This window comes from Enterobacter sp. RCC_40, assembly GCF_041360735.1.
Taxonomy (GTDB): domain Bacteria; phylum Pseudomonadota; class Gammaproteobacteria; order Enterobacterales; family Enterobacteriaceae; genus Enterobacter; species Enterobacter ludwigii.
On sequence record NZ_JBFUPR010000002.1, the window covers coordinates 169265 to 282263 of the forward strand.

The following is a 112999-nucleotide window of genomic DNA, read 5'->3' on the forward strand; positions in this document are numbered from 1 at the left end:
AGTGACGCCAAAGCTCACGCCGATAAACGCCATCGCTTTGGTGCGATTCTGCTCACGCGTTAAGTCTGACAGCAGCGCCATCACGGCGGCGGCAATCGCGCCAGAGCCTTGCAGGGCGCGACCAAGAATAATTCCCCAGATGGAGTGGGAGAGGGCAGCTATCACGCTGCCGAGCACAAAAATAAGCAGGCCGCCGACAATCAGCGGTTTACGACCAACCCGATCCGAGAGCAGGCCAAATGGGATCTGAAATACCGCCTGAGCCAGACCGTAGATGCCAATCGCCAGGCCAATCAGCGCTTCGCTGGCACCCTGTAGCGCCATGCCGTACGTGGTCAGAACAGGCAGGACCATAAACATGCCAAGCATCCGTAGCGAGAAAACAGTCCCTAAACCCCAGGTCGCGCGCAATTCGCCTGGCGTCATTTTATAATCGTTCATTACCACCTCAATTCAAAAGCAGGCCATAGTGTAGTGCGGGGAAGGGGCGGGGTAAATAAAGGGTTATTTAACAAATATTACATGCGTTATTAATGGATTCGATGAATAAAAAAGGGTGCCGAAGCACCCTTTTATTCACCTGGTGTGACTTACCAGACGTAAGTCAGCAGGTTGTGTGAATCAGGCACCATGAAATCCACAGACATCATCACCGACAGCGAAGTGATAGCGACAATGGAGAACACGAACAGCTTACGTGCCCAGACCTTGTCATCTTCCACTTTGTAGCCGCGCAGGGCCATGCCGAGCCACCAGACGCTCACCGCAGCCGCTACCGCCAGGTATTTGTACCCGGCGTAACCGCCCAGAGAGAGCATCAGCGTTGCCACGGCAAAGGCGATGATGTACAGCGTGATGTGGTTTTTAGCCACGGAAATGCCCTTCACGACCGGCAGAACCGGAATGTTCGCTGCCTGATAATCCTTAAAGCGGAAAATCGCGATGGCATAGGAGTGCGGCATCTGCCACAGGCTAAAGATAGCCAGCAGGATCAGCGCACCGCTGTCGAACTCGTTCGTGACGGCGCAGTAGCCAATCACCGGCGGCGCAGCGCCGGAAAGAGAACCAATCAGCGTTCCGTAGACGGAGTGGCGTTTCATATACAGGCTGTAAACGCCCACATAGACGACGAACCCCATCACCCCCAGCCAACAAGCCAGAGGATTAGCGCCAAACCACAGCAGCATAAAGCCAGCAATACCCAGCAAGGTGGCGTACACCAGCGAGACGGAAGGGGCGATCAGGCCTTTAACCAGCACCCGATTTTTAGTCCTTTCCATCTTCTTGTCGATATCCATGTCGATGTAGTTGTTAAATACACAACCGGATGCAACAACCAGCGACACACCGACCAGCGTAGCGATAAAGAGGGTGTAATCGATGCTGCCTTTAGAGGCCAGCAGGAACCCCCCAATTACGGAGATCAGGTTGCCAAAGATGATGCCTGGTTTCGTGACTTGCAGGTATTGCTTAAACATACTCGCCGCTCTTAGTGAACCATCATGTTGTAGTTAAGGTTCCACATAATCCAGATGGAACCGACTACCAGGATAGCGATGATAATCACGGTAAAGATGAAAGCCGTCATGTTCCAGCCTTCATCGGACTTGGTGTTCATGTGCAGGAAGCAAACCAGATGCACCAGAATCTGAATCACCGCGGTTACCAGGATTGCACCCAGAATAACCGGCTTAGACGCAGAACCGCTCATCACCATCCAGAACGGGATCACCGTCAGAATGATCGACAGGATGAAACCTGTCATATAGGTTTTTACGCTACCGTGGGAAGCGCCATGATCGTTTGAATGACTCATTACATCGCCCCCATCAGATATACAACAGAGAACACACAGATCCACACAACGTCCAGGAAGTGCCAGAACAGGCTCAGGCACAGGATACGCGTGCGGTTAGTGCTGGTCAGGCCACGACGGGAGATCTGGAACATCAGTACTGCCATCCAGATCAGACCAGACGTTACGTGCAGACCGTGGGTCCCGACCAGTGCGAAGAACGCAGACAGGAAGCCACTACGATCCGGCCCGAAGCCTTCCATAATCAGGTGATGGAATTCATAGATTTCCATCCCGATAAAGCCAGCACCAAACAGCCAGGTCAACGCCAGCCAGGAGACAACCTGGCTCTTGTTGTTTTTGTACATGGCGATAGCCGCCATGCCGTAGGTGATGGAGCTGAACAGCAGCAGCGCGGTTTCTACCAGAACGAACGGCAGTTCAAAGATGTCCTTGCCGGCCGGGCCGCCCGCAGTGCCGTTCACCAGAACGGCATACGTTGCGAACAGACAGCAGAACAGAATGCAGTCGCTCATCAGGTAGATCCAGAAACCGAAGACTTTCGTCGGTCCTGTATCGTGGTGCGCATGTTCATGCGCGTGGGCAGTAGAGTGCGCCAAAGTATCAGTTGCCATTTTTCAGCCCCGCTTTAGAAATCTCATCGAAATGCTGGTTTTCCAGTTTTTCGACTTCACGGACTGGTACGTAGTAGTCTACGTCCTCGTCAAAGCTCTTCACAATCCAGCTGATTACGATGCCGGCGAAGCCAACAATCGCCATCCACCAGATGTGCCAGATCATTGCGAAGCCAAATACCGTTGCGAAGGCGGCAATAACAATGCCCGCACCGCTGTTTTTCGGCATGTGGATCTCTTCGTAATGAGCAGGTTGCTTGTACGCTTCACCTTTTTCTTTCATTTCCCAGAATGCGTCGCGTTCATGGACCTGCGGCACAATGGCGAAGTTATAGAATGGTGGTGGAGAAGAGGTTGCCCACTCCAGCGTACGGCCACCCCATGGGTCACCGGTCAGGTCACGGTTCTGATCGCGGTCGCGAATAGAAACGTAGAACTGAATCAGCTGAGACGCGATACCACAAGCAATCAGCACGGCACCGCCCGCTGCAACCATCAGCATTGGGTGGAACTGTGGATCAATCTGCTGGCTCAGACGACGGGTCATACCCATGAAGCCCAGCACGTACAGCGGCATAAATGCAACGAAGAAGCCGATGATCCAGAACCAGAATGCGCGTTTACCCCATTTTTCGTTCAGGGTGAAACCGAACGCTTTTGGCCACCAGTAGGTTACGCCAGCGAAGCAGCCGAAGACCACACCACCGATGATAACGTTATGGAAGTGCGCAATCAGGAACAGACTGTTGTGCAGAACGAAGTCAGCACCCGGTACCGCCAGCAGTACACCGGTCATCCCACCCACGGAGAAGGTGACGATGAAGCCGATAGTCCACAGCATTGCTGAGTGGAACACGATACGGCCCTGGTACATGGTGAACAGCCAGTTGAAGATCTTAACCCCGGTAGGGATTGCGATAATCATGGTTGTAATACCGAAGAAGGCGTTTACGTTCGCGCCAGCACCCATGGTGAAGAAGTGGTGCAGCCAAACGATGAACGACAGAACGGTAATACACACGGTTGCCCACACCAGAGAGGTGTAACCAAACAGACGTTTACGCGAGAAGGTTGCTGCGATTTCGGAGAACACACCGAAGACCGGCAGAACCAGGATGTACACTTCCGGGTGACCCCAGGCCCAAATCAGGTTGATGTACATCATCATGTTGCCACCCATATCGTTGGTAAAGAAATGGGTGCCCAGGTAGCGGTCCAGGGTCAGCAGCGCGATGGTGACGGTCAGAATTGGGAATGATGCAATAATCAGGATGTTGGCGCACAGAGATGCCCAGGTAAATACCGGCATCTTGAACATGGTCATGCCAGGGGCACGCATCTTGATAATGGTCACGAAGAAGTTGATACCGGTCAGGGTTGTACCGACACCGGAGAGCTGAAGTGCCCAAATCCAGTAATCGACGCCAACGCCCGGACTGTACTCAATTCCCGAAAGCGGCGGGTAAGCCAGCCAGCCGGTCTGAGCAAATTCGCCCACACCCAGTGACAGGTTAACCAGGATAACGCCGACAACCGTGAACCAGAAGCTCAGGTTGTTCAGGAACGGGAACGCTACGTCGCGCGCGCCGATTTGCAGCGGAACGACAACGTTCATCAGACCGATAACCAGCGGCATCGCCACGAAGAAGATCATGATAACGCCGTGGGCGGTAAAGATCTGGTCGTAGTGATGCGGCGGCAGGAAGCCGGCTTCACCCGCAGACGCGAGTGCCTGCTGGCTACGCATCATGATCGCATCCGCAAAGCCACGAATTAACATGACGATACCGACGATGCAGTACATGATACCCAGTTTTTTGTGGTCAACCGAAGTCAGCCACTCGTTCCACAGGTAGCTCCACTTACCGAAGTAAGTGATCAAGGCCAGTAAGGCTGCGCCACCGATGATAATTGCAGCAACCGTAACCACGATAATGGGTTCATGGTAGGGCACTGCATCCAGTGTCAATTTTCCGAACATTTTCTTCCTCGGCCCCTTAGTGAGCGGTTTCCGCGTGGCTCATGTCCATGCCTTCCATACCTTCGTGTGCGCTATGCTCACCTTCAGGCTGGGTCATGTCCATGCTCTTGCCGTGATCCATAAATTTGCCAATAACGTCTTTGAACAAATCTGGTTTCACGTTAGAGAAGTACTCCACCTTGTTATATTCGCTAGGTGCTGCCACTTTTTCGAACGCCGCCATGTCAGACATGGTGTTTGGAGACTGCTTCGCTTTTTCAACCCACTGGTCGAAAGCGGCACGGTCTGGCGTCGCGATAGCTTTGAACTTCATACCTGAGAAGCCCGGGCCGCTATAGCTGGCGGAGATACCATCGTAGGTGCCTGCTTCATTCGCGATCAGGTGCAGGTTAGTCTGCATACCGGCCATCGCGTAAATCTGGCTACCCAGACGTGGGATGAAGAAGGAGTTCATTACGGAGTTGGAGGTCACTTTGAACTGAACCGGAGTGTTCGCCGGGAAGGCGATTTCATTCACGGTGGCAATGCCCTGTTCCGGATAGATGAAGAACCATTTCCAGTCCATGGAGACCACTTCAATGGTAATCGGTTTTTCATCGTGAACCAGCGGCTTGCTTGGCTCAAGTGCGTGAGTGGTTTTCCATGTCAGTACGGCAAGGAACAGGATGATCAGGATAGGTACCGTCCAGACCACAGCTTCCACTTTATTGGAGTGTGACCAGTTAGGGCTATACTTCGCATCTTTATTGCTCGCACGATACTTCCAGGCGAAACCAACAGCCATCAAAATGGCTGGAATAACCACAATCAACATCAGGCCAAAAGCCGTCAATATCAGTGAACGTTGTTCCAGTCCAATCTGTCCTTTGGGGTCAAGTAGTGCAGAATCGCAGCCACTGAGTAATACAGTGCCTGCGAATAATGACAACCATCCCAAACTTTTATTGTATTTCCTGAGTCTCATTTAACGACCTCAATTCCACGGGAGTCTGGTGGCGTTTAAAGTGTGGGGGCATTTTACGGGAAGGTTACATTACTGTAAACATCATTAGACCTGTGTCAGGAAGGTGTTACCGGGTTCTGCCGCACATGTCACAAGTGTTGCAAATTATGTCGCTTTTTAAGACGTAAGCCGCATGGCATGGGCTTTATAACGAAAGGACCCCCAAGCATACCCTAAAAGGGGCAATTGGTATAACCATTGTGAAAAATAAACAAAAAATTAACAATTAATTATCAATAAAAAGACAACTAAAAAACGAAAAATCAAACTCTCTGATGCTGAATCGTTTAATGAAAAATAGCGTTCTGCAATTGACTCCAATAATTTCCGAATCCTATCCCGCACAAAACAACAAATATTTTTTTTAGCGGCTGGCGGCTATTTCACCGTTATAATTTCGGTTCGTGATTACAACGGGAAATAACCTTTCGGATTTTACTTCAGGTTAACTGCGTTTTACGCAGCGCCATGAAATCGAGCAGCCCGCCAGTCAGGATCCCGGCAACCGCCAGCAGCGCGCCGACATCCAGCAGAAGCGCTTCGAGAGGCAGTGCCAGAGAGGTGGTGGCATTAATAATGAGCACCACAAGCCACAGCACCAGGGCAAAGCAACCCGCCATTAACAGTCGTAACGCAAAACGGTAAGCGCGATGATATTCCGTGCGTGGCATAAAGTGTTCTGTTCGCTGGGTATATTCCAGCGTCTGGCGACAGACCAGTAACAATAAGAGCCCAGGCACTGCCGCTACCACGGAGAAGAGGTAGAACGTTGGCCAGCCATGGGCTTCAACAAACCAGCCGGCAATCGGCCCGACATACACGCGACCAACGGCGGAAAGCGCCGAGAGCAGAGCGAACTGCGTCGCGGAAAACGATTTGTTGCACAGGGTCATCAGCAGGGCAACAAACGCCGCTGTCCCCATACCGCCGCACAGGTTTTCAAAAAACACCGCGGCGCCCATGCTGATCATATGCTTATCCGTCACCGACAGCAGCCAGTAACCGGCGTTCGATGCCCCCTGCAGGATGCCGAAGATCAGCAGTGCGCGAAAGAGCGTCAGACGCTGCATTAATACGCCGCCGTAAAGGGCTCCGACAATAGTCGCAAACAACCCGAGCGTTTTGTTCACCACGCCGACTTCGCCGGCATCAAACCCGACCCCGCGAATAAGGAAGGTGGTGGTCAGGCTCATCGCGAAGGCATCGCCGAGCTTATAAAGGACGATTAACAGCAGGATAAGCCAGGCGTTGTTGCGGCCAAAGAAGTCGCGAAGAGGTTCGGCAACGGCCTGCTCCAGAGAACGTGGAACCGGGATCACATCGCTCGGTTCGGGGGCGAGCAGGGTGGCAATAATACAGGGGATCAACAGGGCGGCCATCAGCCAGTACATGCCCTGCCAGCCGAGATAACGGTCGGCCACCCACAGCGCCAGACCACCGGATACCAGCATCCCCAGACGATAGCCCAGCACGCTAATGGCTGCGCCGGCTCCCCGCTCTTCTGCAGGCAACACGTCCGTCTTCCAGGCATCAAAAACGATATCCTGCGAGGCAGAACAGAAGGCGATTACCACCGCAAGGGCGGCCATCCAGCGAAGCTGCGTCGTGGGTTCAAGAAAGCCCATCGCCGCGATTGCGATCAGCAACAGGACCTGGGTCATCACTAACCAGCCGCGACGACGGCCCAGGAACGGCGGGGTATAACGGTCCATCACCGGCGACCACAGGAACTTAAAGACGTAAGCCTGGCCGACGAGGGAGAAGAAACCAATGGTTTTGAGATCGATATTCTCGACGGTCATCCAGGCCTGCAGCGTGCCGGAGGTGAGGGCGAGAGGTAAACCGGAGGCGAAACCAAGGATCAGCAGGATGGCTGATTTAGGTTGCTGGAAAATGCGTAAGTAATGACTCGACATGTTCATATAAAGCTGACCCGGTGAAACACCGGGTCAGGAAGCGGGATTAACGCGCGTTTTGCTTGATGAAGTCGTGGATGCTGGTGTCCTGCGCCATATCGGAAATGGTGTCAGTCAGCACGCTGTTAACCGCGTTAGCAATATTTTTGTTGGACGCCTGGAACGCGCCTTCAACAGAGTAGCTCGCACGGTAGTTTTTGGTCATCTTGTTACCGTTCTTCGCGGTCGCGATGATGGCGATATCCGCTTTGGTGGAGATGTTGTAGCGAACGTTACCCTGGGACACGTCAGCGTACAGGTTGTTCACGATGATCTGCAGATCAACCGCACCGCTTGGGCCAATCATATAGCCGCGGGAAGTCATCTGTTTCTCGAGCACTTCCTGCAGCAGGAAGCGCAGGTCGCGTGAGGCGGTCAATGTTACCTGCTGGTTGTCGCGGGTCACTTTAGCCAGGGCTTGATCCTGACGCTGATCGGCACCGTTAATGCTCACGGTTACGCCCATCAGGCTAGGATCCTGCTGAGGCAGGGTAATCTTAGGGGAGACATCAATGGTTGTAGGCGGGGTAGCGCAGCCTGCCAGCATAAAAAGTGCTACCAACGGAAAGAAGAGTTTTTTTAACATTTTCAGGTTCTCAACGAATCGTAAGCATTACAGAGAAAAATTGCCGCCATCATAACATCGCTAACGGCCAGGGGAAGTGGTCAAAGCATGTAAATTCATCGCCTTGTCCGAAAACTGACCAGCCCCGCCTTTTTCTCCACGCGCGAAGGTCAAAAGGTATGAGTCTCACAGTGAACTTCATTCGTCTGAATGAGAAAATAAGACGAAAGCTAAATATTTGTTGTCTTGTTGTAATGGAAACGGTAAAAGCGGCTAATATTTAAAGGGATGGGTGACATCCTGGCGTTGTCGGAGGAGTGATTTCATGATGATACGTGAACAGATAGAAGATAAATTAAGGGCAGCGTTCAACCCTGTGTTCCTCGAAGTCGTCGACGAAAGCTATCGTCATAACGTGCCGGCAGGTTCTGAAAGCCACTTTAAAGTGGTTCTGGTCAGCGATCGCTTCACGGGAGAACGTTTCCTGAACCGACATCGCTTGATCTACAGCACCTTGACGGAAGAACTCTCCACAACCGTACATGCGCTGGCATTGCACACCTATACCATTAAGGAATGGGAAGGCTTGCAGGATACGGTATTTGCATCGCCGCCGTGTCGCGGCGCAGGCACCATCGCCTGATAAATCGGATTTGCAACGGCTGGAGCTTTTCCAGTATGTTGCATACAGATTTCCTCAAAACGGCCTCCGGGCCGTTTTGTTTTGTCTGAGTTTTGAGCGGATGGTGCGTTTTTAAGGCTAAAAATAGCCTTAAAGTGTGAAAAAAGCCGCAGCAACATGCCCCAACCGTTCTCGACTCACCTAAGTGATGCCGCTATAATGCCGCGTCTTAATGAATGTCTTCGGGATGATTCTGGCGACAGGGAATGTGAATCTGCACTAAGAGAGCATCCCGGTATAACAGACAGATTCAGAGTTGACCGAGCACTGTGATTTTTTTGAGGTAACAAGATGCAAGTTTCAGTTGAAACCACTCAAGGCCTTGGCCGCCGTGTAACGATTACTATCGCTGCTGACAGCATCGAAACTGCTGTGAAAAGCGAGCTGGTCAACGTAGCAAAAAAAGTACGTATTGACGGCTTCCGTAAGGGCAAAGTACCGATGAATGTTGTTGCTCAGCGTTATGGCGCTTCCGTGCGTCAGGATGTGCTGGGTGAACTGATGAGCCGCAACTTTATTGATGCGATCATCAAAGAAAAAATTAATCCGGCCGGTGCGCCGAATTACGTTCCAGGCGAATACAAACAGGGCGAAGACTTCACCTACTCCGTAGAGTTCGAAGTGTACCCGGAAGTTGAGCTGAAAGGTCTGGAATCTATCGAAGTTGAAAAACCTGTTGTTTCCGTGACTGACGAAGACGTTGACGGCATGCTGGACACTCTGCGTAAGCAGCAGGCGAACTGGAAAGAGAAAGAAGGTGCTGTTGACGCGGAAGACCGTGTGACCATCGACTTCACCGGTTCTGTAGACGGCGAAGAGTTCGAAGGCGGTAAAGCGTCTGACTTCGTACTGGCAATGGGCCAGGGTCGTATGATCCCAGGCTTCGAAGACGGTATCAAAGGTCACAAAGCGGGCGAAGAGCTCACCATCGACGTGACCTTCCCGGAAGAGTACCACGCTGAAAACCTGAAAGGTAAAGCAGCGAAGTTCGTTATCAACCTGAAGAAAGTTGAAGAGCGCGAACTGCCTGAACTGACTGAAGAATTCATCAAGCGTTTCGGCGTGGAAGATGGTTCTGTAGCCGGTCTGCGTACCGAAGTGCGTAAAAACATGGAACGTGAGCTGAACGGCGCTGTACGTAACCGTGTGAAATCTCAGGCGATTGACGGTCTGGTAAAAGCGAACGAAATCGACGTTCCGGCTGCCCTGATTGACAGCGAAATCGACGTTCTGCGCCGTCAGGCTGCACAGCGTTTCGGTGGCAACCAGCAGCAAGCGATGGAACTGCCACGCGAGCTGTTCGAAGAGCAAGCTAAACGCCGCGTTGTTGTTGGCCTGCTGCTGGGCGAAGTGATTCGTACCCACGAGCTGAAAGCTGACGAAGAGCGTGTGAAAGGCCTGATCGAAGAGATGGCTTCTGCATACGAAGATCCATCAGAAGTGATCGAGTTCTACGGTAAGAACAAAGAGCTGATGGACAACATGCGCAATGTTGCACTGGAAGAGCAGGCTGTTGAAGCGGTACTGGCGAAAGCGAAAGTGACCGAAAAAGCGACCTCTTTCAACGAACTGATGAACCAGCAGGCGTAATTTCGCCCCCAGGGTTTAAAGTTTGAACAAAAAACCCGTTGCCTTCCGGCGACGGGTTTTTTTTATCACGGCTTTACCCCAGGAAGAGTGCTAAAACGCCCTTTCAGTGTTAGCGTAACAACAAAAGGTTGTTATGCTTGAAATAGGGCAGTATGAACCCCATAAGTGTGTAATCACGATGATTGAGACTGGCTGATAATCCGTCCGTAAGGTTACAATCAGTACAGCAGGTGTTTTCAATTTTGATCCAGGAGACGGAAATGTCATACAGTGGCGAACGAGATAACTTTGCACCCCATATGGCTCTGGTGCCAATGGTTATTGAACAGACCTCACGTGGTGAGCGTTCTTTTGATATCTATTCCCGTCTGCTCAAGGAGCGCGTTATCTTTTTGACCGGCCAGGTGGAAGACCACATGGCTAACCTGATCGTGGCGCAGATGCTGTTTCTGGAAGCGGAAAACCCGGAAAAAGACATTTACCTGTACATTAACTCCCCGGGCGGCGTGATCACGGCAGGTATGTCCATTTATGACACCATGCAATTCATCAAGCCAGATGTCAGCACTATCTGTATGGGTCAGGCTGCATCTATGGGTGCGTTCCTGTTAACCGCAGGGGCTAAAGGTAAGCGTTTCTGCCTGCCAAATTCCCGCGTGATGATTCACCAGCCGCTGGGGGGTTATCAGGGGCAGGCGACGGATATTGAAATCCACGCCCGCGAAATTCTGAAAGTAAAAGCGCGCATGAATGAACTTATGGCGCAGCATACGGGTCAATCTCTTGAGCAGATCGAGCGCGATACCGAGCGCGATCGTTTCCTCTCTGCCTCTGAGGCTGTTGAGTACGGCTTAGTCGACTCCGTTTTGACCCATCGTAATTGATGCCCGTGACGCGAGTGTGCCGCTATACTCAGGTAGGGCGGCATGTTGCTAAAAGCAGCTTGCGTCTGAAAATGGCATTTGCGTCGTCATGTGCGGCACAAAGAACTTAAAAAGAGGTTTGGACTCATGACAGATAAACGCAAAGATGGTTCGGGCAAACTGCTGTACTGCTCTTTTTGCGGCAAAAGCCAGCATGAAGTGCGTAAACTGATTGCCGGGCCGTCCGTGTATATCTGCGACGAATGTGTTGACTTATGTAACGACATTATTCGCGAAGAGATTAAAGAAGTAGCACCTCACCGCGAGCGCAGCGCGCTGCCAACGCCGCATGAAATTCGTCATCATCTTGACGACTATGTCATCGGTCAGGAGCAGGCGAAAAAAGTGCTTGCCGTGGCGGTATACAACCACTACAAACGCCTGCGTAACGGTGATACCAGCAATGGCGTAGAACTGGGTAAAAGTAATATTCTGCTGATCGGTCCAACCGGTTCCGGTAAAACGCTGCTGGCTGAAACGCTGGCGCGTCTGCTGGATGTTCCGTTCACAATGGCCGATGCCACCACCCTGACCGAAGCCGGTTATGTGGGTGAGGACGTAGAAAACATCATCCAGAAACTGCTGCAGAAATGCGATTACGATGTACAGAAAGCGCAGCGCGGGATTGTTTACATCGATGAGATTGACAAGATCTCCCGTAAATCTGACAACCCGTCCATCACCCGTGACGTATCGGGTGAGGGCGTGCAGCAGGCGCTGCTGAAGCTGATCGAAGGTACGGTTGCAGCCGTTCCACCGCAGGGTGGCCGTAAACATCCTCAGCAGGAGTTCCTGCAGGTTGATACGTCCAAGATCCTGTTCATCTGTGGTGGTGCGTTTGCCGGTCTGGATAAAGTGATCTCTCACCGTGTTGAAACCGGCTCCGGCATTGGTTTTGGCGCGACGGTGAAAGCCTCATCCGAAAAGCCGAACGAAGGCGAGCTGCTGTCACAGGTTGAGCCAGAAGACTTGATCAAGTTTGGTCTGATTCCTGAGTTCATTGGCCGTCTGCCTGTTGTGGCAACGCTGAACGAACTGAGTGAAGACGCGCTGATCCAGATCCTGAAAGAGCCGAAAAATGCGCTGACCAAGCAGTATCAGGCGCTGTTCAATCTGGAAGGCGTTGAGCTGGAATTCCGTGACGAAGCGCTGGACGCGATTGCCAAGAAAGCGATGATCCGTAAAACCGGTGCACGTGGCCTGCGTTCTATCGTGGAAGCGGCGCTGCTTGACACCATGTACGATCTGCCGTCGATGGAAGATGTTGAGAAAGTGGTGATTGATGAGTCGGTCATTAGCGGCCAGACCAAGCCATTGCTGATTTATGGCAAGCCGGAAGCGCAACAGGCATCTGGCGAATAATTCACCAAATCATACAAGCAGTTAATCAAAAAGGGGGGATTTTATCTCCCCTTTTATTTTTCCGTATACGCGGCGTTGAATGTGTGGGAAACATCCCCATATACTGGATACATGTTAATGGTTATGTGAAGCACAGTGACATGACCAGTTTACCTGGCGGACACTAAACTAAGAGAGAGCTCTATGAATCCTGAGCGTTCTGAACGCATTGAAATCCCCGTATTGCCGTTGCGCGATGTGGTGGTTTATCCGCACATGGTCATACCCTTATTTGTAGGGCGGGAAAAATCTATCCGTTGCCTCGAAGCCGCCATGGATCATGATAAAAAAATCATGCTGGTGGCGCAGAAAGAAGCATCAACGGATGAGCCGGGTGTAAACGATCTTTTCACCGTCGGGACCGTGGCCTCTATTTTGCAGATGCTGAAGCTGCCTGACGGCACCGTTAAGGTGCTGGTAGAAGGCTTGCAGCGTGCGCGTATTACCACCCTGTCTGACGATGGCGAGCATTTCTCTGCCAAGGCAGAGTACCTTGAATCACCTCAGCTGGATGAGCGCGAGCAGGAAGTGCTGGTGCGCACCGCGATTAGCCAGTTCGAAGGCTATATCAAGCTGAACAAGAAAATCCCACCAGAAGTGCTGACGTCGCTGAACAGCATCGACGATCCTGCGCGTCTGGCGGACACCATCGCTGCACACATGCCGCTGAAGCTGGCTGACAAACAGTCCGTGCTGGAGATGTCCGACGTTAACGAACGTCTGGAATATCTGATGGCGATGATGGAGTCTGAAATCGATCTGCTGCAGGTTGAGAAGCGTATTCGTAACCGCGTTAAAAAGCAGATGGAGAAATCTCAGCGTGAGTACTATCTGAATGAGCAAATGAAAGCCATTCAGAAAGAGCTCGGCGAGATGGATGACGCGCCGGACGAAAACGAAGCGCTGAAGCGTAAGATCGACGCGGCGAAAATGCCGAAAGAGGCCAAAGAGAAAGCCGAAGCAGAACTGCAGAAGCTGAAAATGATGTCTCCAATGTCGGCTGAAGCGACCGTCGTGCGCGGCTATATCGAATGGATGGTTCAGGTTCCCTGGAATGCCCGCAGCAAGGTCAAAAAAGACCTGCGTCAGGCGCAGGAGATCCTGGATACCGACCACTACGGCCTTGAGCGCGTGAAAGACCGCATTCTTGAGTACCTCGCAGTCCAGAGCCGTGTGAACAAAATCAAAGGCCCGATTCTGTGCCTGGTGGGACCACCGGGGGTAGGGAAAACCTCTCTGGGTCAGTCCATCGCCAAAGCGACCGGACGTAAGTATATCCGTATGGCGCTGGGTGGCGTACGCGATGAAGCGGAGATCCGCGGTCACCGTCGTACCTACATCGGTTCTATGCCGGGTAAACTGATCCAGAAGATGGCGAAAGTGGGCGTTAAAAACCCGCTGTTCCTGCTCGATGAAATCGACAAAATGTCTTCGGACATGCGTGGCGATCCGGCGTCTGCTTTGCTGGAAGTTCTTGATCCAGAACAGAACGTGGCGTTCAGCGATCACTACCTCGAAGTGGATTACGACCTGAGCGATGTCATGTTTGTCGCGACCTCGAACTCCATGAACATTCCGGCGCCGCTGCTGGACCGTATGGAAGTGATTCGTCTCTCCGGTTATACCGAAGACGAAAAACTGAACATTGCGAAACGGCACCTGCTGCCGAAGCAGATTGAGCGTAACGCGCTGAAAGCCAACGAGCTGACCGTTGAGGACAGCGCGATTATTGGCATCATCCGCTACTACACCCGTGAAGCGGGCGTGCGTAGCCTTGAGCGCGAAATCTCTAAACTGTGCCGTAAGGCGGTTAAACAGCTGCTGCTGGATAAGAGCCTGAAACACATCGTGATCAATGGCGACAACCTGCATGCCTATCTGGGCGTTCAGCGCTTTGACTATGGTCGCGCGGACAATGAAAACCGCGTGGGCCAGGTCACCGGTCTGGCATGGACGGAAGTGGGTGGCGATCTGCTGACCATTGAAACCGCCTGTGTCCCGGGTAAAGGCAAGCTGACCTACACCGGCTCTCTGGGTGAAGTGATGCAGGAGTCGATTCAGGCCGCGCTGACCGTGGTACGCGCGCGCGCGGAGAAACTGGGCATCAACCCTGATTTCTACGAGAAACGCGATATCCACGTGCACGTGCCTGAAGGGGCAACGCCGAAAGATGGCCCAAGCGCAGGTATCGCCATGTGTACCGCACTGGTTTCCTGCCTTACCGGCAACCCGGTGCGTGCCGATGTGGCAATGACCGGTGAGATCACGTTGCGTGGCCAGGTGCTGCCAATCGGTGGGTTAAAAGAAAAACTGCTGGCGGCACACCGTGGTGGGATCAAAACCGTATTGATCCCTTACGAAAATAAACGCGACCTGGAAGAGATTCCGGACAACGTGATTGCCGATCTGCAGATTCATCCTGTGAAGCGAATTGAGGAAGTTCTGACTCTCGCCCTGCAGAATGAACCTTCCGGAATGCAGGTTGTAACCGCAAAATAGTGACCTCGCGCAAAGAGCGTCAATAAAAGTAAGGCTGGTAAGTCATTTCGCACTTGCCAGCCTTTTTTTGTATAGCTAATTTAGATTGCTGATTAGGCCAGCCATCAACAACGGGTGTTGTAAGGTCATGGCAGGCCTGATATAACTGCTGCGCGGTCGCGTTGTGAAGGATTCAGGCGCGATATAAATTATAAAGAGAGGAAGAGAACAGTGAATAAATCTCAACTGATTGACAAAATTGCTGCTGGTGCTGATATTTCTAAAGCTGCAGCTGGACGTGCGTTAGATGCATTAATTGCTTCTGTTACTGAATCTCTGCAGGCTGGGGACGACGTTGCACTGGTAGGCTTCGGTACTTTTGCTGTTAAAGAGCGTGCTGCCCGTACTGGCCGCAACCCTCAGACCGGTAAAGAGATCACCATTGCTGCCGCTAAAGTGCCGGGTTTCCGTGCAGGTAAAGCGCTGAAAGACGCAGTAAACTGATTGCTTTCCCATCTCAGGGAAGCCGAATAGTACAAGGGCGCATCATTTGATGTGCCTTTTTTGTTTGTCCAGGCCTGATTTGTGCGAGTTTATGCGAGTTGTGGGCTGACAATCGCACCGTTTTCTTGTCACAATACGCCTTTACGCGCGACGGGCAGGATTTTCCGTTAGCGTCAGGTAACCAGTCACCTACAGCGGAGTGTTGTTACACCATGATGGACAGCTTACGCACGGCTGCTAACAGTCTCGTGCTCAAGATTATTTTCGGTATCATTATCGTGTCGTTCATATTGACCGGCGTGAGCAGTTACCTTATCGGCGGTGGCGCGAACTATGCCGCAAAAGTGAATGGCCAGGAGATCAGCCGTGGTCAGTTCGAGAATGCTTTTGCCGGTGAACGTAACCGTATGCAGCAACAGCTGGGCGACCAATTCTCTGAACTCGCGGCAAACGAAGGGTATATGAAATCCCTGCGCCAACAGACCCTGAACCGTCTGATCGACGAAGCGCTGCTGGATCAATACGCGAAAAAACTGGGCCTGGGCATCAGCGATGAGCAGGTTAAAAAAGCCATCTTATCGACTCAGGCTTTCCAGTCTAACGGCAAATTCGACAATGCGCGTTACAACGGCATCATTAATCAGATGGGCATGACTGCCGATCAATACGCTCAGGCTCTGCGTAATCAACTGACAACCCAACAGCTCATCAATGCCGTCGTTGGCACTGATTTCATGCTCAAAGGTGAGACGGAAGAGCTGGCAGCCCTGGTTGCACAGCAGCGCGTGGTACGTGAAGCGACCATTGATGTGAATGCTCTGGCAGCGAAGCAGCAGGTTAGCGACGCGGACATTAACGCCTATTACGAGCAGAACAAGAATAACTTCGTTGCTCCAGAACAGTTCCGTGTGAGCTACATCAAGCTGGATGCTGCCGCGCTGCAGGAAACAGCCTCTGACGCGGAAATTCAGTCTTATTACGATCAGCATCAGGATCAGTTCACTCAGCCGCAGCGTAACCGCTACAGCGTGATCCAGACCAAAACTGAGGCAGATGCCAAAGCCGTGCTGGATGAGCTGAATAAGGGTGCTGATTTCGCCTCCCTCGCGAAAGCGAAATCCACCGATATTATCTCTGCTAAAAACGGCGGTGATATGGGCTGGCTGGAAGAGAGCACCACGCCTGACGAACTGAAAAATGCCGGTCTGAAAGACAAAGGCCAGCTTTCGGGTGTCATTAAATCTTCCGTTGGTTTCCTGGTGGCGCGTCTGGATGACATCGAGGCCGCGAAAACCAAGCCGCTGGCTGACGTTCGCGATGATATCGCAGCGAAAGTGAAGCAGGAAAAAGCGCTGGATGCATACTACGCGCTGCAACAGAAAGTCAGTGATGCTGCCAGCAACGACAACGAATCTCTGGCGGGTGCTGAGCAGGCTGCAGGGGTGAAAGCGGTTGAGACCGGCTGGTTCGGTCGTAACAACCTGCCGGAAGAGCTGAATTTCAAACCGGTTGCTGATGCCATCTTCAACGGTGGTCTGGTTGGCGAGAACGGCACGCCGGGCAGCAACTCTGACATCATTACCGTCGACGGCGATCGTGCGTTTGTTCTTCGCGTCAGCGAGCACAAACCAGAAGCGATTAAACCGCTGGCAGAAGTGAAAGATCAGGTGGTTGCTCAGGTTAAGCACAACAAAGCGGAACAGCAGGCAAAACTGGATGCTGAGAAGATACTGGTTGACCTGAAAGCGGGTAAACAGGATGCGCTGAAAGCGGCAGGTCTGAGCTTCGGTGAGCCAAAAACGCTGAGCCGTACCGGTCAGGATCCTGTCAGTCAGGCAGCGTTCGGTCTGAGCCTGCCTGCGAAGGATAAACCAAGCTTCGGTACCACTACCGATATGCAGGGTAACGTCGTTCTGCTCGCACTGGACGACGTGAAAGCAGGCACGATGCCTGAAGAGCAGAAGAAAGCGATGGTGCAGGGTATTACCCAGAACAATGCCCAGATTGCTTTCGAAGCGATGATGAGCAACCTGCGCACAGAAGCCAAAATCAAGCTCGGTGACGTGATGACTCAGCAGCAATAATTACGTATTTGCTCGCATATTTTCGTAACGCTCTGCAATAACTAAAGGCCGCTTTCGCGGCCTTTTCCATTTCTGCAATCTGCCGTTTGTGCCGGGTTATAGCGCTGGATATTGTGGCCTGGCTGTCAACAAACAAGGAGATAACAGCATGAAATGTGGAATCAAGGCTCTGTTCATTACTCTGGCGATTGCCACCACCGGGATGAGCGCAGGTGCGCTGGCGACGACACCTGCGGCGAAAACACCGGCGGTGCAAACCAGGCCTGACGCAGCGGCACCCGCAGCTGGCCAGACGAAAGCCACGGATGCCGGAAAAAGCGTGGATGATGACGGTACGCGAGTCAGTATCAATTCGGCATCGGCAGAGGATCTCGCCCGGGTAATGAATGGCGTAGGGCTAAAAAAAGCGCAGGCGATAGTCAGCTATCGCGAAGAGTACGGTCCTTTCAAAACGGTTGACGATCTTAAGCAAGTGCCCGGTATGGGCGGAGCGCTGGTTGAGCGCAACCTCTCACACCTGACGTTGTAATCACATAATTACTTGCACGGCGGCAAAATTTTGCCAGGATAAAGAGGTCATACCAGTCATGACCTCTTATCCTATAACAACAGTAAAGGCTATTGCGCTATGCAGACAAAAATCAAAGTACGCGGCTACCACATCGATGTTTACCAGCACGTCAACAACGCCCGTTATCTTGAGTTTCTTGAAGAAGCGCGCTGGGACGGTCTGGAAAGCAGCGAAAGCTTTCAGTGGATGACCGCGCACAACATCGCGTTCGTGGTCGTCAACATCAATATCAACTACCGTCGCCCGGCCGTGCTGGGAGATGTGCTGACCATCACCAGCCAGCTTCAACAGTTAAACGGCAAGAGCGGCGTGTTAACCCAGGCGGTGACGCTGGATCCTGAAGGCCAGGCCGTTGCCGATGCGCTGATCACCTTTGTCTGTATTGATCTGAAAACCCAGAAAGCGCTGCCGCTGGAAGGGGAGTTGCGGGAAAAACTGCAGTTGATGATCGTCTAGACGCGTTGTGTTCATGACCCGTGCTGTCGATATTCTGTTCGCCAGCACGGTCAAAGAGGCTTATTTGAGCCCGGTTTTTTTCTTCATCGCCAACATCACGCCCGCTTTATCGGCCAGATAGTGATTCAGTCCGTTTGCGCGCAGATTACAGGCCGCACACTGGCCACAGCCATCACCTTTAATGCCGTTGTAGCAGGTAAGGGTTTCGCTGCGAACCATGTCCAGTTTGCCCCAGTAGTCTGCCAGTGCCCAGGTTTCCGCTTTATCAAGCCACATCAGTGGCGTTTCAAAGCGCGTCTCTTTTGCCATCCCCAGATTCACGGCGTGGTTGAGAGCCTTCACGAACTCGTCACGGCAGTCAGGGTACCCGGAGAAGTCGGTTTCACACACGCCCGTGATCACCGCTTCGGCTTTCACCTGGTAGGCGTAGATCGCCGTCAGCGTCAGGAAGAGAATATTGCGGCCTGGCACAAAGGTGTTCGGAATGCCGCTGGCATCAGGTTCATAGTCAGGAACGGGAATACTGTCGCGGGTGAGGCTACTGACGGCCAGTTCATTTAACAGCGTAACGTCCAGCACCTTATGCGCGCGCGCGCCCAGTTTCAGCGCCAGTTCACGGGCGACGTCGATTTCAGCGCGATGTCGCTGACCATAATCGAAAGTGACACAGTGAACCTCATCGTACTGATGAAGCGCCTGAACCAGGCAGGTAGTGGAATCTTGTCCTCCGCTGAACACGACGACGGCACGTTTCATAAATCATCTCGACAGTTACGGTAAAAACATCATGTTACCGTCTGACTACGGCGACGACCAGCTTCTTCACGATTTGGGGGCCGGGAGCCAGGCTTCGGTGAAATCGAACCAGCCGCGGGTGTTAAGCCGTATGCCATTGACTCCCGGGGGCGCGCTGATTTGGTACTGGTAGTTAAACAACGGTGTCAGCACCGCGCTCTCCATGAGTTGGGTAAAAATAGCTTTCAGCCCGCGATGCCGGGCATGCTCGTCAGCCTGAGTCTGAACGGCATCCAGTGTCGCCTGCAGATGGGCATGTTGCGGCGCGCTCAGCAGGTGCGGCCATAGCGCATCGCAGCGAAGCCACTGCTCAAGGGTGTATTCCGGTGCTTCGCCAATCAGCCTGTCTCCCATCATGAGGTCCGCGTCGGCAAGATGCTGACATCCGTCCCACGTTTTGGCATCATGAAAGATGACCGTTAACGCGCAGCCCTGGCGGGAAAGATACGCTTTTAGCTGACTCGCCATGGTATGTAACTCGACGGGCAAATGGTAAATCAGGGTCAGCGTCTCAGGCAAAGGGACATCCGTGAGATCCGGCCACTCAGGAATACGCCAGCCCGGCAGCACCTCCTGCGTTGGGGTGATAAGCCCCTCATCCAGAGGAAGAGTATGCAGAAGCGTTGAGAGGTGAATGATGTTGATAAGGCGTCTTGCCTGCATTTCGCTAAGACGCGGGCTGCGCTTCAGCGTGAGGTAGCAAAACCCCAGGCTGATGCTGTTACTCACCAGCCGCAAACGGGTCAGTTCGTCAGGCTCCCCGATCGCGATTTGTACCGGATGCCGGCAGCTGGTTCCAAGCCCCTGATCAAATAACTGAGGGGTGATCCAGAACTCGATGGCCTTCAGTAGCGGGTGGCTAAGGTGATACTGCTCATGGCTTTCCAGACGAACCAGGTCCGGCTTAAACGCGGTGAGCCTGAAAGGTCCGCTGCCTGTCATCGGTTGTGCCGGGTGCGCCACACGGCTGCAATAGGTTGCCAGCCGATGCGCCAGCCAGTAGTCGGGCTTGTGTAAAATAAACGTCAGACACTGCGGATGGGTAACTTCAATGCGCAGCACGCTCTGAAAAAGCCTGTGCATGGCCGGGAGCGTCAACATCGCATTCAGACTCTCCTGTAACTGGGCCGTTTCGACTTTATCACCGTTATGCCAGTGAAGCGTGGAGCGAATATAAAAATGCCAGCGCAGCCCGTCCTCCGACACGTCCCAGTGATGGGCAAGATCGCCCGTCGGTTCGCTGCTGTTACCGTGAAAACGCGTCAGCCCGGAAAAGACCTGTCCTGCCAGATGCTGTTCCGCCCGACCGGGTAAAAAGCCGGGATGCAGTGGATCCAGCGAGCGGTAATAGGGAATGCGCAGCGTCGGCGTATCGTTTTGCCACTGGCCGCCTAAAAACGGATGAAGCAGTGACCGCAGCTCCTCCGGTGCCAGCTGGGCCAGCTCAAGCGCGTTATGCTGCTGCCCACGCTTCAGCGCCTCTTCCATCATCGCATTGCGCAGTGACTCCGGGGTGACGTGGAAAGTCAGCTCCCCACGCTTACCGCGGCCAGACTGCGCTCGCCAGCTAAGCCAGCCCGCCTCCTGTGCCTGACGCAGTAACGTACGGACATGCCGTTCGCTGCAAAAACAGCGGGCGGCCAGCTCGCTGATGGTGGCCTGCTGCGTCGCGCCAGCGGAAGGCTGCCACAAACGGTGGTACTGGTTGAGTCGGTTAAGCTGGCGCATGAGAAACCCTGAACAATAATCATCATCTATTCACTATTACTTCCGTATATCTCACGCAATACTGATGCACAAGTTAACCGCATCACATTTCAGGAGTAATCATGGCTCGTCTCGCTGCGTTTGATATGGACGGTACGTTGTTAATGCCGGATCACCGTCTGGGTGAGAAAACCCTGAGTACTCTTAAGCGCCTGCACGAACGTGATGTCACCCTGACGTTTGCCACCGGCCGTCATGTGCTGGAGATGCGCCATTTGCTGGGGGCGTTTTCCCTGGATGCTTTTCTTATTACCGGCAATGGGACGCGCATTCACTCTGTCGAAGGCGATGTTCTCCACCGTCAGGATCTCAACCCGGAAGTGGCAGATATCGTATTGCACAGCACCTGGGACACCCGGGCCAGCGTTCATGTCTTTAACGATAACGGCTGGTTTACCGGGCATGACATTCCGGCATTGCTGCACGCCCATGTCTACAGTGGTTTCCGCTATCAGCTTATCGATCTGCGCCGTATTCCGGCTCACGCGGTGACGAAGATCTGTTTCTGCGGCGATCATGACGATCTTTGTCGCTTACGCATTCAGCTGAATGACGCGTTAGGCGACCGGGCGCACCTGACCTTTTCAGCGGTGGACTGTCTCGAGGTTTTGCCGGTTGGGTGTAATAAAGGATCGGCGCTGGCGGTACTGAGCGATCACCTGGGCTTAACGATGCAGGAATGTATGGCGTTTGGCGACGCCATGAACGACCGCGAAATGCTGGGCAGCGTTGGTCGCGGTCTGATCATGGGAAATGCGATGCCGCAGTTGAAGGCAGAGCTTCCCCATCTACCGGTTATCGGGCACTGCGGTAACGAAGCAGTGTCTCATTTTTTGACGCATTGGCTGGACAACAACAACCTCCCATATTCCCCCGAATAGTGAGACCCTTCCAGCAAGCCAGACCCCGGTCTGGCTTTTTTTTATTTCACCAGCTGCGTAATCTGCGCTTTCCACGGCTCAATATCGCCGATGTTTGCCTGAACCCACTGCGCATTGTAATAGGTCTCAAGATAGCGCTCGCCGCTGTCGCAGAGCAGGGTGACGATAGAGCCGGTGCGCCCCTCTTCACGCATGCGAGCCGCAAGCTGCAGGGCTCCCCACATGTTGGTGCCGGTAGAAGCACCGACTTTACGGCCAATCTGTGTCTCCAGCCAGTGCGCGGTTGCCACGCTGGCGGCATCCGCCACGCGGAGCATTTCATCCACCACGTCCGGAATGAATGAAGGCTCCACGCGCGGGCGGCCAATTCCTTCAATCTTACTGCCCACCGGGCTGCGCAGATCCGCATTGCGGCTTTGCCAGTAGTCCAGGAACACCGAGTTCTGCGGATCCACCACCATCAGCTGCGTATCATAGCCCTGACAGCGGATGTAACGTCCCAGGGTGGCTGAGGTGCCGCCAGTACCGGCGCTCATCACGATGTACGACGGAACAGGGTGAGGTTCGTGGGTCATCTGGCGGAAAATACTGTCGGCAATGTTGTTATTGCCGCGCCAGTCTGTGGCTCGCTCCGCAAAGGTGAACTGGTCCATATAGTGGCCATTCAGCTCACGGGCCAGCATTTCAGACGCGGCGTAAATTTCGCAGGCGCTTTCCACAAAGTGGCAGCGTCCACCGTAAAATTCAATCTGCTCAATTTTTCGTTTCGCGGTGCAGGAGGGCATCACGGCGATAAACGGCAGGCCCAGCAGGCGGGCAAAGTAGGCTTCGGATACGGCGGTTGAACCGGAGGAGGATTCAATAATCGTGGTTCCCTCCTTAATCCAGCCGTTACACAAACCGTATAAAAAGAGCGAACGCGCCAGGCGATGCTTCAGGCTACCGGTGGGATGGGTGCTTTCATCTTTCAGGTACAGCTGGATGCCAGCAAAACCCGGCAGAGCCAGGCGAATGAGATGGGTGTCCGCCGAGCGCTGATAGTCGGCATTGATTTCGCTGATGGCATGTTTAACCCAGGCGCTATTCATCGTATTTATCCGTTTGTCATTTTGTGCCCAGCATAGCGAAAAGCACAGAAAAAATTGTTGCTATATGGCCTTTAAAATAGAATGAAGGGAGAAAATTTTTCTCTGTGAGGTGGGTATGCTAGATAAAATAGACCGTAAGCTGCTTTCTTTACTGCAAAGTGACTGTACCCTCTCTTTGCAGGCACTGGCAGATGCCGTTAATCTGACCACCACGCCGTGCTGGAAGCGCCTCAAGAAGCTTGAAGATGACGGCATCCTTCTGGGGCGAGTCGCCCTTTTAGATCCCGAAAAACTGGGGCTTGGGTTGACGGCATTTGTCCTGATAAAAACCCAACATCACAGCAGCGAGTGGTACAGCCGCTTCGTAACACAGGTCTCCGAGATGCCGGAGGTGCTCGGTTTCTGGCGCATGGCGGGAGAGTATGACTATCTGATGCGCGTCCAGGTGGCAGACATGAAGCGTTATGATGATTTTTACAAGCGGCTGGTTAACAGCGTACCGGGCTTGTCGGACGTCACCTCGAGCTTCGCCATGGAACAGATTAAATACACCACAGCACTACCCATTGATTAATTGAATAACTTCCCGGCGTAGCCGGATCCATACCTTCAGGAACAAACCGCGTGCGATTATTTGCCCAATTAAGCTGGTACTTTCGTCGGGAGTGGCAACGCTACCTCGGCGCTGTGGCCCTGCTTATTATCATTGCCATCCTGCAGTTAATTCCACCGAAAGTGGTGGGATACGTTGTGGATGGCGTTACAGAACAGCATTACACCACCGCACGGGTGTTGATGTGGGTCGGCACGCTGGTGCTGACGGCCATCATTGTCTATCTGCTGCGCTACGTCTGGCGGGTACTGCTGTTTGGCGCGTCCTATCAGCTGGCCGTCGAACTGCGTGAAGATTTTTATCGTCAGCTGAGCCGCCAGCATCCCGAGTTCTACCTGCGTCATCGCACCGGGGATCTTATCGCTCGCGCCACCAATGACGTTGACCGCGTCGTGTTTGCCGCCGGGGAAGGGGTGTTAACGCTGGTGGACTCTCTGGTGATGGGCTGTGCGGTTCTGATTGTGATGTCCACCCAGATAAGCTGGCAGCTCACGCTGCTGGCGTTGCTGCCTATGCCGCTGATGGCGCTGGCGATCAACCGCTATGGCGAACAGCTTCATGAGCGCTTCAAGCTGGCGCAGGCGGCGTTTTCCTCGCTGAATGACCGTACGCAGGAGAGCATGACCAGCATCCGCATGATCAAAGCGTTTGGCCTGGAAGATCGACAATCCGCGCTGTTTGCAGCCGATGCCGCCGACACGGGGGCGAAGAACATGCGCGTTGCGCGTATCGATGCGCGGTTTGACCCGACAATCTATGTCGCGATTGGCATGGCAAACCTGCTGGCCATTGGTGGCGGGAGCTGGATGGTGGTGCAGGGCTCGCTAACCCTCGGGCAATTGACCAGCTTTGCCATGTACCTGGGGCTGATGATATGGCCGATGCTGGCACTGGCCTGGATGTTTAACATCGTAGAGCGCGGCAGCGCCGCCTACAGCCGTATTCGCGCGATGCTGGCCGAAGCGCCAGTGGTGAATGACGGTAGCGAATCGGTACCGGACGGGCGCGGCGTGATGAATGTCGACGTCCGTAAGTTTGTGTATCCGCAAACGGAACATACGGTACTGGAGAACGTCAGCTTTACGCTCAAACCGGGTCAGATGCTCGGTATCTGCGGTCCGACAGGCGCCGGGAAAAGTACCGTACTCTCCCTGCTTCAACGTCATTTTGACGTCACGCAGGGCGATATTCGCTTCCATGATATTCCGTTGACGAACCTGCTACTCGATGACTGGCGCGGTCGTCTGGCGGTGGTCAGCCAGACGCCGTTTCTCTTTTCTGACACCGTGGCGAATAACATTGCCCTCGGACGCCCGGCGGCAACTCAGGAAGAGATTGAGCACGTCGCGCGCCTGGCCAGCGTCCATGACGATATTCTGCGTCTGCCACAGGGCTATGAAACGGAAGTGGGTGAGCGTGGCGTTATGCTTTCCGGCGGGCAAAAACAGCGTCTCTCGATTGCCCGCGCGCTGCTGCTGAATGCCGAAATCCTGATCCTTGATGATGCGCTCTCCGCCGTCGATGGCCGCACCGAGCACCAGATCCTGCATAACCTGCGACAGTGGGGGGATGGAAGGACGGTGATCATCAGTGCACACCGGCTGTCGGCGCTGACGGAAGCCAATGAAATTCTGGTATTACAGCACGGGCACATTGCCCAGCGCGGACAGCATGAACAGCTTGCGGAGCAACCGGGCTGGTATCGCGATATGTATCGTTATCAGCAGCTTGAAGCGGCGCTGGACGACGCCCCGGAACAGGATGAGGAGAACGCTAATGCGTAAGACCGTGACGCAGTGGCCGACGCTAAAACGCCTGCTGGCCTATGGTTCTCCGTGGCGAAAACCGCTTTCACTTGCCGTGCTGTTGCTATGGATTGCCGCGATTGCAGAAGTGAGCGGTCCGCTGCTCATCAGCTACTTTATCGACAATATGGTGGCGAAAAGCTATTTGCCGCTGGGGCTCGTCGCGGGGTTAGGTGTGGCCTACGTTGGGCTACAGCTGACTGCGGCGTCACTGCATTACGCCCAGTCTCTGCTCTTTAACCGGGCGGCCGTGGGCGTGGTGCAGAAGTTACGTACGGATGTGATGGATGCGGCGCTACGCCAGCCGTTGAGCGAGTTTGATACCCAGCCGGTTGGGCAGGTGATATCCCGGGTGACCAACGATACCGAGGTGATCCGCGATCTGTATGTCACCGTCGTGGCAACCGTGCTGCGCAGCGCGGCGCTGATTGGCGCCATGCTGGTGGCGATGTTCAGCCTCAACTGGCGTATGGCTCTGGTGGCGATCACCATCTTCCCGGCCGTATTGATTGTAATGGTCATCTATCAACGCTACAGCACGCCGATTGTGCGTCGGGTGCGGGCCTATCTGGCCGATATCAACGATGGCTTCAACGAAGTGATCAACGGCATGAGCGTCATTCAGCAGTTCCGCCAGCAGGCTCGCTTTGGTGAACGCATGGGGGAAGCCAGCCGGTCGCACTATATGGCGCGCATGCAGACGCTGCGACTGGACGGTTTCCTGCTGCGTCCGCTGCTGAGCCTCTTCTCGGCGCTGGTTCTCTGTGGCCTGCTGATGCTTTTCGGGATGAGCGCGAACGGAACAATTGAAGTTGGGGTTCTGTACGCTTTTATCAGCTATCTGGGACGCCTTAATGAACCGTTGATAGAACTCACCACCCAGCAGTCTATGTTGCAACAGGCCGTGGTGGCGGGGGAGCGCGTGTTCGAACTGATGGACCGCCCACGTCAGACCTACGGCGATGATGAGCGTCCTTTGCAAAGCGGAGAGATTACGTTTGATAAGGTCTCGTTTGCTTACCGTGAAGACAGTCTGGTGTTGCAGGACATCTCTCTTGATGTGCCGTCGCGCGGCTTTGTGGCGCTGGTGGGGCATACCGGCAGCGGAAAAAGTACCCTCGCCAGCCTGTTGATGGGCTATTACCCGGTCAGCCAGGGTGAAATTCGCATTGATGGTCGTCCGCTCGCATCACTGAGCCACAATGTGTTGCGCAAAGGCGTTGCAATGGTGCAGCAAGACCCGGTAGTCATGGCCGATACCTTTTACGCCAACGTCACCCTGGGGCGAGATTATACCCAGCAACAGGTGTGGGATGTGCTGGAAACCGTGCAGCTGGCAGAGCTGGCGCGCGGCTTTAACGATGGGATCAATACCCGGCTCGGTGAGCAGGGGAATAACCTCTCGGTAGGACAAAAGCAGCTTCTGGCCCTGGCGCGGGTGCTGATTGAAACGCCGCAGGTGCTGATACTCGACGAAGCAACCGCCAGCATCGACTCTGGTACTGAGCAGGCTATCCAGCTGGCGCTGGCCGCGGTGCGTGACCACACGACGCTGGTGGTTATCGCACACCGTCTTTCAACGATTGTCGACGCAGACACCATCCTGGTGCTGCATCGCGGTCAGGCCGTCGAACGCGGTACGCACCGGGAGCTGCTCGAAGCAAAAGGGCGCTACTGGCAGATGTATCAGCTGCAGCTGGCCGGTGAAGAGCTGGCCGCCAGCGTGCGTGAGGACGAGTCCCTCAGCGCCTGATGCACCAAAACAAGGCAGCGTGCTAACAGTCATTACTGTTGGTGCAAAACTGAAACGCACCGTGCACTGTCATGGTGCGTTTTTTTTCACCGGTTCGTTAAACACGCTCGTGTAAAGCTCATTGCAGCGCGTTTCCCTCAGGTTTTCATTTCTGGCACACCCCTTGCAATGTCTTCTGCGTATTAGCGGCGGCCATTACCGAATTCTGACTGGAGGGGATCTATGAAGCTGGTTACGGTTGTAATCAAACCATTCAAACTCGAAGACGTGCGTGAAGCATTGTCTTCCATGGGTATTCAGGGACTGACTGTCACCGAAGTGAAAGGCTTTGGTCGTCAGAAGGGTCATGCCGAGCTTTACCGCGGGGCAGAATACAGCGTTAACTTCCTGCCAAAAGTAAAAATTGATGTCGCGATTGCTGATGACCAGCTTGATGAAGTTATTGATGTCATTAGCAAAGCGGCCTACACCGGCAAAATTGGCGACGGCAAAATTTTCGTTGCCGAATTGCAGCGCGTCATTCGCATCCGTACCGGCGAATCTGACGAAGCGGCACTGTAAGTAACTCCTGGCACACAGTGATAGGGATCGAGAAAATGAAGATAGCAACAATCAAAACGGGTCTGGGTTCGCTGGCACTGCTGCCGGGCCTGGCACTGGCTGCCCCTGCGGTGGCAGACAAAGCCGATAACGCCTTTATGATGATCAGCACCGCGCTGGTGCTGTTCATGTCCATTCCGGGCATTGCGCTGTTCTACGGCGGCCTGATCCGTGGCAAAAACGTTCTCTCCATGCTGACGCAGGTTGCCGTCACGTTCGCGCTGGTTTGCGTGTTGTGGGTGGTCTACGGTTACTCTCTGGCCTTCGGCACGGGCAATGCGTTCTTCGGAAACTTTGACTGGGTCATGCTGAAAAACATCGAACTGACCGCGCTGATGGGCAGTTTCTATCAATATATTCACGTTGCCTTCCAGGGCTCGTTCGCCTGTATCACCGTTGGGCTGATCGTCGGTGCGCTGGCTGAGCGTATTCGCTTCTCCGCCGTACTGATCTTCGTGGTGGTCTGGCTGACGCTCTCCTATGTGCCGATTGCGCACATGGTCTGGGGTGGCGGTCTGCTGGCGAGCCATGGCGCGCTGGACTTCGCAGGCGGTACCGTTGTACACATCAACGCCGCGGTGGCGGGCCTGGTAGGGGCATACCTGATTGGCAAACGCGTGGGCTTCGGTAAAGAAGCGTTCAAACCGCACAACCTGCCGATGGTCTTTACCGGTACAGCGATCCTTTACTTTGGCTGGTTCGGCTTCAACGCCGGTTCAGCAAGCGCAGCAAACGAAATCGCCGCGCTGGCCTTCGTGAACACGGTTGTGGCAACGGCGGGTGCGATCCTCTCATGGGTATTTGGTGAGTGGGCAGTACGCGGTAAGCCTTCGCTGCTGGGTGCCTGTTCAGGTGCAATTGCCGGTCTGGTTGGTATCACGCCAGCTTGTGGCTACGTCGGTGTTGGCGGCGCGCTGCTTGTCGGGCTGGTCGCCGGTCTGGCGGGTCTGTGGGGTGTGACGGCGCTGAAACGTGTTCTGCGCGTCGATGACCCGTGCGATGTCTTCGGTGTACACGGCGTCTGCGGCATCGTCGGCTGTATCATGACCGGTATCTTCGCGGCGAAATCGCTGGGTGGCGTGGGTTACGCAGAAGGCGTCACCATGGTTCACCAGGTGCTGGTGCAGCTGGAAAGTATTGCCATCACCGTCGTGTGGTCTGCCGTTGTGGCCTTCATCGGCTATAAGCTGGCGGATATGACCGTCGGTCTGCGTGTTCCGGAAGAGCAGGAACGCGAAGGTCTGGACGTCAACAGCCACGGCGAGAATGCGTACAACGCCTGATAAGCAAAACGGCAACCCAGGGTTGCCGTTTTCGTTTTGTTCCCTCTCCCGTCGGGAGAGGGCCGCAGTACAACATCACCCGCGGTTACGCATTACCCCTTCCTGCACCGTCGACGCGACCAGCACGCCATCCTGAGTGTAAAACTCACCGCGCACAAAGCCGCGCGCGCTTGACGCCGAAGTACTCTCCACGCTGTAGAGCAGCCACTCGTTCATGTCGAACGGACGATGGAACCACATGGAGTGATCGATGGTGGCCACCTGCATCCCTTTTTCAAGGAAGCCCACGCCGTGCGGCTGCAGCGCCACCGGCAGGAAGTTGAAATCTGAGGCATAACCCAGCAGATACTGATGAACGCGGAAATCCGCGGGCACGGTGCCGTTAGCGCGGATCCAGACCTGGCGCTTTGGCTCGGCCGTGTGGCCTTTCATCGGGTTATGGAATTCGACAGGGCGGATCTCAAGCGGTTTATCGCAGAGAAACTTCTCCTTTACCTGCGGTGGAAGCAGATGCGCCAGCGCACGAGCGATATCGGTCTCGGATTTGAGATCGTCTGGCGACGGCGCGGGTGGCATCGTTTTCTGATGCTCATAACCCGGTTCCGGCGCCTGGAACGAGGCGGTCATGTAAAAGATAGGCTTGCCATTCTGAACCGCCGCGACACGACGCGCGCTAAAGCTGTTGCCATCCCGCAATACCTCAACGTCATACACGATGGGTTTCGCGCTATCACCAGGGCGTAAGAAGTAGCTGTGAAATGAGTGCACCAGACGGTCTGCAGGGACGGTCTCCTTTGCTGCGTAGAGCGCTTGTCCTACGACTTGCCCGCCGAAGACCTGGCGTAAGCCCAGATCTTCGCTCTGTCCGCGAAAGAGTCCTTCCTCAATTTTTTCCAGATTCAGTAATGTCAGCAGATTGTTCAGTGCCTGACTCATAGTTGTCCTCAATAAAACGCCGTAGCGAAAGATAGGCAGAGTATAACGCAGAAATGAAAGTGGTCCGATGGGTAGAATAATCTGAATATCTGGACAATTTTAGGCATAAATCAGTGATCTGTGCCAAACTTACCTGTGTTATGTGATTGAAACGACATCGGATGGGATCGATCCCGCTGGTGCATTGATGATAAGGAGACTTCAATGAAACTCGTGCCCATGCTAAGTGGTGTAGCAATTGCGGTGGCGTTGTCCGCCTGTGCAGGAAAGAGCGCCCAGGTGCCGGTGCCAGCAGCAGATCCAAACGGGATTAATACACTCTCACAGCAGTCCATTCAGCAGCCTAACGTTTCCGGGACTATCTGGATTAAACAGAAAGTCGCGTTACCGCCAGATGCGGTATTAACGGTAACCCTGTCTGATGCTTCCCTGGCAGACGCGCCGTCTAAAGTATTGGCCCAGCGTGCCGTGCGTACGGAAGGTAAGCAGGCACCGTTTAGCTTCGTGTTGCCGTATAACCCATCAGACGTGCAGCCTAATGCCCGTATCCTCCTGAGCGCAGCAGTAACGATCAACGATAAACTGGTGTTTATCACCGATACGGTGCAGGAAGCGATTAACCACGGCGGGACAAAAGTTGACCTGAACCTGGTTCCGGTACAGCAAACCGAAGTGCCGGTTGCGCCACAGACTAACCAACCGTCTCTGCCAACCCCTCCGACCCAGATGTAACGCTTCAAACCCTCTCCTTCGGGAGAGGGTTTAATACACCCAGCGGTACTTTTGCAAATCAATCTGTCCTGACCCCGACACCTGCACCCCTTCTGACAGTAACGCCTGACGCTGGCGCTGCAGATCAGGCCCGGTCAACGAGATCGCCCCATGACGATTTACCACCCGATGCCAGGGCAGGGTGCTTCCTTCCGGCAACCTTTTCAGTACGCCACCGACCTGCCGCGCCGCACGCGGAGAACCGGCCAGACGCGCTACGTCGCCATAGGTGGTGACATAACCTTCCGGCACAGAGGCCACAATTTGCCATACGCGTTGTGGAAAGGAGTCATGTTCGTCCATACGTCTACCTGTGGGGAATGTCTGGACAGTCATGTTAAACGAAGATAAACCCAATTGCTGCGCCAGTTTGCGCAAGAAACCAGCATCCGGTTGCGGGTCGCTTGCAATTGGCGGTAAGCACAGGGATAATGCGCCAGCGCGTTGGTTATCAACGCTCTCAATGGGGGCTCTGTTGGTTCTCCCGCAACGCTACTCTGTTCACCAGGTCAGGTCCGGAAGGAAGCAGCCAGGGCAGACGACGTGTGTGCCGGGATGTAGCTGGCAGGGCCCCCACCCATTTCTGCTCTCATCAACACTCTCCCTGTTTCTCTTCGCTTCGAATAGCCTTTAATCCACAACGTTATTAGGACTTTACTGACTGCATGTAATATATATTTCATTGCATTGAAATATTACTGTCATAAACCTGTAATAATAGACTGTCATTTTAATATCGGATGTCTTTTTTCTGTCATAACTTAAAAATATATATCTGGATAACATTGGTAAGTTCGTGTATTAAATAAAGTACTTATTCCGAAGGGAAGTGACAAACATGGCTACTGCGGTGTTAAACGTTAAGATTGATCAAGCGCTAAAAGAAAGACTTCGCCACTATGCTGAAGTTAATAACGAGAATTTAAGCGTGACGACAGAGAAACTGCTGCTGCTGGCATTCGAAGCGGTAGAAGAGGCGGGAGTATCGGAAGAGGATATTGATAACCAGCATACGGAAGAAGAGAGTGTTTCTCCATTTACTCCTAAAGAAATCAAGGCTCTACGTAAAATTCTTAAGAAGAGAAAATGAAACAACAACTGTCAACTGCCAGTGACTACAACGAGGCCTGCGATCTGTTGCGTTCAGGCTACGTGAAGCATGTACGTCTTGGCTGGAATGTAGGAAGTGATGAGTTCTTTCGTATTGCGTCTGACTGGTGTGATACCGGCGCAAAAATAAAGAAAGACGGTGAAAATTTCGTTATTTCACTGAAAGGTTTTCCTATTCCTCCTCAGCACTAAATCCTGAATGGTGAAAACTGCTGACTGTATCTGTGACAGTCAGCAGTTTTTATTTTATGATCCACTTCAAATTTTTTATATCAAACCAGACTTCTTTTTATTGATGGCACGTTTTTATTCAGGGCGAGCCACAAGGGTTTAATTCTCAGTAATGCCTGTTCAAGCTCAGCCGGATCGAGTGAAAAGGGCATACGTAAATACCGATCAAACGCACCCGATAAACCAAACCGCGTGCCGGTCCCCAGGTTGATTCCCAGTATCTCTGCGCGTGCAGCAAGTTGTGTTGCCAGCATCCCCGGCAGTTCAATCCAGTAGGAAAGCCCGCCTTCCGCTTCATGGAATGTCCATTCAGGGAAGTGCTCGCGCAACAGCGCGCCGCATTGGTCTCGCCGTTCTGCCAGCATCTTCCGGCGAGCGGGCAAAAACGTTTCGCTGTTATTGATAAGCCACAGCGTCGCCAGCTGTTCGAGCATGGGCGATCCTAAATCCAGGGTATCCCGCGTCTGGGCAAGCGTAGCGATGGTGCGCGAGGAGGCACGGATCCAGCCAAGACGAAGGCCGCCCCAGAAACTTTTTCCGGCAGAGCCTAACGTTATCACGGTGGCCTGCGGGTTGAATGACGCCAGCGGCGGCGGCGGGGGCGAGTCAAACCACAGATCCACCATCGTTTCATCTACTACCAGCGTCGTGCGGGTTTGCGCGGCAATCTCGGTGATTGCCTGACGGGTGGGAATATCCATGCATCGCCCGGTAGGGTTATGAAAATCGGGCATCAGGTAGGCCAGGCGCGGCGCTGTCTGGGCAAGCGTTGCGGCAAACCCATGGGTATCCCAGCCCGTTTCCGGCAGCGACACGCCCACTGGACGGCACTGCGCCCCCTGAATGGCGGCGATCGCCAGCGGGTAAGTGGGATGATCGACCACGACGCGATCCCCCGGGCCGGTCATCATCCGCAGGACCAGCGCAAAACCGCTGACCGCGCCATTGACCACCATTACCTCGTCTGTCCGGGTCGGAAGCCCCCGCGCGGTATAGCGTGCGGCGATGGCTTCCCGCAGCGCCGGCAACCCAAGCTGATCGTAACCCGTAAGCGAGAGATGTTGCGTAATGGCCGTGAGCGCATGGGTATAGGCCTGGTGGATCTCAGGCCCGGCATTGAGCGCAGCGGTGGAGAGATCCAGCGCGGCACTGGCTGCTGAAAGGGTTGGCACGGCGCGTGTGTCGGGCAGGATCACGCGTGAACCGCTGCCGTGGCGGCTTTCAAGATAACCTTCCTCACGCAGATGGGCGAGTGCGCTGCTGATGGTGGTCCGGCTCACATCCAGCGCAGTGGCCAGCTCCCGCTCGCCGGGTAGACGGGTGTTAAGCGCCAGTCGGCCATCAAGAATTAACAGGCGTAACGCATCCGCCAGCTGACGCCAGAGCGGGGTTCGGGACGAGGTTTGTTGCCAGTGGCCTAACAGGCGTACCAATGACTGGCTTCCGAAGCGGCGAGATGACATGTGCAGTCCACTATTTTAAAACTGGACATTAATCATAATGCCATTTTCGCTCAAGATGAAAGCCTGGTTCACTGGAGAAGATAAAAAATGGTACGTCGTCTGCTACAACTGTATGTCGGTTTAGGGCTGTATGGGCTTTCAACCACGATGTTTATTCGATCGGATCTGGGGCTCGATCCGTGGGACGTCTTCCACCTGGGCGTGGCGATCCAGCTGGGGTTGAGCATTGGGATGGTGATTATTTTAACCGGTGCGGCGGTACTCCTGCTGTGGATCCCGCTGCGTCAGATGCCTGGTCTGGGAACCCTCAGTAACGTGATTATTATTGGCCTGGCGGCAGATGCCTCCATGGCCCTGATCCCCGAGGTGACCTCGCTGCCCCTGCGTATCGCGCTGCTGGTGGCCGGAATTGTCGTGAACGCGATAGCCACCGGTATGTATATCGGTGCCGGTTTCGGGGCGGGCCCGCGCGACGGTCTCATGACCGGGATCCATGCCCGTATGGGATGGTCCATCCGCAGTGTACGTACCTCGATTGAAGTGTCCGTGCTGCTGATTGGGTGCATGTTGGGCGGAACGTTCGGGATAGGCACCGTCGCGTATGCTCTGACCATTGGCCCGCTTATCCAGATCTGCTTGCCTCTGTTCCGTTATAAGCCGCGCGTTGAGAAGGCCCCCCAGCCGGAGCGGGTTGTTTAATTCTGCGAAGCGCTCACATGTTTTCATGGCGTCGCTGTGTCAGAATAGTGGCCTTCGAATGACGCGATGCCAGAATGCATGAAAGCAATCACTCTCTATGATGTTGCCCTCCTTGCGGGGGTTTCTTATCAGACCGTTTCCCGTGTGATTAACGACGCGGAGCATGTCTCTGCCCGCACGCGGGAAAAAGTGCAGCAGGCGATGGCAGAACTGCACTACGTCCCCAATCTCAGGGCACAACAGCTGGCGGGTAAACGTACCCGTACGCTTGGCCTTATTACTACCGATCTGGCGCTGCACGCCCCTTCGCAAATTGTTTCGGCGGTAAAATCCCGGGCGGTTGAGCAGGGGGCGAGCGTGCTTATCTCAATGGTGGAACATCCACAGCAGTGCCAGTCTGCCCTTCAGGCGTTGCTGGCGCAGCGTGTGGAAGCTCTGCTGGTGAATGTGCCGCTGGAGGATCCTCATGCTGAAGCGCTAAAAGCCCTCGCATCGCCCATTCCGGTGCTGTTTCTGGATGTCTCGCCCTCGGCTCAGGTAAACAGTCTTGTGTTTAATGCAGAGCAGGGTGCTCGTCTCGGGATTGAGCATCTGCTTTCGCTGGGGCATGAGCGTATAGCGCTGCTGAGTGGACCGGAGAGCTCTGTCTCCGCCCGGGCACGTCTTGCAGGCTGGAACGCCACGCTGGCACAGGCCGGGCTTGAGGCTGTCGCGGTGGCGCACGGCGACTGGAGTGCGGCAAGCGGCTATGAGAAAGGACATTTGCTGTTATCTGCCGCGCAACTCCCGGATGCGATAGTGGTCGCGAACGACCAAATGGCGCTGGGGGTGATGCGTGCCTGTGCGGAAAAAGGGACCGCGATCCCGGGCCAGATGTCGGTTGTCGGGTTCGACGATACGGCAGACAGCGCCTGGTTTTCTCCCCCACTGACCACCATTCGCCAGGCTTTTCGCGAGGCCGGCGAGCGAAGTGTGGAGTGGCTGCTGGCGCCAGTTGAGGGTGACGCATGCTGGCAGGTTCAGCTTCCGGTGACGCTTGTGACCCGCCATTCTACCGCTCGCCACGATCCGCAGCAGATCGAACGCGAGGATCTGGCTCAGCAGCTCAGGAGCCTGGCGTTAGCGGCTGAGCAACTTGCCCGCCGGTAAGACTTTTGTGATCTGACTCGCTACCCCGCGATCCGACGCTTTACCGCACCCGGTAGCCAGGGCATGTTAGCTAAAATTGTGAGCGCTTCGCAAAGAGGTTAATATGTCCAACACTCCATCGCTGACTCTCAGCGAACTTCTGGCTCGTCGGGACTGGGAAAACCCGGGGGTCACCCAGTGGAACCGCCTGGCAGCACATGCTCCCTTGCACAGCTGGCGTGATGAACACTCCGCCAGAGAAGACGGGGGAACCGTCAGCCGACGCCTCCTTAACGGGGAGTGGCGTTTTAGCTTCTTTCCTGCACCAGAGGAGGTTCCTTCGGTATGGGTCAGTGAAGATTGCGCCGATGCCGTGCTGATGCCCGTGCCCTCTAACTGGCAGATGCAGGGGTTCGACACGCCCATCTACACCAACGTGACCTATCCGATCCCCGTAAACCCACCGTTTGTGCCGCAAGAAAACCCAACAGGTTGTTACTCGCTCACATTTGAGATGGATGATACCTGGCTGCAGAGCGGCCAAACCCGCATTGTCTTCGATGGCGTGAATTCGGCGTTTCATCTGTGGTGTAACGGTCAGTGGATCGGTTATTCACAGGACAGCCGACTGCCCGCCGAATTCGATCTTTCTACGGTGCTGCGTCCTGGCCAGAACCGCATTGCGGTCATGGTGTTGCGCTGGTGCGACGGGAGCTATCTGGAAGATCAGGACATGTGGCGCATGAGCGGGATTTTCCGCGATGTGTCGCTGCTGCATAAGCCAGAGACGCACATAGCCGATTATCAGGTTGTGACTGAACTGAATGCGGAGCGGGATCGCGCGGTGCTGAAGGTGGATCTCGCGCTCGCAGGCGCGCAGTTTGCGGAGTGTGAGGTGGCGTTTACCCTATGGCGCAACGGCGAAAAATGCGCCAGTGCCACCGGGCGGCCGGGCACTGCCGCTGTCGATGAGCGCGGCGGCTGGGCCGAGCGGCTAACGGTGACGCTCCCCGTTGAGGCGCCTGCCTTGTGGAGTGCGGAAACGCCGGAACTTTATCGCCTGACGATGACCCTTCTGAACGCGCAGGGTGAGGTGCTTGAAACGGAGGCCTGCGATGTGGGGTTCCGCCGCATAGAGATCAGCAATGGCCTGCTGAAGCTCAACGGTAAACCCCTGCTGATCCGCGGCGTTAACCGGCATGAGCATCACCCGGAAAACGGCCAGGTGATGGATGAAGCGACGATGCGCCGCGATATCGAACTCATGAAGCAGCATAACTTCAACGCCGTGCGCTGCTCGCACTATCCGAACCATCCGCTGTGGTACACGCTTTGCGACCGCTATGGTTTGTATGTCGTCGACGAAGCCAATATTGAAACCCACGGCATGGTGCCGATGAGTCGCCTTGCTGACGATCCGCGCTGGCTCCCTGCCATGAGCGAACGCGTCACCCGCATGGTGCAGCGCGACCGCAATCATCCTTCGATTATCATCTGGTCGCTGGGGAATGAGTCCGGCCATGGCGCGAACCATGACGCACTGTATCGCTGGCTGAAAACCACCGATCCGACGCGTCCGGTGCAGTACGAAGGCGGTGGGGCGAATACGGCAGCGACCGATATCGTGTGCCCGATGTATGCCCGGGTCGATCAGGATCAGCCCTTCCCGGCGGTACCGAAATGGTCTGTTAAAAAATGGATCGGCATGCCGGATGAAACGCGTCCGCTTATTCTCTGTGAATACGCCCACGCGATGGGGAACAGCTTCGGTGGTTTTGCCAAATACTGGCAGGCGTTTCGCCGCCATCCTCGCCTGCAGGGGGGATTTGTCTGGGACTGGGTTGACCAGGCGCTGACCAGAAAAGACGACAATGGTACACCGTTCTGGGCCTACGGGGGAGACTTTGGCGACACGCCCAATGACCGCCAGTTCTGCCTTAACGGGCTGGTTTTTCCCGATCGCACACCGCATCCGGCGCTGTATGAAGCCCAGCGCGCTCAGCAGTTTTTCACCTTTACGCGGGTAAGTACGTCTCCGCTGGTGCTTGAAGTCCACAGCGATTACCTGTTCCGTCATACCGATAACGAGGTGCTGCGCTGGACCCTTGTCCGTGACGGCAGCGTGCTGGCCAGGGGGGACGTGACGCTCTCCATTGCTCCCCAGGGCACACAGCGTCTGGACATCAACCTGCCAGCGCTGGCGCCTGAAGCGGGTGACGTCTGGCTGAACGTTGAAGTGCACCAGCCGCGGGCGACGCCGTGGTCACCGGCAAACCATCGCTGCGCGTGGGAGCAGTGGCCGGTTCCGACTCCCCTGTATATCGCCCCGCCAGCGCCAGAAGGTGTACCGCCGGTGTTAACGCAAACTGGCGACGTGTTTGAGCTGGTGCATCAGCAGCAACGTTGGCAGTTCAACCGCGCATCAGGACACCTGACGCAATGGTGGCGCAATGGCGTTGAAACGCTGCTCTCACCGCTGACGGATAACGTTAGCCGCGCACCGCTGGACAATGATATTGGCGTGAGCGAGGCCACGCGAATCGATCCGAATGCGTGGGTTGAACGCTGGAAAGCGGCAGGCATGTACGAGCTCACCCCGCGATTACTGCACTGTGAAGGAGAGCAGCATGCAGCCGAGGCGGTGGTGAAAACTCTGCATGTCTGGGAGTATCGCGATAAAGCGCTGTTCCTGAGCCGTAAAGTCTGGCGGGTGGACGATAGGGGCGTTTTGCATGGCGATATTCAGGTCGATATTGCGTCTGATATCCCGGAACCGGCACGCGTAGGCCTGAGTGTTCACCTTGCCGCAACGCCGGAAACGGTTCAGTGGCTGGGGCTTGGGCCACATGAAAACTACCCGGACAGAACGCTGGCGGCTCAGCAGGGGCGCTGGACATTACCGCTGGAAGCCATGCACACGCCTTACATCTTCCCGACAGAAAATGGTTTGCGCTGTGATACCCGTGAACTGCTGCTGGGCGCGCATCGGCTGAATGGCCTGTTCCATTTCTCCGTCAGCCGCTACAGCCAGCAGCAGTTGCATGAGACAACTCACCATCATCTGTTGCGCGAGGAGCCGGGGTGTTGGCTTAACCTGGACGCGTTCCATATGGGCGTGGGCGGTGATGACTCGTGGAGCCCCAGCGTCTCGCCGGAATTTATTCTGCAGAAACGCCAGCTTCGCTATACCTTCAGCTGGCAGCAGAACCCTGACTGAGCAAAGAGGCGGCCACAGCAGTGGCCGCCTCGCTTACGCCAGGATACCGCTCAGGCCGTGCAGGCTCATGTAAATCCCGACCACAGTAATCAGGGCGGCGGAGATCCACGGTGCTTTTCGTGAAAACTCGCTGAAACCCGGCCAGCGTTTTGTCGCATGCTTAAGGCTCAGGGCGGCAATTGCACCGGAAGCGACCAGCGTTAACGCCAGACCAATACTGAAGCTGAATACCAGCGTTGCGCCGAGGGCAAAATGCTTCAGCTGCAGGCAGATGAGCAGGACCGTGATTGAGGCCGGGCAGGGGATAAGCCCTCCGGTCAGACCAAACAGTGCAATTTGTCCGGTGGTAACGTTCTGGCCGTTGAAGCGGCGGTTAATATCCTGCGCATGCGCGCGCTGGTGGGCGTCCTGCCACTCTTCTTCAATCAGTGGATGCCCATGGTCGTGATGATCATGATGATGGTCATGGTCATGGTCATGGTCATGGTCGTGATGATCATGATGGTGGTCATGGTCATGATGATGGTCATGGTGATCGTGATGATGGTGGTGATCGTGTGGCCGACTCTCCTTCCAGGTTCGCCAGGCCATCCACAGGGCGATCAGCACGATCAGTATCCCCGAGACCAGTTGGAACCAGGGCTCAGACGTATGCGCATCCCAGCCCCGGCCAAACCATAATCCTGCCATGGCAATGATCCAGACCACCGCCGTATGGGAAAGCGTTGCCGCCAGACCAAGCAACACCGCCTGTTTCAGCGTACCGCGAATAGCCACAATAAACGCGGCCATCATCGTTTTGGAGTGGCCCGGCTCCAGGCCATGCAGCGCGCCGAGGAGGATAGCGCTGGGTACAAACAGCCAGGCATTGCCCTGCTGCAGGAGTGAAGCAAAATCGTTCATGGAAAATTCCGGAGTGGAAAGCGTGTTCAGATACTACTCCCCCCCAGTAGTCTAATACTACCCCCCAGTAGAAAAATACTCAGGGGGAGTAGAGCATGATATGCTTTAAAAGCCATACGATAAGGGAGACAGAGATGTCACATACGGTTCGCGACAAGAAGATGTTATTGACTCGCCTGAAGAAAATTCAGGGGCAAAGCGCTGCCCTGGAAAAAATGCTTAATAGCGACCACGAATGCGCCGACGTGTTACAACAGCTGGCGGCGATCCGCGGCGCGGTAAACGGCATGATGATGCAGGTGATCGAAGGTCATCTCACCGATCATGTGGTGAAAGAGCCTGAAGAAGCTCAGCGCGAAGCCGATCTTGGCGTCGTGTTACAGGTGATCAAATCCTATCTTAAGTAGGATGTGTTTTGAGGTTATCTTCCGCCCAAAGAATAAAGTCCGCTTTCGGCAACGCCTTGCTGTAGTACCAACCCTGCCCATACTGCACGCCGTGACGACGTAGCCAGGCGAGTTGCCCTTCGGTCTCCACGCCTTCCGCAACCATCGCCAGCTTCAGCGATTTTGCCATTTCAATAATGTGTGGCGTCACGTTCTTATATTCCAGTGCATCCACAAACGCTTTATCGATTTTTAGCGTGTCGACATCCAGATCCTGCAGGTAGCTCAGGCTGGAATAGCCCGTACCGAAATCATCAATATAGATTGCGTGGCCTGAATGACGAAAGGCGGCGATGGCCGGTGCGCTGATTTTAGGATCGGCAAAGCCGCGCTCGGTTAACTCAAGGGCGATCTGTTGCGGATGGACTTTCCACTTATTCATTAAGTGACTCAACAGTGGCGGGAGTTTTCCCGAGGTCAAATCAGCCGGCGCGAGGTTAATGGAAATATGCTGACCGGCGTGAAGGTGCAGCCAGTAGCCCATATCCTCAAACACCTTTTCAATGACCAAATGCGTCAGCTGCGAGATGAGCCCCGTTTGCTCAGCAAGCGGCACAAAAATATCCGGTGAAAGGCTGCTGCCGTCAGGCTGGGGCCAGCGGGTTAGCGCCTCTGCGCCCACAATCTTCCCGCTAGAGAGTTCAATAATGGGCTGGTAATGCACCACAAATTCCCGGTTATTGATGGCGTCAAGCAGCCGGTTGCGTGGCGACTGGATACGACGCAGCAGTCGCAAAACAAAGAGTGCGGCAAGCAGACTTATCAGTATGCCGAATGGCAGCCAGATGAGAAGTTGCTTGTGCCAGGTTTCAGCCAGCGGTTTTAACGCCGCCCAGGCGACCACCGTAAACCCCAGTTCAGGAACAGGCTTCATAATGTATATCGAGCCGTTGTACTGAATGCGGGTGACGCCCTGATCCTTAACCAGATTGCGGATATGCGGATCGAGCTTGCTGCTGCTGGCAAAAATGAGATGTGATTTGCTGCCCACCAGGGCGGCATCTGTGGCGATCTCACCGAAAGGGATCACATCGACAAGCGAGGCAGGATCCACCAGCACCAGATAGTGGCCCCGACCCAGGACCGCCATGTAGCGGCTAAAACCGAGATCGTTTTGCGTGGTGAGCCATGTGCCATAACCATCTTCCGTGATTCGCATGGGCGGCGGGAAAGGGGCCGACTGACTGGTTTGTTCCAGGGACGAGCAAAGGGGCTCAAGATTGTTGATATAAATAACTTCCTGAACATAACGCCATGAAAAAGCGACCCGCCGCATCTCCCTTAAATGCATAACGCTACAGGGGATCCCTTTAAAGGTCTGCAGGCTATTGAGCGCTTCCTTTGCATCATCCACTACCCTAGCGGTACGTATCAGCACGCGTGAGGCATAGCTATCCAGCGCATCGACAAACTTATCTTCCGCCTGGCGATGTGCCAGCCAGATGCTCAGGCTAATCGGAACCAGTACCGCAATGATAAGTACACCGGTCACCAGACTGACCAGATGTCGGGTTTTCATGGTGCTGTCTCCTTCCTCTTATGCCCGCTCCTGGGCGCTGAAAAACCTGCCAGAGGAGAAAGATTTTACCGCTAAATGATAAAGTTATAGCACGTGCAGGTCATGATTTACGGCACAACAGAAAATATCGTCGGGGCAGAGGGGTTGTTTTTTCAGCAGGGGTTAGATATTATTTTGTTATGTTATAACAAAACATAAAGAGTTTACGATGAAACCAGATATCCACCCAGCCTATCGCACCGTGGTGTTCCACGACACCAGTGCTAATGAATACTTTAAAGTCGGCTCAACCATTAAGACCGACCGCGAAATTGAACTCGACGGTGAAACATATCCGTATATCACCATCGAGGTCTCTTCAAAATCGCACCCGTTCTACACCGGCAAGCAGAAAACGTTCTCGACGGATGGCAGTGCGGCGCGCTTCCGTAAGCGTTTCGGCGGCTTTATTAATGCGAAGCGGGGATAACCATGCAGGTACTTAACTCATTGCGCAGTGCAAAACAGCGTCACCCGGCTTGCCAGATAGTCAAACGCAAGGGACGCTTATACGTGATTTGCAAATCCAATCCGCGCTTTAAGGCGGTTCAGGGACGTAAGAAAAGACGCTAGACGCGTGTTTCGCGCCAGCTTTCCAGGGATCTTTTTTGGTTGCCATCGGCAGTAAAATTGTCGGTGGCAAGCCAGCCTTCAAAGGCACTCGCCAGCGCCGGCCACTCTTTGTCGAGAATTGAAAACCAGTCGGTATCCCGGTTATGACCTTTCGTGACCAGCGCCTGACGAAAACGCCCCTCAAACTGAAAGCCAAGACGCAGTGCCGCCTTGCGCGAAGGCGCGTTCAGGCTGTTGCACTTCCACTCATATCGACGATACCCAAGGGTGTCGAACACGTATCGCATCAGCAGATATTGCGCTTCCGTCGACATCGGCGTGCGGCTGAGCAGCGGGGAGAAATGAACATGTCCCACCTCCACGACGCCGTTGGTTGGATCGATCCGCATCAGAGCCAGCGTGCCGACCGCAGACTGGGTCTGGTTGTCGATAACGCTAAAGTGAATCGGATCGGATAAGTCGCGCACGCTTTCTACCCATCCTGCAAACGCCTCTGCGCTGGCATCCGGCTCACGCAACAGCCACGTCCAGCTGCGGGTATCTTCGGCCAGAGAATACGCGCTGAACAACGCCTCAGCGTGCTCCACCCGCAGCGGCTCAAGGCGACAATAGTGGCCCTGAAGCACCACACGTGAAGGGTGCTGGCGGGGTTGCCAGTCGATAAGTGCTTCGCCTACTGGCTGTCCAAACTCATTGAATGTTTTCATTTTACTGTCCGTGACGTTGATAAGAACGCCAGACTAGTGAATTACTGGTTCCTTAAAAAGTGCCACTCAGCTATGTTTTGGTGGTACCACGGGAGGCGAAATGAACATACCGGGCGATGAATTTTATACTTTGCTGAATGCCGCGTTGAAAGCGCGGGGGGAAGAGACGCTACAGCGCGCGCTGTATCATGCATTGCGTGAGGCGATACTGTGCGGCCGGCTACACGCCGGGAGCCGGCTTCCCGGTTCGCGACTGTTGGCTCAGCAGCTCTCGCTTTCACGGAATACCGTCAATGCGGCGCTGGAACAGCTGACGCTCGAAGGGTATCTGCTGCGTAACCGCCAGGGGACGCGGGTGGCGCAGCTGGCGCAGCGTACGCTCGTTCAGGCATTGCCGGACTCTGCCGTCGCGCTCGGCAGCCGGGTCGCCTCGCTGCCTGCGCCGGTGCCGCGTGATACCCCGGTTCCGGCATTTACGCCGGGAACACCGGCCATCAACTACTTTCCCCTGCCGCTGTGGCGGCGCTTGTACGACCGGGTTCTGCGCGAAGAGGGCAGCGCGCTGTTAGGGTATGGCGATCCTGCCGGGGAGCCGTCGCTGCGGGCGGCCATTGCCCGCCACCTTGCCCTTTCGCGCGGCATTGACTGCGATGCCAGTCAGATAGTAATGACCGAAGGTGCGCTTGAGGGGGTAAACCTTTGCACGATGCTGCTGAGCGAACCCGGCAGCGTCGCGTGGGTGGAAGATCCTGGCTATGGTGGGGCTAAAAGCGCCTTTGCCAAAGCGGGCTTAGTCATGACGGGGATGCCGGTTGATGACGAAGGCATGTTCTGGGAAGGGCTGGATACGCCGTCCCCTGCGCTTATTTTCACCTCACCTTCGCACCAGTTTCCGTACGGAAGCGTGCTCAGTGCGCGGCGACGCCTGGCGCTGCTGGATCTGGCCCGGCAGCATAACGCCTGGATTATTGAAGATGATTACGACAGCGAGTTTCGTTATTCCGGTGAGCCCGTGCCTGCAATGCTGGGAATGGTCAACAATGCGCCGGTTGTCTATCTCGGTACCTTCAGCAAAACCCTCTTTCCGTCGCTGAGAATGGGGTTCATGGTGTTACCCCCGGCGCTGGCAAAAGCGGCCCGTCCGGCCATTGGCGCGCTGCTGCGTGGCGGGCATCGCGCCGAACAGCGAACCCTGGCGCTGTTTATTGAGGAAGGACATTATGCCCGCCACCTTGCCGCCATGCGCCGGCTCTACCGTAAGCGCTACCGGCAGCTGCGTGAGGTGCTGAGTGCTGAGCTTCATATTCCGCATCGCATTCTGGCGGGTGAAGGGGGGATGCATCTGACGCTGGCAATAGACGGCATCGACGACCAAAAAGTGGTTGAGCAGGCGAGGGCGTTTCAGCTGGCACCCGCTGCACTGAGCGGGTATTACCTGGAGCCGAAGCAGGGGCAAACCGGTCTGGTGTTAGGTTACGGCAATACCTCTGCTTCTCAGTTTGTGTCGGGTATCCGACGCATACAGGCTTTAATCACACAGCAGCAGGACGGGAAAGGGTAAAGACATCATAAAAAGAGAGCTGACCTTTGGTGGATACCATCTTCTGCAGCTTCTCTTTTTGCACCGTTTCAACCGCGGGGGAGTGCATGATGCTTTCGATCAGCTCCGGCGGCACGTAACGCGTGTTATACCATTCACCGTTATAGCAAACCCGGAAATCAAGGACGTCGATATCTTCGTAGCGGTAGCGGGGATTAACGTCAAAAAAGAAAAAGGCGTTAAATACCACAAACAGAATGACAAGCAGCCAGACGGAGTCCACCAGAGTTTCGGACTTCAGCATCACAATCAGTGTCGCCAGCCAGGCGGCATACATTGCGACAAACAGTCCAGGGTGTTTGCGAATAAAGCTGATGCTAAAGCGCGGGCGATTGTCGCGCTTTTCGCGGTGATTAAGATCGTCGATGGTGGCAGTAAGCAGGCGCTGTATCTCGGTCATTTTTTGCCTTTATGAGAATTGACAATACAGGATGTCTGCCAATTTTAGGGGAGCCATTTGGCTGAAAAAAGTAACAGTCAGGCGCTAAAAGACCATAACAGTTGACTCCCCGTCACTTTACAGCCGTTTAATGATTGTTGCCGGATTGCCGCCGACGACGACATTCGCCGGGACGTCTTTCGTTACGATAGCGCCGGAGGCCACCACCACATTATCACCCAGCGTAACGCCCGGGTTAATAACCGCACGTCCACCAATCCAGACGTTGTTGCCGATGGTCACCGGCTTGCCAAATTCCACGCCGCTATTACGTGCGTCGGCGTCCAGCGGATGGGTTGCCGTGTAAATATGCACCCCTGGCGCGAGCATGCAGTTGTCGCCAATATGTATCGGGCAGACATCCAGCATCACGCAATCGAAATTGGCGTAAAATTCTTTGCCCAGATAAATGTTATATCCATAGTCACAGCGGAAGCTCGGCTCAATATAGGCTCCTTCGCTTTGCCCGAGGAGTTCCGCCAGAATGTTCTGGCGTTCGAGTTTCTCATCAGGTGCAGTGTGGTTATAACGGTGAACCAGGTGTCGGGCGCGTAATCGGTCGGCCCGTAATGTTTCATCACCAGGGCTGTAATGTTCACCTGCAATCATCTTCTGCTTTTCTATGCTCATTGGGAACCTCACTGGTCGTCTTTACCGTAGGGTAATCGGAACAGGATAGCAGGGGAACGTTCCCGGAAAATCACTGTGACTATTATCACAATAATATTGCGGATGAGCACGTTTTACACGGAGACCTGCACTGGGGCAGGAGGGTATAGCCAGAAAGTTGAATACAGCTGAGAAAGTGGCGTAGAACCTCTACAGACACACTTCAAAGATTAACGGACAAATCTCCACACGGACGTTGGGATTTTGTCATACAGCTTATTCATGGTCAGTTCAGCAAGACGGTGGTCAGCCGCTGAATAAAATACCGCCAGTTCATTATCAGAAAGCTCGTATTTATTCTTTTCAATTACACGTTCAAGCGTGTCTATTGACTGACAGCGTCGCAAACGCATCAAATAATCGATTTTTGTGAGTGGTTTTTCAGACATAAATTTACCTTACTAATTGTAATAATTTTAACAGGAAAGACTAACGGGGTTAGCTCTGCTCACGTTGATGAAGCAACGAAATAGTCGGTTGCCCGATTTACGCCATTTCTGCAAATCTTGCGCATTAATGCCGTAGCTGCTGAACAACATAAAGGTGTCATCCAGGTATTCATCAATTTGCTCAATCAGCTTATTATCTTCATTGTACTTAATTTTATAATTAAGTGCGAAGGTTGCAATATGCTCGATCAACTCGTTTAACTGTAAATTGATGGCAGACGTTGGGTCGTTTACCCAGCCATGGTTACTTTCATCAAGATTGGCAAGGCAGTCATGGTACAAGGATTCGCAGAGAAATTTCAACTGCGCGATATCATGCCTTTTTGGCGAGTACTCGTCCATAGCGCATCCCCTTCTGAGTGATTTCTTACTCACCGAACATCATGTCGGGATGGATACAACATACTTAGCCGCACGGGTGCTGTGTTCCTGATAACTCTAACTATAATCCACTCTGATCAAGATTTCACCGCGCTATTACGAAAAATTACAAATAAAAGCACTGACTGCGAGCCTTTACGCAAATGTGCCTTCAGAACTAAACATTTTTATCCAGATTAACGCGGAACTTTTTTCGCTCCCTTACGTTTCATTGGCTTAGCGTAAACAATCCTAAGATGTCCAAATCCGGAGTTCTCTTTGTCTGAAGATATGGTTAGGAATATTCCTAATCACTTAAGCAGGGAAATGAAATTAAAAAAATCCTGAATTCAGCGATTACGTTATCACTTAATTATGATATGTCATTTTAGGCGGCAGGAAATAAATAGAAGCACAATAAGCCTATTTTATGATTTTTTTCTGAAAAAGAAAAAGGCCGCTAATGCGGCCTTTTTATCATGTGAAACCGGTATCAGTGCGGTTCTACCGAATGACTGTGCTCAATATCTTCATTCTTGCGGCTAAAGCGGCGGCGAACCACCACGAAGAATACCGGAACGAAGAAGATAGCAAGTACGGTTGCGGTAACCATACCCCCCATAACGCCTGTACCGACGGCGTTCTGTGCACCGGAACCCGCACCGGTACTGATAACCAGCGGCATTACCCCGAGGATAAATGCCAGCGATGTCATCAGGATTGGGCGCAGACGCATACGCACCGCGTCAAGGGTCGCCTCAATCAGGCCTTTACCTTCTTTCTCCATCAGATCTTTGGCGAATTCAACGATAAGTATCGCGTTCTTCGCCGACAAGCCAATGGTTGTCAGCAGGCCCACCTGGAAGTACACGTCGTTGGTTAATCCACGGAACGTTGCCGCAAGCAGCGCACCGATAACCCCCAGTGGCACTACCAGCATAACGGAGAACGGAATCGACCAGCTCTCATACAGTGCCGCCAGACACAGGAAGACCACAATCAGTGAAATGGCGTAAAGGGCAGGGGCCTGGTTTCCGGACAGACGTTCCTGGTAGGACATACCGGTCCAGTCATAGCCGATACCCGCAGGCAATTTACCTGCCAGCTCTTCCATCAGGTTCATGGCTTCACCGGTGCTTCGGCCTGGTGCGGCCTGACCCAGGATCTCCATGGATGGCAGCCCGTTATAACGTTCCAGACGCGGCGAACCGTATTCCCAGTGCGACGTAGAGAAGGATGAGAACGGCACCATCTGACCGTTGTTGCCGCGAACGTACCAGTTGTTGATATCGTTCGGTAACATACGGTATTGCGCTTCTGACATCACGTACACTTTCTTCACACGACCACGGTCGATGAAGTCGTTAACGTAGCTACCGCCCCAGGCCGCGCCCAGCGTGGTATTGATGTCACTGATGGAAACGCCCAGTGCCTGCGCTTTCTCCTGATCGATGTCGATTTTGTACTGAGGCGTATCTTCCAGACCGTTAGGACGCACGCCGACCAGAAGGTCAGGGTGTTTCGCCACTTCACCGAACAGCTGGTTACGTGCCTGCGTCAGTTTTTCATGACCCAGACCGCCCTGGTCAATCAGCTGGAAGTCGAAACCTGTCGCTGTACCCAGTTCAACAATCGCTGGCAGGTTAAAGGCGAAGACCATCGCATCTTTAATCTGTGAGAATGTGCCCATTGCACGGCCAGTAATTGCCTCAACTTTGTTCTCTTCGCCCGGACGTTCTGACCAGTCTTTCAGAGAAACGAAGGCAATACCGGTGTTCTGACCACGACCCGCAAAGCCAAAGCCGTTAACCGCAAACACGGATTCAACGTTAGCTTTCTCTTTGGTGAGGTAGTAATCCGTTACTTCATCCAGCACCTTCTGGGTACGTTCTTGCGAGGCACCCGCCGGCAGCTGTGCCATCGTCAGGAACACGCCCTGGTCTTCATCGGGCAGGAACGAGCTTGGCAGACGAACGAACAGATAGGCCATACCCACCACGATGATGATATAGAGCAGCAGGTAACGACCGGTGCTGCGCAGGATGTTACCCACGCTGTCGGTGTAGTGATGCGTGCTCTTATCAAACATGCGGTTAAACCAGCCGAAGAACCCTTTATGCTCGCCGTGACCGCCTTTCTGAACAGGTTTCAGCATGGTGGCACACAGTGCAGGCGTCAGGATCAATGCAACCAGTACCGACAGCGCCATTGCCGAGACAATGGTGATGGAGAACTGACGATAAATTGCACCGGTTGAGCCGCCGAAGAAGGCCATCGGGATAAATACTGCAGACAGTACCATCGCGATACCGACCAGCGCGCCCTGGATCTGGCCCATGGATTTACGGGTTGCTTCCTTCGGCGGTAGACCTTCTTCCGCCATAACACGCTCGACGTTTTCTACCACCACGATGGCGTCATCCACAAGCAAGCCGATGGCGAGCACCATCCCGAACATTGTCAGGGTGTTTATCGAGTAGCCAAAGATGGCCAGTATGGCGAAGGTGCCGAGCAATACGACCGGTACGGCGATGGTTGGGATCAGCGTCGCGCGGAAGTTTTGCAGGAACAGATACATGACCAGGAATACCAGGATGATCGCTTCTGCCAGGGTTTTAACCACTTCGTGAATCGAGATTTTGACGAACGGCGTGGTGTCATACGGATAAACGATCTTCAGGCCTGACGGGAAGAACGGTTCCATTTTCTTCAGTTCCGCACGGATAGCCGTCGCGGTGTCCAGGGCGTTAGCACCTGTCGCCAGTTTGATCCCGAGACCGGAAGCCGGCTTGCCGTTAAACTTCGCAATGATGTCGTAGTTTTCGCCACCCAGTTCCACTTTCGCCACGTCGCGCAGACGAACCTGCGAACCGTCCTGATTCACCTTCAGCAGAATTTTGCTGAACTCATCGGCGGAGGTCAGACGGGTCTGTGCGATGATCGAGGCGTTAAGCTGCTGGCCTTTCACCGGCGGGGTACCGCCTAACTGACCGGCGGCAACCTGGGCGTTCTGCGCTTTGATAGCGTTGATCACGTCCACCGGCGTCAGCTGGAAGTTGTTCAGTTTGTTCGGATCCATCCAGATACGCATCGCGTACTGAGAACCGAACAGCTGAACGTCACCCACACCAGACGTACGGCTGATGGCGTCCTTCATGTTGGCGCCCACGTAGTCGGAAATATCTTCCTGCGTCATGGTGCCGTTGGTGTTGATCACGCCAACAACCATCAGGAAGCTACTGGACGATTTCTCGACGCTCACACCCTGCTGTTGTACTTCTTGTGGCAGCAACGGCATGGCGAGCTGCAGTTTGTTCTGGACCTGAACCTGCGCGATGTCAGCATCAGTACCTGACTGGAAGGTCAGGGTGATCTGTACCGTACCGGTTGAGTCACTGTTTGAGGACATGTACATCAGGTTATCGATACCGTTCATGTTCTGTTCGATAACCTGTGTCACGGTGTCCTGCACCGTTTTTGCATCAGCCCCGGGGTAGGTTGCGGAAATTGTTACCGCCGGTGGCGCAATCGTTGGATATTGCGCGACAGGCAGCTTCAGGATCGCAAGTCCCCCAGCCAGCATGATGATTATGGCGATCACCCATGCAAATATGGGGCGATCGATAAAGAAATTAGGCATGTCTTAACGGCTCCTGTTTAAGTTAAGACTTGGTTTGTTCTGACTGGCCAGCGGCCGAAGCTTGTTGTTTATCGTCAGATTTCACTTCCTGTGCTTTGACCTGCGCGCCAGGACGAACTTTTTGCAAACCAGTAATAATCACGCGATCGCCATCTTTCAGACCTTCCGTCACCAGCCATTTATCGCCAATCGCCTGCGTGGCAGTGATGTTGCGCGTTTCGACTTTGTCATCAGCCCCGACAACCAGTGCACTCGCGTCGCCACGTGGCGTACGGGTGACACCCTGCTGAGGCACCAGAAGTGCGGTTGGGTTGGTGCCTTCTTCCAGACGCGCGCGAACGAACATACCAGGTAAGAGTGTCTTATCCGGGTTCGGGAAAATCGCACGTAAGGTGATGGAACCGGTGGTTTGGTCGACCGTCACATCGGAGAATTCCAGTGTGCCTGCCTGCGGGAACTTGATACCGTCATTGGTCACGAGCTCCACTTTGGCTTTACCGTTTTCCTGCTTCAGCGTGCCGTTTGCCAGCTCTTGTTTCAGGCGCAGGAAATCGTTGCTGGATTGGGTCACGTCAACGTAAATCGGATCAAGCTGCTGCACGGTGGCCAACGCGTTGGTCTGACCGTTCTGCACCAGCGCCCCTTCCGTGACGGAAGATTTACCGATGCGACCGCTGATTGGGGAGGTCACTTTGGTATAGGCGAGGTTGATACGCGCTGTTTCCACTGCAGCTTTCGCGGCAATCACTGCGGCGTTGGTCTGCTGTGCATCAGACAGGGCAGTGTCATAATCCTGTTGACTGATGTACTGGGTACCGAGCAGTTTTTTGTAACGGTTCAGCGTCAGTTGGGAGATTTTGGCTGCAGCTTCTGCTTTCGCCAGATCGCCTTTCGCGCTCTCATAGGAGGCCTGGTAGGTTGCCGGATCAATCTGATACAGAGACTCGCCAGCTTTCACTTCACCACCCTCGGTGAAGTTACGTTTCAGGATGATACCACTCACCTGAGGACGCACTTCTGCGATGCGGTATGCGCTGGTACGGCCCGGTAATTCTGTCGTTATCTGGAGAGGTTCGGACTTGAGCGTCACCACGCCAACTTCTGGCACCTGCTGAGCTCCTTGTTGAGCCTGTTTGTCGTCACATCCTGTTAGCGCTAAGCTGCCTGAGAGCATCAGAACGACCGCCAGAGGCGTTAACCCTCTGTTTTTGTTCATATGTAAACCTCGAGTGTCCGATTTCAAATTGATCAATGGTCCTGAGTCCAAAAACCCATTGCTGCGTTTATATTATCGTCATGCTATGGTACATACATTCACAAATGTATGTAAATCTGACTCCTGTAAATTCACTAACGTATGGCACGAAAAACCAAACAACAAGCGCTTGAAACCCGACAACACATTCTGGATGTGGCTATGCGTTTGTTTTCTCAGCAGGGTGTTTCGTCAACCTCGCTGGCGCAGATTGCTCAGGCCGCGGGCGTCACGCGGGGAGCGATTTACTGGCATTTTAAAGACAAGACAGATCTGTTCAGTGAAATCTGGCAACTCTCAGAGTCCAGCATTAGCGATCTTGAGACTGAGTATCGGGCAAAATTCCCCGAGGATCCACTCTCAGTATTAAGAGAAATATTAGTATATATCCTTGAAGCAACGGTAGTTGAAGAACGTCGCAGGTTAATGATGGAAATCATCTACCATAAATGCGAGTTGGTCGGAGAGATGGCGGTCGTCCAGCAGGCGCAGCGCAGCCTGTGTCTGGAAAGCTACGATCGCATTGAACAGGTCCTCACCCAGTGCATGCAGGCGAACCAGCTGCCGGCGACGTTAATGACCCGACGGGCGGCAGTCCTGATGCGCAGTTATATTTCCGGCCTGATGGAAAACTGGCTTTTCGCCCCGGACTCCTTTGACCTGAAGAACGAAGCCCGCAGCTATGTCGCTATTTTCCTGGAGATGTGCCAGCTCTCCCCGACGCTGCATGGCAAGTCAGGCTCGCTAACAGCCTGACGCGATTCCAGGATTTCTCTTAGAGGCTCACGTTCGCGCTATTCTGCTTCAGGCGAGCGTGATATCCTGCACGCCGGACTATTTTCGGTCATCTTCTGACATCATTCACAACTATGCTGCACACCAATCGCTCGCAACATCCTGTTCTTGTATTTTTATTGGCGACGCTGTTTTTCTTCGCAACGGCACCGCTTTCCTGGGCCCGCGCCGATAACAACAATGACATCCCTTCACGCAGTGATGTTCAGTCGCAACTCGACACCCTGAATAAACAAAAAGATCTCTCTGCTCTGGATAAGCTCGTTCAGCAGGATCTGACGGAGACGCTGGAAACGCTTGATAAAATTGAGCGTGTTAAAGCGGAAACCACACAGCTTCGGCAGAAAGTGGCGCAGGCGCCTGAAAACATGCGTAAGGCCACGGAATCGTTGAATGCCCTGAGCGATGTGGATAATGACGACGAAACCCGTAAAACGCTCGCGACCCTGTCGTTGCGTCAGCTGGAATCGCGCGTCGCACAGCTGCTCGACGATCTGCAAACGGCGCAGTCCGATCTCGGTACGTACAACAGCCAGCTTGTCTCCCTGCAAACCCAGCCCGAGCGCGTGCAAAATGCGATGTACGCCGCCTCTCAGCAGCTGCAGCAGATCCGCAACCGTCTGAACGGTACGTCGGTTGGCGAAGGCACCCTGCGCCCAACGCAGCAAACGCTGCTGCTGGTGCAGCAGGCCTTACTGAATGCGCAAATCGAACAGCAGCGTAAAAGCCTGGAAGGGAATACGGTGCTGCAGGATACGCTCCAGAAGCAGCGCGACTACGTAACGGCGAACATTAATCGTCTGGAACATCAGCTTCAGCTGTTGCAGGAGGCGGTTAACAGTAAGCGCCTTACGCTGACGGAGAAAACGGCTCAGGAAGCCGTCTCACCGGACGAAACTGCCCGCATTCAGGCGAACCCGCTGGTGAAACAGGAGCTCGAGGCTAACCATCAGCTGAGCCAGCGCCTGATACTGGCAACAGAAAGCGGGAACTCGCTGGTTCAGCAAAATATCAGAGTGAAAAACTGGCTGGACCGCGCGCTGCAGGCTGAACGCAACATTAAAGAGCAGATTGCGGTTCTGAAAGGCAGCCTGCTGCTGTCGCGTATTCTCTACCAGCAACAGCAGACGCTGCCGTCCGCCGATGAGCTCGAGGACATGACCAACCGCATTGCGGATTTGCGTCTGGAACAATTCGATGTGAACCAGCAGCGCGACGCCCTTTTCCAGAGCGATACGTTTGTCGCCAAATTGGAAGAAGGCCATTCCAGTGAAGTGAACCCGGAAGTTCACGACGCTCTGCTGCAGGTTGTGGATATGCGCCGCGAGCTGCTCGACCAGCTCAACAAACAGCTCGGCAACCAGCTGATGATGGCGATTAACCTGCAGATCAACCAGCAACAGCTGGTGAGCGTGTCGAAAAGTCTGCAGGAGATCCTGACCCAACAGATTTTCTGGGTTAACAGCAATAAGCCGATGGACTGGGACTGGATTAAATCCTTCCCTGAAACGCTGAAGGCGCAGATTAAGAGCATGAAAATCACCGTAAACTGGGAGAAAGCCTGGCCTGCGGTGATGATTGCCTTCATGGCGGGGCTCCCGCTGCTGCTGATTGCCGGCCTGATCCGCTGGCGTCTGGGCTGGCTGAAGAAATACCAGGATAAGCTGGCGTCTGAAGTGGGGCAACTGCGTAACGACAGCCAGCTGCACACGCCAAAAGCGATTCTGATCGATCTGATCCGCGCGCTGCCGGTCTGCCTGATTATTCTGGCGGTGGGGCTTATCCTGCTGACGATGCAGCTCAACATCAGCGACCTGCTGTGGGCGTTCAGTAAAAAACTGGCCCTGTTCTGGCTGGTGTTTGGTGTGTGCTGGAAAGTGCTGGAAAAAGACGGCGTTGCGGTGCGTCATTTCAACATGCCTGCGCAACTGACCAGCCACTGGCGTCGTCAGATTGTACGCGTCAGCCTGGCGCTGTTGCCGCTGCACTTCTGGTCCGTTGTCGCTGAGCTGTCTCCGCTGCATCTGATGGACGATGTCATGGGCCAGCTGGTTATTTTGCTGAACCTGCTGCTCATTGCCATCCTGATGTGGCCGATGTGCCGCGACAGCTGGCGGGATAAAGAGTCTCACAACATTCGTCTGGCCACCGTGACGGTACTGGCGATTATTCCACTGGCACTGATGGTGCTCACGGCGACGGGGTACTTCTATACCACGTTGCGCCTGTCCGGACGCTGGATTGAAACCGTCTATCTGGTGATCGTCTGGAACCTGCTCTATCAGACCGTACTGCGCGGCCTGAGCGTGGCGGCTCGCCGCATCGCTTATCGTCGTGCCATCGCGCGTCGCCAGCATCAGGTGAAAGAGGGGGCTGAAGGCGCGGAGCCACAGGAAGAGCCAACCATCGCGCTGGAGCAGGTTAACCAGCAGACACTGCGTATCACCATGCTGGTGATGATCGCGCTGTTTGCGGTGATGTTCTGGGCGATCTGGTCTGATTTAATCACCGTTTTCGCCTACCTCGACAGTATCACCCTCTGGCAATACAACGGCACCGAAGCGGGCGCCGCGGTAATGAAAAGCGTGACCATGGGCAGCTTGCTCTTTGCCCTGGTGTCGTCAGTGGTAGCCTGGGCGTTGATTCGAAACCTGCCAGGCCTGCTTGAAGTGCTGGTGCTGTCGCGTCTGAACCTGCGTCAGGGGGCGTCGTATGCCATCACCACCATCCTCAACTACGTCATTATTATTGTCGGGGCGATGACGGTCTTTGGATCGCTTGGCGTCTCGTGGGATAAATTGCAGTGGCTGGCGGCCGCGCTCTCTGTCGGTCTCGGTTTTGGCTTGCAGGAGATCTTCGGTAACTTTGTTTCCGGCCTGATCATCCTGTTCGAACGTCCGGTGCGTATCGGTGATACCGTCACCATCGGCACCTTCTCGGGAACGGTCAGCAAGATCCGTATTCGTGCCACCACCATCACCGACTTCGATCGCAAAGAGGTGATTATCCCGAACAAAGCGTTCGTCACCGAGCGACTGATCAACTGGTCGCTCTCTGACACCACAACGCGCGTCGTCATTCGACTGGGCGTGGCCTACGGCTCCGATCTGGATAAAGTGAAAGAGGTGTTGTTAAAAGCCGCGAAATCGCATCCTAAGGTGATGCACGAGCCCGCCCCAGATGTGTTCTTCACCACCTTTGGGCCGAGCACGCTGGATCACGAGCTGCGGTTATACGTGCGTGAGCTGCGCGATCGCAGCTACACCGTGGATGAGCTGAACCGCACTATCGATCGTCTGTGCCGTGAAAACAATATTAACATCGCCTTCAACCAGCTTGAAGTTCACCTGCGTAACGAGAAAGGTGACGAGCATACGGAAGTGAAGCGCGAGATTCAGGGTGACGATCCTACTCCGGCGTAATTCAGGTTCCCTCTCCCGGTGGGAGAGGGGCAGGGTGAAGGCGACTGGCCTTCACCTTGCCTTCAAAATCCGTCTTCACTATCTCAAGTGCTTTCAGCACCGTCTGGGCGGGGATGTCATGATTCTCCAGCAGCATAATCAAATCGACGGCCAGCTTGACCTCATCCGGTGCATTTTCCAGTGACATTTACGGCTCCTGTTAACGGGTCAGACGTTCAATGACGCGTTCAATTTCATCCAGTGCCTGACGGCAACGAACGATGCGGCCCTCGAGGGCGCTAATCTCTCGCATTAATAACTGCTGCTCTTCCAGCGTCTCGCTTGCGTTCAGGCGCGTTTCCCGCTCCTGCTTCATCTCAAACAGACGGCGCGCAAACTCCTGGTTCTCCAGCCGCTTGCGCTGCCATTTACCGGGACCCGGCGACGCGCTGTCCCAGACGCGTAGCGGCCAGGCGGTCATTTCACGGTGCAGGGCGGTGATCTGCTCGGTGAGATGTTCCGCAAGCCAGGCGACCTGTTGCTGTTGGTTGTTCTCAACCGCATGGCGCAACTCATCAAGATTCATCTGCGCCTCAGCAACATAATCCTGGATGCGCGTGCTGCGGGTACGAAAAAGCTGCCGGTCAAAGCGCGGCTTCAGCGTAGCATGCCCCATTAACGGCGTAGCCTGCGCGCGCAGGGTGGACAGCTGATTTTGCAGCGTCTCCAGAAGCAGGGCTGTTTTCAATACGCTCTCCAGTGGTAAAGTAGCCGTTCAGTTTGATAACGATTCGCATTATGCAGCGTACTATTTTAATCATCATTGGCTGGCTCGCGGTAGTGTTAGGCACGCTGGGCGTGGTTTTGCCCTTATTGCCCACCACGCCTTTTATCCTGCTGGCAGCCTGGTGCTTCGCCCGTTCATCGCCGCGCTTTCACCACTGGCTGCTGTACCGTTCCTGGTTTGGCGGCTATTTGCGCCACTGGCAAAAACATCGGGCAATGCCGCCCGGTGCGAAGCCGCGTGCGATCGCGGTGATCCTGATTACCTTTGCCATTTCATTATGGCTGGTGAAAATGATGTGGGTGCGCATTCTGTTGCTGACGATCCTCGCCTGTCTGCTTTTCTTTATGTGGCGGATCCCCGTGGTTGATGAAAAGCAACAAAAGCACTGAAGCCTTATAATGGCTGTTGCAATTATTGCGCGCAGCCAGTAAATTCGACCGTTTTCGAGCACAGCTGCGCCTGGTCAAAGGTTAAACAATTGTTACCCTGGCCGACTCGTTGCGCGCTGTGAGTAACACTGTTTCATTTAGGCACAAACCGATGACCGCAACTGCACAGCAGCTTGAATATCTGAAAAACAGCATCAAAAGTATCCAGGACTATCCAAAGCCTGGCATTCTTTTCCGTGATGTCACCAGCTTGCTGGAAGACCCGAAAGCGTACGCGCTCAGCATTGAACTGCTGGTCGAGCGTTATAAAAACGCCGGGATCACCAAAGTAGTGGGTACCGAAGCCCGTGGATTCCTGTTTGGCGCGCCGGTCGCGCTGGCAATGGGTGTTGGCTTTGTGCCGGTGCGTAAACCGCGCAAACTGCCGCGTGAAACCATCGCAGAGAGCTACGAACTGGAGTACGGCACCGATCAGCTGGAAATCCACGTTGATGCGATCAAGCCTGGCGATAAAGTGCTGGTGGTTGACGATCTGCTGGCGACCGGCGGCACGATTGAAGCGACCGTGAAGCTGATCCGTCGTCTGGGTGGTGAAGTGACCGACGCGGCATTCATTATTAACCTGTTCGATCTGGGTGGCGAACAGCGCCTGGAAAAACAGGGCATTACCAGCTACAGCCTGGTGCCTTTCCCGGGTCATTAATCCCGGTTTTCACAACCTCGCTCAATGGGTGAGGTTGTGATAGCATTCCCCTCCATAAATTCACCTTCCAGCGTTGCAGAGCCTGCCCATGAGTTATCAGGTGTTAGCCCGTAAATGGCGACCACAAACCTTTGCTGACGTTGTCGGTCAGGAGCATGTGCTGACGGCCCTGGCGAACGGCTTGTCGCTAGGTCGCATCCATCACGCTTATCTTTTCTCCGGCACCCGCGGCGTCGGTAAGACCTCTATTGCCCGTTTGCTGGCAAAAGGTCTGAACTGCGAAACCGGGATCACCGCCACGCCGTGCGGCGTGTGTGACAACTGCCGTGAAATTGAGCAGGGGCGCTTTGTCGATCTGATTGAGATCGACGCCGCCTCGCGCACGAAAGTGGAAGATACCCGCGATCTGCTCGACAACGTGCAGTACGCGCCGGCGCGTGGCCGCTTCAAGGTCTACCTGATCGATGAAGTGCACATGCTGTCACGCCACAGTTTCAACGCCCTGCTGAAAACGCTGGAAGAGCCGCCCGCGCATGTGAAATTCCTGCTGGCGACCACCGATCCGCAAAAGCTGCCGGTCACTATTTTGTCGCGCTGCCTGCAGTTCCATCTGAAGGCGCTGGACGTCGAGCAGATCCGCGCTCAGCTTGAACATATTCTTGATGAAGAGAAGATTGTCCACGAACCGCGCGCCCTGCAGCTGCTGGCCCGCGCGGCAGACGGCAGCCTTCGTGATGCCTTAAGTCTCACCGACCAGGCGATTGCCAGCGGTGACGGTAAACTTTCGACCGACGCGGTCAGCACCATGCTCGGCACGCTGGATGACGATCAGGCGCTCTCTCTCATCGAAGCGATGATCGCCGCCAACGGTGAACGCGTCATGTCGCTGGTGAACGCCGCGGCTGCCCGGGGCATTGAATGGGAAGCGCTGCTGGTTGAGATGCTGAGTCTGCTGCACCGCGTGGCGATGCTGCAGCTTTCTCCGTCAGCCATCGGTGCCGATATGGCGGTTATTGAACACCGGATGCGTGAACTTGCGCGCACCGTCCCACCGGCTGACGTGCAGCTTTATTACCAGACGCTGCTGATTGGCCGCAAAGAGCTGCCGTTTGCACCGGATCCCCGGATGGGCGTTGAAATGACCCTGCTGCGTGCGCTGGCGTTCCATCCGCGCATGCCTCTGCCGGAGCCGGAAGTGCCCCGACAGTCTTTTGCTCCGGTCGCCCCCACTGTGGTGATGTCGCCTCAGCAGGTGCCACCGCAGCCGACGGCTCCCCCGCAGCAGAACGTACCGCTGCCGGAGGCCACCAGTTCGGTGCTTGCCGCACGAAGCCAGTTGCAACGTGCTCAGGGAGCAACCAAACCAAAAAAGAGTGAACCGGCAGCGCCAGGAAGAGCGCGGCCGGTGAACAACGCCGCGCTTGAACGACTGGCTTCGGTTACGGAGCGCGTTCAGTCGCGCCCTGCACCGTCCGCGCTCGAGCAAAAAGCCCCGGTGAAAGAAGAGGCTTACCGCTGGAAGGCAACAACCCTCGTTGAAGAGGTGAAAGAAGAAGTTGCCACACCGAAAGCGCTAAAAAAGGCGCTGGAGCATGAAAAAACACCTGAGCTTTCCGCGAAACTTGCCGAAGAGTCTATTGAGCGTGACGCGTGGGCCGCAGAGGTCAGTAAACTGCAGTTGCCGAAGCTGGTTGAGCAGGTCGCGCTGAATGCCTGGAAAGAGCAGGACGGTCATCAGGTACGTTTACACCTGCGACCGGGTCAGCGGCACCTGAATTCCCCTGGCGCGCAAAAAACGCTGGCCGAGGCGCTCACCGCATTACACGGTGCACCGGTTGAATTGACTATCATTGAAGATGATAATCCGGCGGTGCGAACGCCACTGGAATGGCGTCAGGCAATTTATGAAGAGAAGCTCGCGCAGGCGCGCGAGTCGATTATCGCGGATAACAATATCCAGACTCTGCGCCGGTTCTTCGACGCCGATCTGGATGAAGAGAGTATTCGCCCCATTTGATCGTGAGTCTGACTTACGGTTGTAATCCTTAAACGTGAAAGAAGAGAGAAGCCTATGTTTGGTGGAAAAGGCGGTCTGGGTGGCCTGATGAAGCAGGCTCAGCAGATGCAGGAAAAAATGCAGAAGATGCAGGAAGAGATCGCTCAGCTGGAAGTCACGGGTGAATCCGGTGCCGGTCTGGTCAAGGTGACCATCAACGGTGCGCATAACTGCCGTCGCGTTGAAATCGACCCAAGCCTGCTCGAAGACGACAAAGACATGCTGGAAGATCTGGTTGCAGCCGCGTTTAACGATGCTGCGCGCCGTATCGATGAAACTCAGAAAGAGAAAATGGCCTCTGTTTCCAGCGGTATGCAACTGCCGCCTGGCTTCAAGATGCCATTCTGATGCAAACCAGTCCGCTGCTCACGCAGTTAATGGAAGCACTGCGCTGTCTGCCGGGTGTCGGCCCGAAGTCGGCGCAGCGCATGGCGTTTACGCTATTGCAGCGCGACCGCAGCGGCGGGATGCGCCTGGCGCAGGCTTTGACCCGTGCCATGTCAGAAATTGGTCACTGTGCGGATTGCCGTACCTTTACCGAGCAGGACGTGTGTAACATCTGCACTAATCCGCGTCGTCAGGAAAACGGTCAGATTTGCGTGGTGGAGAGTCCGGCGGACATCTACGCCATCGAACAGACCGGGCAGTTTTCTGGCCGCTATTTTGTGCTGATGGGGCATCTCTCCCCGCTGGACGGTATTGGCCCGGACGATATCGGTCTCGATCGCCTTGAACAGCGTCTTGAGTCCGAAACGATCAAAGAGGTGATCCTCGCCACCAACCCAACGGTGGAAGGGGAAGCTACGGCCAACTACATCGCCGAATTGTGCGCACAGTATGGCGTTGACGCCAGCCGCATCGCTCACGGCGTGCCAGTGGGCGGTGAGCTGGAGATGGTGGACGGCACCACGCTGTCCCACTCTCTGGCTGGACGTCACAAGATTATTTTCTGACCAAACGGAGGCTGCAATCGCGGCCTCCGCTTGAAATTCTCCCCTCGTATCCCCATCTCTCCCTCAACGTTTTAAAACCCCATTAAATGGCATTGTTGAGGTCGACATAGATGAAAGGACAAGAAACCCGTGGTTTCCAGTCAGAAGTAAAACAGCTTCTGCACCTGATGATCCATTCCCTGTATTCCAACAAAGAAATCTTCCTGCGTGAGCTGATTTCCAACGCCTCCGATGCGGCGGACAAGCTGCGCTTCCGCGCCCTGTCTAACCCGGATCTGTACGAAGGCGACGGAGAGCTGCGCGTGCGCGTCTCTTTCGATAAAGAGAACCGTACCCTGACTATCGCCGATAACGGCATTGGTATGAACCGCGACGAGGTCATCGACCATCTCGGGACCATTGCTAAATCCGGTACCAAAGCGTTCCTCGAATCAATGGGCTCCGATCAGGCGAAAGACAGCCAGCTGATCGGCCAGTTCGGTGTGGGCTTCTACTCGGCGTTCATCGTTGCGGACAAAGTCACCGTGCGTACTCGCGCAGCAGGCGACAGTGCGGATCACGGCGTCTTCTGGGAATCTAAAGGCGAAGGCGAATACACCGTTGATGACATCACCAAAGCGGACCGCGGTACCGAAATCACCCTTCACCTGCGTGAAGGCGAAGATGATTTCCTGAATGACTGGCGCGTGCGCTCCATCATCAGCAAATACTCCGACCATATTGCCCTGCCGGTTGAGATTGAAAAACAGGAAGAGAAAGACGGTGAAACCGTGGTGTCCTGGGAGAAAATCAACAAGGCGCAGGCGCTGTGGACGCGCAATAAGTCTGAAATTAAAGACGACGAATACAACGAATTCTACAAACACATCGCCCACGACTTTACCGATCCGCTCACCTGGAGCCACAACCGTGTGGAAGGTAAGCAGGAGTACACCAGCCTGCTGTATATCCCGTCTCAGGCGCCGTGGGATATGTGGAACCGCGATCACAAGCACGGTCTGAAGCTGTATGTCCAGCGCGTGTTTATCATGGATGACGCCGAGCAGTTCATGCCGAACTACCTGCGCTTTGTGCGTGGTCTCATTGACTCCAACGATCTGCCGCTGAACGTCTCCCGTGAAATTCTGCAGGACAGCACCGTCACCCGCAACCTGCGTAATGCACTGACCAAACGTGCGCTGCAGATGCTGGAAAAACTGGCGAAAGACGACGCTGAAAAATACCAGACCTTCTGGAAACAGTTCGGTCTGGTGCTGAAAGAGGGCCCTGCGGAAGATACATCCAACGTAGAAGCCATTGCTAAACTGCTGCGTTTCGCTTCCACTCACACCGACTCCTCTGCGCAGACCGTGTCGCTGGAAGAGTACGTCTCCCGCATGAAAGAAGGGCAGGAGAAGATCTACTACATCACCGCCGACAGCTACGCCGCGGCGAAGAGCAGCCCACACCTCGAGCTGCTGCGTAAGAAAGGCATCGAAGTACTGCTGCTGTCTGACCGCATCGACGAGTGGATGATGAACTACCTGACCGAGTTCGACGGTAAGGCGTTCCAGTCCGTCGCCAAAGCCGATGAGTCGATCGATAAGCTGGCCGATGAAGTGGACGAAAGCGCGAAAGAAGCGGAGAAGGCGCTGGAGCCTTTCGTTGAGCGCGTGAAAACGCTGCTGGGCGATCGCGTGAAAGAGGTGCGTTTCACTCACCGTCTGACTGATACCCCGGCCATTGTCACCACGGATGCGGATGAAATGAGCACCCAGATGGCGAAACTGTTCGCCGCGGCGGGCCAGGCGATGCCAGAAGTGAAGTATATCTTCGAGCTGAACCCGGATCATCCGCTGGTGAAACGCGCGGCGGATACGCAGGACGAAGCACGCTTCGCCGAGTGGGTTGAGCTTCTGCTGGATCAGTCTCTGCTGGCCGAGCGCGGCACGCTGGAAGATCCTAACCTGTTCATTAAACGTGTGAATGCGCTGCTGCTGGCGTAATTGACCCGCCTCCCCCTGGTCTTCTCCCTCTCCTGTGGGAGAGGACCGGGGGAGGGCACCAGACCGCTCCTTCCCGTTAATCTCCCTTCATTAACCGTTTCAGCCCGCCTGCCTTCCTTGAGCCATATCCGTTCTGGTGGTATTGTTTAGCGCTTTTGAAAAATTGAATCGACTTTTGAGGGGATTTTCGCAATGCGTATTATTCTGCTTGGCGCTCCGGGCGCGGGTAAAGGAACTCAGGCTCAGTTCATCATGGAGAAATACGGTATTCCGCAAATCTCCACCGGTGATATGCTGCGCGCCGCTGTTAAATCTGGCTCCGAGCTGGGTAAACAAGCGAAAGACATCATGGACGCAGGCAAGCTGGTGACCGACGAGCTGGTTATCGCTCTGGTCAAAGAGCGCATTGCTCAGGAAGACTGCCGTAACGGTTTCCTGCTGGACGGCTTCCCACGCACCATTCCTCAGGCTGATGCCATGAAAGAAGCGGGCATCAACGTGGACTACGTGCTCGAGTTCGACGTGCCGGACGAGCTGATCGTTGACCGTATTGTTGGTCGTCGCGTACACGCTGCCTCTGGCCGCGTTTACCACATCAAATTCAACCCGCCTAAGGTTGAAGGTAAAGATGACGTTACCGGTGAAGAGCTGACCACCCGTAAAGACGATCAGGAAGAGACCGTGCGTAAACGTCTGGTGGAATACCATCAGATGACCGCTCCGCTGATCGGTTATTACACCAAAGAAGCGCAGGCGGGTAACACCAAATACGCGAAAGTTGACGGCACCAAAGCCGTTGCTGACGTTCGTGCAGAGCTGGAAAAAATCCTCGGCTAATTGCACCTCTCTCACCCGGGCTCTCCGGGTGAGAAAAATTCTCATCTTACCTATTGCAGCAATGGGTTTCGTTTAAACGCTTTTCCGCTACAATTGAAAACCATTCAAATGGTTAAGAGGCGTGAATGAGTCAGGCGAAAACCGGCATCCTGCTTGCCAATCTGGGTACACCAGATGCACCGACATCAGAAGCGGTAAAACGCTACCTGCGACAATTTTTAAGCGACACGCGCGTCGTGGATACCCCAAGACTGTTGTGGTGGCCGCTGCTGCGTGGCGTCATTCTGCCGATTCGTGCCCCACGTGTAGCAAAGCTTTATCAGTCCGTCTGGATGGAAGAGGGCTCACCGCTGATGGTGTATAGCCGTCGGCAGGAAAAAGCGCTGGCTGCCCGTCTGCCGGATATGCCCGTCGCGCTGGGCATGAGCTACGGTAAACCGTCACTGGAAAGCGCGGTCGACTCACTGCTGGCGCAGGGCGTCGACCACATTGTGGTGCTCGCCCTTTATCCGCAGTACTCCTGCTCGACGGTTGCCGCCGTCTGGGATGAGCTGGCACGTATTCTGGCGACCCGCCGCCGTATTCCTGGCGTGACCTTTATTCGTGATTACGCCGATAACGATCGCTATATTAAAGCGCTTGCCAGTAGCGCGCGCGCGTCGTTTGAAAAACATGGCGAGCCGGATCTGCTGTTGCTTTCCTATCACGGGATCCCGCAGCGCTTCGCCAATGAAGGGGATGATTACCCGCAGCGCTGCCGCGACACCACCCGTGAGCTGGTCTCAGCCCTCGGCCTGCCGCCAGAGAAAGTGATGATGACCTTCCAGTCGCGTTTTGGTCGCGAGCCGTGGTTAACGCCTTACACCGACGAAACCCTCAAAATGCTCGGTGAGAAGGGCGTGAAACATATTCAGGTGATGTCACCCGGTTTCTCCGCCGACTGTCTGGAAACGCTGGAAGAGATTGCCGTGCAGAACAGAGAGTTCTTCCTCGAGGCGGGCGGGACGAAATACGAATACATTCCGGCCCTTAACGACTCGCCTGAGCATATCGAGATGATGGTGTCGCTGGTGACAAACAGCCGCTGATCGCACTATGGGCCGGGTTTGTGCTACCATTCCCGGCCCATAATCCTTGCACAGTTCAGACCCATGAAATTTCCCGGTAAACGCAAATCTAAACACTACTTTCCCGTTGATGCCCGCGATCCGCTCCTGCAGCAAATCCAGCCGGAAAATGAAACCAGCGCCGCATGGGTCGTCGGTATCGATCAGACGCTGGTGGACATTGAAGCTAAAGTGGATGATGCGTTTGTCGCTCGTTACGGTCTGAGCGCCGGTCACTCGCTGGTGATTGAGGACGATGTTGCCGAAGCCCTGTATCAGGAGCTGACGCGTGAAAACCTGATCACCCATCAGTTTGCCGGTGGCACTATCGGCAACACCATGCACAACTACTCGGTGCTTGCCGACGACCGCTCTGTGTTATTGGGCGTCATGTGCAGCAACATCGAAATTGGTGGCTACGCCTACCGTTATTTGTGCAATACCTCCAGCCGCACCGATCTGAACTACCTTCAGGGCGTTGACGGGCCGATTGGCCGCTGCTTCACGCTGATCAGCGATTCCGGCGAACGTACCTTTGCCATCAGCCCCGGCCACATGAATAAGCTGCGTGCAGAGAGCATTCCGGAAGCGGTGATAGCGGGCGCGTCTGCACTGGTGCTGACGTCGTATCTGGTGCGCTGTAAACCCGGCGAGCCGATGCCGGAAGCCACCATGAAAGCGATTGAGTACGCGAAGAAATACAATGTGCCGGTCGTTCTGACGCTGGGTACCAAATTCGTGATAGCCGACAACCCCGAGTGGTGGCAGGCCTTCCTGAAGGAACACGTCTCGATTCTGGCGATGAACGAAGAAGAGGCTGAAGCGTTGACCGGCGAGAGCGATCCGCTGCTGGCCTCCGATAAAGCGCTCGACTGGGTCGATCTGGTGCTCTGCACTGCCGGACCGGTAGGGCTATATATGGCAGGCTTCACGGAAGAAGAGAGCAAACGCAAAACGCAGCATCCACTGCTGCCAGGCGCCATTACCGAGTTTAACCAGTACGAGTTCAGCCGCGCGATTCGCCATAAAGATTGCGAAAACCCGCTGCGTATTTACTCCCACATCGCGCCGTATATGGGCGGGCCAGAAAAGATCATGAACACCAATGGCGCGGGAGATGGCGCACTGGCGGCGCTGCTGCATGACATCACTGCGAATGCCTACCATAAAACCAACGTCCCGAATTCCAGCAAGCACAAATTCAACTGGCTGACCTATTCGTCGCTGGCGCAGGTGTGTAAGTACGCGAACCGCGTGAGTTATCAGGTGCTGAACCAGCACTCGCCGCGCTTAACCCGCGGTCTGCCGGAAAGGGAAGATAGCCTCGAAGAAGCCTACTGGGACCGATAAAGGCAAAACGGCAACCTTGCGGTTGCCGTATTCGTGTTTGTACCCTCTCCCGGTGGGAGAGGGTCAGTCAAGGGCTGCAGGAGGCACGCTTACCCCGTCACCACCTCGTCAACCGGCGGTTTCGTTAACAGCGTCAGCATCGCTTTTGCAATTTCGCGTTCACCCATCACCACCTGATCCGCACCACGTTCGGTAATGTACTCCACCTCATCGTCATAATGGGCGCGGGCAATGATCTCAATATTCGGGCACTTCTCACGTGCGGACGCCACAATTTCACCCGCTTCATAGCCGTTTGGAATGGTCAGCAGCAACCAGCGCGCGCAGTCCAGATGCGCGAGATTCATGATCTCTTCGTTTGCCGCATTGCCCAACACCGCGCGAACGCCGCGCTCGCGCAGCTCGTCGACACGGGTACGTGATGTTTCAATCACCACCAGCGGGATCCCCTGCGCCATCAGCTTCTCACCGAGCAGGCTTCCTACGCGGCCAAAGCCGACCAGCAGGGCATGATTGCAAATATCCACCGGGATCTGCTTCTCTTCTTCGATAGCTTCTTCCAGCGTCTGCTCTTCCAGCGTTTCGGTTTTATCGAGGTATTTTTCCAGCAACGCAAACAGGACCGGGTTCAGCATGATGGAGAGGATCGCTCCGGCGAGGACCAGGTTTTGCCCGGCCTGCGGCAGCAGATTCAGCGCCATACCCAGGCCTGCCAGAATAAAGGCGAACTCACCAATCTGCGCCAGGCTGGCGGCGATGGTAAGAGCGGTACGCGGCGAGTGGCCAAACATCCGTACCAGGAAGAAGGCGGCAACCGACTTACCAAAGATAATAATTGCCAGGGTGCCCATCACGGCCAGCGGTTGCTGAACCAGAACCATCGGATCAAACAGCATCCCGACGGAGACAAAGAACAGGACGGCGAAGGCGTCGCGCAGCGGCAGCGTATCGTGCGCCGCACGGTGGCTCAGCTCGGATTCGTTCAGCACCATCCCGGCGAAGAACGCGCCCAGTGCAAAGGAGACGTCGAACAGTTCAACGGCACCAAAGGCAATCCCCAGCGCCAGGGCAAGGACAGACAGGGTAAACAACTCACGGGAGCCGGTGGCCGCGCTGCGGGACAGGATCCACGGCACCAGACGGCGGCCCACCAGCATCATAATGGTGATAAACGCCACCACTTTCCCGATGGTGATGCTCATGTCCAGCGCCAGCGTCGCAAAGCCGACGCTCTCTTTTTCCATCATACCGGCGACGGCAGGCAGCAACACCAGCGTCAGCACCATCACCAGGTCTTCCACAATCAGCCAGCCTATCGCGATTTGTCCGCGCTGGCTGTCGATAAGCTGCCTCTCCTCAAGTGCGCGCAGCAGTACGACGGTACTGGCGGTTGAAAGACACAGCCCAAAAACGATACCGGTCATCAGCGACCAGCCAAGCACTGTCGAAAGCGCCATTCCCAGCAGCGTCGCTACGGCTATCTGTGCGATCGCTCCCGGTATGGCGATCGACTTTACCGCCATCAGATCCTTCAGTGAGAAATGCAGACCTACGCCAAACATCAGCAGAATCACGCCTAATTCCGCCAGTTCGGGCGCCAGTTTGGTATCCGCCACGAAACCTGGTGTAAAGGGACCCGCCAGCACACCCGCTAACAAATAGCCCACCAGAGGCGAAATACGCAGTTTATTGGCAATCATGCCGAGGATAAAAGCGAGCACAAGTCCACCAACAATGGTGGTGATAAGCGGTGTGGCGTGATGCATTCCGTCTCCTTTCGTTGTGGGTGTTCCATTTGGTTAAAAAACCAAAAACCGAGTAATAGTTTATGACAATTTTTGCCGTTATGTTTATGAATAATTGTTGAAGTTTGAATAAAACAGCAATATGCGTGTAAAAAAGCGCATTTTGATAAATTAGGCGGGGGGATACAGAAGAAACCCTTATGGCATCAGGGTGTCAGGTCGCCAAAGTAAAACTTTAGCGACCGTTATATTACGCTTTATGACGGTTATCAGGCAGGAATATGGTCAACATCCCCAGAAGCGGCAGGAAAGCACAGATTTTATAGACCAGGATGATACTGGTGTGGTCGGCAATCATGCCCAGCACTGCCGCACCAAGGCCGCCCATGCCGAAAGCAAAACCGAAAAAGAGCCCGGAAACCATACCGATACGGCCTGGCAGCAGCTCCTGTGCGTAAACAAGGATGGCGGAAAACGCCGAGGCGAGGATAAATCCAATAATCACGGTCAGAATCCCCGTCCACTCCAGGCTTGCATACGGCAAAATAAGGGTAAACGGGGCCACGCCGAGGATAGAGCCCCAAATGACGTATTTGCGCCCGATTTTATCGCCCACAGGCCCGCCGATAACCGTCCCTGCAGCCACCGCAAACAGGAAGGCAAACAGGTGAAGCTGGGCGTTTTGGACCGATAATCCGAATTTTTGCATCAGGTAAAAGGTGTAATAGCTGCTGATGCTCGCCATATAGAAGTATTTCGAGAAAATCAGCACCAGAAGCACGGAGACGGCCAGAATGACCTTATCGCGAGGAAGGGGATTGATAACCTTCGCTTTAGGTTTACCTTTGTTCACGCGATGCTGCGCGGCATACCAGCGGCTGATCTGAATCAGCACAATAATCGCCAGCAAGGCTGCCAGCACAAACCACGCCACGTTACCCTTGCCGTACGGAGCGATGATCACCGCTGCCAGCAGTGGGCCGAGGGAGCTGCCAAAGTTACCGCCCACCTGAAACAGCGATTGCGCCAGCCCGTGACGGCCCCCGGAGGCCATGCGCGCCACGCGTGAGGACTCCGGGTGAAAGACCGACGACCCCGTGCCCACCAGCGCGGCGGCAATCAGCACTGCTTCAAAGCTGCCTGCCATTGCCAGCAGCACCAGCCCGCTCAAGGTAAAGCACATGCCAATCGGTAGCGACCACGGCATGGGATATTTATCCGTCCAGTAGCCCACGACCGGTTGCAGAAGCGAGGAGGCCAGCTGGAAGGTCAGGGTGATCATCCCGATCTGCACGAACGTTAACGAAAACTCGGACTGCAGTAGCGGGTAGATCGCGAGAATCAACGACTGGATCATGTCGTTGAGCAGATGTGAAAGACTGATTGCGCCTAACACTTTAAACGAGGTGCGCGACGCCGGAGCGCCAGACACGGGCTGGGTTGATTCACTGATTGCCATAGAGATGAATACCACGTCTTTTGTTATTAGAAATGCAGGGTGTAATTATTATCCAACTAACATACCCGGCAGTGACATTTGAATAAAGTCGCAATTCTGAAAACTTATTTGTCTATTCTTATTAGTCACTGTAATTTTTGCCTTTGTCTATTGGTCAGGGAGAGAGAAGATGAAGTTAATGAAGCGGAGCGTCGCGCTGGCGCTGATCGCCGCCTGGGGTCTGGTTAGCCTGCCCGTGCAGGCCTATGAAAAAGATAAAACCTATAAAATCACCATTCTGCATACCAACGATCATCACGGCCATTTCTGGCGCAGTGAATACGGCGAATACGGTCTGTCGGCACAAAAAACGCTGGTGGATGGCATTCGTAAAGAGGTGGCAGCCCAGGGGGGCAGCGTACTGCTGCTGTCGGGGGGCGATATCAATACCGGCGTGCCGGAATCTGATTTACAGGATGCGGAGCCTGATTTCCGCGGCATGAATCTTATTGGCTACGATGCGATGGCCGTCGGTAACCATGAATTCGATAACCCGCTGACGGTGCTGCGTCAGCAGGAAAAATGGGCCAAATTCCCGTTCCTCTCTGCCAACATCTACCAGAAAAGCACCGGCGAGCGACTCTTCAAACCCTGGGCGCTGTTTAAGCGTCAGGATCTGAAAATTGCGGTCATCGGGTTAACCACCGACGATACGGCGAAAATCGGCAACCCTGAGTTCTTTACCGATATCGAGTTCCGTAAACCGGCAGACGAAGCGAAGCTGGTCATTCAGGAATTGCAGCAGAACGAAAAGCCGGATGTCATTATTGCCACCACCCATATGGGCCACTACGACAATGGTGAGCACGGCTCGAATGCGCCGGGTGACGTGGAGATGGCTCGCAGCCTGCCTGCGGGCTCGCTGGCGATGATTGTGGGCGGTCATTCACAAGACCCGGTCTGCATGGCGTCAGAGAATAAAAAGCAGGTCGACTACGTGCCAGGCACGCCGTGTGCTCCGGACCGTCAAAACGGGATCTGGATTGTGCAGGCGCACGAATGGGGTAAATACGTGGGGCGTGCGGACTTTGAGTTCCGTAACGGCGAGATGAAGCTGGTGCACTATCAGCTCATTCCGGTCAACCTGAAGAAGAAAGTGACTTACCCTGACGGGAAGAGTGAACGCGTACTCTACACCCCGGAAATTGCCGAGAACGCGCAGATGCTCTCCCTGCTGACGCCCTTCCAGAATAAAGGCAAGGCGCAACTGGACGTGAAGATTGGTACGCTGAATGGTCGTCTGGAAGGGGACCGCAGCAAAGTTCGCTTTGTGCAGACCAATATGGGGCATCTGGTGCTGGCGGCACAAATAGCGCGCACAAATGCCGATTTTGGCGTGATGAGCGGCGGCGGCATCCGCGATTCCATCGAAGGCGGAAACATCACCTATAAAGATGTGCTGAAGGTTCAGCCGTTCGGTAACATCGTGGTGTATGTCGACATGAGCGGTAAAGAGGTGATTGACTATCTCACCGCCGTGGCGCAGATGAAGCCGGACTCCGGCGCTTATCCGCAGTTTGCCAACGTCAGCTTTGTGGCGAAGGACGGCAAGCTCAACGACCTCAAAATCAAAGGCGAGCCGGTCGACCCTGCCAAAACCTACCGCATGGCAACATTAAGCTTTAACGCCACCGGTGGTGACGGTTATCCACATATCGACAATAAACCGGGCTATGTGAATACCGGGTTTATCGATGCGGAAGTGCTGAAGCAGTTTATCGAGCAGAATTCACCGATCGACGTGAATACCTATGAGCCGAAAGGCGAGGTGAGCTGGCAGTAGTGCGGTTTTGAGCCGGGGGGCGGCTACGCCTGACCCGGCCTGTATGAGAATCGTCGGCCCGGTAAGCACAGTGCCTCCGGGCCACTTCCTCAATCCCGTCGCGCAATATCCGCAAATGTCGCGTCCAGTATTTTTGCCAGAGCGCCTGCGGACAGTTCAATATCCAGCCCGCGTTTGCCGCCGGAAATATAAATGGTGTCGAACGTCTGCGAAGGGGCATCAATCAGCGTCGGCAGGCGTTTTTTCTGCCCGAGCGGGCTAATACCGCCAACAAGGTAGCCGGTAGTGCGTTGCGCAACCATCGGATCGGCCATATCCACCTTCTTTGCCCCCAGCGCTTTGGCCACTTTCTTGAGATCCAGTTGCCCGGCAACGGGCGTTACCGCGACGGCGAGGTGTTTCATATCACCGTTCACCGCCACCAGCAGCGTCTTATAAACCCGATCGGCGTTCAGCCCCAGTTTGCGCACCACTTCATCACCAAAATTCGTTTCGCTGGGATCGTGATCGTAGGTGTGGATCCGAAAGGGAATGTTGTTTTTTTCGAGTAATTTAACGGCGGGAGTCATAGCTATCCTTCTTACGACAGACAATTCATGCTGACAGCATACGCCTGACGTTTGTCTAAAAAATAGCACCATCTTGCGCAATAGTATTGTCAGTGATGGTCACTTTGAGCGACAATCGGCTCAACCGAAGGTCTCCTTCGGCATAATAAAAACGATGAAATTCCTCTTTGACGGGCCAATAGAAATATTGGCCATTTTTTTATTTCAGCAGTGACGGCAAATTCCCTTCTCCGTACAAATGTAACGCCCCGACAGCGACCACGTAACGCCCCGCAGGCAACGCATGCAGCGTTTGCTGCCAGGCTTTGTTGCGCTCGTTCATCAGCACATCATACAACGATTCACTGAACGTCGACGGCAGCGCCAGTTTACCGTCTGTGGGCGGCGCATTCAGCCACCAGCCGATCATCGTTTGCAACAGACGCGCGTTGGTGTGCCAGTGGGTCAGGGTATCATCCAGCAGCATCAGCCCATCATCAGGAAGCTGGCGCAGCAGGGCTATCTGGCTGTCCGTGCCTTCGAGCTCAATGACTGACAAATGGCGTGCTCTCGCGGCATTCAACAGCTGGTAATCAATACCGTAATCCCCGCGTAGCCCCAGACGCTGCGCCTGGGTTGCCTGCAGGACCATCGCGATTTGCCACAGCGGCAGTGTGTCCAGCATGGAGAGCGACACGCCCGTCTCATCTGCGACGCGCGTCAGTTCAGCGAACTGCGTGTCGTTCAGACGTTCAGCCAAGGGGAGATCGCTTTCGAGGCCGGCAAACGGCGACGTCTGGCCCGAAATATCCGCTTCAACGACCAGCGCATCGGCGCTCTTCAGCAGTTTCATCAGACCGGCTGGCAGCGGGGACATATCCTGCGTGCCCATATGGATGCTGCCCACCAGGTGAAGGTGCTGCCCGCCGGGAAGCGAGATATCCATGCCGGGCCAGGCATAACGGCGGGGGAAGAGGGCGCGAAACGATGTTTTTATACGATTAAACAGACTCATACGCGCTCCATAAACGGAAAGGTTCATGCTAGCGCGTAGGAGAAGAAGGTTCAATCTTTCGGTTTAAACCGCAACAACCGGTTTGCGTTGCTCACCACGGTAATGGACGAGAGCGCCATCGCCGCACCCGCGACAACCGGGTTCAGCAGCGTGCCGGTCAGCGGCCACAAAATACCGGCAGCAATCGGGATACCGAGCGAGTTGTAGACGAAGGCACCCAGCAGGTTCTGCTTCATGTTGCGCAAGGTGGCTTTTGAAATCGCCAGCGCGTCCGCAACGCCCATCAGGCTGTGACGCATCAGGGTGATGGCGGCCGTCTCAATGGCGACATCGCTACCGCCCCCCATCGCAATACCCACTTCCGCCTGTGCCAGCGCCGGCGCATCGTTAATCCCGTCACCGACCATCGCCACCTGGCGACCCTGGCTTTGCAGCGTCTTAATGGCATCTGCTTTGCCGTCAGGTAACACCCCGGCAATGACCTCGTCAATCCCAGCTTCCCGGGCGATGGCGTTCGCCGTCACAGGATTATCCCCGGTCAACATCACCAGGCGATAGCCCGCGCGATGCAGGCGTTGCAACGCCTGCACGCTGTCCTGGCGTAGCGGATCGCGAATTGCCAGCAGCGCCGCGGCCTTGCCATCAACGGCAAGCAGAACCGGGGTTGCGCCCTGAGAGGCTTGATCTTTCAGGTCTTGTTCCAGGGCAGAGGTCTCAACGCCGTGCTCCTTCAGCAGTGCCTGATTTCCCAGCAGCAGCGTGTGCCCTTCGGCGGTACCGCTGACGCCTAAACCGCGCAGGGTACGGAAATTGCTCACCTGCGGCAGGCTGGCATTTCCGGCTTTCTCAATAATGGCGTGGGCCAGCGGGTGGCTGGAGCCTTGTTCAAGCGCCGCGGCGAGACGCAGCGCGTCATCCTGCGTGATGCCTGCGGTTATCACGGCCACTACCTGCGGTTTCCCTTCCGTCAGCGTGCCGGTTTTATCAAACACCAGCGTGTCCAGCGTGCTCGCCCGCTGCAACGCATCGGCATCCCGTACCAGCACGCCAAATTCAGCGGCACGGCCTACGCCTGAGATGATCGACATTGGCGTGGCAAGACCGAGCGCGCAAGGACAGGCAATGATCAGCACCGTCGTGGCAATCACCAGGGTATAAACAATTTGCGGTGCCGGGCCGAAGACATACCAGATAGCCGCGCTCAGCAGCGCGATACCGACCACGACCGGCACAAAAATGGCGGAGATTTTATCGGCCAGCTGACCAATTTCCGGCTTACTGCTCTGTGCCTGACGCACCATGCGAATAATGCGTGACAGCGTGGTATGGCTGCCGACCGCACTGGCGGTGAAAAGCACGCTACCGTCCTGCACCACCGTACCGGCATGAATGGCATCGCCCTGGGCTTTCTGTTGCGGGACGGGTTCTCCGGTCAGCATCGCTTCGTCAAACCAGGCTTCGCCCTGAGTGATTTCACCGTCAACGGGAACGCGGTCGCCGGTGGTCAGGCGCAGCGTCATGCCGGGTTGAACTTCAGCCAATGGGACATTTTTTTCACCCGTATCCGTCACGACGCGCGCGGTCGGTGGGGTTAAATCCAGCAGGCGCTCCAGCGCTTTGGAGGAGCGCTGACGGGCGCGCGCTTCAAGCATATGGCCGAGGTTAATCAGGCCGATAATCATCGCGCTCGCTTCATAATAGAGATGACGCGCTTCCATCGGGAACCACTGGGGCCAGACGTTGACGCTCATGGAGTACAGCCACGCCGCACCCGTGCCGAGTGCGACAAGGGTATCCATCGTCGCGGTGCGATTTTTCAGGCTTTTCCAGGCGCTGGAGTAGAAGTGACCGCCTGCGAAGACCATCACGGCAAGCGTAATCAACCCAATGACCAGCCACAGCGTGCGGTTATCGTCGGTGACCATCATATTGTCACCGATCATACCCCACACCATGACCGGCACCCCGACCAGCAGCGCGACGACGGCCTGCCAGCGGAAGCGTTTCATGGTGGCGACGGCCGTTTCCTGCTGGCGTTCACGACGTTTGAGGTCATCTTCGATGGCCTCTGCGCCGTAGCCCGCTTTTTCAACGGCCTGCACTAAATCTGCGGCGGAGGCACTGCCCATCACCAGCGCAGTACGCTCCGCAAGATTGACCCGTGCCTGCGCGACACCCGGTACAGCCTGCAAGGCATTTTGTACCCGGGAGACGCAGCTGGCGCAGCTCATGCCGTTGATCAGCAGCTGTTGGCTGTCATCAATATCATCAGCTACCGGAAGCTCAGGAGTGGCCGCTGTCAGTGCTTCCGACGGGGATGATGACTCTGCCAGCGGTTTAGCCTTTGGGTGGCTCAGCTCCGCCCCATAACCAGCCTGTTTGATCGTATCAATCAGCGCATCCGCACTGGCGCTACCGGTGACGGCGGCGTGATCAAGGGTCACTTCAGCGCTGTCTACATCAGGACGCTGTTCCAGACTTTCTTTAACGCGTTTGACACAGTGGCCGCAGGAGAGGCCGTCCAGTGTCAGGTCAATAGTGTGAGACATAACAAAACTCCCGTATAATGATCTGGTCAGATGTTGACCGGCATAACGCTTTTCGCTAACTGTTATGAAGGTTAAACCTTCCATCAAGGGGAAGGTCAAGGGGGAAATGTGAATATCAGTGATGTTGCGAAAAAAACCGGATTGACCAGCAAAGCGATCCGTTTTTATGAAGAGAAGGGGCTGGTGACACCGCCGCTGCGCAGTGAAAATGGCTACCGCAGTTATACGCAACTGCATCTGGATGAACTGACGCTGCTGCGCCAGGCGCGGCAGGTGGGATTTAACCTTGAAGAGTGCGGCGAGCTGGTCACCTTATTCAACGATCCGGCGCGCCATAGCGCAGACGTGAAAAAACGAACGCTGGAGAAAGTGGCTGAGATTGAACGCCACATTACCGAGTTACAGGCGATGCGTCAGCAGCTTCTGGCGCTGGCGGAATCCTGTCCGGGGGATGACAGCGCCGACTGCCCGATTATCGATAATCTGTCCGGCTGCTGTCATCGTAAGGCTCATGCCTGACAGGCTTTAACCCGCAGGGTTATTCCTTCCACCGCAATGACCTCAACCTGCGTGCCGGCGCTGAGGTCATCGTCGGCCACCACGGGCCATGAACTGTCGCCCACGCGCATATGTCCGCGCCCGTTAACCAGCGCCGTATCAAGCGTAAAACGTTTGCCGACAATCTGCTGACCGCGCTGATTGAGGTGGGCGTCGAGCGGTTTCTGTTCTGTCACCTGGCGGTTAAGCCAGCGCCACCACAGCCAGGCGGCCAACAGCGTCAGCACGGCAAATAACGCCCCCTGCCACGCCCAGTCCAGGGGCAGTAGCCAGACCACTAACCCGGTAATGACAGCGGCAACACCGCTCCAGAGCAGGTAACCGTTGCCGCCAAGCATCTCCGCGGCCAGCAATAAGCCACCGAGGCTTAGCCAGAATGCATGAGGATGTGCGACGATTAGCTCAATCATTTTTTGCGCTCGTTTCCGCTGTCTTTGATAAGTTCAGTGATCCCGGCGATGGAGCCCATCAGGCTGCTGGCATCCAGCGGCATCATCACCACTTTGCTGTTGTTCGCGGAGCCAATCTCTTTCAGCGCGTCAGTGTATTTTTGCGCAACAAAGTAGTTCACCGCCTGGATATCACCCGCCGCAATTGCTTCAGAGACCATCTGGGTGGCGCGGGCTTCCGCTTCTGCAGAACGTTCACGGGCTTCCGCCTGTAAGAAGGCAGACTGGCGTTCACCTTCCGCTTTCAGGATCTGCGACTGTTTTTCCCCTTCGGCTTTCAGGATCTCTGCCTGACGTACCCCTTCAGCTTCCAGAATGTAGGCGCGTTTGGTCCGTTCCGCTTTCATCTGTGCGTTCATGGAGGCGATCAGCTCTGCCGGTGGACGCACGTCGCGGATCTCAATACGGGTAACTTTGATCCCCCACGGGTTGGTGGCCTCGTCGACAATGTGCAGCAGGCGGGTGTTAATGCTGTCGCGCTGAGAGAGCATCTCGTCCAGCTCCATTGAACCGAGCACGGTACGAATGTTGGTCATCGTCAGATTTACGATAGCCAGCTCCAGATTGCTGACTTCATAGGCCGCTTTTGGCGCATCAATAACCTGTATAAAACAGACCGCATCAATGGTGACGTTGGCGTTATCCTTGGAGATCACTTCCTGGGAAGGAATATCCAGCACCTGTTCCATCATATTGATTTTACGTCCAATCCTGTCCATGAAAGGGACAATCAGGCTTAAACCCGGCTGGAGCGTGTTGGTGTAGCGGCCAAAGCGTTCAACGGTCCACTGATACCCCTGTGGGACAATTTTGACGCCAGCGCCGACAATAACCAGCGCAACGAAAATAAGGACAGGTATAACGATAAGCATAAAAACCTCCTGTTTTGCATGCTGTGACGAAGGGAACGGCGTGTGTGTTATAAGTCAGTATATCGGCTATCGGGCTGAAATTCGCCCCTGTAAAGAAGGGGGCGCGACGAATACCGGTAAAACCTTTACTCCAGCCATCGACACACCCTATTCGCGCTGCGTTCGTGAAAGGATTATTCTACGCGTGGTTGCAATAAAGGTGGTTACAGGATGCATGATGAACAATAAAAATACGCTCTTGCAGGTCAGGGATGTCGGTTTTCATGTGGCAAATACCACGATCCTTCAGCATGTCGATTTTTGTCTTTCCCCGGGTGAGTTCAAACTGATAACAGGGCCGTCAGGCTGTGGTAAAAGCACGTTATTAAAGATTGTCGCTTCACTGCTCAGCCCCACTGAGGGCGCTATTCTGTTTGAAGGGCAGGATATCGCGACACTGTCGCCAGAAAGCTATCGCCAGCAGGTCTCTTACTGCGTGCAAACCCCTTCGCTGTTTGGGGACACGGTTTATGACAACCTGGTCTTTCCGTGGCAAATCCGTCATAAAACGCCGGAGCCAGAAAAATTTATCGCCGATCTGGCCCGCTTTGGCCTGTCGAAAGAGACGCTGACTAAATCCATCAATGAATTATCGGGCGGTGAAAAGCAGCGCGTTTCGCTGATTCGCAATCTGCAGTTTTTGCCGAAGATATTGTTACTGGACGAGATCACCAGCGCGCTGGATGAGGTGAACAAACGCAACGTTAACGAGATTATTCATCGTTACGCAAGCGAGCAGAATATTGCCGTGCTGTGGGTTACGCACGATTCGAACGAAATTACCCATGCGGATGACGTCATTACGCTTGAGCCGCAGGGCGGGAAAATGCAGGAGGCAAACCATGGGTGAGCATAATATTACGAATACGTCGCTGGCGTTTTCGATGGTGCTGGTACTGATCGCTATTGTGGTGAGCTACCGGGAAAAGCTGGGTCTGGAGAAAGATATTATCTGGAGTATCTGCCGCGCGGTTATCCAGCTCATTATTGTCGGCTATGTGCTGAAGTATATTTTTAACGTCAACCACGCGGTGCTGACGCTCCTGATGGTGCTGTTTATCTGCTTTAACGCGGCGTGGAACGCGCAGAAACGCAGTAAGTATATCGATAAGGCGTTTGTCTCATCGTTTATCGCCATTACAACCGGGACGGCGCTGACGCTGGCGGTGCTGGTGGTGTCCGGCTCAATCGAGTTTACGCCAATGCAGGTTATCCCTATTTCCGGGATGATTGCGGGGAACGCTATGGTGGCTGTAGGACTGTGTTACAACAACCTCGGCCAGCGGTTTAGCAGTGAACAACAGAAGCTGCAGGAGAAATTAAGCCTGGGGGCGACACCGAAAATGGCCTCGGCGGTACTGATCCGCGACAGCATCCGCTCGTCGCTGATCCCAACGGTGGATTCCGCAAAAACGGTTGGGCTGGTTAGCCTGCCGGGAATGATGTCCGGGCTGATTTTTGCCGGTATCGATCCGGTCAAAGCCATTAAATATCAGATCATGGTGACCTTTATGCTGCTCTCTACGGCCAGCCTGTCGACCATCATTGCCTGCTATTTAACCTATCGGAAGTTCTACAACGCGCGCCATCAGCTGGTGGTGACGCAGTTGAAAAAGGCGGGGTGACCGCCTCTTTTGCAGGCCCGGTGAGCGCAAACGGCACCGGGCCTGTTCATCAGTAGAGCAGGGCGTACAGCTGACGGCGGTACGTCGACGCCAGCGCATCGCCGGTGCCCAGCGCGGCCAGGATCTCCTGGAACATTTTCCGCGCCTGACCGTCGGCGGCACCCAGATCGTTTTGCAGATGGCTGAACAGCAGTGCCAGCGCTTCTTCGTTACGTCCCACCTGATGCAGCTGCAGCGCCAGCTGGCTTGCCAGCGCGGCATCGGTCGGGTTATCGGCAACCTGCTGTTGAAGCTGCTGGATCTCCGGCGTGTCCGCCGCCTGTTTCAGCAGATCGATCTGCGCGACCAGACCCTGATAACGGGTATCCTGATCCTGCAGTGGAATGGTCTTCAGCACAGCTTCCGCATCGTCGGAACGGTGCAGGGCAATCTGCGTTTCCGCAAGGAGCAGGCCAATCTGGCTGTCCTGTTTCGACAGCTGCCACGCCTCTTTGAGCAGCGGCAGCGCTTCGTCGTATTTGCCTTCCTGCATCAGTCCCATGGCTTCCTGCGCCTTCAGCTCTTCCTCGCGCGGCAGGACTTTATCCAGCAGGGCGCGGATCGCTTCTTCAGGCTGTGGCCCCTGGAAGCCATCAACAGGTTGACCATTCTGGAACAGATAGACGGTAGGAATCGCGCGCAGGCCAAACTGAGACGCCACCATAGGCTCAGCGTCACAATCCAGTTTGGCGAGAATGAACTGGCCATTGTATTGCGCGGCAAGGCTTTCGAGTACCGGCGTCAGCTGCAGACAGTGTTGACTACGCTCAGACCAGAAGTAGAACAGCACCGGTTTGGTCATGGACTGTTCGAGGGTCTGTTGCAGGTTTGCTTCAGTAATATTGACGATATTCTGTACGGACATGCGGCCTTCTCTTTTATCGGTTTGTTATTTACATGGGGGTTAGCGACGACGCTTCAACTCAACCGTGTAAAATTTTGTCCATCATCCGGCCCGGCAGCAGGCGTTTTAACCAGCCTACCGCATGGGTTACCAGCGTCACCGGATAGCGCATTTTTGGGTTTTCGCTCTCAAAAGCATGGCGCACTTTAGCGACGACTGCTTCCGGCCCGAGCGTAAAGCGTGCGGCGATACCGGGGTTTTCGACCGGTTTATCCGCCTGGGTCTGGTTAACGTTTTCCGTAAAGCGGGTGCGGATAGGGCCCGGCTCGATCAGGCTGACCTTAATGCCGCTGTGACGCAACTCCATGCGCAGGGCATCGGACCAGGCCTCCAGCGCATATTTACTGGCGGCATAGGCCCCGCGGCCCGGGGTTGAAATCAGCCCCATCACGGAGGAGGTCATCACAATGCGTCCTTCACCGTGCGGCAGCATGGCGGGGAGCAGGCGCATGGTGAGCTGATGGACGCCGAAGAAATTGGTGGAAAACTGTTTTTCCAGCTGCTCGCGGGTGAGCGTGTCCAGGGGACCATACACGCCGTAACCGGCATTGTTAAAAAGGCCGTACAGACGGTTGTCGGTCAGGGTCAGCACCTCATCGGCAGCGCGTTCCACGCTTTCCGGTGAGTCTAAATCCAGTAACACACCGGTAAAGCCCAGCCCGTTCATGCGTTCGACGTCGTCGGGTTTACGGCAGGCCGCCAGTACCCAATATCCCTGACGCTTCAATTCGAGTGCACTTTCAAGACCGATTCCGCTGGAACATCCTGTAATTAAGACCGATTTTTGCATAACTTTACCTGTCAGGATCTCCGCTGAATTAGGAGTCATGTTTAACTAAAGGGGCCAGCCGTGTTGCCATCCAGTCGGCAATAAACGGCTGCGCATCGCGATTGGGGTGGATCCCATCGTCTTGCATCCACTGGGGTTTGAGATAGACCTCTTCCATAAAAAATGGCAGCAGCGGAATATCAAACTCGTTGGCAAGCTTTGGGTAGATCGCGCTAAAGGCTTCATTATACCGACGTCCATAGTTGGCGGGCAGGCGAATTTGCATCAGCAGCGGTTGCGCATTCGCGGCCTTAATATCCTTAAGGATCGTGCGCAGGGTCTGTTCCGTTTGCTGAGGCTGGAAACCACGCAAGCCATCATTACCGCCCAGCTCAACCAGCACCCATCGCGGTTGATGCTGTTTGAGCAAGGCTGGCAGGCGCGACAAGCCTTGCTGCGAGGTATCACCGCTGATGCTGCCATTAATAACCGTTGTCTTACTCTGCCATTTGTCATTGAGCAGAGCTGGCCAGGCCGCGTTGGCCGCCATGCGATAGCCTGCACTCAGGCTGTCACCGAGAACCAGTAACGTGTCCGCTGCCGCCGCGCGGAAGGTCATCAGGATTAAAAACAGGAAGGGCAAATGCCAGCGGAAAACATTGTTGAAGTTCATCGTCTTAAGAAGTCCGTCGGTCAGGGGGAACACGAGCTTTCCATCCTCACCGGAGTTGAACTCGTTGTCAAACGCGCCGAAACCATTGCGCTGATTGGCGAGTCCGGTTCCGGGAAGTCCACGCTGCTGGCCATTTTAGCCGGTCTGGACGACGGCAGCAGTGGAGAGGTCAACCTGGTCGGGCAACCGCTGCATCAGCTTGATGAAGAGGCGCGTGCCGCTCTCCGCGCACGTCATATCGGGTTTGTCTTTCAGTCCTTCATGCTGATCCCGACGCTCAATGCGCTGGAAAACGTTGAACTGCCGGCACTGCTGCGCGGCGGTAACAGTCGTGAAAGCCGCGCCCACGCGAAGGCATTGCTGGAGCAGCTTGGGCTTGGCAAACGCCTCGACCATCTTCCGGCGCAGCTTTCCGGCGGGGAGCAACAGCGTGTGGCCCTGGCCCGGGCGTTTAACGGCCGCCCGGACGTGCTGTTTGCGGATGAGCCTACCGGAAACCTCGACCGAAAGACCGGGGATAAAATTGCCGACCTGCTGTTTTCGCTCAACCGTGAACACGGTACCACGCTGATTCTGGTGACCCACGATCCGCAACTGGCTGCCCGCTGCGACCGTCGCCTGCGGCTGGTTAACGGTGAACTTCAGGAGGAAGCATGATTGCCCGCTGGTTCTGGCGCGAATGGCGCTCGCCCACGCTGTTGATTGTCTGGATGGCGTTAAGCCTGGCGGTAGCCTGCGTGCTGGCGCTGGGCAGCGTCAGCGATCGCATGGAGAAAGGGTTAAGCCAGCAAAGCCGCGAGTTTATGGCCGGAGACAGGGCGCTGCAAAGCTCGCGTCCCGTCCCGCCGGGCTGGCTTGAGGAGGCGCGTAAGCGTGGACTGAAGGTGGGGGAACAGCTGAACTTTCAGACCATGACCTTTGCCGGCGATACGCCGCAGCTGGCGAGCGTCAAAGCCGTCGACGACCTTTACCCGCTGTACGGTGAACTGCAAACCAGCCCGCCTGGGTTAAAGCCGAAACCGGGCACGGTGCTGCTGGCGCCACGTTTAATGGCGCTGCTGAACCTGAAAACGGGTGACAGCATCGACGTGGGTGACGCCACGCTCCGCATCGCCGGGGAGGTGGTTCAGGAACCTGACTCCGGCTTTAACCCGTTCCAGCTTGCCCCGCGCTTGCTGATGAATGCCGCTGATGTGGCGAATACCCATGCCGTGCAGCCGGGAAGCCGCGTCACCTGGCGCTATAAGTTTGCGGGAACGCCCGCCCAGCTTGACGCGTATGAAAAATGGCTGCTGCCGCAGTTAAAACCGGAGCACCGCTGGTACGGACTGGAGCAGGACGAAGGGGCGCTTGGTAAATCTCTCGAACGGTCTCAGCAGTTCCTGCTGCTTTCAGCGCTGTTAACCCTGCTGCTGGCCGTGGCGGCGGTGGCGGTGGCCATGGGGCACTACTGCCGCAGCCGATACGATCTGGTGGCGATCCTCAAAACCCTCGGCGCGGGCAGCGCCCAGCTGCGTAAGCTGATTGTCGGCCAGTGGCTGATGCTGCTGGTGTTGTCAGCACTCACCGGTGGGGCGATGGGGCTGCTGTTTGAAAAGCTGCTGATGGTCATGCTGAAACCGGTACTGCCTGCCGCACTTCCACCGGCCAGCCTCTGGCCGTGGCTGTGGGCGATTGGCGCGATGATGGTGATCTCGGTGCTGGTGGGGCTTCGCCCGTACCGGCTGTTGCTCGCGACGCAGCCGCTGCGCGTGCTGCGCCGTGACGTGGTGGCCAACATCTGGCCGCTGAAGTTCTATCTTCCTGTCATTGTTGCGGTTTCGGTTGGGTTGTTGGCCTGGCTGATGGGCGGCAGCACGCTGCTGTGGGCCGTACTGGCCGGGGCGGTGGTGCTGGCGCTGCTGTGTGGTGTGGTCGGCTGGGTGCTCCTTAATGTGCTTAAAAAGCTGACGGTGAAGTCGCTTCCCGTGCGGCTGGCGGTGAACCGTCTGCTGCACCAGCCCTGGTCTACGCTGAGTCAGCTGTCTGCCTTTTCGCTGTCGTTTATGCTGCTGGCACTGCTGCTGGTGCTGCGCGGCGATCTGCTGGATCGCTGGCAACAGCAGCTTCCGCCGGAAAGCCCGAACTATTTCCTGATCAATATCGCCCCTGAGCAGGTGACACCGCTGAAGACGTTCCTGGCGGAACACCAGATTGTGCCGGAGTCGTTCTACCCCATCGTCCGCGCGCGTCTGACGCAGATCAACGGCCAGTCCACGGAGGGAAACAAGGATGAATCGCTTAACCGCGAACTGAACCTGACCTGGCAGGAGAAACGTCCAGATCACAACCCGATTACAGGCGGCAGCTGGCCGCCGAAAGCGGGTGAAGTGTCGATGGAAGAGGGGCTGGCGACGCGCCTGAACGTCAGGCTGGGCGACAGCGTGACCTTTACCGGCGATACCCAGGATTTTAGCGCTAAGGTCACCAGCCTGCGTAAGGTGGACTGGGAAAGCCTGCGGCCGAACTTCTTCTTTATTTTCCCCGCAGGCGCACTGGACGGGCAGCCGCAAAGCTGGCTCACCAGTTTCCGCTGGGAAAACGGCAACGGTATGCTGACCCGGCTGAACCGCGAATTTCCGACGGTCAGCCTGCTGGATATTGGCGCGATCCTTAAACAGGTCGGGCAGGTGCTGGAGCAGGTCAGCCGGGCACTGGAGGTTATGGTGGTGCTGGTGACGATCTGCGGCGTACTGTTGCTGCTGGCCCAGGTGCAGGTCGGGATGCGGCAGCGTCATCAGGAGCTGGTGGTCTATCGCACGCTCGGGGCGAGTAAGCGACTGCTGCGCACCACGCTGTGGAGCGAGTTCGCCCTGCTGGGGCTGGTCTCGGGTCTGGTGGCGGCGATGGGTGCTGAGACGGCGTTAGCCGTGCTGCAGACCCGCGTCTTCGATTTCCCGTGGGAGCCTGACTGGCGACTGTGGTTCACGCTGCCGGTCTGCGGTGCGGTGCTGCTGTCGCTGTGCGGCGGCTGGCTCGGCACGCGATTGCTAAAAGGCAAAGCGCTGTTCCGTCAGTTTGCCAGTTAGTTCAAATCCGTGATAATTACGCACCGGTTTATCTGCTGGTGTGTAATAATTTAGCAGCACAAATCGGTAATACCCATGCGTTTAGTAGCACAAAACATTAAAAACCCGCGCACACAGCAAGATTATTTCCAGTTAATATTCACCTGCTAAATATTTAGCAGCGTGTCTATAAAGGAAAAATAATGACTATAAAAAAATCAGCGCTGGCAGTAACAATTGGCGCAGCAGTGGCATTGACCTCCTTCGCATCTCAGGCGGAAATCACGGTTCTTAAACAAGACCCTCAGGCAGGTAACCCGCTGAGCCGTCTTAACTTTACCGTTGGCGGCAGTATTCGTCCTCAGTTCAACATGATGACGGGCGACGGCGATAAAGGCTCCTACAAACGTAATGGCTTCGACGGCGGCACCCGTTTCCGTTTCGCAGCAGATTACTATCTGTTTGATGACATCAGCTGGATCAGCTACTACGAGCTGGGTGTGAACATTCCGGCGCTGTTCAACTGGGATAACCACTACGCTGAAGGTGCTAACGACACCTCTCGCCGTATGCTGTACACCGGTCTGAAGAGCGACACCTGGGGTACGCTGACCTTCGGTCAACAGAACAGCGTTTACTATGATGTGGTTGGCGTGAAAACCGATATCTGGGACTACGACATGATTGGTCAGGCTCCAGGTAACGGGATCAACGGTGACTACGACGGCTCTTATCGTTCACGCAAAATGCTGAAATATAAGAAAACCGTAGGCGATGCGGATATCTATGCATCCTACCTGTTTGAAGACAGCGAATACCTGCCGGGCAATGGCCTGCGTTACAAACGTAAAGGCGGCGGTTCACTGGGTCTGGATTACCACCTGACCACCGATCTGACCTGGGGCGCAGCGTGGAACTACACCCGCGCGGACATGCGTAACCCGGACAACGGCGACAGCAAATCTTACGACCAGAATATCCTCGGTACCGCGCTGAGCTGGACGCCGGATAACTGGACCTTCTCGGCTGGCGGCGGCTGGTACCAGAACTTCCTGACCACCAAAAAAGTGTCTACTGACAACTACTTTGCCGGTGATGCATGGGGTATTGAATACTTCGCAGGGTACAAATTCCCAATCGATCAGTATGCGGTGAAATCCATCCAGCCTTACTTCATGGGTGACCGTATTGAGTACGTGAATGGTCGTAACTACCAGCGTATCGATAACGGCGTGGGTGTTAGCGTCCAGCTGGACTACGGTTTCCGTGTTGATTACGAACACGTGTTCACCTCCAGCACGGATAACCTGGGCGACATGAACCTGGTGCGTCTGCGTTACGACTTCTAAGTTCAGTCCGCAGGGGAGTCACCCCGATATGAAAACGGCAACCCTGGGTTGCCGTTTTTTGTGCGCGTGATTCAGCGATTGAGCCAGTCAGCAACGTCCTCAAACGTTCCGCGATACACAATCTTCTCCGCCTTTTTTGCCAGCTGCCAGGTGTACATCGGGTCGTAATAGTCGTTCAGCAGCGGGGTAAGCCAGCGCAAATGCGCGTCGGTGCTGCCAGAACGTTGTTGCTCCTGCAGGGCGGAATCCAGCAGCGCCGTAAAGTCTGCAAAGCGCTGCAGCCCCAGACGGCGGCGAATGGCAAACAGGCCGTGGTGCAGGTATTCGCTGTACGCTTTCCAGCCCGCCTCTTCGCCAAAGGCAGCAGAAAAATCCGCCCACATATGGTCGAAATACTCTTCACGCAGGCGTTCAAGACGGACATCAAACGGGTCTTCTACTACCACAACAGGCGCCTGAACCATGCGGTCTCGCAGGCATTCCGGCAGGTGGTTGGAGCCAATCATCCGCCCTTCATCCTCCAGCACCCAGCGTGCGGCCTCTTTTTTCAACAGCACGACGGCGAGCTGATTTTCGAAGCTCGCCTGCGAAAGCTGTGGTGTAAGCGTGCGGCCAAACGACGAGCCGCGATGGTGCGCCAGCCCTTCCAGATCCACGCCCTGCGCGTGCTGTTTCACCAGCAACGTTTTGCCGCTCCCGGTACAGCCGCCGATCAGCACCATCGGTTTTTGCACCTGCTCAGCGGTTACCTCAATCGCGGTCTGACGCAGCGCTTTATAGCCGCCTGCGATCAGCGGGTAATCCACGCCGCGCGCTTTCAACCAGGCCTGAGTGATATGCGAGCGTTGACCGCCACGCGCGCAGCAGAGGTAGCCGGTGGGGTGGGAGAGGCAGGCTTCGCGCCAGGCGTTAATGCGCATCTCACGGGTACTGCCTGCGACCAGGCTATGGCCGAGAGCAAGCGCAGCGTCCGGCCCCTGGCGTTTATAGCAGGTACCGACGGCGGCGCGTTCATCATCGTTCATCAGAGGCAGGTTGATTGCCGCAGGCATCGCGCCCTGGGCGAATTCGATCGGCGCGCGAACGTCGATTAAAGGGGTATCGGATGCGAGGATCGCGCGATAGTCCGTTCCATCGTTCATGGTTTTTCCAGAAGAAAACTAAGCTGCAATGGGCGGGGATTGTACGCCGGGGAGGGGGAAGGTCAACTCCCCGGCAGAGGAGTATTACTTAAGCTTTGATTGCGCCCAGATAATTCCGCTCGCGTATTCCGGCGGCAGGAGAGGAATAATCGCTTCCAGCGTGGCGCCCAGACGATCGGTGTCGGTATCGTTCAGGTTCAGGTGACCGACCTTACGACCCGGACGCACCTCTTTGTCATACCAGTGCAGATGCACCAGCGGCAGCTTGAGCCAGTCGTAGTTCAGATCGGTACCGATCAGGTTGATCATCACCGACGGGCTGTTCACCACCGGCTGCGGCAGCGGCAGGTCAGTGATGGCGCGCAGGTGCAGCTCGAACTGGTTGATGGACGCCCCGTTTTGGGTCCAGTGACCGCTGTTGTGAACGCGCGGTGCCAGTTCGTTAATCAGCAGACCGGACGGCGTGACAAAACACTCCATCGCCATGACGCCGACGTAACCGAGTTCGTGCATGATGGCAGAGAGCATCTCTTCTGCCTGCGCCTGCTGTTCAGCACTGGCCTGCGGGAATGCAACGCTGGTACGCAGGATCCCGTCCTGATGCAGGTTATGCGTCAGCGGATAAAAAACGGTATGACCGTCCTGCCCGCGAGCACCTACCAGCGAGACTTCACCGCTGAAGTTAATGCCCTGCTCAACGATGCACTCCCCGTAGCAATCGTCCGGCAGCTCGTGAGTGTCATCGGCGCGCAGACGCCACTGTCCACGACCGTCGTACCCGCCGACGCGACGCTTCACAATTGCCAGCTCGCCCAGCATTGCAAAAACATCCTTCCACTCGCTTTTATCGGACAACAGCTGCCACGGCGCAGTCGGCAGCCCGAGCTTATCGAACAGCTGCTTTTGCGTCAGACGGTCAGCAATAATGGGAAAGACGTCGCGGTTAACGAAGGCATTATGACGTGCCAGCTCGCGCGTCAGGGCCGTTTGTGGCCAGCGTTCAATCTCCGCGGTGATCACACTCTGGTGAAACGGCACGGCTTCCGGTTCGTCATCCAGCCCGACGGGCCAGACGGCAATACCCAGCGGCTCGCCGGCCTGACGCAGCATACGGCCTAACTGACCATTACCGAGGACGCATACCTGCTTCATGCCGCACCCCGTGGGTCCGGATTGTCCAGCACCTCGTCGGTCTGGGCTTTACGCCAGTCCGCCAGACGTTGATGTAACGCTTTATCGTGAGTCGCCAGGATCTGCGCGGCGAGCAGGGCAGCGTTGGCAGCGCCCGCTTTACCAATGGCCAGCGTGCCGACCGGAATGCCACGCGGCATCTGAACGATGGAATAGAGGCTATCGACACCACTTAACGCAGCGCTTTGCACCGGAACACCCAGTACCGGTACCAGCGTTTTGGCGGCAATCATGCCTGGCAGATGTGCTGCGCCGCCCGCACCGGCAATGATCACCTCATAACCCTTCTCTTCGGCGCTTTCGGCGAAGCTGAACAGTTTGTCTGGTGTCCGGTGTGCGGAGACCACTTCAACGTGGTGCGGAACATTCAGGATTTCAAAGATTTCGGCGGTGAACTGCATGGTAGCCCAGTCGCTTTTGGACCCCATCACGATGGCGACACGCGCCGGATTATTGCGGGAAGACATGCGTCTTAAAACTCCTGTGGTGCGAAACACACTGCTTTCGAGGGCACAGAGAATAGCATGTAATAGGGGCAAGGAAAACGGTTGCGCGGTTAAAAACTGAGCCGTTGTGGCCCTCAGGAGATAACAAAACAGACCGCGTTCTGGCGGTCTGTTTTATCAGGCATCGATGTGCTTTGATGTGCTTTTGACGGGCGGCACGGTCAACAGACGTCTTATTTGGTCAGTTCTGCCGTCATGTGAACGCGGTTGTTAAACTGAGCGCTGGTGATTTTGTAAGACGCGCCCTGTTCAGCAGCCTGAGCGGCAATTTTCGCTTCTGCGCGGTCAAGGGTAGAGGCCGTGGCGCTGACGCTCTGAGCAAAAGAACCGAAAGAGATCAGAGAGAGTGCGGCAACAGCAACGAAAGTTTTGATGGATTTCATGGTCGTATTCCTTAAATGTTTTATCTGGGATAGGGCGTGCTGCCCTGATGTGATAAATAATAGGCCGACCAAGGGCTGATTAAAATCGAAACAATTTGCCGATATTGTTCAAAAAAATAGAATGATTTTTTGGCGGGTTAAAACGGGAAAGCGATCAGTTCCACACCGTCAGGCGTGACGCTGACCATAGAACCTTCGCTGTGCCAGGCCCCGAGGACGACGCGGTGGGCCGCTTCGCCGTTGGCGGTAAGGGTATGCACATCGGGACGATGAGTATGACCGTGGATCAACCACTGAACGCGGTGTTTTTCCATGACCCTGACTACCGCCTGGGGATTAACGTCCATAATGGCCATGGATTTGCCGCTGTTGGCGGCCTTACTGTCGGCACGCATTCTGGCTGCGATCCGCTTACGGATAAACAGCGGCAGAGCCAGGAATACTTTTTGGATCCACGGGGTATGAACCTTAGCGCGAAACGCCTGATAGCCGGTGTCGTCAGTGCAAAGTGTGTCACCGTGCAGGATTAACACCTTTCGGCCATAAAGGTCGAGTACCTGCTCTTCCGGCAGCAGCGTCATGCCGCTTTCGCGGGCGTAGCGCTTGCCGAGCAGGAAATCACGGTTGCCGTGGATAAAGAAGCAGGGGACGCCGGAATCGACCAGCGCGTTAATGGCAGCCGCCATCTCACGGTGCAGCGGGTTGGGATCGTCGTCGCCAATCCAGGCTTCAAACAGGTCACCCAGAATGTAAAGTGCATCGGCACTTTTCGCTTCACCGCGTAAAAAACGCAGAAAACCGGCGGTGATCGCCGGTTCTTCTGTTTGCAGGTGCAAATCTGCAATAAAGAGTGTCGCCACGAATTACTCGCTGACGGTCACGCTGTTAATCACGACGTCTTCTTTTGGAACGTCCTGATGCATACCGCTGCGGCCGGTCGCCACGGCTTTGATTTTGTCGACTACGTCCATACCTTCAACCACTTCTGCGAAGACGCAGTAGCCCCAACCCTGCAGGCTTTCGCCGGAGAAGTTCAGGAAGTCGTTGTCAGCAACGTTGATGAAGAACTGGGCTGTTGCAGAGTGAGGAGCCTGCGTACGCGCCATCGCCAGCGTACCACGGGTGTTTTTCAGACCGTTGTTCGCTTCGTTTTTGATCGCTTCTTTCGTCGCTTTCTGGTTCATGCCAGGTTCGAAACCGCCGCCCTGGATCATAAAGCCGTTGATCACGCGGTGGAAAATAGTGTTGTTGTAGAAACCTTCGCGGCAGTAGTCCAGGAAGTTTTTAACTGTTTCAGGCGCTTTGTCATCAAAGGTTTTGATTACGATATCGCCATGATTAGTGTGGAAAGTAACCATTTTTGCATCCTGTTCCGTTATTGTGGTACGTCGACCCGCGTTTGGGTCATCTATAGGGGCTTGTTATAGCATAACCACAGGATGCGATCACCTTGCATTGTGTGCTGCTTCAGGTTTGAATTACAGGTAGAATAACCGGTTTTCAACCACACACGTGTTTACATGGAATCTTCGATGTTAAAAATCTTTAATACAATGACGCGCCAAAAAGAGGAATTTAAACCTATCCATGCCGGGGAAGTCGGCATGTACGTGTGTGGTATTACGGTTTACGATCTCTGTCATATCGGCCATGGCCGTACCTTTGTTGCATTCGACGTTGTCTCGCGCTACCTGCGTTTTCTGGGCTACAACCTGAAATACGTGCGTAACATCACCGACATTGACGACAAAATCATCAAGCGCGCGAACGAAAATGGCGAAAGCTTTGTTGCGCTGGTGGATCGTATGATCGCGGAAATGCACAAAGATTTCGACGCCCTGAATATTCAGCGTCCGGACAGCGAGCCGCGTGCCACCCACCATATCCACGAAATTATCGACATCACCGAAAAGCTGATCGAACGTGGTCACGCCTATGTGGCCGATAACGGTGACGTGATGTTCTCCGTGCCGACTGACCCTACCTACGGTCAGCTTTCCCGTCAGGATCTGGATCAGCTGCTGGCCGGTGCGCGCGTTGATGTGGTGGACGTGAAGCGTAACCCGATGGACTTCGTGCTGTGGAAGATGTCCAAAGAGGGCGAACCAAGCTGGCCTTCCCCGTGGGGCGAAGGGCGTCCTGGCTGGCACATTGAGTGCTCGGCGATGAACTGCAAACAGCTGGGCAAACATTTCGATATTCACGGTGGCGGTTCGGATCTGATGTTCCCGCACCATGAAAACGAAATTGCACAGTCAACCTGTGCGCATGGCGGCGAGTATGTGAACTACTGGATGCACTCCGGGATGGTGATGGTTGACCGTGAGAAGATGTCTAAATCTCTGGGCAACTTCTTCACCGTGCGCGACGTGCTGAAATATTACGATGCGGAAACCGTGCGCTACTTCCTGATGTCTGGCCACTATCGCAGCCAGCTGAACTACAGCGAAGAGAACCTGAAACAGGCGCGTGCGGCGCTGGAGCGTCTGTACACTGCCCTGCGCGGTACCGATAAATCTGTACCCGCGGCAGGCGGTGAGGCGTTTGAAGCGCGCTTTATTGACGTGATGAACGATGACTTCAACACGCCGGAAGCCTACTCCGTGCTGTTTGATATGGCGCGTGAAGTTAACCGTCTGAAGTCAGAAGATATGGCGGCAGCGAATGCATTGGCCTCCCATCTGCGTAAGCTCTCTTCGGTACTGGGTCTGCTGGAGCAGGAACCGGATCTGTTCCTGCAAAGCGGTGCGCAGGCGGACGATAGCGAAGTGGCGGAGATTGAGCAACTTATCAACGCGCGTCTGGAAGCGCGTCAGGCGAAAGACTGGGCGGCAGCAGATGCCGCGCGTAACCGTCTGACGGAAATGGGCATCATTCTGGAAGATGGCCCGCAGGGGACCACCTGGCGTCGGAAATAATTCTGGTGCGCGCTGATGCCCTCTCCCACCGGGAGAGGGTGCAAACACGAAAAACGGCAACTGGGTTGCCGTTTTGCTTTTACCTCCGCTTCCACCACAACAGCCCCATCAGCACAACCCCTGGCAGCCACACCCACAGCAGTTCCGACATAATCACCTGATGCCCGTAGGGCGTGGTATAGCGTGACAGCGCAAACGGCGCGACCTTAATGACCTGCCACGGTGCAAAGAACCGTTCATCTGACCACGGCCACAGCCAGCCGACGCCTTTCCCACCGGTGGTGATGGAATCCAGCAAGCTGTGCGACAGCAGAGACACGGTTAAGAACAGCCAGCAGCGGGTCAGACTTGCCCGAAACCATCGTCGGCCCATCAGTACGCAAAGTATCGGCACCACAAAGGCAAACAGCAGGGAGTGGGTAAAGCCGCGGTGGCCGAACACATTGCCGTAGGCAACGCCGAACTTAAACGCCAGCACGTCGGCGTCCGGCAGCATGGCGAGGACGACGCCGGCAAGCAGCAGGCGGGGAGGGATGATTTTACTTCCCAGGCCTAAGCCCAGACACAAAGGCACTGCAGCGTGGGTGATAACGGTAGGCATTGCGATTATCCATGGCAAAGCAGGGAAATATAGCAGCGAATGGGCGCAATGAGGATGGTGTTAGCGTCTTATTTACGCCGATTCTCGGGCAATAAGCTGCCCGGAAAGGGTGATACGCTGTGTTTGCAGATCCGGCTCTTTTAGCTTGCGGATGATCAACCCCGCCGCCTGACGCCCCGTCTCCTCACTGGCGGAGGAAACGTAGGTAAACGAGGGAGACGTCAGGTTCACGTGCAGCATATCTTCAAAACCGACCAGCGCGACCTGCTGGGTGAGAAACACATCTTTCCCCACGGTGCGCCCCACCTGATGAATGCCGGAGATGGAGCCGATCATCGCATCCGGCGAGTGGCAGAGCAGGGCGGTGATGGTGTTGTTTTTATCCAGCAGCTGGCGGGTGGCGAAACCTGCGGCCAGCGTGTCATCGCTACACGCAGGCGAGTATTCCTCACGCCAGACCAGGCCGTTCTGGGTCATCGCGCTGCGAAAGCCGAGCAATCGCTGCTCGCGGATAAGGCAGCCTTCACGACCCCCAATGTAGGCAATGTTGCGGTGCCCGCGCTCGATAAGATAACGCGCGGCAAGGTTCGCCGCCTGGCGGTTGTCACGCATCACCAGATTGCATTTTTCATCCAGCAGGGACTGAGAGACCACCACCAGCGGCAGCGGGCACTGGCGGATGTGTTCCGGCAGCGAGGATGCCCGGGTATCAGAGGCCAGATAGATAACGCCGGCGACCCCCTGCTGTTTAAACGACAGCAGGCAGCGCTCAAGATGTTCATGGTCGTTCAGCGGCTGGCCGAGAAAAACCATATACCCCTGTCTCTCCAGCTCCTGGACGATGCTCGCCATCACCTTAATGGAAAAGCTGTCGCTAAAGTCGCGCAGGATCAGGCCGATCAGGTTGGAGGTGTTAGCGCGGAGGTTGGCAGCGGCGACGTTGTGAACATAGCCCAGCGTAGTGATGGCTGCATTGACCTTCGCGATTGTTGCGTCTGAAATCTTCCCTTTCTGGCGCAGCACCAGCGACACGGTGGAGACCGAAACGCCCGCATGCTTTGCGACATCAATAATGCTGACTTTCTTCAAAACCGCTCCCTGAAATTTACCGATTATCAGCCAGATAAGACAACGTCCCCCAGCGTACAGGAGACGTGTCGTTCAGGCATCTTATTATTTGCCAATCATGGTGGACATGGTCTGGGCGATAAACTGTGCTCTGGCACCGAAAATCACCTGAATACCGTTATCACCGACGAACACTACGCCGCGGGCGCCAAGGCCGTTCAGACCGTCCTTATCAACCGCTTCACTTTTTGCCACTTCCAGGCGCAGACGGGTGATGCAGGAGCCGACGGAGTCGATGTTGTGCGCACCGCCCAGCAGGTTGATGATCTCTGTGGCGAGTTCTGAATCTGACTTATCGTCCGCACTGGCGGTCACTTCTGTACGGCCCGGCGTTTTCACGTCGAAACGACGGATCACAAAGCGGAACGTGAAGTAGTAAATCAGGCCCATCGGAATGCCGATAATAATGGCGTTCAGGAAGTTGGTTTTGTAGCCGTTAAATGACGGCAGGATCCCGAACGACAGGTAGTCGATAAAGCCCGCAGAGAACGACTTGGCGATATGCGCATGCAGCAGATACATGGTCATGTACGCCAGACCGGCCATGATGGCGTTAAAGACGTACAGAATAGGGGCGACGAAGATAAAGGTAAATTCAACCGGCTCGGTGATCCCCGTCAGGAAGCAGGTGAGCGCCGCAGAGAACAAAATACCGGCCGCGATTTTCTTATTTTTGGTGTGTGCTTCGTGGTACATCGCCAGGCACGCCGCAGGCAGCGCGAACAGCATCAGCGGGAATTCACCCTGCATGAACTTACCGGCGTTCTGGTAGCTGTCGCTGCTGAAGGATTTGACCCCTTCTTCCAGCATCTTAAACCAGATGGTCTGGTCGCCGTGAATCACCTGACCGGCCTGGGTGGTGTAATCCCCAAACGAATACCAGAAAGAGGGATACCAGATGTGGTGCAGGCCGAGCGGGATCAGCGCACGTTCCACCAGACCGAAGATAAAGGTCGAGGCTGCCTGATTATCGCCATTAACCACCACGGAGAGCGCATCGATGCCCGCCTGGATATGCTGCCAGACATACGGCAACAGCAGGCCGAGCAGGAAAGAGAGAAACGCTGTCGCAATCGCCACAAAGCGTTTCCCGGAGAAGAACCCGAGGAACTCTGGCAGCTGCAGGGTGTGGAAACGGTTATAGCACCAGGCGGCGAGAATACCGCAGATCAGGCCGCCGAAGACGCCCATCTGCAACGTCGGGATGCCGACCACCATCGCGTATTTGCCGCCCTGAGACGCCATTTCCGGCGTGATGCTCAAGACGGTGCTGATGGTGATGTTGGTGACAAACACCGAGACCGCCGCCGAGAGCGCGGCAATGCCGGACTCGGATGCCAGCCCCACGGCGGAACCAATGGCAAACAGCATCGGCAGGTTATCAAAGATAACCCCGCCCGCGTTCATCATCAGCGGCAGGTGAAACTTATCGCCAAAGGCCAGCAGCAGGCCCGCAGCGGGAAGCAGTGAAATTGGCAGCATTAACGCGCGGCCAATCATCGATAATTTAGAGAGCGATTTAACAAACCCTGATATCAGACTCATGCTGATTTCCCCCGAGTAGCGCTTTTTTTGGCGCTGTTATTGTAAGTAGAACGTTTTAGTAGAACGTTCTACTTATCGTGGGGAAAGAGTGAAAAACGCGCAACAGAATTTTCACTTTTCAACAGATGAAATAGTGATTATTTGAAGTCGATCGATAATTAACCGTGATGGGTGTGGGGGAATGTGGGTTCCCTCTCCCGACGGGAGAGGGGGAGAGCATCAGGCGGTCACCGTCACGGTTTGCCCTTCAAAGCTCACGGTCTGACCCGCGGCAATTTTGCAGCGCTTGCGGGTTTCCACTGCGCCGTCCACCTTAACAAGCCCGTCGGCAATGGCGATTTTGGCCTGTGCGCCGCTTTCGGTCCAGCCTTCCAGCTTCAGCAGATCGCACAGCTCAACGTGCGGGTGTTTACCTAATGAAAATGTGGCCATCTTACGCGTCCTCTACGTCGTGGTACTCTTCGCATGCCTGCAAAGTATTCTGAATCAGTGTGGCAACGGTCATCGGGCCTACGCCGCCCGGTACTGGGGTAATGTAAGAGGCGCGAGCCGCAGCATCTTCGTAAACCACGTCACCGACCACTTTCCCGTTTTCCAGACGGTTAATACCGACGTCCACAACGATCGCGCCTTCTTTAATCCATTCACCCGGAATAAAGCCCGGCTTCCCGACCGCCACGATCAGCAGATCGGCGTTTTCTACGTGATGACGCAGATTTTTGGTGAAGCGGTGGGTCACGGTGGTGGTGCAGCCAGCGAGCAGCAGCTCCATGCTCATCGGACGGCCGACAATGTTTGATGCGCCAATGACCACGGCGTTCAGACCGTAGGTATCGATGTTATAACGCTCCAGCAACGTAACGATTCCGCGCGGCGTGCACGGACGCAGACGCGGGGCGCGCTGGCACAGACGGCCCACGTTGTACGGGTGGAAACCGTCAACGTCTTTGTCGGGGGCGATACGTTCCAGCACCTTCACGTTGTCGATGCCGGCTGGCAGCGGCAGCTGAACCAGAATACCGTCGATCGCGTTGTCGGCATTCAGGGTATCAATAAGTTCCAGCAGCTCTACTTCGCTGGTGGTTTCCGGCAAATCGTAAGAGCGGGAGACGAACCCCACCTCTTCACACGCTTTGCGTTTGCTGCCGACATAAATCTGCGATGCCGGGTTGCTGCCGACCAGCACAACGGCCAGCCCGGGGGCGCGTTTTCCGGCAGCTTTACGCGCCTTCACTTTTTCCGCGACCTCAGAGCGCACCTGCTGCGCAATCGTTTTACCGTCAATAATCTTTGCTGCCATCAGAGAGAAGATTCCGTCTGTAACGTTTGAAAGGGGGGATTGCCTGTATTTTGTCAGAAGCGAGCGCCGCTGTCAGTCACCCTTTGCGAGTTTTCATCAGGAGGCCGTAAAAACCCTTCTGAGGGGATGGTCAATTTCTTAGGCAGGATTAGGATGTGACCTGGCGAAATGACAGCGTTTTGACATATTTTAAAATACATTCATGAGCTACTTTGTCTCCTCCGAAATAAGCTTTCAATTAATCAATTGAACGTATTTCTTATTCCCGATTATTCGCGGGAAGGGTTATTTACATTTTAAAGGAATAGACATGAAACTCAGCAACATTGCTTCTACTGTTATTGCTACTCTGGCCCTGGTTGCGGGTGCCGCAAATGCAGCAGATCCAGCCACTCCGGTTACCGTAAATGGCGGTACCGTACACTTTAAAGGTGAACTGGTTAATGCTGCATGTTCAGTAAATACTGATTCTTCCGAGCAGACGGTTAACCTGGGCCAATACCGTACCGCGAAGTTCACGAAAGTGGGTGACACCACCTCTAATATTCCGTTCACCATTGAACTGAATGATTGTGACCCGCTGGTTGCGAAAACGGCCGCAGTTGCGTTCACCGGTCAGATCGACGCGACCGACAAAACCCTGCTGGCGGTAACCTCTGGTAACAACGACAACTCCGCGAAGGGCGTGGGCATCGAGATCCTCGACAGCAAATCCACCACCCTGACTCCAGATGGTTCAACCTTCTCTGCCGCGCAGAACCTGATCGAAGGGACTAACACCCTGAACTTCACCGCGCGTTACAAATCAACGGCTGCGACCACCGAGCCAGGCCAGGCAAACGCTGACGCCACTTTCGTAATGAAATACGAGTAATTCCTCCGCACAGGGATGTTCAGGCCTCAGGGAAGAGGCCGTCATACGCTAAGGCCAGGAACGAAGGATGACAAGGACCGGAACACTACTGCTGTTAACCCTTGCGATGGCCTGCCAGGCCTCAGCACATACCGTGGTGATCGACGGCGGCAAAGTTCATCTCAGAGGTGAGCTGGTGAACGGCGGCTGCGCCGTGGCACCCGACAGCCAGAACATGCGCATCGAAATGGGGCAGTACCGAACCAATTCATTTTCCGGTGTGGGCAGTTTTTCCACGGTCAATGTGCCCTTCACCGTGCGACTGCTGGATTGCAGCGTGGATGTCTCGCGCACCGTGGGGATCCAGTTTCAGGGTGTTACGCCAGCAGAAGATCCGCAGGTTTTTCTGGCGACATCGCGGCCAGGTGAATCACCGATAAGCAGCGGCGTCGGGCTGGCTCTTTTTGACGAACAACAACGTCAGATTATCCCGAACGCAACGGCCGTCAGCTGGTTGCCGGTGAATACCAGTGAGCTTGCGTTTCATTTTAGCGCCCGCTATCGGGCTATTTCCGAACACCTCGTGCCAGGCAATATTCAGTCGGATGTCTGGTTTACGTTGATTTATCCATAACACCTGCGAACACATTATTAAAGGTACGGTTGTGATGAATACCCTAATTAAACCAGGACTGTTTTTATCGTTAATTTTAATGATGGTTTCTGCATGCGCAAATGCTTCCGGCGGTATTGCGCTGGGGGCCACCCGCGTTATTTATCCGGCAGATGCAAAGCAAACTTCGCTGGCGATCACCAACAGCAATAAACAAGAGCGCTATTTAATCAACGCGTGGATCGAAAATGCGAACGGGCAAAAAGAAAAAACCTTTGCCGTGACCCCGCCGCTGTTTGTCAGCGAGCCGGACAGCGAAAACACGCTGCGCATTATTTATGCCGGACCCGCGCTGCCTGCCGATCGTGAATCGCTCTTCTACATGAACGTGAAAGCGATCCCGTCCGTGAACAAAGCGAAAACGGAAAACAATAACGTGCTGCAGCTGGCTATCCTGTCGCGGATCAAGCTGTTTGTCCGCCCGACAAATCTGCCGATGCAGCCGGAAGAGGCGCTCTCGCAGCTGCGTTTTGAGCGCGTCGGCAACCACCTCAAAGTCAGTAACGCTTCGCCGTATTACATCACGCTGGTCAATATGAAGCTGGGCGGACAGACGCTGGATAACCTGATGGTTGCGCCTAAAAACTCGGCGCAGCAGGTACTGCCAGCCGCCGCAAGCGGTACGCTCTCCTGGCAGAGCGTGAATGACTACGGTGCCATTACGCCGGCGCGTAGCGTCAACCTGTGAGCAGAGTCAGCGCGATGAATAATCACCAGGGACGTTACTGCCCGGTCGCACTGGCGCTGATGGCAGCGCTCTGGCCACAGGCTGGCTGGAGCGAAAGCTACTTTAACCCGGCCTTCTTGTCCGATGACACCGCCAACGTGGCGGATTTATCGCGTTTTGAACAAGGTCATCAGCAGGCGCCTGGCGTTTATCGCGTGGATATCTGGCGTAACGATGAGTTTATCGCGACGCAGGATGTGCGCTTCGAGCAGGCCGACAATACACCGCCGGTTGCCGGTGGGTTGTCGCCGTGCATTACGCGCGTGATGCTGGAGCGTTTTGGCGTCAATATCGCGGCCTTTCCTGAGCTGGTTAACGTGAAAGGGGAGACCTGTATTCCCCTGGCGAAGGCTATTCCCGGCAGTGAGATCGCGTTCAACTTCGCCTCGCTGCGCCTGAATATCAGCCTGCCACAGGTGGCGATGCAGAACAGTGCACGCGGCTACATTCCGCCCGATCAATGGGATGAAGGGATCCCTGCCGCGCTGGTGAACTACAGCTTTACCGGCAACCGTGGGAGCGAGGACGACAGCTATTATCTGAACCTGCAGAGCGGGCTGAACTACGGCGCGTGGCGTTTACGCAATAATGGCGCATGGCGTTACACGCAGAATAACGGGCAGCGGCACAGCAACTGGCAGAATATTGGCACCTGGGCGCAGCGCACCGTGATCCCGCTGAAAAGCGAGCTGGTGTTGGGCGACAGCAATACCGGTAATGACGTTTTCGACAGCGTGGGTTTTCGCGGCGGGCGGCTCTTCTCGTCTGACAGCATGTACCCGGACAGCCTGCAGGGCTACGCGCCAACCGTTCGCGGCATCGCCCGAACGCCCGCCAAAGTGGTCGTTCGACAAAACGGCTACGTTATCTATCAAAGCTATGTACAGCCTGGCGCCTTTGCCATCACCGATCTCAACCCAACCTCGTCAAGCGGTGATCTTGAGGTGACGGTTGAAGAGAAGGATGGCAGCCAGCAGCGCTATACCGTGCCGTATTCCACCGTGCCCCTCCTGCAGCGCGAAGGGCGCTGGAAGTATGACCTGGTGGCCGGGGATTACCGCAGCGGCAACAGCGAACAGGATACGCCATTCTTCACGCAGGGTACGTTGATTACCGGGCTTGGCGACGGCTACACGCTGTACGGCGGTACCCAGCTGGCGTCACGTTATACCGCGGTGGCCATCGGGGCCGGGAAAAACCTCGGTGACTGGGGGGCGGTGTCGCTCGATATCACCCATGCCCGCAGCCAGCTCGCGGATGACAGCCGCCATGAAGGGCAGTCGCTGCGTTTCCTCTATGCAAAATCGCTTAACGGATTCGGAACCAACTTCCAGCTGCTGGGCTACCGCTACTCCACAAAAGGGTTCTACACCCTGGACGATGTTGCGTGGCGTTCAATGGAAGGCTACCAGTATGCCGACAACCAGGATGATGACGGTGTGCCGGATGTGGAGAGTTATCACAACCTGACGTGGAATAAAAAAGGGCGCTTCCAGCTCAATATTTCCCAGTCGCTGGGAGATTACGGCTCGGTCTATATCTCCGGTAGCGAACAGACGTACTGGGGCACCGATGAGTCCAACCTCTGGTATCAGCTGGGGTACGCGGGCGGCGTGAAGGGCGTCAACTACTCCGTGTCCTGGTCATGGAACAAATCGGTCGGGATAGACGGCACGGACCGAATCGCGTCGTTTAATGTCTCCGTACCGTTCAGCCTCTTTACCCGCCAGGGTTTTCGTCGGGACAGCGCCATTGACCGCGCTTATGCCACGGCGTCAGCCAGCCGTAATAGTGATGGCGACACAAGCTGGCAAACCGGGGTCAGTGGGACGTTGCTGGAAGATCGCAACCTGAACTACAGCGTGACCCAGGGCCATACCAGCAATAACGGCTCAAGCGGAAGCGCCAGCGCGAACTGGCAGGCAACCTACGGCACGCTGGGGGTTGGCTACAACTACGCACGCGACCAGCACGATCTCAACTGGCAGCTCTCCGGCGGCGTGGTCGGCCATGCGGATGGCGTAACCTTCAGCCAGCCGCTGGGCGATACCAACGTTCTGATCAAAGCGCCGGGAGCATCGGGCGTGAGCGTGGAAAACCAGACCGGTGTGAAAACCGACTGGCGTGGCTATGCGGTGATGCCGTATGCCACCGTCTACCGCTATAACCGCGTGGCGCTGGATACCAACACCATGAGCAATAACACCGATATCGAAAATAACGTGAGCAGCGTGGTGCCGACAAAAGGGGCGCTGGTGCGCGCCAGCTTTGATACCCGTATTGGCGTGCGCGCCCTGCTGACCGTCACGCGCGGCAACCAGCCTGTGCCATTCGGTGCTGTGGTGCGTGAAACCCAGAGCGGCGTCACCAGTATGGTGGGCGATGACGGACAGATTTACCTGAGCGGCCTGCCGCTGGAAGGTGAACTGTTGATCCAGTGGGGCAACGGGATGCAATCCCAGTGTCGTGCGCACTACAGCTTGCCAGAAAAGAGCCTGCAACAGGCAATCACACTTAAGGGGATTCGCTGTGAGTAAAATCCATTGCCTGGCTTTATCACTTCTCTCTATTTTGCCCGTGGGGAATGCCTTAGCCACCGTGTGTGTGAATGAAAAGGGCGTCCCTACGGAGGTGCATTACGACCTGACGGATAAATTTAACAGTTCGAATAACCAGATCGGACAGGTGGTGACGCTCAGCGAGAAATCGCAGTGGGTGGGGGTGAATGCCGTCTGCCCGAAGGGCACCACCGGAAACACGACCAAACGTAGTTATGTTACCGATTACCCGGTCACGGGAACGAGTGATGGCTATCAGTACCTGAAGCTAAACGACTATCTGGATGGGGCAATGAAAATTACGGACAGCTTTGCTGGCGTATTTTATCCGCCCAAAAGTTACATCCAGATGGGGAGTCACCCGAACGTCTCTAAAAACAAACCGTTTGGCGTTCAGGATTCCAGCCTCGTCTTTCGCCTTAAAGTGACACGACGGTTTATAAATATGGTGGTGATCCCGCGGGCGACCATGTTCCGCGTCTATGTCACCACTACCTCTTCTGATCCGTTAACCTCGCCGGTCTACACCATCAGCTACAGCGGGACCATTCAGGTGCCGCAAAGCTGCGCCATCAATGCGGGGAATATCGTGGAGTTTGACTTCGGCGATATCGGGGCCTCCCTGTTCAGCAAGGCCGGGGCGGGTAACAAACCGGAGGGGGTAACCGCGCAAAGCAAAACCATCGCCATCAAATGCACCAACGTGGAAGCGAACGCAATGCTGACGATGCGCGTTGAGGCAGAAAAGGTCTCCAGCAACGCGGTGGTGTCGGATAACCCCGATGTGGGGTTTGTGATTGCCAACGAAAGCGGTACCCCGCTAACGCCCAACAACCTGACCAGCAAAATCCCGTTCCGTCTCGACGACAGCGCGCAGGCGCTGGTGGGGATCCGGGTCTGGCCGGTCAGCGTGACGGGGAATAAGCCTGCTGAAGGCCGTTTCACGTCGCGGGGTTATCTGCGTGTGGATTACGATTAAGGGGAAGAGATGCGGAACCGGAACTGGCATTTCGCCGCGATGACACTGATGATGCTTCACGCCAGCGCGCAGGCAGCCACTGCGCTGGGGGAGATCAATATTCAGATGTACGGCAACATTGTTGATTTTACCTGTGTGGCCGAGGGCAGCGATAGCGACAAGAGCGTCACGCTGGGAACCTGGCCCACGAAACAGCTCAGCACCACGGGAAGTCGCACGCAGCCCATGCCGTTTACGCTGAAGCTGACCGGCTGTCCGCCAGGTGCGGCGTCCATTACGTTTTCGGGTAAAGCCGACGGAAGCAATAACGGGTTACTGGCGCTCAATGACGCCAGTACGGCAAGCAACGTTGCCGTCGAGATCAGGGATGCGGATAAAACGCGTCTGGCACTTCAGCAGGCCAGCCAGCCGGTAGCGGTTGATGCGCAGGGAAATGCGACATTGTCATTTTATGCCAATTATATTGCCACTGCTGATAACCCTCAGCCCGGACGGGCTGATGCTGATGCCACCTTCATGATTAATTATAATTAGCGCTGACCGCACTCCCTGCAGCTCGGATAAGCTGCAGGGAGTGAATTCAGGTTATAGCAGTTCGTGTGCTTTGGCATAATCAATTAATTCAACGATGCTTTGCACACCCAGCTTGGAATAAATATTGGATTTATGTGCGCTGATGGTTTTGTTGCTTAATAGTAACTGCTCTGCAATCTCCTTATTGGATAAACCATTTGCCAGGTAACGTAATACCGTCACCTCACGATTCGATAATGGCATATCCGCGACCATCCCTTTCCCCGAACCCAAATGGTTTATAAAATTCAACGTTTCCGACGGGAAAAAAGAATAGCCCATCAGGATCATTTCAACGGCGTTGTAGATCTCGCCCAAATCTTTTCGTTTACTGACAAAACCATTTGCCCCGGCGCGAATGGCGCGTCCTGCGTAAAAAGACTCGGATTTTGAAGAGAGGAACAGGACCTTGATGTCTTTATTTAAGTTTCTGATTCTCTTCAGTAAAGCGAAGCCATCTGTGCCCGTAAGTTCGATGTCCAGGATCACCAGATCGATAGGGTGGTTACGGATACAGTCAAGGACTTCATGGCTGTCGCCAGACTTGAGTTTGACTGTGATGTTTTTATTTTTCTGTAGCAGGACTTCTATCGACATTCTGACGATAGGGTGTTCGTCCATAATGATAACGGATGCCGGTTTCATTTTTAATGCCTCAGACTGTTAAAAGCGTTATGCCGAGTTTGGTTAAAACTCTCGAAATGCCGGAAGGATAAATGTGCAGATCCTTATACCGTAGTATTTCCCTGGAAAGAGCGAAAGCATCCTTGTTAACGTAGTGAAGAAATCTATGCCTCAGCGCGGTCATCTCATTTGGCTGGTGTTGGCAAAAAGGTTTTTCTTATTCATATTTGATACGCGTCTTATTATACCGTGTAAGTTTTTTCCGAAAACCCTGTAAATTACCCCTCGCTTATTACTTTGTATTATCTTCTGGATCCGAATAGCTATTTTTTTAAAATTAGCTTAAATATCCTGTTATCCCATTTACCGCATCTTTTGATCTTTATGTAATAACAAAAAATGACATATCACACTGTATGTTGATCAAATGTTAACAAATCGACGGCCGTTTTCAGGGGCTGAAAGCGGGAACGGATGGTGAAAAAGTGTTCACAGAGGGCACCAGACCTTCGTTTGAAAGTGATCGGGTCGTCGCCGGAAAGGGCACCCGTCGTACAGCAGAACATACTACAGACTTCGCTTTTGACTGCCAGGCAGTCTCGCCGAGCCGCTTGTTTTTACATCATTATCGTCTTATTAACTCCGTTATCAAACACTTAACGCACGGAGGAAAGTGCTGCAGATTATTCATTCTGTGACATTTCACATTGTTTAAGCCCGTAAATTAGGAATAGTTATAAAATTGAAATTATTGTTAAAATTTAACAAATAAGTAACATGATTGATAAGTAAATTCCTAAAGGTCTTTAGGAAATAAGGGCTTAGTGAGTGGGTTAGAAGGTGCAGTCTGAGAGGTTATTGAGAAGGTGCAGCAGTTCCTGGCGATGGGTCAGACCCAGTTTCAACAGAATGCAGCTGAGACGATAGATAATGCGGCTATAGGGGCGATTCTGCATCAACGCTATCTGGCGAAGGGTCTTCCCCCGCGATAACTCCTGCAAAATAGGCCATTCGGTGCGGGAGAACCAGTCTTTATCGCAGCCCTGGGGAGGGCTGGTATCCATCAGGCTGTGCTGGAAAGCAGACGGCGTCAGCTGACGTTCGAGCACGTGAAAAGGGCCCGCCGCTTTGCAGAACAGGCGAGTATCGTAATTATCCGCCCTGACTAACAGATAGGGCGTCAGAAAAGGGGGATAGAGGCTATGCCTTCTGAGCTGATCCAGCTTGTCGATCAGCGCAGTGGAGCGGCTTTCAATATCCACCACCAGACGGGCGGATGGCCACTGGGCCAGGGCGCTAAACGCATCCTCCAGCGTGGGGTAGTCGCAACAGCTGCTCAGGGGAAATTGGCCGTTGAGAAAACCGGTGCGCAGAAAATGATCCTCCGTCACCAGAATGATAAACGGAGCGTCTGTTTTGCGGGGCTGGCTGATGGACTGACTCAAAAATTCGAGCCGGTCGAAGAAGGGGGGAGCAAAAGGCGAGCGCGTAAATCCCAGTGCATCACTTCCTGTACGCCGCCGCCGGTAACGGCGCACTGTCATTCGCATGGCCTCCCCCCTGGAAATGGCTTTTTAATCCTCCGGCCATGTCCAGGACGGCCAGTAATAGCCCTGGCCGAGTTCTGCGCCTGCCTGCAGTGCCCAGGTACAATCCTGCTCAGTCTCAATACCTTCAATAAGCACTTTCCCGGCAAGCTGAAAGCACCGGGACACCAGTTGCCTTAGCGCGGGTGTGGCGCGTAAACGCCAGAATGCATCCTTATCGATTTTTACGCCGCTTAACGGTAACCGGCAGGATAAAAAGGGCGGGATGAGTGTTTCATCAATGTCATCCAGCCAGATACCGTGACCTTGTCTTATGAGCTGCAACAGGCTCCGGGTAACGGTCTGCCTCTGCGCGGCTGACAGCGTTAAAAAAGCACTGGGGTCGACAAGTTCAATATTCAGCGGCGGACATTTTATCCGGCTAAGCCGCTGAAAAGCGTCGGGCTCTGTCAGGACGGTTATCGGCAGATTAATGAAAAAATTATTACAGTGCGGGGTATTTTTTAACGCGGTGAGCTGTGCTTCAAGCAGCGTTATCGACCAGTCTGCAGACTGATGGCGGAAAAAGGCTTCGCTATGCTGCGTTTCAGACAGGACGCTAAGGACCTCTACGCCGACCCTGCGTAAAGAGGAGAGGGCGACGATGGGCTCAAGTTTGATGCCGACGATGTCCTGAGAAAGGTACTGTAACCGGGGGGGCGTATAGGTCAGGTTTTGCGCTGTCACTCCATGGTCCTGTTGTCTGTCAGCCTCCAGGCGGCCGGGATACCTCACACTAGTGTGACGAGCTGACGCTCAGGAAAACAGCAGGCGTTACTTAAATGCAACTAAGCCTTTTCGCAGCGCGAAATTCTACGACGGAAAAGCGATGAATGTTGAAAAAACAGCCGTATTTACAATCGGCTAGCGGTAATTGCCCCTGAAAGCCGAAAAGGCATTGACTCACCTGTCATTGACCGTATAATTCCAGGCGTTTCACCACCGCGAAGTTCACTCTTCTCAGTGCGCCCTTAGCTCAGTTGGATAGAGCAACGGCCTTCTAAGCCGTAGGTCGTAGGTTCGAATCCTACAGGGCGTGCCATTATCACTTCTACTAACGTCTCTCAAAGTCTACTCAATCCAGTAATACCAAGCTATTCAGCTAAAACTCGCTCTCCCTACGTCTACTAAATTGTATTGAAATCCACACCAAAGTGGGGGTACATTCGGGGGTATATACAGGTTCAATGGAAAGAGATACCCCCAATGAAGTTAACGGCACGCCAGATAAGCACAGCTAAGCCTCAGGACAAGCCCTACAAACTGGCGGATGGCGGTGGCCTGTACCTGCTAGTTAACCCGAATGGTTCCAGATACTGGCGTCTGAAGTACCGCCTAGCAGGAAAAGAAAAGCTCCTGTCTATTGGCGTTTTCCCTGATGTAACCCTCGCTGAGGCGAGAGATAAGCGAAATGAAGCCAAGCGATTACTCGCTAATGGTGAAGATCCGTCTGAGGTTAAGCAGGCGGAGAAGCAAGCCAGAATACTCGCAGTGAATAACAGTTTTGAGTCTCTTGCGCTTGAATGGCATGAACATAAGAAACCGAATTGGTCTTCCGGTTATGCCGACGACATTCTCGAATATCTGCGAAAAGATATTTTCCCTTTTATCGGTAGAAAAGCTATTACCGATATCAAACCCATGGACATGCTTTCAGTTCTGAAGAAGATGGAAGAACGGGGTGTCCTGGATAAGCTCAAGAAAACGAGACAGGCTTGCCGCCAGATATTCACTTATGCAGTTATCACTGGAAGGGCAGAGTACAATCCAGTCACGGATTTGGCAGGGGCTCTGAAATCCCCCAAACAGCAACATTTCCCTCATCTCTTACCAGATCAGCTTGGCCCCTTCAGACATGCTGTCGACGCTTATAGCGGCAGTAAAATCACCCGAATCGCAACATTACTCCTTATGTACCTGAGTGTTCGAACTATCGAACTTCGTGCTGCTGAGTGGCAAGAATTTGATCTGAGCAAAGATCTCTGGCTAATCCCAAAAGAGCGCATGAAGATGCGCCGCCCACACCTCGTTCCTATACCGAAACAAGCCAAGGAGCTGTTGCTCGAACTCAAAGAGATTACCGGTAGAGGAAAGTATGTTTTCCCGGGGCGTAATGACGCAGGCAAGCCGATGAGCGAAGCCAGCATTAACCAGGTGATTAAACGTATCGGCTATGCCGGTCAAGCCACTGGCCATGGATTCAGGCACACCATGAGCACTGTGTTACATGAACAGGGATTCAATTCTGCCTGGATAGAGGCGCAGCTGGCGCATTCTGACAGAAACACGATACGTGGTACCTACAATCATGCTCAGTACATTGATGGCAGACGCGAAATGTTGCAGTGGTATGCAGACTATCTGGGTGAGTTGGCTGATAAAACCACCGGGTAAGCATTTTACTCATTTGCGATGAAAAGTAGTTGTTCCGATCGTTCCAGTTGTTCCATATAGGTGGTTATAAATGTAACTTATTGTTTTTATGAATATATATGCTTCGATGCTGGAACAACTCTGGAACAAATTGTGCTGGTTTTGGAGCAACTACGTGCATGCAAATTTATATATAGGCGTATTTATGCTGGTTATGCATACAGTTGTATCTGGACATGTTTGCTTCAGTAGAAGATACTTGTATAAATCGAGCGCATGGTTTTTGCTAAAGAATAGCTTTGGTGTTTGGTAATTCATGTTAAGCAGGAGTTATGTATGTTTACGCTTCCGAAGGATGCTAATGAGTTAAACGAACAATTGAGTAGAATTGCTGATGACATGGAAACATGTAATGAAGGGTTCAGAAAAATTCGAGAGCTTGATGTTACTATTCAAGAGATAACCGATAGGGTAGATGTAAAAAAATACGACGAAATCACTAAAGATTTTCATTTAATTCAGTATTACATTTCTTTTCAAAGACGACGTAAAATCATTGATAGTCTAGAGTATATCAATGAAATGATGAGTGAAACCTATGAGCAGTATTTATTAGAAGGTAATGATGAGATAAGCATAGAAGAATACGAGGTTTATAAAAAAGGGCAGATTGAACTTGAACAATATGAGTTAAAAGATGATATCTACAGAATTCTTACTGGAGATAATATTGATATCAAGAAAGAAGACCTTAAGTATGCTGATGCTTGGCATCTGTCTCTACCTGTACGCACGATTGATATGAAAAATATCGCTTTTGAAAATCGACGCTGTGGTTTTATTGGTGGGATGGAAGAGAAAGATTATAATGATGTTATTTGTAAAGTATGGAGTGATAGTCCAACAGGTGAAGATATAGCAAAATTAAGAGCTATTCCGGATGGTTATGGCTGGCCTACAAAAGGATTGAGTCAACACATTTGGGCTGAAATAGATCTCAACACTCCTGATGACATTCTTTTTGAGTCGTTTAAAAACTGGGTTAAAGCAGCAAGAGAATTACCTGTATTCACTGATTCATCGGTTCCATATCATTTAATGTCAGCAAAGGTAATTAAACCTAGTCATATAAAAAAATGGCGAGCCTTACGTATATTGGCATATTTGGATTTAAAAATATTGTCTATGTTAACTAACTTTCCTATCACCTTAAAACAATATGGAGATATATTGTTTTTTGAGGATTTTGATGTGGATACAACTGAAAAAGTAAGAAAAACTCTTATCCCTCTTGCAAATGATGTCCTCGATTATGGTTACCTTGATTGCATGTTGAAAAAAGTATTGGCGGAAAATTAATTTTAAGGTTTTCTTCCGGAAAAAAACAGATATGAAATTCTTCCGGAAGAAAAATTTTTTGTTGTTATGCCTTCTTAATCTCATCTGACTCTAACAAAATCCATGTTGTTATCTCAAAGACTACTTCAGTCTCTATATGTCGAAAGAGGAATAGCATGGCCCAAAACCTAATTCGTTTACAAGAAGTACGTCGCCGTACCGGCTACAGTAAAGCATGGATCTACCGCCTTATGAGTGAGGGGAAATTCCCGACCTCGGTCAAAATTGGTTCTCGCGCCATTGCTTTCGTTGAAAGTGAAGTTGATGACTGGATTAACCAGCGCATCGTAGACTCACGTAAGGAGGTTGCCTGATTCCGCATATTTTTACGAATAACTTGCGTGAAATTGCGATAACCCTTTGGCAGGATCGTTATGTCGCGACAGCTACCAACTAATTAACGACAGGTAAATCATCATGACTAAATTTTATGCCCCTACCGGGGAGGTACTCGCTCAATCTAAAATCGGTCAGCACGGCATTTCTACGCCAACTATGAGTAGCTTAGAAATGGTCGATTACATCAATGCCGAGCGTAAAGCGAAAGCCGAAGCAGAAGGATTAACTTTCCCATGCAAGCGCTATACGAAGATTCAACACAAACACATCCTTGCCAAATCGCCAAAGGTCTTGGGTGAGGGGTACTCAGCCAAATTTTTGGCTCAGTATAGTGATAGCACTGGGCGCGAGCTTCCCTGCTACCAGTACCCTAAGCGTGAAGCTTGCCTGATGGCGATGAGCTATAGCTACGAGCTGCAGGCCAAGGTTTACGATTACATGGATGAGTTAGATCGCCAGGCTCATGGCTACCTCAATTACTCAGTGCAAGAACTTCAGGCAATTGTAGCGGGAGCTCGTAAGGTATCAGATGAAGACTCAAGTGACGCTGGCCGCCGTTTGCGTAAACGTCAGGACGATTTGGTACTGCTCGATAAAGCGGAATCGCTGGTTGAAAGCCTCAGTCAGTTGAAGCTCGATTTTATCGGTAGCGAACGTGATAAGGAGATTCATTAATGCGTGATGAGCAAAAACTTAATCCAGTTAATGAGCTTGAGAGAATCAGGGCGCTTGCAGTTGCTGCCGGCTATTTATCCACAACAGGGAAAGAGGCAACGCTGTTGTATGAACTTGTAGATTTAGTGGGAGAAATCGCCCGCAAGGCACTTGAGCATGAAGGCGTATTATAGTCTCGTTATTATGGGTGGCTTACGCCACCCCATATTTTTAATCATTCGCCTTGCGACCTGCGTTTCTCATCCCGCCATACTTCTCATAGGCCTTCAGGTGTATAAATTGCCTTATCGTGGCTGTATTCACCATTCCATGTCTTTTTCATCGGCAGTTCACCTTTCATATACAGCTGGTATAGGCGATGACAGCCTTTCTCCAGAAGCACAGGTGTAAACTTTGTGAAAGCATCCTTACCGTGCGGGGTTATCTGCGTCTGGTCTTCTGTGAGATATTTGTCGCGGGCATATGAGGCGACACGCCAGCGAGGATCTTTCTCAGGATCACGTTGCTCGTTGAACACCCAGTCACGCTCGAATACCCACCACATCATTTTGTTGATATTGACGCCATTAAGAGCCTTACAGAATGCCGGGATTGTCATGCCCTTAGTGAAGTGTTTCTCCAGACTCTCAACGGTGGCGCTGAGCGTTTTATTTTCCAGCGCAGCGGCTTCGGCTCGTTCTTCGGCCTCGATAACCATCAGCGCCAGCTCTTTACGGCTGACTGGTAGGGCAATTGCGTCACGCTGTGTGAAGTAAAACTCCACCAGGTCTTCGTGGTAACCCCATGCCTGATCTGTTTCCAGCATTTTTGCGTGATTGGCTGCGCCACGCTCGGTCCAGAGAATCAACTGACTCGTATATTTACTAACCAACCCTCTTAAAGAGGGGTGCCTTTTAAGCTCATGCAATTCGGCCCCTTCTACTTTGAAGAAGTGCTTATCTTCAACGAAGCGCGATTCGTTACGGGAGAAGTTGTTGGTGAGCATTTTCTCGGTCGCACCATAACCCGCCGCCAGTTGTTCAGTGGTCACCACTCGCTGACCGCGATACTCGATGTGTTGCAGGTCGCGGGCGGCTACCGGTGCCAGTTCAGTTTTTTTAGCCATGTTATTTCCCCTCCTTCAGTTCGATCCCGATGTGTTTTGCATAACGGCGCATACTGCGATTCAGTGGCATCAGTACGTTGCCGTCCCTGGTACTGAACTGCGATACAAACTGCTCACATTGCGCATCTTCGCGAACTGGTTCCCGTGTTAGCCGGTGCCCTTGTGCCAGCGTCAGCCCACATAGCCCTTGTCGAGTTTTGCTGCTACGTCTCTTTACCATCAGCGCACCCCCTCGGGTTTGCTGGCCTGCAGCTCTGCCTGTTCTTTCACGTAGCGGTCGTGCATGGAATCCCACTTCGCCAGCCACTTGTGTGCTTCGCGCTTACGTTCCAGGATGCGACGCAGACGGCGAATACAACGTTGGTGGGCGGCAAGATATTCAGCCTTTGTTTCTCCGTCTCGCCATACCTCCCTGTCATCGCGATCAATACGCACCCGAGGGTGATGCTGCGGAAAACCTGAACGCTCAAAAGCCTCGGTGGTCATGAAGAAAGCCAGATACCGGATCGCAGTGTCTCGGGAGAAGCATTTTTTAATGCGTCCATGGCGTACTGCCACGAACAGCGGACCAACTGGTGTATCGTGTTTCTGTAAAGCCAGGTCAATCGTGCTGGCGGTGCAGTTATCGAACATAATTAATTGTCCTCGCTTACATGTTTCTTTTTCACGTAATCAACAACCTCGTTCAGAAGTACGTCGATAATTAATTTCCCTGAATCCGTCAGGTATTCGGTGTGTTTATTAATCCCTATGGCATTTTGATATGCGGTTTTGATAGTTGTTTCTCCCTCATATCTGCTAAGCCCACAACGAGTTAATCCTTCGAACCGTAATAACAACTGAAGCATGAAATTCTCAGTTACTTCTACGGTTTCAATTTTGTTATCAGGCAGTTTTATAATCAGTAGGTTTCCATCAGTCTTACGTTTGAGTCGCGCCAATGCCGCGTTAGCAACTCTGCGCCGGTAAGTTTCGATAATATTCATAGTTAGTACCCATAAGCTTTCTTGAGATAAAGGCGAGCGATTGCCTCGTAACCACAGGCGACATAAAGGCAGGCCGTTCTGTATGCTGATTGGTCTTTGATGAAAGTCATACGAAGCGCCTCACAGCCAAAGAAGCGATTACCCGACCGTGAATTTTTATATCTTTCTGTTCATCAGAGTTAAGAGTGAAAGTTTGGTAGTGTTGATTGTCAGAAATAATTCTCAATGCGCCTCCAGCTAATGGCTCTATTCTCTTAATGAACAGACATGGGCGACCGAAAACATCCATCGTATAAACATAAATGCCAGAAGTGAGCGCACGGCCACCGCAACCAACGAAAGCCACAACCTCACATGGTTCGATGGTCGGCTGCATTGAATCACCTTCCATCCGGCAGCTCTGAACTCGGTTGCCAAAGTCATTAATGTCGTCAGAGCCGAACAGCATTTGAGGCGTTTTTATTGGTTGGTTAACTGCGAGAGAATTTTGCATTTCATTTCCTCAGGGTGAGTTTGTCCCCACCCGAAAAGGTGTTGTTTTTATTAAGTTGGGTTAATTAATAAGTTTCTTGTTTGGCTTCGAACATTTTCTTAATGTCAGGGTAAGCATCAATGATTTTTTTAGCATCATCACATGCTTCATCGTATGACTTAAAAAAATCAACCAGGACGAAATAATTATCTATACGCTCGTAAATAGCGAACTCCACTCCGTCAATGAAAGTAGTGTTAAATTGGTAATTAAAACCATCTTGATGAGGCTGTGAGGCGTAAAGATATGACCAATGGCTCTTTGATGATCTAAGCTTGGCGTGAATATCAAATGTCTGGTTAGTTGGTTTGGGTAGGGAGTTTCTGTTCATCTCATTGGCTCCGTTGTTTGCCGATGAATGAATACTACAAAACGTACATCATGCTGTCTATACGAATCGTACATTGCTTTTTGTGTTTTATACAAAGTGTATGAATGATAAAGAGAAATAAATTACATGATGTAATGTCTGGTGGGGGAGATGGAAACAAAAAAGACCGCGATTAAAGCGGCCTTCAGAGATAAGTGGAATTAGTTAAAAGTATCTTCAGGCCACTGGGCTTGTATAACCCTTCCGATGATTCTGCACTCCTCGTTACAAGGTATACTTTGATAGCGAGGGTTTGGATTGAGAGGTTCCAGCCATGGCTGGCCATCTTCACGGACAAATCGCTTGAATGTGACCTCAGAATCGTTGTGAATGCCTGCAACGCAGAAATCACCATGATCTACGTTCTTGGAAGGATCAACTAAAATTAGCATTCCTTCCGGAAAACTGGGCCTTGTTCCTGGCGGGGCTGTCATTGAATGTCCGCTAACTTCAAGCCAAAACGAAGTAGGACCTGCTTTCTTGGTTGTGGGGACCCATTGCAGAGCATCACGCTCATTAAACACCTCAACATCAGCAAACTGACCAGCCTGCAATGTTGTGAAAAGAGGATACTCATATTGTTGCTTGACTGGAGGATGAGTTAGATCTTCTGCGACTGTAAATGTTCCGTCAGGATTTAAAGATGCTCCAGAAATCCCCAGTATTTGGAATATCGCACCTACCTCCGCTAACGAAGGACTCCTCCTCCCATTAAGCCAATGTCCCATTGCGCCCTGAGTTACACCCA

The 112999-nt window shown here is 54.3% G+C and carries 111 protein-coding genes, 1 tRNA gene, 1 other RNA gene and 1 other annotated feature (2 of these 114 cut by a window edge); of the genes, 57 read left to right on the top strand and 56 right to left on the bottom strand.

The features are described from left to right. From AB6731_RS08845 to AB6731_RS08880, 8 genes are all read right to left on the bottom strand, one after another. A protein-coding gene (locus tag AB6731_RS08845; RefSeq protein ID WP_214580823.1) for an MFS transporter crosses the window boundary here: on the bottom strand, positions 1–441 show its start. It extends 921 nt beyond the left edge of the window; only the first 441 of its 1362 coding nucleotides appear in the window; the start codon lies at positions 439–441; the stop codon falls past the left edge of the window. 149 nt (positions 442–590) lie between these two features. Continuing rightward, on the bottom strand, positions 591–1478 hold the full coding sequence (cyoE, locus tag AB6731_RS08850; RefSeq protein ID WP_014168862.1) for a heme o synthase: 888 nt from the start codon (positions 1476–1478) through the stop codon (positions 591–593). Positions 1479–1489: 11 nt separating this feature from the next. Beyond that, a complete protein-coding gene (locus tag AB6731_RS08855) occupies positions 1490–1816 on the bottom strand; it encodes a cytochrome o ubiquinol oxidase subunit IV (protein WP_006176899.1) in 327 nt (108 codons plus the stop codon). Then, complete coding sequence (locus AB6731_RS08860) at positions 1816–2430, bottom strand: cytochrome o ubiquinol oxidase subunit III (RefSeq protein WP_014168863.1); 615 nt, start codon at positions 2428–2430, stop codon at positions 1816–1818. The genes AB6731_RS08855 and AB6731_RS08860 overlap by 1 nt, the downstream gene beginning before the upstream one ends. After that, the gene (gene cyoB / locus AB6731_RS08865; RefSeq protein ID WP_014168864.1) at positions 2420–4411 is read right to left on the bottom strand and encodes a cytochrome o ubiquinol oxidase subunit I; all 1992 of its coding nucleotides are present in this window, start codon (positions 4409–4411) and stop codon (positions 2420–2422) included. The genes AB6731_RS08860 and cyoB overlap by 11 nt, the downstream gene beginning before the upstream one ends. Positions 4412–4427: 16 nt before the next feature. Continuing rightward, positions 4428–5375 carry a cytochrome o ubiquinol oxidase subunit II gene (gene cyoA / locus AB6731_RS08870; protein ID WP_008503322.1) on the bottom strand — a complete coding sequence of 316 codons (948 nt, stop codon included), beginning with the start codon at positions 5373–5375 and terminating at the stop codon, positions 4428–4430. A 479-nt stretch (positions 5376–5854) separates the two neighbouring features. Next, positions 5855–7330, bottom strand: coding sequence for a muropeptide MFS transporter AmpG (gene ampG / locus AB6731_RS08875; RefSeq protein ID WP_214580824.1), 1476 nt, complete (start codon positions 7328–7330; stop codon positions 5855–5857). 46 nt (positions 7331–7376) lie between these two features. Then, positions 7377–7955, bottom strand: a complete 579-nt coding sequence (locus tag AB6731_RS08880; protein WP_014168866.1) for a lipoprotein — start codon at positions 7953–7955, stop codon at positions 7377–7379. 304 nt (positions 7956–8259) lie between these two features. Between AB6731_RS08880 and bolA the strand changes: the two genes are divergently transcribed. From bolA to AB6731_RS08925, 9 genes are all read left to right on the top strand, one after another. Then, the gene (gene bolA / locus AB6731_RS08885) at positions 8260–8577 is read left to right on the top strand and encodes a transcriptional regulator BolA (protein ID WP_013095855.1); all 318 of its coding nucleotides are present in this window, start codon (positions 8260–8262) and stop codon (positions 8575–8577) included. 330 nt (positions 8578–8907) lie between these two features. Then, entirely contained in the window at positions 8908–10206 is a 1299-nt protein-coding gene (gene tig / locus AB6731_RS08890) for a trigger factor (RefSeq protein ID WP_371006204.1), read from the top strand. Positions 10207–10466: 260 nt separating this feature from the next. Then, positions 10467–11090, top strand: a complete 624-nt coding sequence (gene clpP, locus AB6731_RS08895; protein ID WP_020885210.1) for an ATP-dependent Clp endopeptidase proteolytic subunit ClpP — start codon at positions 10467–10469, stop codon at positions 11088–11090. 126 nt (positions 11091–11216) lie between these two features. Continuing rightward, positions 11217–12491: an ATP-dependent protease ATP-binding subunit ClpX gene (gene clpX, locus AB6731_RS08900; protein WP_020885209.1), complete on the top strand. Its 1275-nt coding sequence runs from the start codon at positions 11217–11219 to the stop codon at positions 12489–12491. Between the two features lie 183 nt (positions 12492–12674). Continuing rightward, positions 12675–15029, top strand: a complete 2355-nt coding sequence (gene lon, locus AB6731_RS08905) for an endopeptidase La (RefSeq protein WP_014168872.1) — start codon at positions 12675–12677, stop codon at positions 15027–15029. Positions 15030–15239: 210 nt separating this feature from the next. Continuing rightward, positions 15240–15512, top strand: coding sequence for a nucleoid-associated protein HU-beta (hupB, locus tag AB6731_RS08910; protein ID WP_002444653.1), 273 nt, complete (start codon positions 15240–15242; stop codon positions 15510–15512). Positions 15513–15724: 212 nt separating this feature from the next. Then, on the top strand, positions 15725–17596 hold the full coding sequence (ppiD, locus tag AB6731_RS08915; protein WP_025204855.1) for a peptidylprolyl isomerase: 1872 nt from the start codon (positions 15725–15727) through the stop codon (positions 17594–17596). A gap of 148 nt (positions 17597–17744) precedes the next feature. Then, positions 17745–18125: a helix-hairpin-helix domain-containing protein gene (locus tag AB6731_RS08920; protein WP_079231357.1), complete on the top strand. Its 381-nt coding sequence runs from the start codon at positions 17745–17747 to the stop codon at positions 18123–18125. Positions 18126–18224: 99 nt separating this feature from the next. Continuing rightward, complete coding sequence (locus tag AB6731_RS08925) at positions 18225–18623, top strand: YbgC/FadM family acyl-CoA thioesterase (protein ID WP_014168875.1); 399 nt, start codon at positions 18225–18227, stop codon at positions 18621–18623. A gap of 60 nt (positions 18624–18683) precedes the next feature. Here AB6731_RS08925 and queC read toward each other — a convergent pair whose 3' ends face one another. Next, the gene (queC, locus tag AB6731_RS08930) at positions 18684–19379 is read right to left on the bottom strand and encodes a 7-cyano-7-deazaguanine synthase QueC (protein ID WP_044857055.1); all 696 of its coding nucleotides are present in this window, start codon (positions 19377–19379) and stop codon (positions 18684–18686) included. Between the two features lie 66 nt (positions 19380–19445). Continuing rightward, entirely contained in the window at positions 19446–21146 is a 1701-nt protein-coding gene (locus AB6731_RS08935; RefSeq protein WP_371006207.1) for an SgrR family transcriptional regulator, read from the bottom strand. Positions 21147–21247: 101 nt separating this feature from the next. Between AB6731_RS08935 and cof the strand changes: the two genes are divergently transcribed. After that, positions 21248–22066: an HMP-PP phosphatase gene (gene cof, locus AB6731_RS08940; protein WP_014168878.1), complete on the top strand. Its 819-nt coding sequence runs from the start codon at positions 21248–21250 to the stop codon at positions 22064–22066. Between the two features lie 41 nt (positions 22067–22107). Here the strand turns inward: cof and AB6731_RS08945 are convergent, their stop codons facing one another. Further along, positions 22108–23154, bottom strand: a complete 1047-nt coding sequence (locus AB6731_RS08945; RefSeq protein ID WP_032681555.1) for a PLP-dependent cysteine synthase family protein — start codon at positions 23152–23154, stop codon at positions 22108–22110. Positions 23155–23269: 115 nt separating this feature from the next. On the opposite strand from AB6731_RS08945, the gene AB6731_RS08950 reads away from it, so the two are divergent. The 5 genes from AB6731_RS08950 (at position 23270) to amtB (ending at position 29208) form a co-directional block, all read left to right on the top strand. Beyond that, positions 23270–23728 carry an Lrp/AsnC family transcriptional regulator gene (locus AB6731_RS08950; RefSeq protein ID WP_020885204.1) on the top strand — a complete coding sequence of 153 codons (459 nt, stop codon included), beginning with the start codon at positions 23270–23272 and terminating at the stop codon, positions 23726–23728. A gap of 50 nt (positions 23729–23778) precedes the next feature. Next, the gene (locus tag AB6731_RS08955; RefSeq protein WP_020885203.1) at positions 23779–25551 is read left to right on the top strand and encodes a SmdA family multidrug ABC transporter permease/ATP-binding protein; all 1773 of its coding nucleotides are present in this window, start codon (positions 23779–23781) and stop codon (positions 25549–25551) included. Beyond that, positions 25544–27325, top strand: coding sequence for a SmdB family multidrug efflux ABC transporter permease/ATP-binding protein (locus AB6731_RS08960; RefSeq protein WP_371006209.1), 1782 nt, complete (start codon positions 25544–25546; stop codon positions 27323–27325). The genes AB6731_RS08955 and AB6731_RS08960 overlap by 8 nt, the downstream gene beginning before the upstream one ends. A 222-nt stretch (positions 27326–27547) precedes the next feature. After that, entirely contained in the window at positions 27548–27886 is a 339-nt protein-coding gene (gene glnK / locus AB6731_RS08965) for a P-II family nitrogen regulator (protein WP_008503304.1), read from the top strand. A gap of 35 nt (positions 27887–27921) precedes the next feature. Then, positions 27922–29208: an ammonium transporter AmtB gene (gene amtB / locus AB6731_RS08970; protein ID WP_020885201.1), complete on the top strand. Its 1287-nt coding sequence runs from the start codon at positions 27922–27924 to the stop codon at positions 29206–29208. A 75-nt stretch (positions 29209–29283) separates the two neighbouring features. Here amtB and tesB read toward each other — a convergent pair whose 3' ends face one another. Next, a complete protein-coding gene (gene tesB, locus AB6731_RS08975) occupies positions 29284–30144 on the bottom strand; it encodes an acyl-CoA thioesterase II (RefSeq protein ID WP_020885200.1) in 861 nt (286 codons plus the stop codon). A 204-nt stretch (positions 30145–30348) separates the two neighbouring features. On the opposite strand from tesB, the gene AB6731_RS08980 reads away from it, so the two are divergent. Continuing rightward, positions 30349–30876: a YbaY family lipoprotein gene (locus AB6731_RS08980; protein WP_014168885.1), complete on the top strand. Its 528-nt coding sequence runs from the start codon at positions 30349–30351 to the stop codon at positions 30874–30876. Positions 30877–30906: 30 nt separating this feature from the next. On the opposite strand, the gene AB6731_RS08985 is transcribed toward AB6731_RS08980, so the two are convergent. Next, positions 30907–31218, bottom strand: a complete 312-nt coding sequence (locus AB6731_RS08985; RefSeq protein WP_025204849.1) for an MGMT family protein — start codon at positions 31216–31218, stop codon at positions 30907–30909. Between the two features lie 170 nt (positions 31219–31388). Here AB6731_RS08985 and ffs point away from each other — a divergent pair. The 3 genes from ffs (at position 31389) to AB6731_RS09000 (ending at position 32217) form a co-directional block, all read left to right on the top strand. Further along, positions 31389–31485, top strand: an RNA gene (gene ffs, locus AB6731_RS08990) — signal recognition particle sRNA small type. Positions 31486–31753: 268 nt separating this feature from the next. Continuing rightward, on the top strand, positions 31754–32005 hold the full coding sequence (locus AB6731_RS08995) for a hypothetical protein (RefSeq protein WP_020885198.1): 252 nt from the start codon (positions 31754–31756) through the stop codon (positions 32003–32005). Then, a complete protein-coding gene (locus tag AB6731_RS09000; RefSeq protein WP_014168888.1) occupies positions 32002–32217 on the top strand; it encodes a hypothetical protein in 216 nt (71 codons plus the stop codon). The genes AB6731_RS08995 and AB6731_RS09000 overlap by 4 nt, the downstream gene beginning before the upstream one ends. 80 nt (positions 32218–32297) lie before the next feature. On the opposite strand, the gene AB6731_RS09005 is transcribed toward AB6731_RS09000, so the two are convergent. Further along, positions 32298–33719 carry a PLP-dependent aminotransferase family protein gene (locus AB6731_RS09005; RefSeq protein WP_025204848.1) on the bottom strand — a complete coding sequence of 474 codons (1422 nt, stop codon included), beginning with the start codon at positions 33717–33719 and terminating at the stop codon, positions 32298–32300. A gap of 87 nt (positions 33720–33806) precedes the next feature. On the opposite strand from AB6731_RS09005, the gene AB6731_RS09010 reads away from it, so the two are divergent. The 3 genes from AB6731_RS09010 to AB6731_RS09020 all read left to right on the top strand — a co-directional run bounded on the left by AB6731_RS09010 (position 33807) and on the right by AB6731_RS09020 (position 38763). Beyond that, positions 33807–34418 carry a YitT family protein gene (locus tag AB6731_RS09010; protein ID WP_014168890.1) on the top strand — a complete coding sequence of 204 codons (612 nt, stop codon included), beginning with the start codon at positions 33807–33809 and terminating at the stop codon, positions 34416–34418. A 78-nt stretch (positions 34419–34496) separates the two neighbouring features. Beyond that, the gene (locus AB6731_RS09015) at positions 34497–35567 is read left to right on the top strand and encodes a LacI family DNA-binding transcriptional regulator (protein WP_041162448.1); all 1071 of its coding nucleotides are present in this window, start codon (positions 34497–34499) and stop codon (positions 35565–35567) included. A gap of 103 nt (positions 35568–35670) precedes the next feature. Continuing rightward, positions 35671–38763, top strand: a complete 3093-nt coding sequence (locus AB6731_RS09020; RefSeq protein WP_371006211.1) for a beta-galactosidase — start codon at positions 35671–35673, stop codon at positions 38761–38763. Positions 38764–38796: 33 nt separating this feature from the next. Here AB6731_RS09020 and AB6731_RS09025 read toward each other — a convergent pair whose 3' ends face one another. Beyond that, positions 38797–39666 (bottom strand): nickel/cobalt efflux protein RcnA, encoded by an 870-nt coding sequence (locus AB6731_RS09025; protein WP_371006212.1) that lies wholly within the window; start codon positions 39664–39666, stop codon positions 38797–38799. Between the two features lie 134 nt (positions 39667–39800). Here AB6731_RS09025 and AB6731_RS09030 point away from each other — a divergent pair, with 134 nt between their 5' ends. Continuing rightward, on the top strand, positions 39801–40073 hold the full coding sequence (locus AB6731_RS09030; protein ID WP_020885193.1) for a metal/formaldehyde-sensitive transcriptional repressor: 273 nt from the start codon (positions 39801–39803) through the stop codon (positions 40071–40073). Here the strand turns inward: AB6731_RS09030 and AB6731_RS09035 are convergent. Further along, entirely contained in the window at positions 40066–41631 is a 1566-nt protein-coding gene (locus tag AB6731_RS09035; protein ID WP_032677530.1) for an EAL domain-containing protein, read from the bottom strand. The genes AB6731_RS09030 and AB6731_RS09035 overlap by 8 nt on opposite strands. A 208-nt stretch (positions 41632–41839) precedes the next feature. On the opposite strand from AB6731_RS09035, the gene AB6731_RS09040 reads away from it, so the two are divergent. Together AB6731_RS09040 and ykgO are read left to right on the top strand one after the other, a co-directional pair. Continuing rightward, positions 41840–42100, top strand: coding sequence for a type B 50S ribosomal protein L31 (locus AB6731_RS09040; RefSeq protein WP_032638534.1), 261 nt, complete (start codon positions 41840–41842; stop codon positions 42098–42100). A gap of 2 nt (positions 42101–42102) precedes the next feature. Continuing rightward, positions 42103–42243 carry a type B 50S ribosomal protein L36 gene (ykgO, locus tag AB6731_RS09045; RefSeq protein WP_371006214.1) on the top strand — a complete coding sequence of 47 codons (141 nt, stop codon included), beginning with the start codon at positions 42103–42105 and terminating at the stop codon, positions 42241–42243. Here ykgO and AB6731_RS09050 read toward each other — a convergent pair. Then, a complete protein-coding gene (locus AB6731_RS09050) occupies positions 42240–42950 on the bottom strand; it encodes a GNAT family N-acetyltransferase (protein ID WP_181240139.1) in 711 nt (236 codons plus the stop codon). The genes ykgO and AB6731_RS09050 overlap by 4 nt on opposite strands. Positions 42951–43050: 100 nt before the next feature. On the opposite strand from AB6731_RS09050, the gene AB6731_RS09055 reads away from it, so the two are divergent. Beyond that, a complete protein-coding gene (locus AB6731_RS09055) occupies positions 43051–44511 on the top strand; it encodes a PLP-dependent aminotransferase family protein (RefSeq protein WP_176586830.1) in 1461 nt (486 codons plus the stop codon). On the opposite strand, the gene AB6731_RS09060 is transcribed toward AB6731_RS09055, so the two are convergent. The 6 genes from AB6731_RS09060 to acrA all read right to left on the bottom strand — a co-directional run bounded on the left by AB6731_RS09060 (position 44483) and on the right by acrA (position 51323). Continuing rightward, on the bottom strand, positions 44483–44950 hold the full coding sequence (locus AB6731_RS09060) for a YlaC family protein (RefSeq protein WP_020885189.1): 468 nt from the start codon (positions 44948–44950) through the stop codon (positions 44483–44485). The two genes, AB6731_RS09055 and AB6731_RS09060, sit on opposite strands and share 29 nt — an antisense overlap. 117 nt (positions 44951–45067) lie before the next feature. Beyond that, positions 45068–45619, bottom strand: coding sequence for a maltose O-acetyltransferase (gene maa / locus AB6731_RS09065; protein WP_371006216.1), 552 nt, complete (start codon positions 45617–45619; stop codon positions 45068–45070). A gap of 209 nt (positions 45620–45828) precedes the next feature. Continuing rightward, entirely contained in the window at positions 45829–46047 is a 219-nt protein-coding gene (locus AB6731_RS09070) for an HHA domain-containing protein (RefSeq protein ID WP_014168902.1), read from the bottom strand. A 27-nt stretch (positions 46048–46074) separates the two neighbouring features. Further along, entirely contained in the window at positions 46075–46449 is a 375-nt protein-coding gene (gene tomB / locus AB6731_RS09075) for an Hha toxicity modulator TomB (protein ID WP_020885187.1), read from the bottom strand. A gap of 511 nt (positions 46450–46960) precedes the next feature. Further along, complete coding sequence (gene acrB / locus AB6731_RS09080; RefSeq protein WP_014168904.1) at positions 46961–50107, bottom strand: multidrug efflux RND transporter permease subunit AcrB; 3147 nt, start codon at positions 50105–50107, stop codon at positions 46961–46963. Positions 50108–50129: 22 nt separating this feature from the next. Then, entirely contained in the window at positions 50130–51323 is a 1194-nt protein-coding gene (gene acrA / locus AB6731_RS09085) for a multidrug efflux RND transporter periplasmic adaptor subunit AcrA (protein ID WP_032677536.1), read from the bottom strand. Positions 51324–51464: 141 nt separating this feature from the next. Here acrA and acrR point away from each other — a divergent pair, with 141 nt between their 5' ends. After that, a complete protein-coding gene (gene acrR / locus AB6731_RS09090; RefSeq protein ID WP_014168906.1) occupies positions 51465–52118 on the top strand; it encodes a multidrug efflux transporter transcriptional repressor AcrR in 654 nt (217 codons plus the stop codon). A gap of 113 nt (positions 52119–52231) precedes the next feature. After that, positions 52232–55579, top strand: a complete 3348-nt coding sequence (mscK, locus tag AB6731_RS09095; RefSeq protein ID WP_371006217.1) for a mechanosensitive channel MscK — start codon at positions 52232–52234, stop codon at positions 55577–55579. Between the two features lies 1 nt (position 55580). On the opposite strand, the gene rsmS is transcribed toward mscK, so the two are convergent. Continuing rightward, a complete protein-coding gene (gene rsmS / locus AB6731_RS09100) occupies positions 55581–55766 on the bottom strand; it encodes a pleiotropic regulatory protein RsmS (RefSeq protein WP_020885184.1) in 186 nt (61 codons plus the stop codon). Between the two features lie 12 nt (positions 55767–55778). Then, complete coding sequence (gene priC / locus AB6731_RS09105) at positions 55779–56306, bottom strand: primosomal replication protein N'' (protein WP_371006218.1); 528 nt, start codon at positions 56304–56306, stop codon at positions 55779–55781. Between the two features lie 50 nt (positions 56307–56356). On the opposite strand from priC, the gene AB6731_RS09110 reads away from it, so the two are divergent. The 9 genes from AB6731_RS09110 to AB6731_RS09150 all read left to right on the top strand — a co-directional run bounded on the left by AB6731_RS09110 (position 56357) and on the right by AB6731_RS09150 (position 65724). Further along, entirely contained in the window at positions 56357–56734 is a 378-nt protein-coding gene (locus tag AB6731_RS09110) for a DUF454 family protein (RefSeq protein ID WP_020885182.1), read from the top strand. A gap of 151 nt (positions 56735–56885) precedes the next feature. Continuing rightward, positions 56886–57437 carry an adenine phosphoribosyltransferase gene (gene apt, locus AB6731_RS09115; RefSeq protein ID WP_000127359.1) on the top strand — a complete coding sequence of 184 codons (552 nt, stop codon included), beginning with the start codon at positions 56886–56888 and terminating at the stop codon, positions 57435–57437. An 88-nt stretch (positions 57438–57525) separates the two neighbouring features. Next, positions 57526–59454 (top strand): DNA polymerase III subunit gamma/tau, encoded by a 1929-nt coding sequence (gene dnaX, locus AB6731_RS09120; RefSeq protein WP_371006219.1) that lies wholly within the window; start codon positions 57526–57528, stop codon positions 59452–59454. After that, positions 58784–58848: a sequence feature (DnaX frameshifting element), on the top strand. Its footprint overlaps the gene before it by 65 nt. Before the next feature lie 54 nt (positions 59455–59508). After that, complete coding sequence (locus AB6731_RS09125) at positions 59509–59841, top strand: YbaB/EbfC family nucleoid-associated protein (RefSeq protein ID WP_010428194.1); 333 nt, start codon at positions 59509–59511, stop codon at positions 59839–59841. Next, positions 59841–60446 carry a recombination mediator RecR gene (gene recR / locus AB6731_RS09130; RefSeq protein WP_006809843.1) on the top strand — a complete coding sequence of 202 codons (606 nt, stop codon included), beginning with the start codon at positions 59841–59843 and terminating at the stop codon, positions 60444–60446. The genes AB6731_RS09125 and recR overlap by 1 nt, the downstream gene beginning before the upstream one ends. Before the next feature lie 110 nt (positions 60447–60556). After that, a complete protein-coding gene (htpG, locus tag AB6731_RS09135; RefSeq protein ID WP_014168914.1) occupies positions 60557–62431 on the top strand; it encodes a molecular chaperone HtpG in 1875 nt (624 codons plus the stop codon). Between the two features lie 192 nt (positions 62432–62623). Then, positions 62624–63268 carry an adenylate kinase gene (adk, locus tag AB6731_RS09140; RefSeq protein WP_006809841.1) on the top strand — a complete coding sequence of 215 codons (645 nt, stop codon included), beginning with the start codon at positions 62624–62626 and terminating at the stop codon, positions 63266–63268. A gap of 125 nt (positions 63269–63393) precedes the next feature. Then, positions 63394–64356 carry a ferrochelatase gene (hemH, locus tag AB6731_RS09145; protein WP_040016800.1) on the top strand — a complete coding sequence of 321 codons (963 nt, stop codon included), beginning with the start codon at positions 63394–63396 and terminating at the stop codon, positions 64354–64356. A 63-nt stretch (positions 64357–64419) separates the two neighbouring features. Further along, the gene (locus tag AB6731_RS09150) at positions 64420–65724 is read left to right on the top strand and encodes an inosine/guanosine kinase (RefSeq protein ID WP_371006220.1); all 1305 of its coding nucleotides are present in this window, start codon (positions 64420–64422) and stop codon (positions 65722–65724) included. A gap of 89 nt (positions 65725–65813) precedes the next feature. Here the strand turns inward: AB6731_RS09150 and ybaL are convergent, their stop codons facing one another. Both ybaL and AB6731_RS09160 read right to left on the bottom strand, forming a co-directional pair. Continuing rightward, complete coding sequence (ybaL, locus tag AB6731_RS09155) at positions 65814–67490, bottom strand: YbaL family putative K(+) efflux transporter (protein ID WP_014168917.1); 1677 nt, start codon at positions 67488–67490, stop codon at positions 65814–65816. Positions 67491–67719: 229 nt separating this feature from the next. Further along, entirely contained in the window at positions 67720–68928 is a 1209-nt protein-coding gene (locus tag AB6731_RS09160) for an MFS transporter (RefSeq protein ID WP_163305515.1), read from the bottom strand. Between the two features lie 169 nt (positions 68929–69097). Here AB6731_RS09160 and ushA point away from each other — a divergent pair, with 169 nt between their 5' ends. Then, positions 69098–70750 (top strand): bifunctional UDP-sugar hydrolase/5'-nucleotidase UshA, encoded by a 1653-nt coding sequence (ushA, locus tag AB6731_RS09165; protein WP_371006222.1) that lies wholly within the window; start codon positions 69098–69100, stop codon positions 70748–70750. Positions 70751–70839: 89 nt separating this feature from the next. Here ushA and ybaK read toward each other — a convergent pair whose 3' ends face one another. The 3 genes from ybaK to copA all read right to left on the bottom strand — a co-directional run bounded on the left by ybaK (position 70840) and on the right by copA (position 74862). Next, the gene (gene ybaK, locus AB6731_RS09170) at positions 70840–71319 is read right to left on the bottom strand and encodes a Cys-tRNA(Pro)/Cys-tRNA(Cys) deacylase YbaK (RefSeq protein ID WP_371006223.1); all 480 of its coding nucleotides are present in this window, start codon (positions 71317–71319) and stop codon (positions 70840–70842) included. Between the two features lie 199 nt (positions 71320–71518). Further along, positions 71519–72313, bottom strand: coding sequence for a TraB/GumN family protein (locus tag AB6731_RS09175; protein WP_025204835.1), 795 nt, complete (start codon positions 72311–72313; stop codon positions 71519–71521). A gap of 50 nt (positions 72314–72363) precedes the next feature. Beyond that, positions 72364–74862 (bottom strand): copper-exporting P-type ATPase CopA, encoded by a 2499-nt coding sequence (gene copA / locus AB6731_RS09180; protein WP_250368652.1) that lies wholly within the window; start codon positions 74860–74862, stop codon positions 72364–72366. Between the two features lie 108 nt (positions 74863–74970). Between copA and cueR the strand changes: the two genes are divergently transcribed. After that, on the top strand, positions 74971–75381 hold the full coding sequence (gene cueR, locus AB6731_RS09185; protein WP_014168923.1) for a Cu(I)-responsive transcriptional regulator: 411 nt from the start codon (positions 74971–74973) through the stop codon (positions 75379–75381). Here the strand turns inward: cueR and AB6731_RS09190 are convergent. Together AB6731_RS09190 and AB6731_RS09195 are read right to left on the bottom strand one after the other, a co-directional pair. Next, positions 75372–75830, bottom strand: coding sequence for an NfeD family protein (locus AB6731_RS09190; RefSeq protein ID WP_014168924.1), 459 nt, complete (start codon positions 75828–75830; stop codon positions 75372–75374). The two genes, cueR and AB6731_RS09190, sit on opposite strands and share 10 nt — an antisense overlap. Then, complete coding sequence (locus tag AB6731_RS09195; protein WP_014168925.1) at positions 75827–76741, bottom strand: SPFH domain-containing protein; 915 nt, start codon at positions 76739–76741, stop codon at positions 75827–75829. Before AB6731_RS09195 ends, AB6731_RS09190 begins: the two co-directional genes overlap by 4 nt. A gap of 217 nt (positions 76742–76958) precedes the next feature. Here AB6731_RS09195 and fetA point away from each other — a divergent pair, with 217 nt between their 5' ends. Next, positions 76959–77630 (top strand): iron ABC transporter ATP-binding protein FetA, encoded by a 672-nt coding sequence (gene fetA / locus AB6731_RS09200; RefSeq protein ID WP_371006224.1) that lies wholly within the window; start codon positions 76959–76961, stop codon positions 77628–77630. After that, positions 77623–78405: an iron export ABC transporter permease subunit FetB gene (gene fetB, locus AB6731_RS09205; RefSeq protein ID WP_020885171.1), complete on the top strand. Its 783-nt coding sequence runs from the start codon at positions 77623–77625 to the stop codon at positions 78403–78405. Before fetA ends, fetB begins: the two co-directional genes overlap by 8 nt. 49 nt (positions 78406–78454) lie before the next feature. On the opposite strand, the gene AB6731_RS09210 is transcribed toward fetB, so the two are convergent. Genes AB6731_RS09210 through tesA form a run of 3 tightly spaced genes read right to left on the bottom strand, consistent with a single transcriptional unit; the run spans position 78455 to position 80790 of the window. Next, entirely contained in the window at positions 78455–79309 is an 855-nt protein-coding gene (locus tag AB6731_RS09210) for a co-chaperone YbbN (protein ID WP_025204830.1), read from the bottom strand. 58 nt (positions 79310–79367) lie between these two features. Next, positions 79368–80177: an SDR family oxidoreductase gene (locus tag AB6731_RS09215; protein ID WP_086532865.1), complete on the bottom strand. Its 810-nt coding sequence runs from the start codon at positions 80175–80177 to the stop codon at positions 79368–79370. Further along, positions 80167–80790 (bottom strand): multifunctional acyl-CoA thioesterase I/protease I/lysophospholipase L1, encoded by a 624-nt coding sequence (tesA, locus tag AB6731_RS09220; protein ID WP_025206538.1) that lies wholly within the window; start codon positions 80788–80790, stop codon positions 80167–80169. The genes AB6731_RS09215 and tesA overlap by 11 nt, the downstream gene beginning before the upstream one ends. On the opposite strand from tesA, the gene ybbA reads away from it, so the two are divergent. From ybbA to AB6731_RS09235, 3 genes are all read left to right on the top strand, one after another. Continuing rightward, positions 80761–81447, top strand: a complete 687-nt coding sequence (gene ybbA / locus AB6731_RS09225) for a putative ABC transporter ATP-binding protein YbbA (RefSeq protein ID WP_014168931.1) — start codon at positions 80761–80763, stop codon at positions 81445–81447. The two genes, tesA and ybbA, sit on opposite strands and share 30 nt — an antisense overlap. Continuing rightward, positions 81444–83858 (top strand): putative ABC transporter permease subunit YbbP, encoded by a 2415-nt coding sequence (gene ybbP, locus AB6731_RS09230; protein WP_371006225.1) that lies wholly within the window; start codon positions 81444–81446, stop codon positions 83856–83858. Before ybbA ends, ybbP begins: the two co-directional genes overlap by 4 nt. A gap of 182 nt (positions 83859–84040) precedes the next feature. Beyond that, complete coding sequence (locus tag AB6731_RS09235) at positions 84041–85186, top strand: porin (protein ID WP_014168933.1); 1146 nt, start codon at positions 84041–84043, stop codon at positions 85184–85186. Between the two features lie 71 nt (positions 85187–85257). Here the strand turns inward: AB6731_RS09235 and mnmH are convergent, their stop codons facing one another. The 6 genes from mnmH to ppiB all read right to left on the bottom strand — a co-directional run bounded on the left by mnmH (position 85258) and on the right by ppiB (position 89766). After that, positions 85258–86328 carry a tRNA 2-selenouridine(34) synthase MnmH gene (gene mnmH, locus AB6731_RS09240; protein ID WP_079231345.1) on the bottom strand — a complete coding sequence of 357 codons (1071 nt, stop codon included), beginning with the start codon at positions 86326–86328 and terminating at the stop codon, positions 85258–85260. An 84-nt stretch (positions 86329–86412) separates the two neighbouring features. Then, positions 86413–87480 carry a 5-(carboxyamino)imidazole ribonucleotide synthase gene (gene purK / locus AB6731_RS09245; protein WP_181240084.1) on the bottom strand — a complete coding sequence of 356 codons (1068 nt, stop codon included), beginning with the start codon at positions 87478–87480 and terminating at the stop codon, positions 86413–86415. Beyond that, positions 87477–87986, bottom strand: coding sequence for a 5-(carboxyamino)imidazole ribonucleotide mutase (purE, locus tag AB6731_RS09250; RefSeq protein ID WP_020885164.1), 510 nt, complete (start codon positions 87984–87986; stop codon positions 87477–87479). Before purE ends, purK begins: the two co-directional genes overlap by 4 nt. Positions 87987–88198: 212 nt before the next feature. Beyond that, positions 88199–88408 (bottom strand): YdgH/BhsA/McbA-like domain containing protein, encoded by a 210-nt coding sequence (locus AB6731_RS09255; protein WP_013095921.1) that lies wholly within the window; start codon positions 88406–88408, stop codon positions 88199–88201. 137 nt (positions 88409–88545) lie between these two features. Beyond that, entirely contained in the window at positions 88546–89268 is a 723-nt protein-coding gene (gene lpxH, locus AB6731_RS09260) for a UDP-2,3-diacylglucosamine diphosphatase (RefSeq protein WP_371006226.1), read from the bottom strand. A 3-nt stretch (positions 89269–89271) separates the two neighbouring features. After that, positions 89272–89766 (bottom strand): peptidylprolyl isomerase B, encoded by a 495-nt coding sequence (ppiB, locus tag AB6731_RS09265; RefSeq protein ID WP_014168939.1) that lies wholly within the window; start codon positions 89764–89766, stop codon positions 89272–89274. 174 nt (positions 89767–89940) lie between these two features. Between ppiB and cysS the strand changes: the two genes are divergently transcribed. Further along, complete coding sequence (gene cysS, locus AB6731_RS09270) at positions 89941–91326, top strand: cysteine--tRNA ligase (RefSeq protein ID WP_371006228.1); 1386 nt, start codon at positions 89941–89943, stop codon at positions 91324–91326. Between the two features lie 79 nt (positions 91327–91405). Here the strand turns inward: cysS and AB6731_RS09275 are convergent, their stop codons facing one another. From AB6731_RS09275 to folD, 5 genes are all read right to left on the bottom strand, one after another. Beyond that, positions 91406–91927 (bottom strand): metal-dependent hydrolase, encoded by a 522-nt coding sequence (locus AB6731_RS09275; protein ID WP_020885160.1) that lies wholly within the window; start codon positions 91925–91927, stop codon positions 91406–91408. A gap of 72 nt (positions 91928–91999) precedes the next feature. Continuing rightward, positions 92000–93016: a Mal regulon transcriptional regulator MalI gene (malI, locus tag AB6731_RS09280; protein ID WP_032677568.1), complete on the bottom strand. Its 1017-nt coding sequence runs from the start codon at positions 93014–93016 to the stop codon at positions 92000–92002. Positions 93017–93100: 84 nt separating this feature from the next. Beyond that, a complete protein-coding gene (locus AB6731_RS09285) occupies positions 93101–94600 on the bottom strand; it encodes a PTS transporter subunit EIIC (protein WP_014168943.1) in 1500 nt (499 codons plus the stop codon). A gap of 219 nt (positions 94601–94819) precedes the next feature. Continuing rightward, complete coding sequence (gene ybcJ, locus AB6731_RS09290) at positions 94820–95032, bottom strand: ribosome-associated protein YbcJ (RefSeq protein ID WP_150343907.1); 213 nt, start codon at positions 95030–95032, stop codon at positions 94820–94822. Position 95033: 1 nt separating this feature from the next. Beyond that, complete coding sequence (gene folD / locus AB6731_RS09295; protein ID WP_371006229.1) at positions 95034–95900, bottom strand: bifunctional methylenetetrahydrofolate dehydrogenase/methenyltetrahydrofolate cyclohydrolase FolD; 867 nt, start codon at positions 95898–95900, stop codon at positions 95034–95036. Positions 95901–96210: 310 nt separating this feature from the next. On the opposite strand from folD, the gene fimA reads away from it, so the two are divergent. The 6 genes from fimA to sfmF all read left to right on the top strand — a co-directional run bounded on the left by fimA (position 96211) and on the right by sfmF (position 102224). Beyond that, the gene (gene fimA, locus AB6731_RS09300; RefSeq protein WP_014168946.1) at positions 96211–96774 is read left to right on the top strand and encodes a type 1 fimbrial major subunit FimA; all 564 of its coding nucleotides are present in this window, start codon (positions 96211–96213) and stop codon (positions 96772–96774) included. A gap of 67 nt (positions 96775–96841) precedes the next feature. Next, on the top strand, positions 96842–97387 hold the full coding sequence (gene fimI / locus AB6731_RS09305) for a type 1 fimbrial protein subunit FimI (protein ID WP_020885157.1): 546 nt from the start codon (positions 96842–96844) through the stop codon (positions 97385–97387). Between the two features lie 34 nt (positions 97388–97421). Next, positions 97422–98114, top strand: a complete 693-nt coding sequence (gene fimC, locus AB6731_RS09310; RefSeq protein ID WP_020885156.1) for a type 1 fimbria chaperone FimC — start codon at positions 97422–97424, stop codon at positions 98112–98114. A gap of 14 nt (positions 98115–98128) precedes the next feature. After that, complete coding sequence (locus tag AB6731_RS09315) at positions 98129–100690, top strand: fimbrial biogenesis usher protein (protein ID WP_020885155.1); 2562 nt, start codon at positions 98129–98131, stop codon at positions 100688–100690. Continuing rightward, on the top strand, positions 100683–101690 hold the full coding sequence (fimH, locus tag AB6731_RS09320; protein WP_121340266.1) for a type 1 fimbria D-mannose specific adhesin FimH: 1008 nt from the start codon (positions 100683–100685) through the stop codon (positions 101688–101690). Before AB6731_RS09315 ends, fimH begins: the two co-directional genes overlap by 8 nt. A 9-nt stretch (positions 101691–101699) precedes the next feature. Continuing rightward, complete coding sequence (sfmF, locus tag AB6731_RS09325) at positions 101700–102224, top strand: fimbria assembly protein (RefSeq protein ID WP_044858286.1); 525 nt, start codon at positions 101700–101702, stop codon at positions 102222–102224. A 51-nt stretch (positions 102225–102275) separates the two neighbouring features. On the opposite strand, the gene fimZ is transcribed toward sfmF, so the two are convergent. The 3 genes from fimZ to AB6731_RS09340 all read right to left on the bottom strand — a co-directional run bounded on the left by fimZ (position 102276) and on the right by AB6731_RS09340 (position 105160). After that, positions 102276–102908: a fimbria biosynthesis transcriptional regulator FimZ gene (gene fimZ, locus AB6731_RS09330; RefSeq protein ID WP_014168952.1), complete on the bottom strand. Its 633-nt coding sequence runs from the start codon at positions 102906–102908 to the stop codon at positions 102276–102278. Between the two features lie 812 nt (positions 102909–103720). Beyond that, positions 103721–104437, bottom strand: a complete 717-nt coding sequence (locus AB6731_RS09335; protein WP_032677572.1) for a response regulator transcription factor — start codon at positions 104435–104437, stop codon at positions 103721–103723. A gap of 24 nt (positions 104438–104461) precedes the next feature. Further along, complete coding sequence (locus AB6731_RS09340; protein ID WP_047744085.1) at positions 104462–105160, bottom strand: EAL domain-containing protein; 699 nt, start codon at positions 105158–105160, stop codon at positions 104462–104464. A gap of 278 nt (positions 105161–105438) precedes the next feature. Between AB6731_RS09340 and AB6731_RS09345 the strand changes: the two genes are divergently transcribed. The 6 genes from AB6731_RS09345 to AB6731_RS09370 all read left to right on the top strand — a co-directional run bounded on the left by AB6731_RS09345 (position 105439) and on the right by AB6731_RS09370 (position 109431). Next, positions 105439–105515 (top strand) — tRNA-Arg (locus AB6731_RS09345). A gap of 164 nt (positions 105516–105679) precedes the next feature. After that, on the top strand, positions 105680–106867 hold the full coding sequence (locus AB6731_RS09350) for a tyrosine-type recombinase/integrase (protein ID WP_371006230.1): 1188 nt from the start codon (positions 105680–105682) through the stop codon (positions 106865–106867). Between the two features lie 315 nt (positions 106868–107182). Then, positions 107183–108205, top strand: a complete 1023-nt coding sequence (locus AB6731_RS09355; RefSeq protein WP_371006231.1) for a DUF6387 family protein — start codon at positions 107183–107185, stop codon at positions 108203–108205. Between the two features lie 155 nt (positions 108206–108360). Beyond that, positions 108361–108558, top strand: a complete 198-nt coding sequence (locus AB6731_RS09360) for a helix-turn-helix transcriptional regulator (protein WP_371006232.1) — start codon at positions 108361–108363, stop codon at positions 108556–108558. A 103-nt stretch (positions 108559–108661) separates the two neighbouring features. Next, positions 108662–109258, top strand: coding sequence for a Rha family transcriptional regulator (locus tag AB6731_RS09365; protein ID WP_371006233.1), 597 nt, complete (start codon positions 108662–108664; stop codon positions 109256–109258). Beyond that, positions 109258–109431: a hypothetical protein gene (locus AB6731_RS09370; protein WP_371006234.1), complete on the top strand. Its 174-nt coding sequence runs from the start codon at positions 109258–109260 to the stop codon at positions 109429–109431. The genes AB6731_RS09365 and AB6731_RS09370 overlap by 1 nt, the downstream gene beginning before the upstream one ends. Positions 109432–109514: 83 nt before the next feature. Here AB6731_RS09370 and AB6731_RS09375 read toward each other — a convergent pair whose 3' ends face one another. The 7 genes from AB6731_RS09375 to AB6731_RS09405 all read right to left on the bottom strand — a co-directional run. Further along, a complete protein-coding gene (locus tag AB6731_RS09375) occupies positions 109515–110363 on the bottom strand; it encodes an ORF6N domain-containing protein (protein WP_371006236.1) in 849 nt (282 codons plus the stop codon). A gap of 1 nt (position 110364) precedes the next feature. Next, positions 110365–110583, bottom strand: coding sequence for a hypothetical protein (locus tag AB6731_RS09380; protein WP_371006237.1), 219 nt, complete (start codon positions 110581–110583; stop codon positions 110365–110367). After that, positions 110583–110996 carry a hypothetical protein gene (locus AB6731_RS09385; RefSeq protein ID WP_371006238.1) on the bottom strand — a complete coding sequence of 138 codons (414 nt, stop codon included), beginning with the start codon at positions 110994–110996 and terminating at the stop codon, positions 110583–110585. The genes AB6731_RS09380 and AB6731_RS09385 overlap by 1 nt, the downstream gene beginning before the upstream one ends. Before the next feature lie 2 nt (positions 110997–110998). Beyond that, on the bottom strand, positions 110999–111349 hold the full coding sequence (locus AB6731_RS09390; RefSeq protein WP_371006239.1) for a hypothetical protein: 351 nt from the start codon (positions 111347–111349) through the stop codon (positions 110999–111001). A gap of 106 nt (positions 111350–111455) precedes the next feature. Then, entirely contained in the window at positions 111456–111842 is a 387-nt protein-coding gene (locus tag AB6731_RS09395; RefSeq protein WP_371006240.1) for a helix-turn-helix transcriptional regulator, read from the bottom strand. 64 nt (positions 111843–111906) lie between these two features. Next, on the bottom strand, positions 111907–112212 hold the full coding sequence (locus AB6731_RS09400) for a hypothetical protein (RefSeq protein WP_371006241.1): 306 nt from the start codon (positions 112210–112212) through the stop codon (positions 111907–111909). Between the two features lie 200 nt (positions 112213–112412). Next, positions 112413–112999 carry the 3' portion of a LexA family protein gene (locus AB6731_RS09405; protein WP_371006242.1) on the bottom strand. It continues 79 nt past the right edge of the window, so the window shows 587 of its 666 coding nt (coding positions 80–666); its start codon lies beyond the right edge, outside the window; it ends in the stop codon at positions 112413–112415.

Bases quoted from the DNA above. Each gene is read 5' to 3' on its own strand.
- cyoE (WP_014168862.1), bottom strand. From the start codon at position 1,478: ATGTTTAAGCAATACCTGCAAGTCACGAAACCAGGCATCATCTTTGGC.
- AB6731_RS08855 (WP_006176899.1), bottom strand. From the start codon at position 1,816: ATGAGTCATTCAAACGATCATGGCGCTTCCCACGGTAGCGTAAAAACC.
- AB6731_RS08860 (WP_014168863.1), bottom strand. From the start codon at position 2,430: ATGGCAACTGATACTTTGGCGCACTCTACTGCCCACGCGCATGAACAT.
- cyoB (WP_014168864.1), bottom strand. From the start codon at position 4,411: ATGTTCGGAAAATTGACACTGGATGCAGTGCCCTACCATGAACCCATT.
- cyoA (WP_008503322.1), bottom strand. From the start codon at position 5,375: ATGAGACTCAGGAAATACAATAAAAGTTTGGGATGGTTGTCATTATTC.
- ampG (WP_214580824.1), bottom strand. From the start codon at position 7,330: ATGTCGAGTCATTACTTACGCATTTTCCAGCAACCTAAATCAGCCATC.
- AB6731_RS08880 (WP_014168866.1), bottom strand. From the start codon at position 7,955: ATGTTAAAAAAACTCTTCTTTCCGTTGGTAGCACTTTTTATGCTGGCA.
- bolA (WP_013095855.1), top strand. From the start codon at position 8,260: ATGATGATACGTGAACAGATAGAAGATAAATTAAGGGCAGCGTTCAAC.
- tig (WP_371006204.1), top strand. From the start codon at position 8,908: ATGCAAGTTTCAGTTGAAACCACTCAAGGCCTTGGCCGCCGTGTAACG.
- clpP (WP_020885210.1), top strand. From the start codon at position 10,467: ATGTCATACAGTGGCGAACGAGATAACTTTGCACCCCATATGGCTCTG.
- clpX (WP_020885209.1), top strand. From the start codon at position 11,217: ATGACAGATAAACGCAAAGATGGTTCGGGCAAACTGCTGTACTGCTCT.
- lon (WP_014168872.1), top strand. From the start codon at position 12,675: ATGAATCCTGAGCGTTCTGAACGCATTGAAATCCCCGTATTGCCGTTG.
- ppiD (WP_025204855.1), top strand. From the start codon at position 15,725: ATGATGGACAGCTTACGCACGGCTGCTAACAGTCTCGTGCTCAAGATT.
- AB6731_RS08920 (WP_079231357.1), top strand. From the start codon at position 17,745: ATGAAATGTGGAATCAAGGCTCTGTTCATTACTCTGGCGATTGCCACC.
- AB6731_RS08925 (WP_014168875.1), top strand. From the start codon at position 18,225: ATGCAGACAAAAATCAAAGTACGCGGCTACCACATCGATGTTTACCAG.
- queC (WP_044857055.1), bottom strand. From the start codon at position 19,379: ATGAAACGTGCCGTCGTCGTGTTCAGCGGAGGACAAGATTCCACTACC.
- AB6731_RS08935 (WP_371006207.1), bottom strand. From the start codon at position 21,146: ATGCGCCAGCTTAACCGACTCAACCAGTACCACCGTTTGTGGCAGCCT.
- cof (WP_014168878.1), top strand. From the start codon at position 21,248: ATGGCTCGTCTCGCTGCGTTTGATATGGACGGTACGTTGTTAATGCCG.
- AB6731_RS08945 (WP_032681555.1), bottom strand. From the start codon at position 23,154: ATGAATAGCGCCTGGGTTAAACATGCCATCAGCGAAATCAATGCCGAC.
- AB6731_RS08950 (WP_020885204.1), top strand. From the start codon at position 23,270: ATGCTAGATAAAATAGACCGTAAGCTGCTTTCTTTACTGCAAAGTGAC.
- AB6731_RS08960 (WP_371006209.1), top strand. From the start codon at position 25,544: ATGCGTAAGACCGTGACGCAGTGGCCGACGCTAAAACGCCTGCTGGCC.
- glnK (WP_008503304.1), top strand. From the start codon at position 27,548: ATGAAGCTGGTTACGGTTGTAATCAAACCATTCAAACTCGAAGACGTG.
- amtB (WP_020885201.1), top strand. From the start codon at position 27,922: ATGAAGATAGCAACAATCAAAACGGGTCTGGGTTCGCTGGCACTGCTG.
- tesB (WP_020885200.1), bottom strand. From the start codon at position 30,144: ATGAGTCAGGCACTGAACAATCTGCTGACATTACTGAATCTGGAAAAA.
- AB6731_RS08980 (WP_014168885.1), top strand. From the start codon at position 30,349: ATGAAACTCGTGCCCATGCTAAGTGGTGTAGCAATTGCGGTGGCGTTG.
- AB6731_RS08985 (WP_025204849.1), bottom strand. From the start codon at position 31,218: ATGGACGAACATGACTCCTTTCCACAACGCGTATGGCAAATTGTGGCC.
- AB6731_RS08995 (WP_020885198.1), top strand. From the start codon at position 31,754: ATGGCTACTGCGGTGTTAAACGTTAAGATTGATCAAGCGCTAAAAGAA.
- AB6731_RS09000 (WP_014168888.1), top strand. From the start codon at position 32,002: ATGAAACAACAACTGTCAACTGCCAGTGACTACAACGAGGCCTGCGAT.
- AB6731_RS09005 (WP_025204848.1), bottom strand. From the start codon at position 33,719: ATGTCATCTCGCCGCTTCGGAAGCCAGTCATTGGTACGCCTGTTAGGC.
- AB6731_RS09010 (WP_014168890.1), top strand. From the start codon at position 33,807: ATGGTACGTCGTCTGCTACAACTGTATGTCGGTTTAGGGCTGTATGGG.
- AB6731_RS09015 (WP_041162448.1), top strand. From the start codon at position 34,497: ATGAAAGCAATCACTCTCTATGATGTTGCCCTCCTTGCGGGGGTTTCT.
- AB6731_RS09020 (WP_371006211.1), top strand. From the start codon at position 35,671: ATGTCCAACACTCCATCGCTGACTCTCAGCGAACTTCTGGCTCGTCGG.
- AB6731_RS09025 (WP_371006212.1), bottom strand. From the start codon at position 39,666: ATGAACGATTTTGCTTCACTCCTGCAGCAGGGCAATGCCTGGCTGTTT.
- AB6731_RS09030 (WP_020885193.1), top strand. From the start codon at position 39,801: ATGTCACATACGGTTCGCGACAAGAAGATGTTATTGACTCGCCTGAAG.
- AB6731_RS09035 (WP_032677530.1), bottom strand. From the start codon at position 41,631: ATGAAAACCCGACATCTGGTCAGTCTGGTGACCGGTGTACTTATCATT.
- AB6731_RS09040 (WP_032638534.1), top strand. From the start codon at position 41,840: ATGAAACCAGATATCCACCCAGCCTATCGCACCGTGGTGTTCCACGAC.
- ykgO (WP_371006214.1), top strand. From the start codon at position 42,103: ATGCAGGTACTTAACTCATTGCGCAGTGCAAAACAGCGTCACCCGGCT.
- AB6731_RS09050 (WP_181240139.1), bottom strand. From the start codon at position 42,950: ATGAAAACATTCAATGAGTTTGGACAGCCAGTAGGCGAAGCACTTATC.
- AB6731_RS09055 (WP_176586830.1), top strand. From the start codon at position 43,051: ATGAACATACCGGGCGATGAATTTTATACTTTGCTGAATGCCGCGTTG.
- AB6731_RS09060 (WP_020885189.1), bottom strand. From the start codon at position 44,950: ATGACCGAGATACAGCGCCTGCTTACTGCCACCATCGACGATCTTAAT.
- maa (WP_371006216.1), bottom strand. From the start codon at position 45,619: ATGAGCATAGAAAAGCAGAAGATGATTGCAGGTGAACATTACAGCCCT.
- AB6731_RS09070 (WP_014168902.1), bottom strand. From the start codon at position 46,047: ATGTCTGAAAAACCACTCACAAAAATCGATTATTTGATGCGTTTGCGA.
- tomB (WP_020885187.1), bottom strand. From the start codon at position 46,449: ATGGACGAGTACTCGCCAAAAAGGCATGATATCGCGCAGTTGAAATTT.
- acrB (WP_014168904.1), bottom strand. From the start codon at position 50,107: ATGCCTAATTTCTTTATCGATCGCCCCATATTTGCATGGGTGATCGCC.
- acrA (WP_032677536.1), bottom strand. From the start codon at position 51,323: ATGAACAAAAACAGAGGGTTAACGCCTCTGGCGGTCGTTCTGATGCTC.
- acrR (WP_014168906.1), top strand. From the start codon at position 51,465: ATGGCACGAAAAACCAAACAACAAGCGCTTGAAACCCGACAACACATT.
- mscK (WP_371006217.1), top strand. From the start codon at position 52,232: ATGCTGCACACCAATCGCTCGCAACATCCTGTTCTTGTATTTTTATTG.
- rsmS (WP_020885184.1), bottom strand. From the start codon at position 55,766: ATGTCACTGGAAAATGCACCGGATGAGGTCAAGCTGGCCGTCGATTTG.
- AB6731_RS09110 (WP_020885182.1), top strand. From the start codon at position 56,357: ATGCAGCGTACTATTTTAATCATCATTGGCTGGCTCGCGGTAGTGTTA.
- apt (WP_000127359.1), top strand. From the start codon at position 56,886: ATGACCGCAACTGCACAGCAGCTTGAATATCTGAAAAACAGCATCAAA.
- dnaX (WP_371006219.1), top strand. From the start codon at position 57,526: ATGAGTTATCAGGTGTTAGCCCGTAAATGGCGACCACAAACCTTTGCT.
- AB6731_RS09125 (WP_010428194.1), top strand. From the start codon at position 59,509: ATGTTTGGTGGAAAAGGCGGTCTGGGTGGCCTGATGAAGCAGGCTCAG.
- recR (WP_006809843.1), top strand. From the start codon at position 59,841: ATGCAAACCAGTCCGCTGCTCACGCAGTTAATGGAAGCACTGCGCTGT.
- htpG (WP_014168914.1), top strand. From the start codon at position 60,557: ATGAAAGGACAAGAAACCCGTGGTTTCCAGTCAGAAGTAAAACAGCTT.
- adk (WP_006809841.1), top strand. From the start codon at position 62,624: ATGCGTATTATTCTGCTTGGCGCTCCGGGCGCGGGTAAAGGAACTCAG.
- hemH (WP_040016800.1), top strand. From the start codon at position 63,394: ATGAGTCAGGCGAAAACCGGCATCCTGCTTGCCAATCTGGGTACACCA.
- AB6731_RS09150 (WP_371006220.1), top strand. From the start codon at position 64,420: ATGAAATTTCCCGGTAAACGCAAATCTAAACACTACTTTCCCGTTGAT.
- ybaL (WP_014168917.1), bottom strand. From the start codon at position 67,490: ATGCATCACGCCACACCGCTTATCACCACCATTGTTGGTGGACTTGTG.
- AB6731_RS09160 (WP_163305515.1), bottom strand. From the start codon at position 68,928: ATGGCAATCAGTGAATCAACCCAGCCCGTGTCTGGCGCTCCGGCGTCG.
- ushA (WP_371006222.1), top strand. From the start codon at position 69,098: ATGAAGTTAATGAAGCGGAGCGTCGCGCTGGCGCTGATCGCCGCCTGG.
- ybaK (WP_371006223.1), bottom strand. From the start codon at position 71,319: ATGACTCCCGCCGTTAAATTACTCGAAAAAAACAACATTCCCTTTCGG.
- AB6731_RS09175 (WP_025204835.1), bottom strand. From the start codon at position 72,313: ATGAGTCTGTTTAATCGTATAAAAACATCGTTTCGCGCCCTCTTCCCC.
- copA (WP_250368652.1), bottom strand. From the start codon at position 74,862: ATGTCTCACACTATTGACCTGACACTGGACGGCCTCTCCTGCGGCCAC.
- AB6731_RS09190 (WP_014168924.1), bottom strand. From the start codon at position 75,830: ATGATTGAGCTAATCGTCGCACATCCTCATGCATTCTGGCTAAGCCTC.
- AB6731_RS09195 (WP_014168925.1), bottom strand. From the start codon at position 76,741: ATGCTTATCGTTATACCTGTCCTTATTTTCGTTGCGCTGGTTATTGTC.
- fetA (WP_371006224.1), top strand. From the start codon at position 76,959: ATGAACAATAAAAATACGCTCTTGCAGGTCAGGGATGTCGGTTTTCAT.
- fetB (WP_020885171.1), top strand. From the start codon at position 77,623: ATGGGTGAGCATAATATTACGAATACGTCGCTGGCGTTTTCGATGGTG.
- AB6731_RS09210 (WP_025204830.1), bottom strand. From the start codon at position 79,309: ATGTCCGTACAGAATATCGTCAATATTACTGAAGCAAACCTGCAACAG.
- AB6731_RS09215 (WP_086532865.1), bottom strand. From the start codon at position 80,177: ATGACTCCTAATTCAGCGGAGATCCTGACAGGTAAAGTTATGCAAAAA.
- ybbA (WP_014168931.1), top strand. From the start codon at position 80,761: ATGCCAGCGGAAAACATTGTTGAAGTTCATCGTCTTAAGAAGTCCGTC.
- tesA (WP_025206538.1), bottom strand. From the start codon at position 80,790: ATGAACTTCAACAATGTTTTCCGCTGGCATTTGCCCTTCCTGTTTTTA.
- ybbP (WP_371006225.1), top strand. From the start codon at position 81,444: ATGATTGCCCGCTGGTTCTGGCGCGAATGGCGCTCGCCCACGCTGTTG.
- AB6731_RS09235 (WP_014168933.1), top strand. From the start codon at position 84,041: ATGACTATAAAAAAATCAGCGCTGGCAGTAACAATTGGCGCAGCAGTG.
- mnmH (WP_079231345.1), bottom strand. From the start codon at position 86,328: ATGAACGATGGAACGGACTATCGCGCGATCCTCGCATCCGATACCCCT.
- purK (WP_181240084.1), bottom strand. From the start codon at position 87,480: ATGAAGCAGGTATGCGTCCTCGGTAATGGTCAGTTAGGCCGTATGCTG.
- purE (WP_020885164.1), bottom strand. From the start codon at position 87,986: ATGTCTTCCCGCAATAATCCGGCGCGTGTCGCCATCGTGATGGGGTCC.
- AB6731_RS09255 (WP_013095921.1), bottom strand. From the start codon at position 88,408: ATGAAATCCATCAAAACTTTCGTTGCTGTTGCCGCACTCTCTCTGATC.
- ppiB (WP_014168939.1), bottom strand. From the start codon at position 89,766: ATGGTTACTTTCCACACTAATCATGGCGATATCGTAATCAAAACCTTT.
- cysS (WP_371006228.1), top strand. From the start codon at position 89,941: ATGTTAAAAATCTTTAATACAATGACGCGCCAAAAAGAGGAATTTAAA.
- AB6731_RS09275 (WP_020885160.1), bottom strand. From the start codon at position 91,927: ATGCCTACCGTTATCACCCACGCTGCAGTGCCTTTGTGTCTGGGCTTA.
- AB6731_RS09285 (WP_014168943.1), bottom strand. From the start codon at position 94,600: ATGAGTCTGATATCAGGGTTTGTTAAATCGCTCTCTAAATTATCGATG.
- ybcJ (WP_150343907.1), bottom strand. From the start codon at position 95,032: ATGGCCACATTTTCATTAGGTAAACACCCGCACGTTGAGCTGTGCGAT.
- folD (WP_371006229.1), bottom strand. From the start codon at position 95,900: ATGGCAGCAAAGATTATTGACGGTAAAACGATTGCGCAGCAGGTGCGC.
- fimA (WP_014168946.1), top strand. From the start codon at position 96,211: ATGAAACTCAGCAACATTGCTTCTACTGTTATTGCTACTCTGGCCCTG.
- fimI (WP_020885157.1), top strand. From the start codon at position 96,842: ATGACAAGGACCGGAACACTACTGCTGTTAACCCTTGCGATGGCCTGC.
- fimC (WP_020885156.1), top strand. From the start codon at position 97,422: ATGAATACCCTAATTAAACCAGGACTGTTTTTATCGTTAATTTTAATG.
- AB6731_RS09315 (WP_020885155.1), top strand. From the start codon at position 98,129: ATGAATAATCACCAGGGACGTTACTGCCCGGTCGCACTGGCGCTGATG.
- sfmF (WP_044858286.1), top strand. From the start codon at position 101,700: ATGCGGAACCGGAACTGGCATTTCGCCGCGATGACACTGATGATGCTT.
- fimZ (WP_014168952.1), bottom strand. From the start codon at position 102,908: ATGAAACCGGCATCCGTTATCATTATGGACGAACACCCTATCGTCAGA.
- AB6731_RS09335 (WP_032677572.1), bottom strand. From the start codon at position 104,437: ATGCGAATGACAGTGCGCCGTTACCGGCGGCGGCGTACAGGAAGTGAT.
- AB6731_RS09350 (WP_371006230.1), top strand. From the start codon at position 105,680: ATGAAGTTAACGGCACGCCAGATAAGCACAGCTAAGCCTCAGGACAAG.
- AB6731_RS09355 (WP_371006231.1), top strand. From the start codon at position 107,183: ATGTTTACGCTTCCGAAGGATGCTAATGAGTTAAACGAACAATTGAGT.
- AB6731_RS09360 (WP_371006232.1), top strand. From the start codon at position 108,361: ATGGCCCAAAACCTAATTCGTTTACAAGAAGTACGTCGCCGTACCGGC.
- AB6731_RS09365 (WP_371006233.1), top strand. From the start codon at position 108,662: ATGACTAAATTTTATGCCCCTACCGGGGAGGTACTCGCTCAATCTAAA.
- AB6731_RS09370 (WP_371006234.1), top strand. From the start codon at position 109,258: ATGCGTGATGAGCAAAAACTTAATCCAGTTAATGAGCTTGAGAGAATC.
- AB6731_RS09375 (WP_371006236.1), bottom strand. From the start codon at position 110,363: ATGGCTAAAAAAACTGAACTGGCACCGGTAGCCGCCCGCGACCTGCAA.
- AB6731_RS09380 (WP_371006237.1), bottom strand. From the start codon at position 110,583: ATGGTAAAGAGACGTAGCAGCAAAACTCGACAAGGGCTATGTGGGCTG.
- AB6731_RS09385 (WP_371006238.1), bottom strand. From the start codon at position 110,996: ATGTTCGATAACTGCACCGCCAGCACGATTGACCTGGCTTTACAGAAA.
- AB6731_RS09390 (WP_371006239.1), bottom strand. From the start codon at position 111,349: ATGAATATTATCGAAACTTACCGGCGCAGAGTTGCTAACGCGGCATTG.
- AB6731_RS09395 (WP_371006240.1), bottom strand. From the start codon at position 111,842: ATGCAAAATTCTCTCGCAGTTAACCAACCAATAAAAACGCCTCAAATG.
- AB6731_RS09400 (WP_371006241.1), bottom strand. From the start codon at position 112,212: ATGAACAGAAACTCCCTACCCAAACCAACTAACCAGACATTTGATATT.